Below are 112,998 nucleotides of genomic sequence, written 5' to 3' on the forward strand. Positions count from 1 at the left end.
ACTGATATCGATCACGGCTCACGACCCGGCGTTGACGTTGGCAAAAACGACGGCGGCGATCGCCAGGACCAGCGAACCGGCGAGCAGTGCGCTGAGGTAGGTCTGCACATTGCCCGTCTGGGCGCGGCGGACGGCGGTGCCGAGCCAGCGTGCGCCGGTGCCGGAGCCGCGTACGTAGGTGTCGACGACCTCTCGGTCCAGGAAGCGGACGAGGCTCGCCGCGGCTTGGACGGGGTGGACGAACAGGGCCGTGTACAGGGCGTCGAGGTGGAAGCCCGCGGCGGCGTGGCGGTGGAGCGGGCCGAGCAGCAGGCGGCCGGGGTCGGCCGGGTCGGGGGCGTCCCCGTAGCTGCCGTAGGCGGCGGTGTGCGCCGACATGGCCTGGGCCTCGACGAGGGCGGGTTCGGCCTCGGGGTGGGCCACGACCGTGCCCGCGGGCGTACGGGCGGCGAGGGCCGAGGTGTGGCGCCAGGCACCGTAGGTGACGAGGCCGCCGACGAGGCCGGCGCCCGTGGAGAGGACGGCCGTGGTCAGGGACGGCGTGAGGCTGTGGCCGTCGAACCAGTCGGTGATCGCGCCGACGGTCAGTCCGAAGGCGATGGTGGGGACGGCGAGGACCCAGAGGACGGCGGTCATCGCGACGGGCTGCCTGCCGTGGTCGGGTGCCTCGGCGCCGCGGCCCCGGAAGGCGAGGAGCCACAGCCGGATGGCGTACGCGGCGGTGAGGACGGCGGCCAGCAGCCCGGCGACGAGGACGGTCCAGCCGGCGGCGGCCGGGGCGACGTGCCGGTCCCCGAATGCGGTGTGTTCGGCGGCGACGAGGACGGCTTCCTTGGAGAAGAAGCCGGCGAACGGCGGGATGGCGGCGAGCGCGAGGAGGGCGACGGTCATCGTCCAGTAGGCGTCCGGGATGCGCTTCGCCAGGCCGCCCATGCGGGACATGGCGGCCAGCGAGTTGGTTCCGGCGGCGTGGATGACGACGCCCGCGGCGAGGAAGAGGACGGCCTTGAACGCGCCGTGCGAGAGGAGGTGGAAGACGGCGGCCCCGCGGTCGCCGACGGCGAGGGCGCCGGACATGTAGCCGAGCTGGCCGATCGTCGAGTACGCGAGGACGCGCTTGATGTCGTCCTGGGCGAGGGCGGCGATCCCCGACCCGATCATCGTGACCGCCGCCATCACGGCGAGGACGACGAGGGCCGCGCCCGACTGGGCGAAGACGGGAAGGAGCCGGGCCACGAAGTAGATGCCGGCGGCGACCATCGTCGCGGCGTGGATCAGCGCGGAGACGGGGGTGGGGCCGGCCATCGCGTCGGGCAGCCAGGTGTGCAGGGGGAACTGCGCGGACTTGCCCGCGACACCCGCGAGGAGCAGCAGGGCGATGAGGGTGGGGTGGTCCAGGCCGCCGTTCGCGACGGCGCCCAGGATGCGGGTGATGCGGAACGAGCCGGTGTCGGCGGCGAGTGCGAACAGCCCGATCAGGAAGGGGACGTCGCCGAGCTTGGTGACCAGGAATGCCTTGAGGGAGGCGGCGCGGGCCTCGGACGTCTCCCAGTAGTGGCCCACGAGGAAGTACGAGCAGATGCCCATGATCTCCCAGCCGACCAGGAGCACCATCAGGTCGCCGGAGTAGACGACGAGCAGCATCGCGGAGGTGAAGAGGGAGATGAGGGCCGCGTACGAGGGGTAGCGGGGGTCGTCGCGCAGATAGGCGGTCGAGTAGATCTGCACGCAGGTCGCGACGAGCCCGACCAGGACGGCGACGAGGACCGCGAAGCCGTCGAGGTGCAGGGCGAGGTCGATCGGGACGGAGCCGGTGGGGGTGAGCCGGGTCGCCGCGTCGATGGCCCGTCCGCCGCCCTGGCGCGAGGCGACGGCGACGGCGAGCACGAAGGCGGCGAGGGTCGGCAGTACGGCGAGGGGCCGTACGTAACCGGGGGCGGTGCGTCCGAGAAGGAGGCCGGCCGCGGCGCCCAGGAACGGAAGGAGGGGGACGAGGACGGCGAGGGTCGTGGTGGTCACGTGGTGGCCTCTGCCTTCTTTGCCTTCCCTGCCGGAGCAGTGGCCTGGTCTTCGGTGCCTTCGGTCTCGTCGTCCTCATCGGCCTCGTCGCCGGGGAGGGTTTCGGCGGCGTCGGTCTCGGCGGTGTCGCGGAGGCGGTCGATGTCCGAGCTGCCGCGGTTGCGGTAGACGGCGAGGACGATGGCCAGGCCGATGCCGATCTCGGCCGCCGCGACGGCGATGGTGAAGAGGGTGAGGGCCTGGCCGGAGTGCAGGGTGTCGCGGAGCCAGACGTCGAAGGCGACCAGGTTGAGGTTGACGGCGTTGAGCATCAGCTCGACGGACATCAGGACCAGGATCGCGTTGCGGCGGGCGAGCACTCCGTACAGCCCGGTGCAGAAGAGGAGGACGGCGAGCACGGCGGGATAGGCGAGGTGCATCAGCTCTGCTCCTTACCGCGCTTGCGGGACAGGACGATCGCACCGACGAGGGCGGCGAGCAGCAGGACGGAGAGCGCCTCGAACGGCAGCACCCAGTGCCGGAAGAGGAAGGCGCCGGTCACTTCGGTGGAGCCCTGGGCCGGTCCGCCCAGGTCGATCCAGGTGGTGCGGAAGGCGTCGACGACGACCCAGACGAGCGTGCCGGCGGAGGCCACCGCCACGCCGAGGGCTGCCCAGCGGTTGCCCGAATCGGCGTCCGGGGAGCGGCCGATGGGGGCCTTGGTGAGCATCAGCCCGAAGAGAAGGAGGACGACCACGGAACCGACGTAGATCAGTACCTGTACCCAGGCGATGAACTCCGCGGTGAGCAGGAGGTACTCGACGGCGAGCCCGCCGAGCGCCGCGACCAGCCAGAGGGCGGCATGCACCAGCTGCTTGGTCGTGACGGTGACGAGGGCCGCGCCGAAGGTGGCGATGCCGACGAGGACGAAGGCGATCTCGATGCCGGTCGGGGAGAGGAAGCCGGAGTGGGCGGAGTGGGCTGCGGCGGCTGCGAGTGTCACTCCTCCCCCTCTTCCTTCCGGTCCTGCTGGATCTGCTGGGCCGCTCGGGCCTGCTGGGCTTCCTGCGCCTCCTTGGCGCGCTGGGCTTCGAGCTTCTCCGCCGTCTTGCGGGCGGCGGCGATCTCCTTCGGCTCCTCGGCGCCCGGGTCGAGCGCGGGTGGTTCCGGCACCGTCCACATCCATGCGCGGAGCTTGTCGCGCTCGTGGGTGAGTTCGAGGATGTCCGTCTCCGCGTACTCGAACTCCGGTGACCAGAACAGTGCGTCGAAGGGGCACACCTCGATGCAGATACCGCAGTACATGCAGAGCGAGAAGTCGATCGCGAAGCGGTCGAGGACGTTGCGGCTGCGCTCCCGGCCGCCCGGAACCGCGGCGGGCACCGTCTCCTTGTGGGAGTCGATGTAGATGCACCAGTCCGGGCACTCACGGGCGCAGAGCATGCAGACCGTGCAGTTCTCCTCGAACAGGGCGATGACTCCGCGGGACCGGGGCGGGAGCTCCGGCTGGACGTCCGGGTACTGGGCGGTGACCGACTTCCTCGTCATCGTCCGCAGCGTGACGGCCAGGCCCTTGGCCAGACCGGAGCCGGGGATGCGGGGCGAGGAGGGCGGGAGCGACGCGGTCATCAGTTGATCGCCACCTTCACGATGCCGGTGAGCGCGATCTGCGCGAGGGCGAGCGGGATGAGCGTGGTCCAGGCGAGCTTCTGGAGCTGGTCCTCGCGCAGCCGCGGGTAGCTCACGCGCAGCCAGATGATGACGAAGGCGAGGGCCGCGGTCTTGAGGAGCGTCCAGACCCAGCCGAGTCCGTCGGCGCCGAACGGGCCGTGCCAGCCGCCGAGGAAGAGGACGGTGGTCAGTCCGCACAGCACGACGATGCCGGCGTACTCGGCGAGCAGGAACAGCGCGAAGCGGAGGCCGGTGTACTCGGTGTACGCACCGAAGATGATCTCCGAGTCGGCGATCGGCATGTCGAACGGCGGGCGTTGCAGCTCGGCGAGTCCGGCCACGAAGAAGACCAGGGCGCCGACGATCTGCCAGGGCAGCCACCACCACTCGAAGGCGTTGAGGATGCCCGGGAGGGAGACGGTGCCGGCCGCCATCGCGACGGAGGCGGCGGCGAGCAGCATCGGCAGTTCGTACGCGAGCAGCTGGGCGGCGGTACGCAGGCCCCCGAGCAGGGAGAACTTGTTGGCCGAGGCCCAGCCCGCCATGAGCGAGCCGAGCACTCCGACGCCCATCACGGCGAGCACGAAGAAGATGCCCGCGTCGACGACCTGGCCGACCGCGCCCTCGCTCGGACCGATCGGGATGGCGACGAGCACGAGGAGGTACGGGAGCAGCGCGACGGCCGGTGCGAGCTGGAAGATACGGCGGTCGGCCCCGGCCGGGACGATGTCTTCCTTCTGCGCGAACTTCACACCGTCGGCGACGAGCTGGGCCCAGCCGTGGAAGCCGCCCGCGTACATGGGTCCGAGGCGGCCCTGCATGTGGGCCATCACCTTGTGCTCGGTCTGTCCCACGACGAGGGGGAGGACCATGAACACGGCGAAGACGATGACGAGCCGGAGGGCGACGTCGAGTACGTCGTTCACGCGGTATCGCCTCCGGCGGGGCGGTCGGGGGTTTCGGTTTCGGTTTCGGACTGCTCGGGAGCGGCGGGCGAGGGCGGGGTGCCGGGCTGCTCCGGGGCGCCTGGGGTGCCTGAGGTGTCCGGAGCATCCGGGGCGCCTGGGGCGTCCGTCGTGCCGCGTGGCTGAGAGGCATCTGGGGTGCCAGAGGTACCGGGGGTGCCAGAGGTACCAGGCGCACCGGAGGTACCCGGCGCACCCGGTACCGCGGGCGGTTCGGGGGTGGTGTCGAAAGCCGGGCGGGCGTGGTGCCAGGGAGCATCGGTGCTTCCGGTGCTCGGCTCCGCCGCCCCCGCCCCGGTGCTCGGCTCCGTACCCGTACCCGTGGTCGGCTTCGGCGCTTCGCGCTGCTGGCTCGCCGAGCCCTGGGAGGCGCTGCGGGTGCGGCGCGGGGGTGCGGGAGGCGTGGTCTCGGCTCCGGCTGCCGGTGCGGCTGCCTCCGCCCGCTGGCCGGCCGAGCCCTCGCTCGCGCTCCGGGTACGGCGTACCGGGCGGTCGCCCGCCGCGCGTGCGGCGCGCGCCGGGCGGGACGGGGCGGGCGGGAGCTGGCCCTTCAAGGGGCCCCATTCGTTCGGGTCGGGGACGCCGGGCGGCAGCATCGTGCGCCGCTTCGGGCCGCCGTGCTCCGACTCGCCCGGCTCCTTCGCGCCCGGCCAGGCCTTCGCGACGCGTGCCGCCAGGACGAAGTCCTTGCGCAGCGGGTGGCCCTCGAAGCCCTCGGGCAGCAGCAGCGGCACCAGATGCGGGTGGCCCTCGAAGCCGATGCCGAACATCTCGTGCGTCTCGCGTTCGTGCCAGGCGGCGCCCGCGTAGATGTCGATGGCGGTGGGGAGGACGGCCGCCTCGTGCGGCACGGTCGTACGGATCAGCAGGCGGCGGATCCTGCCCTCGGCCAGGGCCGCGACGTGCGCGCAGACCCGGAAGCCGGTACCCGGTTCGTCGACCGCGCTCAGCCAGTCGAAATAGGTGCAGCCCAGCCGGTCGCGGGCCGTTTCGAGGGCGGCGGTCCAGGAGGCGGCCGGTACGTCGACGGTCAGCAGGTCGTACGCGTACGCGGCGGTCGCCTCCGCGCCGAAGAACTCGGCGGCGGCGTCCGGCAGGCGGTCGTAGTCGTAGGCGTCGTCGGCGGCGCCGACAGGGGTGCCGGTCATGCGCGGTCCTCCCCCGGTGCCGGCGGGGCGGCGACCAGGCCGCTGCGCAGTGCGGTGGTGGAGGGACGGCTGTCGCCGCCCGTCGCGTACCGGTCGCCCAGCGACTCGCGGGCGATCTTCTCCTGGAGCTTGAGGATGCCCTGGAGGAGCGCCTCCGGCCGGGGCGGGCAGCCGGGTACGTAGACATCGACCGGAATGATCTGGTCGACGCCCTTCGTCACGGAGTACGAGTCCCAGTAGGGGCCGCCGCAGTTGGAGCAGGCGCCGAAGGAGATGACGTACTTGGGCTCGGGCATCTGCTCGTACAGCCGCTTCACGGCCGGAGCCATCTTGTCCGTCACCGTGCCGGAGACGATCATGAGGTCGGCCTGGCGCGGGCCGGGGGCGAAGGGGATCACGCCGAGCCGGATGAAGTCGTGCCGGGCCATGGAGGCGGCGATGAATTCGATGGCGCAGCAGGCGAGCCCGAAGTTGAAGACCCAGAGGCTGTAGCGGCGGCCCCAGTTCAGGACCACCTTCATCGGCTCGGGAGCCAGGCGCGACAGGACGCCGAGCCGCTTGGGCTCCGGCAGGAACGTCGGAGCGGGCTGCGGTTCGGATCCCGCCCCGGGCTCCTGCTCCGGTCCCGGCTGCGTCGTGGGCCGGTGCTCGGGGGGCAGAGCGCTCGTCACGTCCATTCGAGGACGCCCTTCTTCCATGCGTAGAGCAGTCCTACGGCCAGGAAACCGAGGAAGATGAACATCTCCACCAGAGTCGTCGCCCCGTATCCGGGTGCGGCGAATACGGTCGCCCACGGGAACAGGAAGATCGAGTCGACGGCGAAGATCACGTACAGGAAGGCATAGACGTAATAACGGACCTGGGTATGTGCCCATCCTTCACCCACCGGGTCCACGCCGCACTCGTACGTCAGGAGCTTTTCCGGCGTGGGAACCACGGGGCGCAGCAGCCGGCCCGCCCCGAAGGCGACGGCGACGAACAGCACGCCGATCACGGCGAGCAGTCCGACCACGGAATAGCTGTGGAAATAGTCCGACGCGAGAACGGTCGATTCCGGCAGGTCCGCCACGTCCGCCCCTCGCTCTCTCAAACCCGTTCGACGATCTGTACGCACGGGAGTCTAGGCCCTGTTAAAGAGAGGGTAAGCAGCCGCGTCGGGCAACGGGTGGGGTTATCCCTACTTCACGCCACCCACGAGCCCCATGGCGTGCGCGGGCCCTCGCCCGGCAGGCTGGGCGTATGACCATGAGCCCCCTGCCCGACAACGACCGCCCACCGCCCGCCCGCTTCGCCCTCGATCGGCGGACGTGGAAGGAAATCGCCTATCTCCTGGCCAACCTCCCCATGGCTGTGGCCGGGTTTCTTTACACAGTGTTCATGATCGGCGTCGGCGTGGGGCTCTCGGTCACCGTGGTCGGCCTGCCCTTCCTCGCTGCCGGGCTGCACGGGGCGCGGCTGATCGGCAGGGCGGAGCGGGGCCGGGCGCGGGCGATGCTCGGGGTGCGGGTCGACGAACCCAGCCCGATGGAGCTGTCCCGCCCGGCCCAGGGCTTCTTCCCCTGGCTGTGGTCGAGCCTCAAGGACCCGGTGGGCTGGCGGGCGGTGCTGTACTCCTTCATCCGGCTGCCCTGGGGCGTGCTCACCTTCACCGTGACGCTGGTGAGCCTCTTCGTGCTGTGGCCGGTGCTCCCCTACATCGCACGGTTCCTCACCCATGCCGACCGGGCGATGGCGCGCGGGCTGCTCTCCCCCTCCGACGAGCTGGAGCGCAGGATCGCCGAGCTGGAGTCGGGCCGGGGGGTGGTCGTCGACACGGCCGCCGCCGACCTGCGCCGCATCGAGCGCGACCTGCACGACGGCGCACAGGCCCGGCTCGTCGCCCTCGCCATGGGCCTGGGCCTGGCGAAGGAGAAACTGACGGACGACCCCGAAGCCGCGGCCCGCATGGTCGACGAGGCCCACGGCGAGATCAAGGTCGCCCTCCAGGAACTCCGCGACCTCGCCCGCGGCATCCACCCCGCCGTCCTCACCGACCGCGGACTCGACGCCGCACTCTCCGCCATCGCCTCCCGCTGCACCGTCCCCGTGACGGTGGGGGTGGATCTTCCGGCGCGTCCGGCGGAGGCGATCGAGGGGATCGCGTACTTCACGGTCTCGGAGCTGCTGCAGAACGTGAGCAAGCACAGCGGGGCACGCTCGGCGTCCGTGGAGGTGTGGCGGTCGGCGGACCGGCTGCTGCTCCAGGTCACCGACGACGGGCGGGGCGGGGCCCGGATGGACGGTGGTACGGGCATGGCCGGGCTGGCCGAACGGCTGGGCGCCGTCGACGGGCTGTTCGTCCTGGACTCCCCGGTCGGCGGCCCCACGACCGTCACCGCGGAACTGCCCTGGCGGGACCGGGACGCCGACCGGGCCGCCGGGCATCCCTAGGCCCCCTCGGGGGGTGGGGAAAACCCCCGGCCGAAGAGGGATACCGCCCTCATGGTGGGCGGGCCCGCGACCCGGCACCCTTGACGTACCAGCCGAAACCCCGGAACCCGGAACCGTGGAACCCGCCCCGGAACCCGGAACCGTGAAACCGCCGGAGAAACCGGCCCCCCGAGACGAAACGGACAGCATCCATGGCCACGGCATACGGACCGGACACTCGGGACCACCAGCGGTCCGGAGCCGGTTTCGGGGGCCGTCCCCCGGTGAAGCACTTCCTCCCCGCCGCGCTGCGCGCGCCGTTGGAGGGCAGGACCTGGCGCGAGTTCGGCTATCTGCTGCTGGGCCTGCCGATCAGCACGATCCTGTTCAGCCTCTCGATCGCCCTGACGTCGCTGGGCATCGGCATGCTGATCACCTTCCTCGGCGTCCCGATCCTGGCCGGCACGCTGGCGATGTGCCGCGGTTTCGGCGCGCTGGAGCGGGCTCGGGCGCGCGGACTGCTGGGGCTGGAGGTGGCCGAGCCGGCGCCCGTGCGCGGCCGGACCGGCGGTCTGATGTCCTGGGTGGGCGCGGTCCTGAAGAGCGGGGTGTCCTGGCGGCATCTGCTCTACGCGCTGCTGCACTTCCCGTGGGCGGTCTTCGCCTTCGTCGTCTCGCTGACGTTCTGGTCGTACGGGTGGGCCGCCCTCACCTACCCGCTGTGGCACTGGATCTTCCCGACGGCCGTGGGGGTCCAGGGCATTCAGCTGTACGGCGACGACCACCGCCAGATCTACCTCGACTCCACCTTCGAGCTGGCCGCGACCGCCGTGTGCGGTCTGGTGGTCGTCCTCATCACCCCGTGGATCATCCGCGGTCTGACGAGCGTGGACCGGGTGATGGTGGCCGGGCTGCTCGGGCCGTCCCGGCTGGCGACGCGCGTCTCGGAGCTGGAGTCGGACCGCGGGGTGGTCGTCGACACGGCCGCCGCCGACCTGCGCCGCATCGAGCGCGACCTGCACGACGGCGCACAGGCCCGGCTCGTCGCCCTCGCCATGGATCTGGGCCTGGCGAAGGAGAAACTGACGGACGACCCCGAAGCCGCGGCCCGCATGGTCGACGAGGCCCACGGCGAGGTCAAGGTCGCCCTCCAGGAACTCCGCGACCTCGCCCGCGGCATCCACCCCGCCGTCCTCACCGACCGCGGACTCGACGCCGCACTCTCCGCCATCGCCTCCCGCTGCACCGTCCCCGTGACGGTCGAGGTGGACCTGGCGTCCCGGCCCGCCCAGGCGATCGAGGGGATCGCGTACTTCACGGTCTCCGAGCTGCTGCAGAACGTGAGCAAGCACGCGCACGCGACCCATGCGTCGGTCGACGTGTGGCGGGCCGCGAACCGGCTGATGCTCCAGGTCACCGACAACGGGCGCGGCGGCGCCGATGTGTCGTCGGGCAGCGGGCTGGCCGGGCTGACCGAGCGGCTGGACGCGGTGGACGGCGTCCTCGTCGTGGATTCCCCGCAGGGCGGTCCGACGCGGATCACGGCCGAGCTGCCGTGGCGCGGCTGAAGCCCACCCGCACCGGGCCGCGACCGAACCCCCAGGTCCGCGGCCCGCTCCACGCCCTCTCGTCCCCGGCCGCCGTACAGGCTCGATTTCGAGCCAGTACGGCGGCCGGGGACACAGCACTGCCGATACTGGGATGCTGGATACCGTACGAGGACCAGCGAGCAGTGGGGGATACGGCGTCATGGTGGAGGACAGAGTGCGGGTAGTCATAGCCGAGGATTCGGTACTGCTCCGGGAAGGGCTCACCCGGCTGCTGACCGATCTCGGGCATGACGTGGTCGCCGGGGTCGGAGACGCCGAGGCACTGATCAAGACGGTGCACGATCTCGCGGGAGAGGACGCGCTGCCCGATGTGGTGGTCGCCGACGTGCGGATGCCGCCCACCCACACCGACGAGGGCGTGCGGGCGGCCGTGCGGCTGCGCAAGGACTACCCCGGGATCGGAGTCCTGGTCCTTTCGCAGTACGTCGAGGAGCAGTACGCCACCGAGCTGCTGGCCGGATCCAGCCGGGGTGTCGGGTATCTGCTCAAGGACCGGGTCGCCGAGGTCCGGGAGTTCGTGGACGCGGTGGTCCGGGTGGCGCAGGGCGGCACGGCGCTGGACCCGGAAGTGGTGGCCCAGCTGCTGGGCCGCAGCCGTAAACAGGACGTCCTGGCCGGGCTGACGCCGCGCGAGCGCGAGGTGCTCGGCCTGATGGCGGAGGGGCGGACCAACTCCGCGGTGGCCAAGCAGCTGGTGGTGAGCGACGGCGCCGTGGAGAAGCACGTCAGCAATATCTTCCTGAAACTCGGCCTGTCCCCCAGTGACGGGGATCACCGCCGGGTACTGGCAGTACTGACCTACCTGAACTCCTGACCGGCTGACACCCTGTCAGATATCTGGTGGGGGCCGGGGAAGGATCACCACGGGCCCCTGATCGGCCGCCTCGGCGGCCGGTCAGGGGTCCTAGAACCAAAGAATGAGCGCACGGCGTCTTCGTCGAACGGCTGGGGGGCTTGCCAAACATGACAAACCGGTATCAAATCGCGTCTCAAAACGACGTCCACCATATGATCGGTCCAGGGAAGGCGACCCTTACCGTCGTAGGGTGGGCCTTGGGACCGTCGGCGGGCCGGCCGGTCCCGAGCCGCCGCCCCGAGGGAGGTCCAGTTCAGTGACCAGCCAGGTCAGTAGCCCAACCGAACAGGCCGATGAGGCCGACGAGGCGCTCGTCGGACAGCGTGCCCCCGGTTCCGATCATGCGGGCGCCGGCGAGAAGGAGATCCGCCGCCTCGACCGGGTGATCATCCGCTTCGCGGGTGACTCCGGAGACGGTATGCAGCTCACCGGTGACCGGTTCACCTCGGAGACCGCGTCCTTCGGGAACGATCTCTCCACGCTGCCGAACTTCCCCGCCGAGATCCGCGCCCCCGCAGGCACCCTGCCGGGGGTTTCGTCGTTCCAGCTGCATTTCGCCGATCACGACATCCTGACTCCGGGCGATGCGCCGAACGTCCTGGTCGCGATGAACCCGGCCGCGCTCAAGGCCAACATCGGCGATGTGCCGCGCGGTGCCGAAATCATCGTGAACACCGACGAGTTCACCAAGCGCCCGATGGCGAAGGTCGGCTACGGGACCAGTCCGCTGGAGGACGGCTCACTGGAGGCGTACAACGTCCATCCGGTGCCTCTGACCACGCTCACGATCGAGGCGCTGAAGGAGTTCGGGCTCTCCCGCAAGGAGGCCGAGCGCTCGAAGAACATGTTCGCGCTCGGGCTGCTGTCCTGGATGTACCACCGGCCGACCGAGGGAACCGAGGCGTTCCTTCGCGCCAAGTTCGCGAAGAAGCCGCAGATCGCCGAGGCGAACGTGGCCGCCTTCCGGGCCGGATGGAATTTCGGGGAGACGACGGAGGACTTCGCCGTCAGCTATGAGGTGGCACCCGCCTCGCAGGCCTTCCCGACGGGTACGTACCGCAACATCTCCGGGAACCTGGCGCTGTCCTACGGGCTGATCGCGGCGAGCCGGCAGGCGGATCTGCCGCTCTACCTGGGCTCGTACCCGATCACCCCGGCCTCCGACATCCTGCACGAGCTCAGCAGGCACAAGAACTTCGGCGTACGCACCTTCCAGGCCGAGGACGAGATCGCGGGCATCGGCGCCGCGCTGGGCGCCGCGTTCGGCGGGTCGCTCGCGGTGACGACGACGTCCGGGCCCGGGGTGGCCCTGAAGTCGGAGACCATCGGGCTGGCCGTCTCCCTGGAACTGCCGCTGATCGTCGTCGACATCCAGCGCGGCGGCCCGTCCACCGGCCTGCCCACCAAGACCGAGCAGGCCGACCTGCTCCAGGCGATGTACGGGCGCAACGGCGAGGCCCCGGTCCCGATCGTGGCCCCGAGGACCCCGGCGGACTGCTTCGACGCCGCACTCGACGCCGCCCGGATCGCGCTGACCTACCGCACCCCGGTCTTCCTCCTCTCCGACGGCTACCTCGCCAACGGCTCCGAGCCGTGGAAGATCCCCGAGGTCGACGGACTCCCCGACCTGCGCGTCCGGTTCACCACCGGCCCGAACCACGAACTGGCCGACGGCACCGAGGTGTTCTGGCCGTACAAGCGCGACCCGGAGACCCTGGCCCGCCCCTGGGCGATCCCCGGCACCCCCGGCCTCGAACACCGCATCGGCGGCATCGAGAAGCAGGACGGCAGCGGCAACATCTCCTACGACCCCGCCAACCACGACCTCATGGTCCGCACCCGGCAGGCCAAGATCGACGGCATCGAGGTCCCCGACATCGAGGCCGACGACCCCGACCAGGCGCGCACCCTCGTCCTGGGCTGGGGCTCCACCTACGGCCCCATCACCGCCGCCGTCCGCCGGCTGCGCGCCGCCGGACACCCCATCGCCCAGGCCCATCTGCGCAACCTCAACCCCTTCCCGAGGAACCTCGGCGAGGTGCTGAAGCGTTACGAGAAGGTGATCGTGCCCGAGATGAACCTCGGCCAGCTGGCCACCCTCGTCCGGGCCAAGTACCTGATCGACGCGCGCAGTTACAACCAGGTCAACGGTATGCCGTTCAAGGCCGAACAGCTGGCGACGGCTCTGAAGGAGGCCATCGATGCCTGACACCAACGAACTCCTCCATCTGGTGCCCAAGGCCGAGGCCAAGCAGTCCATGAAGGACTTCAAGTCCGACCAGGAAGTCCGCTGGTGCCCCGGCTGCGGCGACTACGCGGTCCTCGCCGCCGTCCAGGGCTTCATGCCCGAACTCGGACTGGCGAAGGAGAACATCGTCTTCGTCTCCGGCATCGGCTGCTCCTCCCGCTTCCCGTACTACATGAACACCTACGGGATGCACTCCATCCACGGCCGCGCCCCCGCCATCGCGACCGGGCTCGCCTCCTCCCGCCGCGACCTGTCCGTCTGGGTCGTCACGGGCGACGGCGACGCCCTGTCCATCGGCGGCAACCACCTCATCCACGCCCTGCGCCGCAACGTGAACCTCAAGATCCTCCTCTTCAACAACCGGATCTACGGGCTCACCAAGGGGCAGTACTCCCCCACCTCCGAAGTCGGCAAGATCACCAAGTCGACGCCGATGGGCTCGCTCGACGCCCCCTTCAACCCGGTGTCCCTGGCCATCGGCGCGGAGGCGTCCTTCGTCGCCCGCACCGTCGACTCCGACCGCAAGCACCTCACGAGCGTGCTGCGCGCGGCGGCCGACCACCCGGGCACGGCACTGGTGGAGATCTACCAGAACTGCAACATCTTCAACGACGGCGCCTTCGAGGTCCTCAAGGACAAGGACCAGGCGCAGAACGCGGTGATCCGGCTGGAGCACGGGCAGCCGATCCTCTTCGGCGCGGACAACGACAAGGGTGTCGTCCGCGACCCGGCCACCGGCGACCTCAAGGTCGTCGCGGTCACCGAGGAGAACCAGTCGCAGATCCTCGTCCACGACGCGCACGCCGCCAGCCCCACCACGGCCTTCGCACTGTCCCGCCTCGCCGACCCCGACACCCTGCACCAGACCCCCATCGGGGTGCTGCGCAGCGTCGACCGGCCCGTCTACGACACGCAGATGGCCGAGCAGCTCGACTCCGCCGTCGAGAGGGACGGCAAGGGCGACCTGGCCGCGCTCCTCGCGGGCAACGACAACTGGACCGTCGTCGGCTGAACCGCCTCCAGCCGCTGCCCGATGCTTCTCTCCGTCGCCGGACGGGCTGAATTTCGGCCCGTCCGGCGATTGCGTCCGGGGGTCCGGCCGGCCACCGCGCACCATGTGGCCATGACCCTGGACCGCCCGGCGTACCGCATCAAGAGGCGTCTGCTCGGCAAGGCGCTCACCACCGAGCGCATCAGCGAGGAGAAGCTGAACAACCGGACGGCGCTCGGGGTACTCGCCTCCGACTGCGTCAGTTCGACCGCGTACGGCTCCGAGGAGATGCTCCGGGTCCTCGTACCCGTCGTCGGTGCCGCCGCCTTCACGCTGCTCATGCCCGTGACCGGCGCGATCCTGCTCGTGCTGCTGCTCCTGACGCTCTGCTACAGCGATGTCGTGATGATCTACACCCGGGCCGGCGGGTCGTATGTCGTCGCCCGGGAGAACTTCGGGCCGAACGTCGCGCAGATCGCCGCCGTGGCGCTGCTCGTCGACTACATCGTCACCGTCGCCGTGCAGGTCTCGGCCGGTACCAACGCCCTGATCTCGCTCGCCCATCTGGTCGGCGGCAACTTCACCGGCCTGGACCACCTCCAGCTCCCGGTCTCCGTCGCCGTCATCGTGCTGCTCGCGTACGGGAATCTGCGCGGGGTCCGCGAGGCGGGCCGGGCCTTCGCGCTGCCCGCCTATCTCTTCATGGCCGCGATCGGCCTCGTCCTCCTCGTCGCCGCGCTGCGCGGGCTCACGGGCGAACTGCCGCACGCCGATCTGCACGCCGACGGGGTCGTGCCGCTCGGCACCCCGGGCAGCGGCTGGCTCTACGGTGCCTCGCTCTTCATCGTGCTGCGCTCGTTCGCCAACGGCGGCTCGTCCCTCACCGGGCTCGAAGCGATCTCCAACGGCATCTCCGCGTTCCGTGAACCCCAGGGCCGCAACGCCCGCCGCACCCTCATCACCATGAGCGCGGTACTCGGCACTCTCGTGCTGGGCGTCTCCACGCTGGCGCACTTCACCCATGCGGTCCCGTACATCGACGGCACCCCGACCGTGATCGCGCAGGAGGCCCATCTCGCGTTCGGCAGCGGGCCGATCGGCACGGCCGGGCTGGTCTTCGTGCAGCTGGCGACCGCGCTGATCCTCTACACCGGCGCCAACACCCCGTTCACCGGCTTCCCGTACCTCGCCAGTTTCGTCGCCGAGGACCGGTTCCTGCCCCGGGTGCTGACCCGGCGCGGGCACCGGCTGGCGTTCTCCAACGGCATCATCTCGCTGACCGTCGTCTCACTGGCACTGCTGCTGGCGACCGGCGCCAGTGTGGACAGGCTGGTGGCGCTGTACGCGATCGGCGTGTTCACCGCGTTCACCATGGCCGGGGCCGGCCTCACCGCGTACCACCTGCGGCGCCGGGAGCCGCACCGCAGGCTGAAGATCGCGGTCAACGGGCTCACCGCGGTCATCTCGGCCGCCGTGGTGCTGATCTTCGCCGTCACCAAGTTCACCGAGGGTGCCTGGCTGGTCGTGGTGGTCTTCCCGCTCGGGGTCTGGGCGCTGATGCGGATCAACCGCGAGTACCGGCACGAGGCGGCCGCGCTGCAGAGCATCCAGGCCCCGGGAGCCGACCGGCCGCGGTTCCGCCGCCATCTGGTCTTCGTCCTGGTCGAGACGCTCGACCTGGCGGCGCTGAAGGCTCTGCGATACGCCCATGAGCTGCGCCCGGACGAGATCCGGGCGGTGCACTTCGCGATCGACGAGGCGTACGGCAGACGGCTGGCCGCCCGGTGGGAGGCGACGGCGGCCACCTCCGTCTCCCTGGAGCTGGTGGAGTGCCCGGACCGGCGGCTGCGGCACGCGATGAAGGAGCTCGCGTCCCGCACGACGGAGGACGGGAACACCTGGCTGACGGTGCTGGTGCCCCGGCGCATGTACAGCAATGTGCTCGGGAAGCTGCTGCACCGGGGCACGGGCGAGCAGATGGCGAAGACGCTGGCGCAACTGCCGCACGTGGCGGTGACGATCCTGCCGTTCGACGTGTCGCTGGCGCTGCGGAGGCTGAACGAGGGGCAAGCGCCTCAGCCCGACTGACCGCCCCTGCCCGCCTGCTGCTCTTGACTGCCTGCCGGGCTCCGCCTGCCTGCCCGCCTGCCCGTCCACTGCTCCGCCTGTCTGCTGCTCGGCCCGCCTGCCGCTCTCCGCCCGCCTGCTCCTTCCGGGCGGTCCACGCCTCGCGCGCCTTCTACGCGTCGTACGCCTTCTGCGCGTCGTACGTCTCGCGCGCCGCGTGCACGGCGTCCAGGCGCCGCTCCGTCCAGCGGGCCAGTGCCCATACCTGCTCGGCGGCCTCCCTGCCCAGCGCGGTGAGCGAGTAGTCGACCCGGGGCGGGATCACCGGCTTCGCGTCCCGGTGCACGAAGCCGTCGCGCTCCAGCGTCTGGAGGGTCTGGGCCAGCATCTTCTCGCTGACCCCGCCGACCTCGCGGCGCAGTTCGCTGAAGCGGTACGAACGCTCCAGCAGTGCGGCGAGGACCAGGACGCCCCAGCGGCTGGTGACGTGTTCGAGGACCAGCCGTGAGGGGCACATCTGCCGGTTCACGTCGGGCTTCCTGCTCGGGCTCGGGTCACTCACGTTCATGCCAGTACCTTACTTCAAAGTGGGTACTTTCGATTGGTTAGTGCATGCCCTACAGTGAGTGGGCGAGCCCGAACAAGGACCAGCGCCACCAAAAGAGGAGAAACCCCCCATGAGCATCGTCGTCACCGGAGCCACCGGACAGCTCGGCCGTCTCGTCATCGACCAGCTGCTCACCACCGTGCCCGCGGACGAGATCGCCGCCGTCGTCCGCGACGAGACGAAGGCCGCCCCGCTCGCCGCCCGCGGCATCGAGCTCCGCGTCGCCGACTACGACCGCCCGGAGTCCCTGAAGGACGTCTTCCGGGCCGGTGACCGCGTCCTGCTCATCTCCGGCAGCGAGGTCGGCAGGCGCGTACCGCAGCACACCGCCGTCATCGACGCGGCCAAGGCGGCGGGCGTCGCGCAGCTCGCGTACACCGGCGTGCTCGGCGGCCCCGACGCGGACTTCACGCTGGCCGACGAGCACAAGGTCACCGAGCGGCTCATCCTCGACTCCGGGCTGCCGCACACCTTCCTGCGCAACGGCTGGTACACCGAGAACTACACCGACAACCTCGCCCCCGTCCTGGAGCACGGCGCCGTCGTCGCCAACGCGGGCGACGGACGGGTCGCCTCCGCCACCCGCGCCGACTACGCTGCCGCGGCTGCCGCCGTGCTGACCGGCGAGGGCCACATCGGCGCGGCCTACGAGCTGAGCGGCGACGTCGCCTGGTCGTTCGCGGAGTACGCCGCCGAGGTCGCGAAGGCCACCGGCAAGGAGATCGTCCACAAGAACGTCCCGGCCTCCGTGCACCAGGAGATCCTGGTCGGCGCCGGTCTGCCCGAGGGCTTCGCGGCGATCCTCGTCGACGTGGACGCCGCGATCGAGCGCGGACTGCTCGCCGGTACCAGCGGCGACCTGGCCCGGCTGATCGGCCGGCCGACCACGCCGCTCGCCGAGACCGTGGCCGCCGCGGTGGCCGGGGCGTAACTCCGCCCCTTCCCTCTCCCCCGCACCCCAGGGGCCCCATGTCATGACCGTATGACGATACGGCTATGACACGGGGCCCTCCCGGCGCTACCGTCGTGCAGTCGACGGGGCGATGGACGCGGAGCGCCGACACAGAGACGCCGGGAGGGTCCGTGAAGGGGACGAATGAACAGCGGGCCGGACTGCTGTCCGGTATCGGCGCCTACGGTCTGTGGGGCGTCGTCCCCCTCTTCTGGCCGCTGCTGAAACCCGGCGGCGCGATCGAGATCCTCGCCCACCGCATGGTCTGGTCCCTCGGGGTCGTCGGCATCGCGCTGCTGGTGCTGCGCCGCTGGTCCTGGATCGGCGAGCTCGTCCGGCAGCCGAAGAAGCTCGGCCTGATATCGGTCGCGGCGGCCGTGATCACGGTCAACTGGGGTCTGTACATCTGGTCCGTGAACAACGGCCACGTCGTCGAGGCGTCGCTCGGCTACTTCATCAATCCGCTGGTCACCATCGCCATGGGCGTCCTGCTCCTCGGGGAACGGCTGCGCCCCGCGCAGTGGGTGGCGGTCGGCACCGGTGTCGCGGCGGTGCTGGTCCTGGCGATCGGTTACGGACAGCCGCCGTGGATCTCGTTGACGTTGGCGTTCTCCTTCGCGACGTACGGTCTGGTGAAGAAGAAGGTCAACATGGGCGGCCTGGAGTCGCTCACCGCCGAGACCGCCGTGCTGTTCGTGCCCGCGCTCGGCTATCTGCTGTGGCTGGGCGCGCGGGGCGAGTCGACGTTCGCCTCCGAGGGCCCCGGTCACGCGGTGCTGCTGGCCTCGACGGGCATCGTCACGGCCACACCGCTCGTCCTGTTCGGGGCGGCGGCGATCCGCGTGCCGCTCTCCACGCTGGGCCTGCTGCAGTATCTGGCGCCGGTCTTCCAGTTCGTCCTCGGCATCCTGTACTTCCACGAGGCGATGCCGCCGGAGCGGTGGGCCGGGTTCGCCCTGGTGTGGCTGGCGCTCACCCTGCTGACGTGGGACGCGTTCCGGACGGCACGGCGGACGAGGGCTCGGGCGCAGGCCGCCGCGGCGCAGCTGGCGGCCCGGCCGGCGCGGCGGACACCACCGGCCGGGGATTCCGCATCGACCTCCTCCGGCGCAGCCCCGAGGCCGTGACCAGCGCCCCGGCCGCCACCATCACCGCCGGCACGACGAGCGCCGCCCGGTAGGCCGCCAGGGCGGCTTCGGGCGAACCGTCCGCACCCCTCGACGCGATCCCGTACACCGCCGTCACCGCCGAGATCCCGACCGCCGAGCCGAACTGCGTCGAGGTGTGCGGCAGCCCGCCCGCCAGACCCTGTTCCCGGTCCGGTACGCCGTCGGTCGCCGCGATCGTCAGCGTTCCGTGGGCGAGGGCGAAGGCGGCCCCGGCGAGGATCAGGGTCGGCGCGGATCATCGGGGCCCGGCGCAACAGGGCGAGCCCGACCAGCGGTGACGGGGCGCGCCGCTCGATCAGGACGAAGGCCGCGACATCGCGGCGGCGCGCGCCGTCCACGACGCCCGTGAGGCCGCGAGCGCAGATATTTAGTGACTGGGTTGCTTTTTTTACTTGGTTGCGTTTTCCTGGTGGCCCACGGAACGCAACCGAGGAGTCCGCATGCCCGCATCCCCGCCCACCGCCCAGGTACTGATCGTCGGCTCGGGCCCGACCGGCCTGACCCTGGCCTGCGATCTGGCCCGGCGCTCCATCGACGTACGGATCATCGACAAGTCGCCGGAATTTCCGCGCAGTTCGCGGGCCAAGGGCCCCAACCCCCGTTCCCTGGAAGTCCTGGAGGACCTCGGGGTCGCGGACAGGGTCCTGGCGGCGGGCTCGGCTCCGCTGCCCATGCGCAAGTACCGCGACGGGCTGCCGATCGCCGACACCGACCCGTTCGGGGCGTCACGCCCGGCACCGGACGCCCCGTACGACCGGCCGTGGCTGATCGCCCAGTGGCGGCTGGAGGAGATCCTGCGGGACCGCCTGGCGGAGTACGGCGTGCGGGTGGAACTGGGTGCGGAGGCGGCCGGGTTGGCGCAGGGCCCCGACTCGGTGACGGTCCCGCTCGCCGACGGCCGGAGCATCTCGGCGCGGTACGTGGTGGGGTGCGACGGCGGCCACAGCCCGGTACGCAAGCTGCTCGGCGTCCCGTTCGAGGGGAAGACCACCGAGGAGCAGATGATGGTCTGCGGTGACGTGGAGGCGGACGGCCTCGACCGCGGCTGCTGGCACCAATGGTTCGACGAGGACGGCGCGGTGCTGCTGTGCCCGATCCCGGGGACGCGGTCGGGCTGGTGGTTCCAGGCCGGGCCGGAGCGGGACCGGGCGGGAGCGCCCGTACCGCCCTCACTGGAGAGCTTCCGCCGGCTCTTCGCCCGGCACACCGGGCTGCCGGGCACCCACCTGTCGCGGGCCTCGCTGCTGTCCACGTACCGGGTCAACGAGCGCCTGGCCGACCGCTACCGGGTGGGTCGTGTCCTGCTGGCCGGCGACGCGGCCCACGTGCACTCCATCGCGGGCGGACTGGGCATGAACACCGGGATCCAGGACGCGTACAACCTGGGCTGGAAGCTCGCCCGGGTCGTCACCGGCCAGGCGGATCCGGTCCTGCTGGACACGTACGAGGAGGAGCGGCTGCCCGTGGCCTCCTGGACGCTGGACTTCGCCTCCGAGCGCCTGCGGGCCACCCTTGAGGCGATCAGACTGCCGGGCGGCGGCCTGGACACGGCGGTCACCCCGGAGACCACCGGCCTGAGCCGCGGCTACCACTGGAGCTCGCTCTCCCCCGCGGGCTCCACCACCCGCCTGCGGGCGGGTGACCGCGCCCCGGACGCCCCCTGCCGCGACGCGGCAACGGGTGCACCGGTCCGCCTCTTCGAGGCGTTCGCCGGACCGCACTTCACCCTGCTGGGCTTCGGGCCGGGCGCGGCGGACGCGCTACGGGCGGCGGAGGCGGCGTACGGCGACACGGTGCGGGCGTACGGAGTGGGCACGGGCGGCCCCGTCGGCCTGACCGACGAGGCGGGCCACGCCCGCACGGCGTACGGCATCGAGCCGGGCACCGAGACCCTCGTCCTGGTCCGCCCGGACAACCACGTGGGACTGATCGCACCGGCCGCGGACAGCCGGGCGGTCGGGGCCTATCTGGACCGTCTGAGCGGTACGGCATTCAGGCGGCTCTGAGCGCGTCGCGCCGGACAATCCCGGAACTATCACACGCTTATATTTTCCTGACATTTATGAGCCGATCCACGTACACGTCCGGGAACTCCCGCGTGCTCCTGCGCACCGCCGTCGCGGCCCTGTCCACGCTGTCCTTCCTCGCCCTCGGAGCCTCGCCCACCGCCCACGCGGCCACCGGCACGGACCGGGCCCGCCCGTCCGGCGCCGATGTCCCGCACCGCGTCCAGGCCGTCGTCGCGTACCTGCAAGGTCCACTCCCACGGCCCTTGGCCCAGGGCCTTGTGACCACGGCCTCGTGACCACGGCCTTGTGACCACGGCCTTGTGACCACGCCCTCGTACGCGGCGTGATCCCCCCCCGCCGACAGGGCCGGTGCCTGGATGCGAGGACATCGCCGCCGCCCGTGGACGGCTGGTTTGCGCGGTGGGGTCCGCCGGTCGGGTGGGTGCCCGGTCGGCTGCCGGCCGGCGCGTGGCCGGGTCGGCATCGCCGCGGCCGCCGTCTCCGGCGGCGCCGCGACGTACTCTCGTGTGCGCGCAGGACGGTGCGGAGGGCTGGGCGGGCCACGCCGGGGGCCCGGGGGTCCCGAGGGAGTGGGAGGGTGTACGTCCGGGGCGGGGATACCGTGGCACCGGCCATGGATGTCTCCGTTCACGGAGGGAAGCCGGAAGATGCGCTTCGGGTTGCCCGGTGGCGAGGCCGCCCCGCAGATGCGCCTCCCCCACCGGCACCCTTGGCCCGACCGGATGCGGCGAGCCGAGCAGTGCGGCGGCCATACCGCCCCACCGCCCCGGCCGCCCTTCTCCACGCCCTGAAGAAGGAGACCGCCCATGGCTGACATCCCCACCGACCTCACCTGGATCCGCGCCGCTCCCGAGGGCGAGGAGGGACCCGGCCCCTGGATCGAGATCGCCTTCGGCCCGGACGGACTCGTCCACCTCCGCGAGACCGGCGACCCCGCCACCGTCGTCACGACCACCCGGACGAAATGGGACGCCTTCACCAAAGGCGTCCAGGCCGGCGAGTTCGACCACTTCGTCGAGGGCACCGACTGGGAAGGCCCGCCCGCTCGCCCCTGACGCCGTCACCCCGCCCCCGGCCCCCATCCCCGTACGAAAACGTGACATCACAGGGGCCAACCGTCACGTTCACATGCAGGGGGGTGCCTCTCCTCAGCCGGTCGCGGAGTGCCGGGCACGGTGAGCCCGTACGAAAACGTGACACCACACGGGCCAACCGTCACGCTCACACACAGGGGGGCACCTCTCCTCAGCCGGTCGCGGAGTGCCGGGCACGGTGAGCCCGTACGAAAACGTGACACCACACGGGCCAACCGTCACGCTCACACACAGGGGGGCACCTCTCCTCAGCCGGTCGCGGAGTGCCGGGCACGGTGAGCCCGTACCTTGTGGAGGTTTCCGCAGCGCTCCATCGCACACCAACGCCGCCTGTTCGGCCGCGAGGTGTCGCCGAAGAGCAACGCGCACCTCTCGGAGCCGCATTCGCGGACGCGGTCGGCATACGGACCGGTGAACAGATCCACCGCGTCGCGGGCGACGGTCGACAGCAGGGCGCTCCCGGCGGCGTCCGGTGGGCAGCAACTCCAGGCACAGAGCGCCGGGATCGAAGCGGAAGGGACGGCCCTCCGGCGTATGGAGGATCAGGCCCGGCCCTCCGAAGAGGGGCCTGGGCCCGGACCCGGGCCGCCCCGGTTCAGTCCTCCACCACGTCCTGCGGATACCAGCGCAGCTCCACGGTGTTGCCGTCCGGGTCACGGACGTACACCGACTGCGCCTCGCCCCGGGCGCCGGAGCGGCCGGCCGGCCCTTCCAGCACGGTGAAGGTGCCCGAGTCGATGACCTGTTGCCAGTCCAGCGGTTCGACGACCAGGCAGATGTGGTCGACGTTCGATTCGGAGCGCGGCCCGCCCAGCAGATCGATGATCATGTTCGGGCTGACCCGCACCGACGGGAACGGGAACTCACCGGCCCGCCACTCTTCCACCCTGATCGGCTCCAGGCCGAGTGGGCCGCAGTAGAACTCCAGGGCACGCTCGACATCCTGCACGTTGAGCACCAGGTGGTCGAAGTCCTTGACTCTCACTCGCACGGCACAACCTTTCAGCCATTCATATTCGTTTCGGTTCAGTTCGGTTCAAGGAGTCGCGGGGGGCCGGGGGCCAGGGGACCTCGGCCAGCAAGGGCAGGATCTGCTCCTCCTCGTAATCCAGATGCGCGTTCAGTTCCACGGACATCCTGTCCAGCTCCGCGTGGAAACGCTCAGGATCCGCGATACCGATGTCCGCCAGGAGTGCCGCCAACTCGCCCTGGATCCGCGCGACCGTGCGGTGTTCGTCGGCGAGGCGGGCGAAGGTGCCGGCCAGGTGCGGATGATGGTGGGCGATTCCGGGGAACAGGTGCGCGTCCTCACTGGTGTGGTGGAATTCCAGCGCCTGGCAGAACGCCAGGCAGCGCTGCCTGATCTGGAGCCCCAGGCCCGGGGCCGGCGGTTCACCGGGACCCTGGTGGGCCGCCCGTACGGCGAAGTGGGCGTCGGCCTCCTTCTTCACCTGGCGCAACTGGCCCCGCAGCCAGGTGTGGACCTCCATGACCTTGCCGGCGAGGCTGCCGACCTCACCGGGGGCCTCCCAGCCGTCGGGCTCGGCGCGCTCCAGGACCACGACCGGCAGGGGCCGGGCGGTCCGGGCCTGGTAATCGCCGTACCCGGGCGCCGCCTTCACCACATGCGCGAACAGCTCCTCGCGCCGCGCTCCTTCGGCGGGGACCGCGAGGGCCTGGAAGGTACGGGTGCCGAGCTCCACCCGTACCACGGGGTGGGCGAGCAGGTTGTGGTACCAGTCCGGGTGGGCCGGGGCACCGAGGTTGGAGCCGACGATCAGCAGCGAGTCGCCGTGGCGGACCCGGCCGAGAGGGGTGGTGGTCTCCCTCCCCGACCTCGCGCCAGTGGTCGTCAGCAGGAGGAGGCCGACGCCTTCGAAGGGGCCACCGACCTTTCCTCCGTTGGCGCGGAACTCCTCGATGACCGATTGATGGAAAGACGTGGGCATACGGGTCTGTGTCTCCGTGGGTCGCAGGGCGGCCGGAGCCGCGGTGATCTGCGGGAATGGGTGATCGATGTGCGCGTGCGCGCGCCGGTTTCGCACAGCGCGGGGCGGACGGCACGGGCGGCGGTGCGCGGCGCCGGAGGATGTGACCGGCGAACGGCGACGCGCGGCGGCCGTACTGTCGCTACGTCAGATGCAGGGTGCGGAGCTGGAACTCATCACGGACCCCTTGAATGAAGGGTGTTCACCCGATCACCGGCCGGCCCACTGCTCTTTGGCCGGCGTCACGCGACACCGTTTTCATTACACGCAGTCGACCGTCACCTGTCAACGCGGACGGGTGCGCACCCGGGCCGGCCTTAGGCTTGATCCATGCCCATCCCACCCGCATATGCCCTCGTCGCCACGGACCTGGACGGCACCCTGTTGCGCCGCGACGACACCGTGAGCCCCCGCACCCGTGCGGCGCTCGCGCTGGCCGCGCGGGCCGGGGCCCGGCATCTCGTGGTCACCGGGCGGCCCGTGCCCGGCATACGGGGACTGCTCGCCGAGCTGGACTACCGGGGGCCGGCGGTCTGCGGGCAGGGGACGCAGCTGTACGACGCCGGGTCCGGCCGCATAGTGCGTGCGGTCACCCTGGACCGGGAGGCCGCGGACACCGCGCTCGGCAAGATCGAGGCCCAGGTGGGGCCGGTCCACGCGGCCGTCGACCAGGACGGTACCGAGGGCCGGACGCTGATCGAGCCGGGATATCTGATGCCCCACCCCACGCTCCCCGCCCAACGGACCCGCCATCGCCACGAGTTGTGGTCCGCTCCTGTCGTCAAGGTACTCATCCGGCACCCGGAGCTCACCGACGACGCGCTGGCCGAGGCCGCCCGTACGGCGGTCGGTGATCTCGCCTCCGTCACGCTCTCCGGCCCCGGCACCGTCGAATTGCAGCCGTACGGCGTCGACAAGGGAAGCGGACTCGCACTGGCCGCCGAGTTCCTGGGCGTGGACGCGGGCACGGCGATCGCCTTCGGGGACATGCCCAACGACCTGCCGATGTTCCGCGCGGCCGGGTACGGCGTCGCGATGGCCAACGCCCATCCGGACCTTCGGGCCGCAGCGGACGAGGTGACGTCGTCGAACGAGGGAGACGGGGTCGCCGAGGTGCTTGAGCGGGTGTTCGGCCGGGCGGGCGCCGGACCGGGCGAAGGTCCGGCCGGGCACGGGACGGCCCAGCGGGCGTGAGCGTCCGGGTCACCGAGATCGCTCCGTGGACGGCTCCCGGCCGCGCCCCCTCCCCCCTCGGGCCGCCTCCCGCCTCAGCCGTTCCCGCCCTCCGGAGAGTGCGGCTCCGGCGCCCCGAGCGCTCGCAGCACATGTGCGACCAGGGCCGCGACGGTCTCCTCGTCCTGCACCGGTTTGCGCAGCACATGGCGGTAGTACACCGGGCCGTACAGCATCTCCACCGCCAGCGGAAGGTCGGCGTCCGGCGGAATCTGGCCTTGCTCCTGAGCCCGTCGCAGGCGGGCCACCGCCTCCTCGAAGCGGGGGTCGATCAGCTTCGTCCGAACCGTTTCCGCCAGTGCGTCGTCGTGGTGGACCTCGGAGAGGATCCCGGCGTACGCGGGGCCGAAGGGCGGCGTGGAGAGCAGCTTCACCGCGCCCGTCACATTGGCCCGCAGGTCGGCGGCGATGTCGCCGGTGTCGACGAACGGCGTCGTGCCGACCAGTGCGTCGGTGAACGCCTCCAGCATCACCGCGCTCTTCGACGGCCACCAGCGGTAGATCGTCTTCTTGCTGACGCCCGCCCTGGCCGCGATGGCCTCGATGGTGACGCGGCCGTACCCCTTCTCCGTGCACAGTTCGAGGGCGGCTTCCAGGGTCGCGCGTCGTGATCTCTCGCTGCGGCGCAGTGAACTCGGCGATGTGATCATTCGGTGAGCATAGGTGTGCTTGAGCCAATCCTTGTTGACAGTCCGTCGCCAGAAGTCGAACAATGCTGAGGCGGAAACGGAACGTGCCGTGTCGTATCGTTCCTGCTGTTCGCACCGTTCGTGCCGTTCGTGCCGCGACGAGCCGATCGGGGGACGGCTCGCCCGGCCGACGGCACGAGGGCGATGCGCCGTACATCAGGCGGTGATGTCCTTCGCCGTGAAACGCGCCCACGCCGCCGAGCCGAACACCGCCGCGTACACGCCCTGAAGTCCCAGGTTCTTGACCACCTCGTCCCAGTAGAGGGGGTCGCGCAGCAGGTCCGCGTACGACATCCAGTAGTGCGGGAAGAGATACGGGTGGATACCGCTCAGCTGCGGAATCGTGTCCACGATCTGCACGGTGATCAGCAGTCCGACGGTGGCGGCCATGGCCGCGATCCCGCTGCTGGTGAGAGTCGAGACGAACAGGCCGACCGCCGCGAATCCGACCAGTGACGCCGCGACCACCACCGCGATCAGTCCGGCCCGCAGCAGCGCCTCGCCGAGGCCGATCCGGGTGCCCGAGATCGTGGTGACCTCGCCGACCGGAAACAGCAGCGCCCCCACGGCCAGCGCCGAGACCGCCACGACCAGGGTCGCGACCAGGCAGAACGCGAGGACGGAGGCGTACTTCGTCAGCAGCAGCCGGGTCCGGCCCGCCGGGGCGACCAGCAGATAGCGCAGGGTTCCGGCGTTGGCCTCGCCCGCGATCGAGTCACCCGCCACGACCCCGACGGCCATCGGGAGGAAGACCGGGAGCGTCACCGCGAGGGCGGCGAAGACCAGGAAGAGGCCGTTGCCGGTGACCTGGGAGAGGAACGCGGGGCCCCCTCCGCCACCGGCCGGTCCGGGCGACGAGCCGTGGTCCGTCTCGATCCTCACCGCGATCCCGATCAGTACGGGAACGGCGGCCAGCACCCCGAGCAGCGCGAGAGTCCGCCAGCGGCGGAGTGTGGTGGCCAGCTCGGAGCGGAGGATGCCGAACGTCCACAGCGGACTGCGCGCCCGGCCCGGCCCGGCCGCCTCGTCCGCCCCGTCCGCCCGTGCGGCCTCAGCCTGCGACATCGAAACCCTCTCCCGTGAGTGCGACGAAGGCGTCCTCCAACGAGGCCCGTTCGACGCCGAAGAACCGCACGCGTACTCCGGCGTGCACGAGCGCCGCACTGAGATCTGCGAGCTCGACGTCGCCCGCCGGGGCCTCGGCGCTCACCCGGTCGCCGTCGACCGTGATGCCGCTGACGCCCCGTTCCCCGAGGACGCGGGCGGCGTCACCCGGGTCGGGGGTGGTGACGGCCAGCCGCCCGCGGGCGCCCGCGGCCAGCTCCGCGACCGGGCCCTGGGTGATCAGCCGCCCCCTGGCCATCACCGCGGCGTGGGTGCAGACCTGCTCGATCTCGTCGAGGAGGTGCGAGGAGAGGAAGACGGTGGTGCCCTCCGCCGCCAGGTCCCGGACCAGGGTGCGGATCTCGCGCATGCCCTGCGGGTCCAGGCCGTTGGTCGGCTCGTCCAGGACGAGCAGCCGGCGCGGCTGGAGCAGGGCGGCGGCGAGACCGAGGCGCTGCTTCATACCGAGCGAGTACGCCTTGGCCTTCTTGCCGGCCGCCGCGGCCAGCCCGACCCGGTCCAGGGCCTGTCCGACGCGGGCCCGGCGGGTGCGCGGGTCGGCGGTCGGGTCGGCGGAGTCGTAGCGCAGCAGATTGTCCCGGCCGTTCAGGAAGCCGTACAGCGCGGGCCCCTCGATCAGCGCCCCGACCTGCGGGAGCACAGAGCGGGCCGCACCCGGCATGGAGTGGCCGAGGACCCGCGCGGTGCCGGAGGTCGGATCGATCAGGCCCATCAGCATCCGGATGGTCGTGGTCTTCCCGGAGCCGTTGGGGCCGAGGAATCCGAAGACGCTGCCACCGGGAACGCTGAGGTCGAGACCGTCGACGGCGAGCTGGCCGCCGCGGTACCGCTTGGTGAGGCCCCGCGTCTCGATCACGGCCCCGGCCCCGGTCACCGCCGTCGGTCCGCTCACGGTCCCGGGCTCTGTCATACGTACTCCCCCTCGGTCGGGCAGGGACTGCGGACCGCCCCGCCGTACGGACGGTACGGCGGGGCGGTCCGTCGGGCGGTCTGCCGGAACCGCGGCGCGCCCCGGCGTCAGGAGGCGCCGTTGGCCGCCTTGACCAGTGAGTCCGGCGTGACGGCGCCGACGTACACCCTGCCGTCGTCCGTCATCAGCGCGTTGACCAGGCGGGTCTTGAAGACCGTGCCCGAGCCGAACGAGCCGGACACCTTGCCGCCCAGCGAGTCCAGGAACTGCCGCGCCTCGGCCGGTGCGTCACCCGACGCCTTCGAGGGGAGTCCGGTGAAGCCCGGAGTCCTGATCTCGGCGATCGCGTTCCAGCCCTCGCCGATGACCTTCGCGTCCCCGGCGCCCGCGTCCCCGGCGCCCAGTCCCCCGGCGCCCAGTCCTTCGGCGCCCGGGAACATGCCCAGCCCCTCCGGCCCGTCGGCCTTCCGCTGCGCCTTCGCCTCGTCGGCCTCGGTCACCTCGGCGCCCTTGGGCGGGGTGAACGTGAACGAGGAGGCGGCCGGCTTCGCGAAGTCGACCTTGGTGAATCCGGCGTCGACGACGGCCTTGCCACCGCTGCTCGGGAGCAGCGTGAACTTCAGCGGCACACCGTTCTCCGCGTCGACCGCGACCGTGACCGACTTGATCGTGGAGCCGCCCTGCCTGGGCTTGACGACCAGCTTGTACGCGTCGCGTCCGGCGACCCGCGCCGTGCCGTCGACCGTCACCGACGTGGTGGGGCCCGCGGCCTTCAGCGCCTGCTCGGCGAACGCCTTCGGCGTGGCCGGCACGCCTTCGGGGGCCGCGTGCCCGGACTTCTTCCCGGAGCCCTGCCCGGCCCGGTCCCCGGCGGCGTGGTAGGCCTGGTTCGTCCTGCTGTCGTACGCCCAGACCTGGTCCCCGTTGTGGATCAGGCTGTACTCCGCCGCGTTCTCCAGGATCGACACCCGCTGCTTGTCGGGGCCGTCGGCGGCCACCCGCAGGGTGTGCGTGCCGGACGCCAGCTCCGTCATCTTCGTCTGCGGGTCGACGGTCGAGCCGCCCTTGCCGCTGTCACCGGCGCCCTGGGCGAACGAGCCGGCCAGACCGCCGAGCGAGGGCAGGCCGAGGTCCGTGCTGATCTTCACCGTGCCGGAGAGCCGCTGGGTGTCCGAAGCGGCGATCTTCTCGATGAGCTGCTGCGCGGTGATCTTCGGCAGATCGGGGTCGCCGGTGCTCGCGAGCGCCGGGACGAGCCCGATGGTCGCGGCCGCCACCCCCGCCACCGCGACCGGGACGATGTAGCGCGCCGCCTTGCGGCGGCCGACGGCGGTGCCCCTGGTGCCGCCGTTGCTCTCCACGCTGTCGTTCGGTGCCATATGTGCCCTACCTCCGTGGTCGGCGGCTTCCGTCCGGATGCACTCGTCCACTCCGTGCCGCCGTTCTCACCGTTTTGTTCAGGAGTGGTTGTTCTCCATCTGACCAAAACGGCGGCCCGGAATCGTCACTCCCGGGGAGCAACTCCGCCTACCTCTTCGGTATGACGCCACGCGGGCGGATCCCACCCCGTCCCGTAGGGGGTGCCCCCCGAACGGGCTCAGCCCGCCCGGTGCACCACCGCGTCGCACATCTCCTCCAGTGCGGCCTTCGCGTAGCACTCGGGCAGCGGCGCCAGCGTCGCGCGGGCCTCTTCCGCATACCGGACGGTGTCCCGCCGTGCCTGGTCCAGCGCCGGGTGGGCACGGAGCCTGCGCAGCACCTCGGCGTGCCGGGCGTCGTCGCTCAGGTCGCCGTCGAGCAGCTCGACGAGTTCCAGGTCTTCCGGCTTGCCGTCGGCCGCCGCCTGGGCCCGCAGATGGAGCACGGGGAGCGTCGGGATGCCTTCGCGCAGGTCGGTGCCGGGGGTCTTGCCGGACTCGTGGGAGTCGGAGGCGATGTCGAGTACGTCGTCGGCGAGCTGGAAGGCGACGCCGAGCCGCTCCCCGTACTGGGTGAGGATGTCGACGGCCGACTCGTCCGCACCGGCCATCATCGCGCCGAACCGGCAGGCCACGGCGATCAGCGAGCCGGTCTTGCCGCGCATCACGTCGAGGTAGTGCTCGACCGGGTCGCGCCCGTCGCCCGGACCCGCGGTCTCCAGGATCTGGCCGGTGACCAGGCGCTCGAACGCCTCCGCCTGGATGCGTACGGCCTCCGGACCGAGATCGGCCAGTATGTGCGAGGCGCGGGCGAAGAGGAAGTCGCCGGTCAGGACGGCCACCGAGTTGCCCCAGCGGGTGTTGGCGCTGTCGACGCCGCGGCGTACGTCCGCCTCGTCCATCACGTCGTCGTGGTAGAGCGTCGCGAGATGCGTCAGCTCGACGACGACGGCCGCGGGCACGACACCGGGCGTGTCGGGGTCGCCGAACTGGGCGGCCAGCATGGCCAGCAGCGGCCGGAAGCGCTTGCCCCCGGCACGCACGAGGTGCTGCGCGGCCTCCGTGATGAAGGGCACGCCGCTCTTGGTGGCATCGAGCAGCCCCGACTCGACAGCAGCCAAACCGGCCTGGACATCGGCCTCAAGAGCGTGGTCCCGCACGCTCAGTCCGAACGGCCCGACGACGGTCACGAGGGGATCTCCTGTCTGCTGACGATCACACGGAATGTCGATGTGTCGCTGTCATCACTCAAGTCAGCGTATCCGGTCCCCTTTGGATCACCGTGGGCGCCTTCCCGCCACCGCCGGTATGTTCGGGATCAGCTCATACGATCAGGAGTTCTCCCTTTGTCCCACACGGCCACCGACACCGAACCGACCCAGCCGCCGCCCGGCGACGACCATGCCTTTTTCGGCCAGCCACGGGGCCTGATGACCTTGTCCGGTCTGGAGGTCTGGGAACGGTTCTCGTTCCTCGGCATGCAGGCGATCCTGGTCCTCTACTTCGCCGACACCGTCGCCCGCGGCGGCATGGGCATGGAGGCGGGCACCGCGGCGTCCGTCTCGGCCGCCTACGGCACCCTCGTCTACCTGGTCTCCGTGGCCGGCGGCTGGCTGGCCGACCGGATCCTCGGCTCGTACCGCGCCGTCCTGTACGGCGGAATCCTCATCGCGTGCGGGCATTACGCCATGGCGGTGCCCACCGACGCCATGACGTGGGCCGGCCTCGGTCTGATCAGCGCCGGAACCGGTCTCCTCAAGCCCAATGTGGCGACCATGGTCGGCAAGCTCTACCGTACCGACGACGAGCGCCGCGACGCCGGCTTCGCGCTCTACTACATGGGCATCAACATCGGGGCGTTCCTCGGCCCGCTGGTCACCGGCTGGCTCGGGGACCACGCGAGCTGGCACTGGGGTTTCTCGGCCGCCGCCTTCGGCATGACGCTCGGCCTGATCCAGTACGTACTGGGCCGGCGTCACCTGGCCGGCCGAAAGCACAGCGCCGAATTCGCGCTGGCGCCCGAGCCGATGCGCCGCGCCGTCCGGCTGATCGCGGCCGGCGCCGTCGTGGTCGCCGCCGCCGCCACCGCGCTGGCCCTGGCCGGCTGGCTGACCATGGACCGCTTCGTCGACCTGCTCACCCTCATCTCGGTGATCGCACCGGTCGTGTACTTCGCGGTGATGTTCCGCAGCCCGCGCGTCACCGGCGAGGAGCGCGGCAGGCTGCGCCCGTACGTGGTGCTGTTCCTGGCCTCCGTCGTCTTCAACTTCATCCTCTTCCAGGCGTACTCGACGATGATCCTGCTCGCGTCGACCAACGCCCGTACCGAGATCCTCGGCTTCCACTTCCCGGCGAGCTGGTACGCCTCCGCGCTCGGCGCCTTCGAGGTCGCCCTCGCCCCGGTGGTCGCCGCCGTCTGGGCCCGGATGGGCCCGCGTCAGCCGCACGCCTCCAACAAGATCGCGATCGGGGTGATCCTCGGTGGACTGTCCTTCCTGCTGATGGTGCTGCCGACCTCCGGGCACTCCGGCGACACCTACAAGATGGCCGCCTGGTGGATCGTCGGCTCGTATCTGCTGCTCGGCCTCGGCGACATCCTGCTGGAGACCTCCGGCATGTCCGCGACCACGAAGCTCGCGCCCAAGGCGTTCGCCAGCCAGACGATGGCGCTCTGGTTCCTCTCGCTGGCCCTCGCCAACGGCATCCAGGCCCAAGTCGTGAAGCTGTACGGCGAGGTGTCCAACCCCGCCTACTTCGGTGTCAATGGCGCGATCGCGGTGGTGGCCGGTGTGGCCGTCATCGCCGCCGCACCCTGGCTCAAGCGCACCATGCACCCCGTCCACTGAGGTACCGCCATGCACATCCGCACCACGTATCCGTATGACACCACCCATGAGGACGTCCGCATCCCGCTGCCGGACGGCACCCGGCTGTACGCCCGGATCTGGCGCCCCCTCACCGACGAACCCGTCCCCGCGCTCCTCGAATACCTGCCGTACCGGCTGAGCGACTGGACGGCGCCGCGCGACTGGCAGCGCCACCCCTGGTACGCGGGCCACGGCTACGCCTCCGTCCGGGTGGACGTGCGCGGGCACGGCAACAGCGAGGGCCTGCCGGGCGACGAGTACGACGCGACGGAGCTGGCCGACGGGGTCGCCGTCGTCCACTGGCTGGCCGAGCAGGAGTGGTGCTCCGGGCGGGTCGGCATGTTCGGCATCTCCTGGGGCGGCTTCAACTCGCTCCAGATCGCGGCACTGGCCCCCGAGCCGCTGAAGGCGGTCGTCACCGTCTGCTCGACCGACGACCGCTACGACAACGACGTCCACTACATGGGCGGCTCGGTCCTCGCCGTCGACATGCACGCCTGGGCGGCCACCATGCTGGCCTTCGTCTGCCGGCCGCCGGACCCGGCACAGGTCGGCGAGGGATGGAAGGACATGTGGCTGAAACGGCTCGACGCGGTCGACCCGTTCATCCACACCTGGCTGGCGCACCAGACCCGCGACGACTACTGGAAGCACGGCAGCGTCTGCGAGGACTACTCCGCGATCCGGGCGAACGTCCTCGCGGTGGGCGGCTGGCACGACCCGTACCGCGACACCGTCCTGCGGCTCGTCGAGCACCTCGGCCCGGACCGGGTCCGCGGGCTGATCGGCCCCTGGTCGCACCAGTACCCCGACCGCGGCCTGCCACCGGGCCCGGCGATCGGCTTCCTCCAGGAGACGCTGCGCTGGTGGGACCAGCACCTGAAGGACAAGGACACCGGCGTGATGGCCGAGCCGCTGCTGCGGTCCTGGATCAGCGAGTCGCACCGCCCCGCCACGGTCTACGAGACGCTGCCCGGCCGCTGGGTCGGCGACACCGCCTGGCCGTCCCCGAACGTCTCGACCGTCGCGTACGCCCTCCAGGGCGGCCCGCAGATCGTCGACTCGCCGCAGCAGACGGGGCTGGACGCCGGGCGCTTCTTCCCGTTCGGCAACGACGCCGACCTGCCGCCCGACCAGCGCGACGAGGACGCCAAGTCGGTCTGCTTCGAATTCCCGGTCGAGGACGCCCCGATCGAGATCCTGGGCCGCCCCCGGGTCACGCTGCGCCTCCGGATGGACGTGAAGCGCGGCCAGGCGATCGCCCGGCTCTGCGACGTGGCGCCGGACGGCTCCTCCACCCTGGTCACCCGCGGCGTGCTCAACCTCTCCGCCCGGCACGGCCGCGACCGCGCGGACGACTGGCCGGTGGGCCGGTACGAGGACGTGGCCTTCGACCTGAACGGCATCGGGCACACCTTCCCGCCCGGCCACCGGATCAGGCTCGCGGTCTCGTCCTCGTACTGGCCGTGGATCTGGCCGCAGGCCGGGTCGGTGGGCTTCACCCTCGACGCCGACGGCAGCTTCGTCGAACTGCCGGTGCGCCGGCACACCGAGGACCCCGCGATCCGGTTCGAGGAACCGGAGCAGTCGGAGCCGCTCGGCGTCGTCCACCCCGTGTCCCTCGACGAACAGCGCCCCGAGCGGCTGGTGGTCCGCGATGTCGCCAAGGGCGAATGGCGGCTGGAGGTCGACCCCCGCTACGGCGGCACCCGCGTCTACCCGGACGGCCTCGAATTCACCGAGGACGCCCTGGAGACGTACACGATCCAGGAGGACGACCCGCTCTCCGCACGCACGCGCTCCAACTGGGCGATCCGGCTGCACCGGCCGGAGATGGCGTGGGACGTCCGGATCGAGACCCGCTCCGAGATCAGTGCGGACGACACCGACTTCATCACCTCCAACGAGGTGGTGTGCAAGGACGGCGGCGAGGTCGTCTTCCACCGCACCTGGGAGAAGCGGATCCCCCGCACGGCGGGCTGAGCGGGCCCGGCAGTGGGTAGCGCGACGCCGCGCAGCCTGCTGCCGGGCCCCCTGAACCGCCGCCGTGCCCCCGCACACCGGGGGCACGGCGGAACTTTCCGGGCATCAGGAGCAGTTGGGACACTCCCGCGGGGCAGGGACACCGACGTAACGTGTCCCCCAAGCGACCTGGAAAGCGAGGCAGCAACACATGCCCGAGCAGAGCAGCCCGCTCGATCTGGCCGAGGGCGACCCCTTCGGTCCGCACAACCTTCCCTACGGCGTGTTCTCCACCCCCGACCGCCCCGAGGACCGCCGGGTCGGCGTCCGCATCGGCAGCCACGTACTGGACGCCGGAGCCGCGGCGCACGCACTCGGCTCGCCCTACGCGCAGCTCCTCGCCCAGCCGGACCTGACCGCGCTGCTGGCCGCGGGCCGCACCGCCTGGCGGGACGTCCGACGGGCCCTGACCGCCTGGGTGACGGTCCCGGGACACCGCGCGGACATCGAACCGCTGCTGCATCCGGTCGAGTCCGTGACACTCCATCTGCCGTACAGGGTCGCGGACTACGTCGACTTCTACGCGAGCGAGCACCACGCCACCAACGTCGGACAGATCTTCCGGCCGAACGGTGATGCGCTGACGCCCAACTGGAAGCACCTCCCGATCGGCTACCACGGCAGGTCCGGCACCGTCGTCGTCTCCGGCACCGACGTGGTCCGTCCGTCCGGCCAGCGCAAGGCGCCCACCGACGCGGCCCCCGTCTTCGGCCCGTCCGTCAAGCTCGACATCGAGGCCGAGGTCGGCTTCGTCGTCGGAGTCGGCTCCGAGCAGGGCCGCCCGGTCCCGCTCGGCGACTTCCGCGACCACGTCTTCGGCCTCTCGCTGCTCAACGACTGGTCGGCACGGGACATCCAGGCCTGGGAGTACGTCCCCCTCGGGCCGTTCCTCGGCAAGTCCTTCGCCACGTCCGTATCGGCGTGGGTGACACCGCTGGAGGCCCTGGAGGCGGCCCGGATCGCGCCCCCGGCCCGCGACTTCCCGCTGCTCCCCTACCTGGAGGACGCGGGTGAGGACGAGGCCGGCGGGCTCGACCTGCGGATCTCCGTCGCGATCAACGGACAGCCGGTCGCCGAGCCGCCGTTCGCCACCATGTACTGGACGGCGGCCCAGATGCTGGCCCAGATGACGGTGAACGGCGCCTCCCTGCGCACCGGCGACCTCTACGGCTCCGGCACCGTCAGCGGCGCCGAGCCCGGACAGCGCGGCTCGCTCCTGGAGCTGACCTGGAACGGCCGCGACCCGCTGGACCTCCCGGACGGCAAGCGGACCTTCCTGGAGGACGGCGACACCGTGACGATGACGGCCTGGGCACCGGGGCCGGACGGCACCCGGGTCGGCCTCGGCGAGGTCACGGGACGGATCGTGCCCGCGTCGTGAACCCCGCTCCCCCGGAGCCCACGCTCCCCGAGGAACTGCTCCTGCTCGCACTGGACCCGCAGCGCGGCAAGCCGTACTGCCGAAACCGCTTCCTGGAGTACGGGGTGGCGGGCGCGGTCCTCGCGGAGCTGGAGCTCCACGGCCGGATCGCCGAACAGCACGGCCGGATACGGGTGATCAGCCCGCTCGCTCCCCAGGACCCGCTCCTCGCGCAGGTCCTGGGGAGCCTGCCGGCCCCGGACAGGGGCGGGCTCGCGGGCGGCATCGGCGCGAAGCAGTGGATCCGGCGGACCGGCCGGCACGTCGAGGAGCTGTGCCTGGAGCATCTGGTGGGCCGCTCGGTCCTGCGCAGGGAGACCCACCGGTTCCTCGGCCTGCTGCCCTACCACCGCCACCCGGCGGCGGACCCGGCCCTGCCGGCCGCGGCCCGGGAGCGCTTCGCGGCCGCCGAGGCGGCCGGCTTCCCGGACCGGCGCGGCCGCGTCCTGGCCGCGCTGGTCTCGGCGACCGGTCTGTCGGGCACGGTGGCCCAGGGCGGCTGGAGAAGCCGTTCGGCCATGCGCGACCTGGTGCGCGACGAGTGGACCGCGTACGCGGTGCACCGGAACGTACGCCAGGACAAGGCGAACCGGAGCGGCGGGAGCTTCGGCAGCACTGGCAGCGGGAGCGACGGGGACTGACGGGGAACGGGAACGGGGACGGGGCCGGCCGGGTCCGGGAACTGACGGGGGCCGGGGACGGGGCCGACCGGGGCCGGCCGTGCAAAAGACCGAACCGGTCAGCCGCGCGCGGGTCGCTCACACGTTCGAGAGAGCCGTATCCCGTTCCCGGCCGATACGCTGGAATCTCCCGCGAGACTCTGCGTCATGGGAGCACTGATGAGCATCGGACCCGAGGCCCCCGAGCCGCGGTGGGCGGTTCCGTCCGTGGGCGGCTGGACCGCCGATGACCTGGACACACTCCCGAATCTGCCTCCGCACACGGAGCTGATCGACGGGAGCCTTCTTTTCGTGAGTCCGCAGACCCTGTTCCGTTCAGCGGCCCCGGAGTAGCTCCGGCGCCGCCACCGGTCCCCGCGCTCACTCGTACTCGGGCGGCTCCTCGTCCCAGCCGAACTCCGGATCTGCGTCGGGGACCGCCACGCGTGCGGCCGGGACCGGGGCGGGCTCCTGCGCGGCCGGGACCGGGGCGGCGGGGACCGTCGCAGGACCGGGCTCCGGGCCCGCCGCGACATCCCCGAACGGCGCAAGCACCTCCAGCACCCCCTCCCCGTACGTCGCCAGTTTCTTCTCGCCCAGGCCGCTGATGCCGCCCAGCGCGGCCACCGAGTCCGGCCGCGCCGTGGCGATCTCACGCAGCGTCGCGTCGTGGAAGATGACGTACGCCGGGACGCCCTGCTCCTTCGCCTGTGCGCCGCGCCAGGCCCGTAGGGCTTCGAAGACCGGGACGGCCTCGGGGGCCAGCTCGGCGGCGGCCGTCGTGGACTTCGCCCTGCGTTCGCCCTTCGTGGAGCGCGACGCGGGCTTCGGCGCCTCCTTGCGCAGCAGCACCTCGCGCTCCCGGCCGAGCACCGAGCCGCTCTCCTCCGTCAGCACCAGCGTGCCGTACTCACCCTCGACCGCGATCAGCCCCTGCGCGAGCAACTGCCGTACGACTCCGCGCCATTCGGCCTCGGCCAGCTCCTCGCCGATACCGAAGACCGAGAGCTGGTCGTGGTCGAACTGGATGACCTTCGCCGTCTTGCGGCCCAGCAGGATGTCGATGATCTGGCCCGCACCGAACTTCTGCCCGCGCTCGCGCTTCAGCCGTACGACGGTCGACAGCAGCTTCTGCGCGACCACCGTGCCGTCCCAGGTCAGGGGAGGGGTCAGGCAGGTGTCGCAGTTGCCGCAGGCCGCCGCACCGGGCTCCTGGCCGAAGTACGTCAGGAGCTGGGCGCGGCGGCACTGGACCGTCTCGCACAGGGCCAGCATCGAGTCGAGGTGCGAGGCCGCGCGGCGCCGGAACGCCTCGTCGCCCTCGCCGCCCTGGATGAGCTTGCGCTGCTGGACGACGTCCTGGAGTCCGTACGCCATCCAGGCCGTGGACGGCTGTCCGTCACGCCCGGCGCGGCCGGTCTCCTGGTAGTAGCCCTCGACCGATTTCGGCAGGTCCAGGTGGGCGACGAAGCGGACGTCCGGCTTGTCGATGCCCATGCCGAAGGCGATCGTCGCGACGACGACCAGGCCCTCCTCGCGCAGGAAGCGGGACTGGTGGACGGCGCGCGTACCCGCGTCCAGGCCGGCGTGGTACGGCACGGCCTCGATGCCGTTGCGGCAGAGGTACTCGGCGGTCTTCTCGGTCGAGTTGCGCGACAGGCAGTAGACGATGCCCGCGTCGCCGGTGTGCTCCTCCTTGAGGAAGGAGAGCAGCTGCTTCTTCGGATCGGCCTTCGGCACGATCCGGTACTGGATGTTGGGCCGGTCGAAGCTGGCGACGAAGTGCTTCGCGTCGGGCATGCCCAGGCGCTGGGTGATCTCCTGGTGCGTCGCGTCGGTCGCGGTCGCGGTCAGGGCGATGCGCGGTACGCCGGGCCAGCGCTCGCCGAGGACGGAGAGGGCCAGGTAGTCCGGGCGGAAGTCGTGGCCCCACTGGGCCACACAGTGCGCCTCGTCGATCGCGAAGACGGAGATCTCGCCGCGGGAGAGCAGGCCGAGGGTGGTGTCCAAGCGGAGCCGCTCGGGGGCCAGGTAGAGCACGTCGAGCTCACCGGCGACGAACTGGGCCTCCATCGAGCGGCGCTCGTCGAAATCCTGCGTGGAGTTGATGAAGCCGGCCCGCACACCGAGCGCCCGCAACGCGTCCACCTGGTCCTGCATCAGGGCGATCAGGGGCGAGATGACGATGCCTGTACCGGCTCTGACCAGGGCCGGGATCTGGTAGCAGAGGGATTTTCCGCCGCCGGTCGGCATGAGCACGACGGCGTCCCCGCCCGCGACCACATGGTCGACGACCGCTTCCTGCTCGCCGCGGAACGCCTCGTACCCGAAAACCCGGTGCAGCGTCTGCCGCGCGTCGCTCTCGGTCGCGTCCATGGTCCCGCCCGTCACGCTCATCGCTCTGTCTCCCGAGATCCCGGGTCCGTCCCGGGACTGTCCCGTTCCGTCCTGCCGCCGTCCCCTGCCACGATAGGCGCCGCGTACGACAACGCCGGACGGGTTTGACTTCTCGGGCCCGTCCGGCGCCGTTCCGGCTGTGTGCGTGTGTGCTACCTCACGAAGACTCCGGCCTGGCTCGCCAGGTCCAGGAAGTACTGCGGGGCCAGGCCCAGCACCAGCGTGACCGCGACACCCACCGCGATCGTCGTCATCGTCAGCGGGGACGGGACGGCGACCGTCGGGCCGTCGGCCTTCGGCTCGCTGAAGAACATCAGCACGATGACCCGGATGTAGAAGAACGCGGCGATCGCCGACGAGATCACACCGACCACGACCAGGCCGACCGCGCCGCCGTCCGCCGCGGCCTTGAACACGGCGAACTTCCCGGAGAACCCGGAGGTGAGCGGGATACCGGCGAAGGCCAGCAGGAACACCGCGAAGACCGCGGCGACCAGCGGCGAGCGCCGGCCGAGCCCCGCCCACTTCGACAGATGCGTCGCCTCGCCGCCCGCGTCGCGCACCAGGGTGACGACGGCGAACGCGCCGACCGTCACGAAGGAGTAGGCGCCGAGGTAGAAGAGGACCGACGAGATGCCTTCCGGGGTGGTCGCGATGACACCGGCGAGGATGAAGCCGGCGTGGGCGATCGAGGAGTAGGCGAGCAGCCGCTTGATGTCGGTCTGGGTGATGGCGACGACCGCACCGCCCAGCATCGTGATGATCGCGACCGCCCACATGACGGGGCGCCAGTCCCAGGCGAGGCCCGGCAGGACCACGTACAGCAGGCGCAGCAGCGCACCGAACGCGGCGACCTTGGTGGCCGCGGCCATGAAGCCGGTGACCGGGGTCGGGGCACCCTGGTAGACGTCCGGGGTCCACATGTGGAACGGGACGGCACCGACCTTGAAGAGCAGACCGGTCAGGATCATCGCGCCGCCGATCAGCAGCAGCGCGTCGTTGCCCATGGTGTCGGCCAGCGCCGGGTCGATCTTCGTGACCGAGCCGTCGACCACGTTCGCGATGGTGGCGTACGAGACGGAGCCCGCGTACCCGTACAGCAGGGCGATCCCGAAGAGCAGGAACGCCGACGAGAAGGCGCCGAGCAGGAAGTACTTCACCGCCGCCTCCTGCGACATCAGCCGCTTGCGGCGGGCGACGGCGCACAGGAGGTAGAGCGGGAGGGAGAAGACCTCCAGGGCCACGAAGAGCGTCAGCAGATCGTTGGCCGCCGGGAAGACCAGCATGCCGGCCACCGAGAAGAGGACCAGCGGGAAGACCTCGGTGGTGGTGAACCCGGCCTTGACCGCGGCCTTCTCGCTGTCGCTGCCGGGGACCGAGGCGGCCTGTGCGGCGAAGGAGTCGACGTGGTTGCCGTGCGCGGCGGGGTCGAGCCGGCGCTCGGCGAAGGTGAAGACGGCGACCAGCGAGGTCAGCAGGATGGTGCCCTGCAGGAACAGCGTCGGACCGTCGATCGCGAGGGCGCCCATCGCGGCGATGTGCGCCTTCGTCGTGCCGTATCCCCCGGCCGCCAGGCCGACCACCGCGGCGAACGCGGCGGCGAGGGCGACGACCGTCAGGAAGACCTGCGTGTAGTAGCGGGCCCGGCGCGGCACGAAGGCCTCGACGAGTACACCCACGACGGCGACACCGATCACGATGAGGACCGGGGTCAGCTGCGTGTACTCGATGACCGGTGCCTTGAACTTCTCGGCCGGGGCCGCCGATGCCACCCCGCCCGCCGTCGTCCACAGGCTGTGGACAGCTGTTGCGCTCACTTGGCGGCCTCCACCTCAGGCTGGGGGTCCTTCTTCTGGACGTCCGACATGGTGTGCTGCACCGCCGGATTGACGATCTCCGTCAGCGGCTTCGGATAGACACCCAGGAAGAGCAGCAGCGCGATCAGTGGCAGGACCACCACCAGCTCCCGGACCTTGAGGTCCGCCATGCCCTGGACCTCGGCCTTCACCGGGCCCGTCATCGTCCGCTGGTAGAGGACGAGGACGTACAGGGCGGCGAGCACGATGCCGGTCGTGGCGACGATGCCCGCCGCCGGATACGCGCTGAACGTGCCGACCAGGACCAGGAATTCGCTGACGAACGGCGCGAGTCCGGGCAGCGACAGGGTGGCCAGACCGCCGATCAGGAAGGTGCCGGCCAGGACGGGCGCCACCTTCTGCACCCCGCCGTAGTCGGAGATGAGCCGCGAACCGCGCCGGGTGATCAGGAAGCCCGCCACCAGCATCAGCGCGGCGGTCGAGATCCCGTGGTTGACCATGTAGAGCGTGGCGCCCGACTGGCCCTGGCTCGTCATCGCGAAGATGCCGAGGATGATGAAGCCGAAGTGCGAGATCGACGCGTAGGCGATCAGCCGCTTGATGTCGCGCTGGCCGACGGCGAGCAGCGCCCCGTACACGATGCTGATCAGCGCCAGGACGACGATCACCGGCGTCGCCCACTTGCTGGCCTCCGGGAAGAGCTGGAGGCAGAAGCGGAGCATCGCGAACGTGCCGACCTTGTCGACGACCGCGGTGATCAGGACGGCGACCGGGGAGGTCGCCTCGCCCATCGCGTTGGGCAGCCAGGTGTGCAGCGGCCACAGCGGGGCCTTCACCGCGAAGGCGAAGAAGAACCCGAGGAAGAGCCAGCGCTCCGTGCCGGTCGCCATGGAGAGCGAGCCGCCGGCCCGGGCCTCGGCGATCTCGGAGAGCGAGAACGTCCCCGCGACCACGTACAGCCCGATGACCGCGGCCAGCATGATGAGGCCGCCGACCAGGTTGTAGAGGAGGAACTTCACGGCGGCGTACGAGCGTTGCGCCGCCGCGTTCTCGTCGCTGCCGGTGTGCGCCCGGTCCCCGAAGCCGCCGATGAGGAAGTACATCGGGATGAGCATGGCTTCGAAGAGGATGTAGAAGAGGAAGACGTCGGTGGCCTCGAAGGAGAGGATCACCATCGCCTCGACCATCAGGATCAGGGCGAAGAAGCCCTGCGTCGGGCGCCAGCGCGATGACTTGGTTTCCAGGGGGTCGGCGTCGTGCCAGCCGGCCAGGATGACGAAGGGGATCAGCAGGGCGGTGAGCGCCATGAGCGCCACCCCGATGCCGTCCACGCCCAGTTCGTACCGGACGCCGAAGTCCTTGATCCAGGCGTGCGATTCGGTGAGCTGGTAGCGGGCGCCGCCGGGCTCGAAGCGGGCGAGCGCGATGCCCGCCAGGACGAGCGTGGCCAGCGAGAAGAGCAGCGCCAGCCATTTGGCCGCGGTGCGCCGCGCGGCGGGGACGGCGGCGGTGGCGATCGCACCGATCGCCGGGAGCGCCGCCGTCGCTGTCAGGAGGGGAAAGGACATCGTGATCAGACCGCCCTCATCAGCAGGGTCGCGGCGATGAGAACCGCCGTACCGCCGAACATCGAGACCGCGTAGGAGCGGGCGTAGCCGTTCTGCAGCTTGCGCAGCCGGCCGGAGAGCCCGCCCATCGAGGCGGCCGTGCCGTTGACGACGCCGTCGACCAGGGTGTGGTCGACGTACACCAGGGAGCGGGTGAGGTGCTCGCCGCCGCGGACCAGGACCACGTGGTTGAAGTCGTCCTGGAGGAGATCGCGGCGGGCGGCCCGGGTGAGCAGCGAGCCGCGCGGGGCGACGACCGGTACCGGCTTGCGTCCGTACATCGCCCAGGCGATCGCGACCCCGGCGACGAGCACCACCATGGTGGCGGCCGTGACGGTCGTGGCGCTGACCGGGGCGTGTCCGTGGCTGTGTCCGGTGACCGGCTCCAGCCAGTTCAGGAAGCGGTCGCCGATGGAGAAGAGGCCTCCGGCGAAGACCGAGCCGAACGCCAGGATGATCATGGGGATGGTCATCGACTTCGGGGACTCGTGCGGATGCGGCTCATGGCCCTCCGCGTCCGGCTGCCAGCGCTTCTCGCCGAAGAACGTCAGCAGCATCACGCGCGTCATGTAGAACGCGGTGATCGCGGCGCCCAGCAGGGCCACCGAGCCGAGGATCCAGCCCTCGGTGCCGCCCTTGGCGAAGGCCGCCTCGATGATCTTGTCCTTGGAGAAGAAGCCGGACAGGCCGGGGAAGCCGATGATCGCCAGATAGCCGAGGCCGAACGTGATGAAGGTGACCGGCATGTACTTCCGCAGGCCGCCGAACTTCCGCATGTCGACCTCGTCGTTCATGCCGTGCATGACCGAACCGGCGCCGAGGAAGAGCCCGGCCTTGAAGAAGCCGTGCGTCACCAGGTGCATGATCGCGAAGACGTAACCGATCGGGCCGAGCCCGGCGGCCAGGATCATGTAGCCGATCTGCGACATCGTCGACCCGGCGAGGGCCTTCTTGATGTCGTCCTTCGCGCAACCGACGATCGCACCGAAGAGCAGCGTGACCGCGCCGACGACCACGACGGCCAGCTGTGCGTCCGGCGCGGCGTTGAAGATCGCGCCGGACCGGACGATGAGGTAGACCCCCGCCGTCACCATGGTCGCCGCGTGGATGAGGGCCGAGACCGGGGTCGGGCCCTCCATCGCGTCACCGAGCCAGGACTGCAGCGGCACCTGGGCCGACTTGCCGCAGGCCGCGAGCAGCAGCATCAGGCCGATCGCCGTCAGCTTGCCCTCGCTCGCCTCCCCGGTCGCCCCCAGGACGGGACCGAAGGCAAACGTGCCGAACGTGGTGAACATCAGCATGATCGCGATCGACAGGCCCATGTCGCCGACCCGGTTGACCAGGAATGCCTTCTTGGCGGCCGTGGCCGCGCTGGGCTTGTGCTGCCAGAAGCCGATCAGCAGGTACGACGCCAGACCGACGCCCTCCCACCCGACGTACAGCAGCAGGTAGTTGTCCGCGATGACCAGGATCAGCATCGCCGCGAGGAACAGGTTCAGATAGCCGAAGAAGCGGCGCCGGCGCTCGTCGTGCTCCATGTAGCCGATCGAGTAGATGTGGATCAGGGTGCCCACACCGGTGATCAGCAGCACGAACGTCATCGACAACTGGTCGAGCTGGAAGGCCACATCGGCCTGGAAGCCCTCGACCGGAATCCAGCTGAACAGCTTCTGGTGCAGCGCCCGGTCCTCCGCGCCCTTCCCGAGCATGTCGAGGAAGAGCACGACACCGATGACGAACGACCCGGCGGCGAGCAGGGTGCCGAGCCAGTGTCCGGACCGGTCCAGCCGTCGGCCGCCGCAGAGCAGGACCGCCGCTCCGAGCAGAGGCGCCGCGACGAGCAGCGCAATCAGGTTCTCCACGATTCAACGTCCCCTTACAGCTTCATCAGGCTGGCGTCGTCGACCGAGGCCGAGTGGCGGGAACGGAACACCGACACGATGATCGCGAGTCCGACCACGACCTCGGCGGCGGCGACGACCATCGTGAAGAAGGCGATGATCTGCCCGTCGAGATTGCCGTGCATCCGGGAGAAGGTCACGAACGCGAGGTTGCAGGCGTTGAGCATCAGCTCCACGCACATGAACACCACGATCGCGTTCCGCCGGATCAGCACCCCGGCCGCACCGATGGTGAACAACAGGGCGGCGAGATAGAGGTAGTTGACCGGGTTCACTTGGCGACCCCCTCATCTTCGTTGTCACGGCCGAGGCGCTCCTCGGAGCGCTGCTCCAGCGCCTTGAGCTGGTCCAGCGATTCCTTCGACACGTCGCGGATCTGACCGCGGCCGCGCAGCGTCCGCATGACGGTGAGCTCGGACGGCGTGCCGTCCGGAAGCAGGCCCGGGATGTCCACGGCGTTGTGCCGGGCGTAGACGCCGGGGGCGGGCAGCGGCGGCAGCTGCTTGCCGCGTACGCGCTCCTCGGACATCTCCCGCTGGGTCTTCGCCCGCTCGGTGCGCTCCTTGTGGGTGAGCACCATCGCGCCGACCGTCGCCGTGATCAGCAGGGCGCCGGTGATCTCGAAGGCGAAGACGTACTTGGTGAAGATGAGGCTGGCCAGCCCCTCGATGTTCCCGCCGTGCTCGGCGTTGGCGGTGCCGAGCCCGTTGAAGCTGTTCAGCGAGGCGTTGCCGATGCCGGCGATCAGCAGGACGCCGAAGCCGATCCCGCAGCCCGCGGCCAGCCAGCGCTGGCCCTTGAGGGTCTCCTTCAGCGAGTCGGCCGCCGTGACACCGACGAGCATGACCACGAAGAGGAACAGCATCATGATCGCGCCGGTGTAGACGACGATCTGGACGACGCCCAGGAAGTAGGCGCCGTTGGCGAGGTAGAACACCGCCAGGACGATCATGGTCCCGGCGAGGCTCAGCGCACTGTGCACGGCCTTCTTCATCAGTACGGTGGACAGCGCGCCGAGCACGGCGACGGTGCCCAGCAGCCAGAACTGGACGGCCTCGCCGGTCGAGGTCTGGGAGGCCGCCGCGGCCAGGCCGGTCATGCGTCCACCTCCCGCGCCGAGCCGTTGTTCTCGCTGCCGCCGTCGCTCCGGCTGTCGTCGTCCGACGGCTTCTCGCCCTTGGAGACCGCGACCTGACGCTCCGTACCGGGGGCGGCCTCGGTGACCAGACCCCGGTAGTAGTCCTGTTCGTCCATCCCGGGGTAGATCGCGTGCGGGGAGTCGACCATGCCCTCCTCCAGGCCCGCGAGCAGCTCGTCCTTGGTGTAGATGAGGCTCTCGCGGGTGGTGTTGGCGAGCTCGAACTCATTGGTCATCGTCAGTGCCCGGGTCGGGCACGCCTCGATGCACAGACCGCAGAGAATGCAGCGCGCGTAGTTGATCTGGTAGACGCGGCCGTAGCGCTCACCCGGGGAGTAGCGCTCCTCGTCGGTGTTGTCCGCGCCCTCCACGTAGATCGCGTCCGCCGGACAGGCCCAGGCGCACAGCTCGCAGCCGACGCACTTCTCCAGGCCGTCCGGGTGGCGGTTGAGCTGATGCCGGCCGTGGAAGCGCGGCGCCGTCACCTTCCGTGTTTCCGGATACTGCTCGGTCAGCCGCTTCTTGAACATGGCCTTGAAGGTCACGCCGAAGCCGGCGACAGGGTTCTGGAACTTCTCGCCCGAGGGCTCTGATGACTCAGACACCGTCAGCCTCCTTCCCGTCACTCGAATTTCCGTCACTCTGAGTATCCGACCCGCCACTGACAACGAGCTCCCGCTCGCCCCGCGGCCTGCGGCGCGGCACCGGCGGCAGGGTCTGTCCGGGCAGCGGCGGCACCGGGAATCCGCCTGCCATCGGGTCGAACTCCGGCTCCGGTCCCGCTTCCGCCTCCGCGGCCCGGCCCTTCTTGTCGCGGAAGACGTCGGCGACGAAGGAGATCAGCAGGACCGCGATCACGGCCCCGGCCACGTACAGCACGATCTTCGTGAAGTCGTACCCCTCGTTGCGCAGCGCCCGCACCGTCGCGACCAGCATCAGCCAGAGCAGGGAGACCGGGATCAGGACCTTCCAGCCGAGCTTCATCAGCTGGTCGTAGCGGACCCGGGGCAGCGTGCCGCGCAGCCAGATGAAGAAGAACAGCAGCAGCTGGACCTTGATGACGAACCAGAGCATCGGCCACCAGCCGTGGTTCGCGCCCTCCCAGAAGGTGCTGATCGGCCACGGGGCCCGCCAGCCGCCCAGGAACAGGGTCGTGGAGACCGCGGAGACGGTGACCATGTTGACGTACTCGGCGAGCATGAACATCGCGAACTTGATCGACGAGTACTCGGTGTTGAAGCCGCCGACCAGGTCGCCCTCGGACTCCGGCATGTCGAACGGGGCCCGGTTGGTCTCGCCGACCATGGTGACGATGTAGATGATGAAGGAGACCGGCAGCAGGAGGATGAACCAGCGGTCCTGCTGCGCCTCCACGATCTTCGAGGTCGACATCGACCCGGAGTAGAGGAAGACCGAGGCGAACGCGGCGCCCATCGCGATCTCGTACGAGATCATCTGGGCGCAGGAGCGCAGGCCGCCGAGGAGCGGGTACGTCGATCCGGACGACCAGCCCGCCAGCACGATGCCGTAGATCCCGACCGAGGCGACCGCGAGGACGTAGAGCATCGCGATCGGAAGATCGGTGAGCTGCATCGCCGTACGGTGCCCGAAGACCGAGACCTCGTCGGACGGGCCGAACGGGATCACCGCGATCGCCATGAACGCCGGAATGGCGGCGACGATCGGTGCGAGCACGTACACGACCTTGTCGGCGCGCTTGACGACGACGTCTTCCTTCAGCATCAGCTTGATGCCGTCGGCGAGGGACTGGAGCATGCCCCAGGGGCCGTGCCGGTTGGGCCCGATGCGCAGCTGCATCCAGGCGACGACCTTGCGCTCCCACACGATGGAGAAGAGCACGGTCACCATCAGGAACGCGAAGCAGAACACCGCCTTGATGACGACGAGCCACCACGGGTCGGTGCCGAACATCGACAGATCCTCGGCGGCGAGTACGGCACTGTGCGGTGCCGCGGCCAGTTGAGCGAAGGCAGTCACGCCCCCACCTCCGGTGTGATGTCGGGAGTGCCCGGTCCGGCGGGGCCGATCCGGACCAGACCGCCGGGCCGGGCGCCGGTGTCGGCCGGGACGCCCCGCCCGACGGAGTTCAGCGGCACCCAGACCACCCGGTCCGGCATGTCGGTGACCTTCAACGGGAGTTCGACGCTGCCCGCCGGGCCGGTGACGGCCAGCAGGTCGCCGTCCTTCACACCCGTCTCGGCCGCGGTGGCGGCGGAGAGGCGGGCGACCGAGGCGTGCCGGGTACCGGCGAGCGCGTCGTCGCCCTCCTGGAGCCGGCCCAGGTCGAGCAGCATCCGGTGGCCGGCGAGGACCGCCTCGCCGTCGCCGGGCCGGGGCAGCGGCCGCGCCGGCTCGTCCGGGTCGCCGGCGTGCGCCCCGGCCCAGCCGCCGAGCCGGTCCAGCTCACGGCGTACGGACTTCAGGTCCGGCAGCGCGAATCGGCCGGGTTCGTCAGCGCCTGCGGCGCCGGCCAGCGCGTCGGCCAGCATGTGCAGCACCCGCGCATCGGCCGGCGCGAGCGTGCGCGTCATCTGCTCGGGCTTCAGCGCCGCCTCGAACATCCGCGCCCTGCCCTCCCAGTTGAGGAAGGTCCCGGCCTTCTCGGCCACCGCCGCGACCGGGAAGACCACATCGGCCCGCTCGGTCACCTCGCTGGGCCGAAGCTCCAGCGACACCAGGAACCCGACCCGGTCCAGGGCCTCCAGGGCCCGTGCCGGGTCCGGCAGGTCCACCGGCTCGACCCCGGCGACGAGCAGCGCGCCCAGTTCACCGGTGGCGGCGGCCTCCAGGATCTGGCCGGTGTCGCGGCCGAAGCGGGACGGGAGTTCGGCGACGCCCCAGACGGCCGCCACCTCGTCCCTGGCCCGCGGGTCGGTCGCCGGACGGCCGCCGGGCAGCAGCGACGGGAGCGCACCCGCCTCCACCGCACCGCGCTCGCCGGCCCGTCGCGGAATCCACACCAGGGTGGCCCCGGTCGCGGTCGCGGCCCGCACCGCGGCGGTCAGCCCGCCCGGCACGCCCGCCAGCCGCTCGCCGATCACGATCACGGCGCCCTCGCCGCGCAGCGCCTCGGCCGCCGCGGCTCCGTCGCCGTCGAGCCCGGCGCCGCCCGCGATCGCGTCCAGCCACTCGGTCTCGGTGCCGGGGGCGGCGGGGAGCAGCGTGCCGCCCGCCTTCGCCAGCCCGCGCGTGGCGTGCGAGGCGACGGCGAACGTGCGCTGTCCGTGGTTGCGGTTCGCCTTGCGCAGCCGCAGGAAGACGCCGGGCGCCTCCTCCTCCGACTCGAACCCGGCCAGCAGCACCGCCGGGGCCTTCTCCAGCGAGGTGTACGTGACCCCCGCGCCGTCCAGGTCCCGGCCGCGCCCGGCGACGCGGGCGGCCAGGAAGTCGGCCTCCTCGCCGCTGTGCGTCCGGGCCCGGAAGTCGACGTCGTTGGTGCCCAGCACGACCCGGGCGAACTTGCTGTACGCGTACGCGTCCTCGACGGTCAGCCGCCCGCCCGTGAGGACGCCCGCCCTGCCGTGTGCGGCCAGCAGACCGGCGGCCGCGGCGGCCAGCGCCTCGGGCCAGCTCGCCGGTTCCAGGACCCCGTCCGCGTTGCGCACCAGCGGAGTGGTGAGCCGGTCCCGCTGCTGCGCGTAGCGGAAGGCGAAGCGGCCCTTGTCGCAGACCCACTCCTCGTTGACCTCGGGGTCGTTGGCGGCGAGCCGCCGCATGACCTTGCCGCGCCGGTGGTCGGTACGGGTCGCGCAGCCGCCCGCGCAGTGCTCGCACACCGACGGCGACGACACCAGGTCGAAGGGCCGGGAGCGGAACCGGTACGCCGCCGAGGTCAGCGCCCCGACCGGGCAGATCTGGATGGTGTTCCCGGAGAAGTACGACTCGAACGGGTCGCCCTCGCCCGTACCGACCTGCTGGAGCGCGCCGCGCTCAAGAAGCTCGATCATCGGGTCGCCGGCCACCTGGTTGGAGAACCGGGTACAGCGCGCGCAGAGCACACACCGCTCACGGTCCAGCAGCACCTGGGTGGAGATCGGCACGGGCTTCTCGAACGTGCGCTTCTTGCCGTCGAAGCGGGAGTCGGCGCCGCCGTGCGACATCGCCTGGTTCTGCAGCGGGCACTCGCCGCCCTTGTCGCAGACCGGGCAGTCCAGCGGGTGGTTGATGAGCAGCAGCTCCATCACACCCTTCTGCGCCTTCTCGGCGACCGGCGAGGTGAGCTGCGATCGCACCACCATGCCGTCGGTGCAGGTGATGGTGCAGGACGCCATCGGCTTGCGCTGGCCCTCGACCTCGACGATGCACTGCCGGCAGGCGCCGGCCGGGTCGAGGAGCGGGTGGTCGCAGAAGCGCGGGATCTCGATGCCGAGGAGTTCGGCGGCCCGGATGACCAGGGTGCCCTTGGGCACGCTGATCTCGATGCCGTCGATGGTCAGCGTGACCAGGTCCTCGGGCGGGATGGCCGCCTCGCCGCCCCCGGAGGGCGCACTCGTGGTGACTGTCATGCGTTCACCCCCTGGTGAGCGTTCTTGTCGTCGGCCCAGACGGTCGACCTGGCGGGATCGAAGGGGCAGCCCCGGCCCGTGATGTGCTGCTCGTACTCCTCGCGGAAGTACTTCAGCGAGGAGAAGATCGGCGAGGCGGCGCCGTCGCCGAGGGCGCAGAAGGACTTGCCGTTGATGTTGTCGGCGATGTCGTTCAGCTTGTCGAGGTCGGCCATCTGCCCCTTTCCGGCCTCGATGTCGCGGAGCAACTGCACCAGCCAGTAGGTGCCTTCGCGGCACGGTGTGCACTTGCCGCAGGACTCGTGGGCGTAGAACTCGGTCCAGCGGGTGACGGCCCGCACGACGCAGGTCGTCTCGTCGAAGCACTGGAGCGCCTTGGTGCCGAGCATGGAACCGGCGGCGCCGACACCCTCGTAGTCGAGCGGCACGTCGAGGTGCTCGTCGGTGAACATCGGGGTCGAGGAGCCGCCCGGGGTCCAGAACTTCAGCCGGTGGCCGGGGCGCATGCCGCCGCTCATGTCGAGCAGCTGGCGCAGCGTGATGCCGAGCGGGGCCTCGTACTGGCCGGGGCTCGCGACATGCCCGCTGAGCGAATACAGCGTGAAGCCGGGGGACTTCTCGCTGCCCATCGACTTGAACCACTCCTTGCCCCGGTTCAGGATCGCGGGAACCGAGGCGATGGACTCGACGTTGTTCACCACAGTGGGGCAGGCGTACAGACCGGCGACCGCGGGGAAGGGGGGTCGCAGCCGGGGCTGGCCGCGTCGCCCTTCGAGCGAGTCGAGCAGTGCGGTCTCCTCACCGCAGATGTACGCGCCCGCGCCCGCGTGCACGGTGAGTTCCAGGTCGAGCCCCGAGCCCAGGATGTTCTTCCCGAGGAAGCCCGCCTCGTACGCCTCGCGCACGGCCTCGTGCAACCGCCGCAGTACGGGGACGACTTCGCCCCGCAGATAGATGAACGCGTGCGTGGACCGGATCGCGTAGCAGGCGATCACGATGCCCTCGATGAGGGAGTGCGGGTTGGCGAAGAGGAGCGGGATGTCCTTGCAGGTCCCGGGCTCCGACTCGTCGGCGTTGACCACCAGGTAGTGCGGTTTGCCGTCGCCCTGGGGAATGAACTGCCACTTCATCCCGGTGGGGAAGCCCGCGCCGCCGCGGCCGCGCAGACCGGAGTCCTTGACGTAGGCGATGAGGTCGTCCGGGGACATGGCGAGGGCCTTGCGCAGCCCCTCGTATCCCTCGTGGCGCCGGTACGTCTCCAGGGTCCAGGATTCCGGCTCGTCCCAGAAGGCGGAGAGGACGGGGGCGAGCAGCTTCTCGGGGCTGCTCCCGTTCCCGTTGCCGTTGATCTCGGCAGCCAAGGTCATCACTCCCCCTCCTCTGCGGCGGGACCGGCCGGGTGGTCCGGGTCGGAGGCCGATGTCTGCTGCGGTGCGTCGTGCGGACCGAGGTCCTCGGACGGCGACGGTTCGTGGGGCTGGTCGCCGCGCGGGCTCTCGCCGCGGGGGGCGACGACGCGCGGGTGCGGCTCCTCTCCCCTGGCGATCCGGAGGCCGATCAGCGAGGCGGCGCCCGCGCCGCCGGACGCCTCGACGGCGCCGGGGCGCTCGTCGGGGAAGCCGGCCAGGATCCGGGACGTCTCCTTGTACGAGCACAGGGGCGCGCCGCGAGTGGGTTCGACGGTGCGCCCGGCGATCAGGTCGTCGACCAGGCGCGTCGCGCTCTCGGGGGTCTGGTTGTCGAAGAACTCCCAGTTGACCATCACCACGGGAGCGAAGTCGCAGGCCGCGTTGCACTCGATGTGTTCGAGGGTGACCTTGCCGTCCTCGGTTGTCATATCGGGCCCGTCGTTGCCGACGCCGAGGTGCTCCTTGAGCCGGTCGAGGATCGCGTCGCCGCCCATCACCGCGCACAGGGTGTTGGTGCAGACGCCGACCTGGTACTCACCGCTCGGCTTGCGCCGGTACATCGTGTAGAAGGTGGCGACCGCGGTGACCTCGGCGGTGGTGAGGCCGAGCAGCTCGGCGCAGAACGCCATGCCGGTGCGGGAGACGTAGCCCTCCTCGGACTGCACCAGGTGCAGCAGCGGCAGGAGGGCGGAGCGGCTTCCGGGGTAGCGGGCGATCACCTCCTTCGCGTCCGCTTCGAGCCTGGCGCGCACCTCGGCCGGGTAGGCGGGGGCGGGGAGCTGCGGCATCCCCAGACTGACTTCCTGACGTGCTTCGGTCACCGGTCGACGCCTCCCATCACGGGGTCGATGGACGCGACGGCGACGATGACGTCGGCGACCTGGCCGCCCTCGCACATCGCCGCCATGGCCTGCAGATTGGTGAAGGACGGGTCGCGGAAGTGGACCCGGTAGGGGCGGGTGCCGCCGTCCGACACGACGTGGACGCCGAGCTCTCCCTTGGGCGACTCGACCGCGGTGTACACCTGTCCGGCCGGGACCCGGAAGCCCTCGGTCACCAGCTTGAAGTGGTGGATCAGGGCCTCCATGGAGGTGCCCATGATCTTCTTGATGTGGTCGAGCGAGTTGCCGAGCCCGTCCGGGCCGAGCGCGAGCTGCGCCGGCCAGGCGATCTTCTTGTCGGCGACCATCACCGGTCCGGGGGCGAGCCGGTCGATGCACTGCTCGATGATCCGCAGCGACTGGCGCATCTCCTCCAGCCGGATGAGGAAGCGGCCGTAGGCGTCGCAGCTGTCGGCGGTGGGGACGTCGAACTCGTAGTTCTCGTATCCGCAGTAGGGGTCCGTCTTGCGCAGGTCGTGCGGGAGTCCGGCGGAGCGCAGGATCGGGCCGGTGGCGCCGAGCGCCATGCAGCCGGTCAGGTCGAGGTAGCCGACGTCCTGCATGCGGGCCTTGAAGATCGGGTTGCCGGTGGCGAGCTTGTCGTACTCCGGCAGGTTCTTCTTCATGGTCTTGAGGAACTCGCGGAGCTGGTCGATCGCGCCGGGCGGCAGGTCCTGGGCGAGTCCGCCGGGCCGGATGAACGCGTGGTTCATCCGCAGGCCGGTGATCAGCTCGAAGAGGTCGAGAACGAGTTCACGATCGCGGAAGCCGTAGATCATGATCGTCGTGGCGCCGAGCTCCATGCCGCCGGTGGCGATGCACACCAGGTGCGAGGAGATCCGGTTGAGCTCCATCAGGAGCACGCGCAGGACGGTCGCCCGGTCCGGGATCTGGTCCTCGATGCCGAGCAGCTTCTCGACGCCCAGGCAGTACGCCGCCTCGTTGAAGAACGGCGTCAGGTAGTCCATGCGCGTCACGAAGGTGGTGCCCTGGGTCCAGTTCCGGAATTCGAGGTTCTTCTCGATGCCGGTGTGGAGGTAGCCGATGCCGCAGCGGGCCTCGGTGACGGTCTCGCCGTCGATCTCCAGGATCAGCCGGAGCACCCCGTGCGTGGACGGGTGCTGGGGGCCCATGTTGACGATGATGCGTTCGTCGTCGGCCTTGACCGCCGACTCGACGACCTCGTCCCAGTCGCCGCCGGTGACTGTATATACAGTCCCCTCGGTCGTCGCCCGAGGTGTTGCGTGGGGAGTAGTCATCAGGAGTACGACCTCCGCTGGTCCGGAGCCGGGATCTGGGCGCCCTTGTACTCGACGGCGATGCCGCCGAGCGGATAGTCCTTGCGCTGCGGGAAGCCCTGCCAGTCGTCCGGCATCATGATCCGGGTGAGGGCGGGGTGCCCGTCGAAGACGAGCCCGAAGAAGTCGTAGGCCTCGCGCTCGTGCCAGTCGTTGGTCGGGTAGATCTCGACGAGGGACGGGATGTGCGGATCGCTGTCCGGGGCCGAGACCTCCAGGCGGATCAGCCGGCCGTGCGTGAGCGAGCGCAGATGGTAGACGGCGTGCAGCTCACGGCCCTTGTCGCCGAGGAAGTGGACGCCGCTCACCCCCGTACAGAGCTCGAAGCGCAGCGCCGGGTCGTCGCGCAGGGTCCGGGCGACCCGGACGAGGTGCTCGCGAGCGATGTGGAAGGTGAGTTCGCCGCGGTCGACGACGGTCTTCTCGATGGCGTTCCCGGGAAGCAGGTCCTGTTCCTCCAGGGCCCCCTCCAGCTCGTCGGCCACCTCGTCGAACCAGCCGCCGTACGGGCGGGAGGTGGCGCCGGGCAGGGTCACCGTGCGGACGAGGCCGCCGTAACCGGAGGTGTCGCCGCCGTTGTTGGCGCCGAACATGCCCTTGCGTACGCCGATGACCTCGCCGGTCTCGTCGCGCGGCGCGGGCACGGCGTTGTTGTCCGTCTCGTCGTGCTTCGGGTTCTCGCTCACCGCAGCAGCCCCTTCATCTCGATCAGGGGCAGTGCCTTGAGAGCCGCGTCCTCCGCCTCGCGGGCGGCCTCCTCCGCGTTGACCCCGAGCTTGGAGGTCTGGATCTTCTGGTGGAGCTTGAGGATCGCGTCCATCAGCATCTCGGGCCGCGGCGGGCAGCCCGGCAAATAAATATCAACCGGGACAATGTGATCAACACCCTGAACAATGGCATAATTGTTGAACATTCCGCCCGATGATGCGCAAACCCCCATGGAGATCACCCACTTGGGGTTGGGCATCTGGTCGTAGACCTGCCGCAGGACGGGCGCCATCTTCTGGCTGACCCGCCCTGCCACGATCATCAGGTCCGCCTGCCGTGGCGATCCGCGGAAGACCTCCATGCCGAAACGGGCCAGGTCGTAGCGCCCGGCCCCGGTCGTCATCATCTCGATGGCGCAGCAGGCGAGGCCGAAGGTGGCCGGGAAGACGGAGGACTTCCGTACCCAGCCGGCGGCCTGCTCGACAGTGGTCAGCACGAAGCCGCTCGGCAGCTTCTCTTCGAGTCCCATGGTGTGCCCCTCAGCCCCTCAGTCCCATTCCAGGCCGCCGCGACGCCATACGTACGCGTAGGCGACGAAGACGGTGAGCACGAAGAGCAGCATCTCCACGAGCCCGAAGATCCCCAGGGCGTCGAAGGTGACCGCCCAGGGATAGAGGAAGACGATCTCGATGTCGAAGACGATGAAGAGCATCGCCGTCAGGTAGTACTTGATGGGAAAGCGGCCGCCTCCGGCCGGAGTCGGGGTGGGTTCGATACCGCACTCGTACGCTTCGAGCTTTGCTCGGTTGTACCGCTTCGGGCCGATAAGCGTGGCCATGACCACGGAGAAGATCGCAAACCCTGCCCCGAGGGCGCCGAGCACGAGGATGGGCGCGTAGGCATTCACGCTCCTCGCTCCTTCCAGTCGTCCTTGACCGTTGGACCGCATCGGGCGATTCGGCTCGCCACCCCACCAAGATCGTGTACATGTGAGGCAGTTCACAAGCCCGACTGCCCCGCATCCTATGCCCGCCGTCCTGTGATCTGCGACACGGGGTACGACAACGAGTTTGTGATCTCCACCACCAGGCGAAGGGTCACGAAGCCGTCTGACCGGTGATCTTCGTACGCAAAGCGGCCGAGTGATCACGAGACGTGACATTCGATGCTGTCTTCGCTGGTCAAGGAGGTTTTCCTCTAACAATCAGATACCCGCAGAAGCAAATTGGCAATGGACGTCCGGAGCGTGATATGGGGATCCGTCCCACTCTGGGCTCACCCCGACGAGGGTTCCGGGGGAGCGAAGTGGACGTGTGCACGCATTCACGATCTTCGGGACGAATGGCCGGGGTGAACGGGCGGGACTGATGCGCGGCCACCCGGGAGCCGGGGGTGCTCGGCATCCGGGGGCGCTCGGGGTGCCGAGGGCACTCGGGACGCCGGGGACGTCCGGGCGGGCCGGGGCTGCTCGGGGACGGCCGGGGCGCCGGGGACGTCCAGGGGGCGAGGGTGCTCGGGGGTGCCCGGGGTGCCGGGGACGTTCGCGTGCCGGGGGCGCTCGGGGCGCCGGGGACGTCCGGGGGGGCGGGGCGCCCGACCCCAGGGGCGCTCGGGATCCAGGGGCACCCAGGGCGCCGGGCGCACTCGGAATCGAGGGGCCCCGGGATCGAGGGCCCGGAATCGGGGGCCCGGAATCAGGAGCCTCGGGACACCAGGCGCACCCACACCCCTCACCCCGCGGTCACGCCGCACTCGCGTCCCGATCTCACTGTGACCTGCGTCACTTCGCTGCGGCTCCAGCAAAAGCGGGCTTGGCCATCGACGTGAACGGATGGTAAGTGGCGGGCAATTCGGGCGTATTGCCGAAAGTCCGTGATCACAGCGTTGATCGACACTGCCCGGTTTGCCCGTTACGGCGTCAATAAGGGCCACCGGAAAGCGGATTCACAGATTCCGTACGTAACTGTGTCGCAACACACGTTTCTTGATGGGAGCCCCGGAGCCCTGATAGCGCTAGTACTCATGTCCCACACCGCTCACATACCCAGCCACCGGAAGCCCCGCCGAAACGCGCCGAAGACGGCGCTGCGGGCCGGAGTTGCCGGTGGCGTCCTCAGCACCATCGCGGTCGCAGGCGCTGCCGGTCCGGCCCAGGCCGAGCCGGTGACCCAGACCATCGAGATGCCCACCATCACCTCCGGGCTCTCCACCGCCGTCGCCGCGTCCGCCCAGGCCACGCAGCAGGTCGCCCAGGACCTGCAGACGCAGGCCCAGGAGGACGCCGCAGCCGCCACCGCGGCCAAGGCCGCCAAGAAGGCCAAGGCCGAGGCGGTCCGCAAGGCAGAGGCCAAGAAGAAGGCGGAGGCCGCCGCCAAGAAGAAGGCGGAGGCCGCCGAGCGCGCTTCCCGCACCGCCGCCCGTACGACGCTCAGCGCGACCTCCGGTTCGACCGCGGGCACCACCACCGCCGCCTCGTTCTCGTCCTCGTCCTCGTCCTCCTCGTCGAGCGCGACCGGCTCCGCCGCGTCCGTCATCGCCTTCGTGAAGGCCCAGGTCGGCGACGCGTACGTGCCCGGCGGCACCGGCCCCAACTCCTGGGACTGCTCCGGCCTCGTCCAGGCCGCGTTCCGTTCGATCAACGTCGACCTGCCGCGCGTCTCGCAGGCCCAGTCCACCGCGGGTACCCAGGTCTCCCTGAGCAACCTCCAGCCGGGCGACATCCTCTACTGGGGCGGCGCGGGCAGCGCGTACCACGTCGGGATCTACGTGGGCGGCGGCCAGTTCGTCGGTGCGCAGAACTCCAGCACCGGTGTGGTGCAGCGCCCGCTGTCCTACGACCCGCCGTCGGGCGCGGTCCGCGTTCTCTGAGTTCGACGAATCCACCGGGCCGACCGGACCGTACGGGTCCGGCGAGTTCTCGGATTCACAAGCGCCTTCTCGGCGCGCGGCGAAGGGCCGTCACTCCCCCGCTCGGGAGCGACGGCCCTTCGCCGTTCCCGGCGGAAACCCGACCTCACCACCGGGCGGGCGCCGTTGACGTCGCGAACCTGCCGGACACCGCGGGCCGCCGCTTGTGAACTGGGGCGAACAGCCCTTGCGTCACCGAGCACAGGACGGCACCCGCCATGACCACTTCGGCCACCACCCCCTCCGTACGAACCGCCACCCCGCCCCGCACCCCCGTGCACGGCCGGCTCGCCGTGCTCGCCGTGATGCTGGGCATCTTCTCCCTCGTCACCTCCGAGATCCTGCCGATCGGCCTGCTGACCTCGATCGGGTCCGACTTCGCCGTCTCGCACGGCACGGCGGGCCTGATGATGACCATGCCCGGACTCCTCGCGGCGGTCTGCGCGCCCCTGGTCACCGTCGCCACGGCGCGCGTCGACCGCCGGGTGATGCTCTGCGCGTTCATGCTCCTGCTGGCCCTGGCCGACTTCCTCACCGCCGCCGCCACGGACTACCGACTCGTCCTGGTCTCCCGGGTGCTGGTCGGGATCACCATCGGCGGCTTCTGGTCCATCGCCGCCGGGCTGGCCGGGCGGCTGGTCCGCCCCGCATCGGTCGCCGGAGCGACAGCGGTGATCTTCTCGGCGGTCCCGCTGGGCTCCGTGCTCGGCGTCCCCGCCGGCACGCTCATCGGCGACCTGGCCGGCTGGCGGACGGCATTCGCGGTGGTCGGGGTGGTGACCGTGGCCGTACTCGTCCTGATGCTCCTGGTGATTCCGGCCCTGCCCCCGGCAACGGTCACCCGCGCGAGCGTGCTGCGCACCGCGCTCGGCAGGAGCGGAACCCGGTTCGCACTGTTCCTCACCGTTCTCCTGGTTCTTTCTCATTTCGCCATGTATACGTATGTAACTCCCTTCCTGGAACAGGTCACTCACGTCGGCCCTGCGCTGGTCACGGTGTTCCTGCTGATCTACGGAGCCGCCGGGATCGTCGGCAACTTCGCCGGCGGCGCGCTCGTTCCGCGCCGTCCGCGCGTCGCGGTCGCCCTCGCCGCGGGACTGATCGCCACCGCGACGGCACTGCTCCCGGTCCTCGGCGACCGACGGGCCGGAGCCGTCGTCCTGCTGGTCGTCTGGGGCGTCGCCTACGGTGCGGTGCCGGTCTGCTCGCAGGCCTGGTTCGCGCGGGCCGCGCCGGACGCACCCGAAGCGGCGTCCGTCCTCTTCACCTCGTCCTTCCAGGCGACCCTCGCCCTCGGCGCCCTGGCGGGCGGAGCCGTCCTCGACCACGTGTCCGTGTCGGCGCTCATGCTCCTCGGCGCCGCGACCGCGGCGCTCGCGGTGATCACGGTGCTCATGGCCGGGACGCGGTCCGTACGCCTCGGCACCCGGGCCGCTCCGGCTCCCCGTCGTACCTGAATCCGCATGGGTTACGCTCGCCGGGGCGCAGTGAAGGGCCTCGACCGGGGCCCGGACTCCGGTGCCGCCGCACCGGACTCGCCAGCTGCCCCGTCGTCCCGCCCTGCGCAGCAGCCCGGAAGAACCGGAAAAGACTGTTCAGGGATCGGCCTGCTGGGCCGGGATGTGAGGCCGCCCGTGCGGGACTACTTGCTCATGCTGTTCATCACGGCAGCGGTGACCCATCTCCTGACCGGTCCGGTACGGAAGTTCGCCATCGCCGTCGGGGCGATGCCCGAGATCCGGGCACGTGACGTCCACCGCGAACCCACTCCACGCCTCGGTGGCATCGCCATGTTCGGCGGGCTGCTGGCCGGATACCTGGTGGCCTCGCACCTCCCGCATCTGGAGGAGATCTTCACCCAGAGCTCGACGCCCCGGGCGCTGCTGTCCGGTGCCACGCTGATCTGGCTGCTGGGGGTGCTCGACGACAAGTGGGAGCTCGATTCGCTGGTCAAGCTCGGCGGGCAGTTGCTGGCCGCCGGTGTGATGGCGTTCCAGGGGCTGACGATCCTCTGGCTCCCGGTGCCGGGCACCGACGGGATCTACCTCGCCGACTGGCAGGGCACCCTGCTGACCGTGGGACTGATCGTCTTCACCATCAACGCGGTCAACTTCGTCGACGGGCTCGACGGGCTGGCCGCCGGGACGGTGGGCATCGCGGCGACGGCGTTCTTCCTGTACGCCTACCGTCTCTGGTACGGCTACGGGATCGAGGCCGCCGCGGCCACCACGCTGACCTCCGCGATCCTGGTGGGCATGTGCCTCGGCTTCCTGGTCCACAACACGCACCCGGCCCGGATCTTCATGGGGGACTCCGGGTCCATGCTGCTCGGGCTGCTCATCGCCGGGTCCGCCATCTCCGTCACGGGCGAGGTCGATCCGAGCCTCCTCAAGCAGACCGTCGACGGTACGTCCGGGTCGGCCGCGATGGTGCCGGTCTACATTCCGCTGCTGCTTCCGCTGTCCGTCATCGCGCTGCCGGTCGCGGACCTCGTGCTCGCCGTCGTCAGGCGTACGTGGAACGGACGGTCCCCCTTCTCCGCCGACAAGGGGCACCTCCACCACCGGCTGCTCCAGCTCGGACACTCGCAACGCCGGGCCGTCCTTCTCATGTACTTCTGGTCGGCGCTGTTCTCGTTCGGGATCGTGGCCTACTCGGCGCGGGGCGCCAAGTCCTGGATGCTGTTCGCCGTCGCGTTCGTCTGCGGACTGGGCCTGCTTCTGCTGCTCCAGCCCCGCTACGACTTCGCCATCACCGACGTGCTGGCCCGGATGCGGCTGATGCGGCCCCGGACCGGGGGGCGTGTGGTCGCCACCGGCGGCCAGTGCGCCGAGGAGGACGCGGACGACCGGCGTCCGCGCGCGGACGCCGGTCAACGGGCGTAGGACACGCGGCGACCCGGTCGCGGCCGCGACGGGCCGGCAGGAACCGCCCGGGACGGCCCCCCAAGCCCCTGGCGGCTGCGGGCCTGCGACTCCGGGGGACTGCGGGCCTGTGGCTCCGGGGGCCACCCGGGCCTGGGGGAGACTCCCCAAGGGGACAGCGAGGATCGCTCAGGGACGCTTCAGGGTGATTCCCGATCAACGTCCCGGTACCGAAGGAGAGTTGAGGGCATCCGCCGAACTCTCCCCACTGGAGCCAGCCCATGCGAAGCCGTCTCGCCCCCGCCCTCGTCGCCCCCGCCCTCGTCCTGGGTGCGGCCCTGCCCGCAACGGCGGCGGAACCGCGCCCGGACACCGCTGGGGCGACCGCCCCCGCGAGCCCGTCCGCGCAGGACATCGTCGACGCGCTGCCGAAATCGGTCTACACGGGTGCACTGATCAGGCGGGACGGTGTCGGCGCGACCATGGGGCCGGTCGTCCCCGACGCCTACTTCAGGATCGGCAGCACCACCAAGATCTTCACCCAGACCGTCGTCCTCCAGCTGGTGGCCGAGCGACGGATCGGGCTGGACACCCCCGTCCGCGCCTACCTGCCGACGCTCGTCCCTGCCATGTACGAGCGGGTCACCGTGGGCCGGCTCCTCGACCACACCAGCGGCTTTCCGCGGCCCGCCAGGACTCCGGGCCCGGACGACGGTGCGGGCTGGTGGCTGCGGTCGGTGACCCCGACCGGATTGCTGAGCGCATCGTTCGCCGCCGCGGCGGACCGTTCGGAGACACCGCCCGAGCCGGGCTCCGTACAGCAGTACAACGGGCTCAACGCGTTCGCCCTCGGGCTGATCGTCGAGAAGGTCACCGGCCATTCCTTCACCCATGAACTCCGGCACCGCATCATCCGGCCGTTGGGACTGCGTCACACGAGCCTGCCCGCTGCCGACGACCCGACCATTCCCTCGCCGCACGCCCGGGTGTACGTCGACGGGGACGAGGTCACCGAGCAGAGCCCGTACCCGTGGGCCGAGGGCGGCATGATCTCCACCGCCGCCGACCTGGACCGCTTCCTGACCGCTCTGTTCCGGGGCAGGCTGCTGCCGCCCGCCCAGCAGAAGCTGGTGTTCGCGGTCCCCCACGCGTCCAGTGCCACCACCAACACCAGCTGCGCCGACGGGAAAGCCTGCTTCAGCATCGGCGGACTGATGCGGTACAAGCTGCCGAACGGACAGTCCGTCTGGGGAAAGACGGGGTCGCGGCCCGGCTGGGACAACGGGTTCTTCGCCACCCGGGATCTCGGACACCGGGTGGTCTATTCGCTGAACCCCACCGGAGCCGACTCCGGAATCACGTACATACAGCGGATCCTCATCGCCTCACTCATGGACTGAGCCGGGCGACGGCCGGTCCCGGGGGCGGTTCATGCCCTCGGGGCCACCTTGGGCAGCCTGTTGATGATCCGTTCCATCGCATCACCTGCGGCAGCACACAGCACACAGCACGCGGAATCACCCGGCAAAGGCCGCCGCCCTGCCCAAGAGTCATGTACGGGAAGAGGGAGAGCTCTTCACGGACCAGAAATCCGACCTGACGTCAGGAAAAGGGATATCCTTTCCGGCATAGTTCGGGCCGACTGTCTCCGCCTTCGGCGGAGACACCTTGGAAGCATTCACGCAAGGCGTCGCAACTTCGAAAAAGGCTTGCCCGTTACTGCCGACAAGAACGCGCACATTGAATCCGTCGGGCGTCCTGTAGTATATGGCCGGACTCTTCGAGTTGTTCACTGCGAGCTGCTTATATCCCTGACTCTCCCAGTAGCGCTCGATCAACCCCAGGAAGCTCCCCCGGCGTTCCTCCGAGATGATCGTCATGACCGCTCGGCGCCTTTGTACGTCACATCCGCCTTCGGTCGACTGCCCATGCGTCCAGTGCACCGGCGGCTTGATGGCGGCGAAAGTCCCATCGAGGATTTCGTCCGCCCGCACCGCTGCTTCCTGCATGTTCATCTTTTCCTCCGGCGCAGTCGATTCGCCTGATGCACCGCATCCGGTCAGGAGCAGTGCTCCAGCCACCAGCATCACGGCTCCCAAAATCCTCATCGAGGCGCCTCCAAGGTGATCCTGTCGGAATTACCAACCACAACATTGGCAATATTGTCGGCCGATGCCTGATCTTTCATCGGGTTGAAATAATTCGAATGCGCCGACATCTCTCCGCGGTCTTCCACGATGGTTGCCCCGTCGTCCACCATGAACCGCGTGGCTCCGAAATCCTTACTTGCCGGGTCGGTACCGAACCAATGCTCACTGGGGTCGGTCTGTGCGTCTTGCGCCATGTAGCCGCCGATACCTCCGACGATGGCCCCGGCACCGCCACCGATAACCGCTCCCGGCGGGCCTGCCATGCCGGCTCCCAGAACAAATCCGGCCGACCCTCCACCGACCGCGCCGGAGGCCATGCCAGATACTTCGTCGTGGTTCGGGAGTTTGGTGACGATGTCGTTTTCGGCTGCGCCCACGTACACGTGCCCCTTACCCACGTTGAGGTCCTGGGCGTTGCCCGCGCCGGTGCCGGGACTTCCGACCAGGATGATGTCATCGGCGCCGGGGATGCCGCCTTTCTCCTGAGCTGCGAGTCCGACCGTGAGGGAGCCGTAGGAATGTCCGATGGCGGTGACATGCGGGTCGCCTCCCTCGTGCGTTGCGGAGATTCCCTCCATGAACGCGTTGTAGTCAGGGGCTCCCGCCTGGGCGTCGTTCGTGAACATCACGCTTTTACCGCTGGCCAGATCACTCGGTGTCATCTGCGGCGCGTCGTATCCGAGCCACACGATCGACGAGGTTCTACTGGACGGGTCGGCTTCTTGCGCACCAATGGCTGTCTGCAGCGCTCGGTTGACCGTTCCACCAGCGAAATCTGCGTCCAACTTGGTGTCGAGCCCAGGGACATATGCTGAGACGTTGTCGGCGGTGTCGGGGTTGCCATAGGCGATGATCGCTCGGCCGTTTCCCTCGTCGCCGATGCCCAGCAGGTACATCGGCGGCTCGCTGCCTTTCTCCAGTTTCTCCTGGATCTTCTTCAGACCGCCCAGCATGTCTCGGGAAGCGTCATCGTGCTTCCCGTCGAGTTGCCCGATGAGCATCTGAAGATTTTCGCGGTTTGCCTCATCGCGTACCAGCGCCGGAATCCCGTCCAAGTTCCCGATCAGCTCCGGAAACGCGGAGATGTACTCTTCCCGCTGCTCCTTGCCGAGGTGGTCCCACCACTCCTTGCGTTCCGCGGGCGACTTGTCGAGCGGAAGGTGCTTCGCCAAGTAGTTGTGGGCGGCTTGGCTCACCGCATCGACGTCCAAGGCCATGTCCGCCCACGTCTTGGTGTCGACCGTGAGGCCCGGGGCTGCCTTGAGCTTGCTGAGTGCCGAGCTGTACCGCTCATCGATCTCGCGTGCTTCCCGCAAGGCGTGGGCGAGGCGGTCGGCGACGTCCTGGGCCTTGGCACGGTGCGGATTGGGACTCTTCAGTACAGGACCACCCGGGCCCAGAGCCGGGTCCAGCATGCCGTTGGCATCGCGGTACAACCCCGGGTTTCCGGCACCGATGAGGCCGTTGTTGCCCACCACGGAGCCGCCGGGCATCGTCTCGCCGGTCATCTCGTTCTTGCCATCGGCCGGGTAGTCGATGCTGCCGTTGTCGTTGACGGTGTATCCGAGAGAGGCGGCGTCGCCGAGGGCTTCGCGCAGCCGACGCTGCGGGGTGCCGAGTTCACTGGCGAGCCCGTCGAGGGCGCCTCGGACGAGGCCGGTCTCGGTGCGGACGTAGTGGTAGTTCTCGCTCAGTCGCTTCAATCGCTTGACGGCTGCTCGGGCGGACTCGCTGTCCTGGGTCTTGGTGAGCTTGCCGCTCATGTCGCCGTCGACGCGTTCGCGAGCAGCATCGGCGAACACGGAAGCGGCGCGCCAGCCGTCGGCGGCATCGGTCAGTTCCGACAGTTCGAGGTCGCGGAGCCGCTGCCATGTCAGCCCGGATGCTGTGCCCACGGTCTACTCGCCCCTCCTCGTGCCCGGCACCGTGACCGCCTTCACTCCGTCCCCCACCCCGGCATCCACTTCGGCGAGGTCCACGGCCACCTGCCGCAGCTTCGGCTCCAGAGAGCTGCACTCCTCACGGACACGACCGAGGCGTTCGTCCCACGAGGTGAGCACAGACTTGAGTGCTCCGAGGCTGGACAGCCCGGCCAGACCGCCGACAGTGCCGTCGTGAGCTCTGCGCAGGTCGGTCTTTGCGGTGATCGTGCCGGTCTGGAGATCATCCGCCGTGCCGGCCGCCTGCGTCCACGGGCCGCCCTTGTGCTTGAGCGTGCCGGTACCGCCCCCACCGCCGGACGGCTCGGCGTCACCGCCTTCTCCCCGAAGACTGTTGATCTGCATATGGGTGGTGTGCCGCTCGACGGCCTGCGCCTTGAGCTGTTCCCACTCGTCCCACGCCATGCGCGTGTCCTCCCCCGTGACCCGGGCGCCGCCCGGGTAAGCGCCCCAGTTGCGTCTGCTGTGCTCGCTGAGATTGCCGACACAGACGTTACGCACGGGTGCGCTGCGTCATGTCCGCACGATCACTCAAACCGGCCCTGAGTATCCGTACCTACACGCACCGTCATCGTGCCCGGCTCGCCGGCCGCTCGGGCACGTGGCACGGAGCCGTCACCGTGTGCAATGCGCGTCGGTGCCGTGCGGGCCGGCAGGCACTTGCGGTACTTGCGGCACTTGCGGCACTTGCGGCACTTGCGGGATGAACGCGGCTTTGATGTACGGAAGTTGACCGGATGCCAGTGGTGCGGTGTGCGGATGGGCGCTGCGCCGGCACCGAATCACCACGGCGGCCGTCGGCGCCCACGGAGCAACAGCTGCTCCTCCATGGGCATACGTACAGCAAAAGGACCGGCCACGGCCGCGCTCACCGACTGAGCACGACCGTGGCCGGTCCGGGGGCGGCTCAGGCCTTCGGGGCCACCTTCGACAGACCGTTGATGATCCGGTCCATCGCGTCGCCGCCCGTGGGGTCGGTCAGGTTGGCGAGCATCTTCAGCGTGAACTTCATCAGCAGCGGGTGCGTCAGTCCGCGCTGGGTGGCGACCTTCATGACCTTCGGGTTGCCGATCAGCTTCACGAAGGCGCGGCCCATCGTGTAGTAGCCGCCGTAGGTCTCCTTGAGCACCTTCGGGTAGTTGGTGAGGGCCAGTTCGCGCTGGGCCGGGGTCGCGCGGGCGTGGGCCTGGACGATGACGTCCGCGGCGATCTGGCCCGACTCCATGGCGTACGCGATGCCTTCGCCGTTGAACGGGTTGACCATGCCGCCCGCGTCACCGACGAGCAGCAGGCCCTTGGTGTAGTGCGGCTGGCGGTTGAAGGCCATCGGGAGGGCGGCGCCGCGGATCGGCGTCGTCATGTTCTCCGGGGTGTAGCCCCAGTCCTCCGGCATGGAGGCGCACCACGCCTTGAGTACCTCGCGCCAGTCCAGTTCCCGGAAGGCGGAGGAGGAGTTGAGGATGCCGAGGCCGACGTTGGACGTGCCGTCGCCCATGCCGAAGATCCAGCCGTAGCCGGGCAGGAGCCGGTCCTGCGGGCCGCGTCGGTCCCACAGCTCCAGCCACGACTCCAGGTAGTCGTCGTCGTGGCGGGGCGAGGTGAAGTACGTACGCACGGCGACGCCCATCGGGCGGTCCTCGCGGCGGTGCAGGCCCATGGCCAGTGACAACCGGGTGGAGTTGCCGTCGGCTGCGACGACGAGCGGGGCGTGGAAGGTGACCGGGGTCTTCTCCTCGCCGAGCTTCGCGTTGACGCCGGTGATGCGGCCGGTGCGGTCGTCGACGATCGGGGCGCCGACATTGCAGCGCTCGTACAGCCGCGCGCCCGCCTTCTGCGCCTGGCGGGCCAGTTGTTCGTCGAAGTCGTCGCGCTTGCGGACCAGTCCGTAGTCCGGGTACGAGGCGAGATCCGGCCAGTCCAGCTGGAGGCGCACGCCGCCGCCGATGATGCGCAGCCCCTTGTTGCGCAGCCAGCCGGCCTCTTCGGAGATGTCGATGCCCATGGAGACGAGCTGCTTGGTGGCGCGCGGGGTGAGGCCGTCGCCGCAGACCTTCTCCCGGGGGAAGGCCGTCTTCTCCAGGAGCAGGACGTCCAGCCCGGCCTTGGCGAGGTAGTACGCGGTCGTGGATCCGGCCGGGCCTGCCCCGACGACGATCACATCCGCGCTGTGTCCGGAGAGGGGCTCGGTCACGGTCGGATCTCCCGAAGACTCGAAATCGCGTGCCGCGCGGCACCTGTCCCGTGCAGTCTATGGGGGCCCGCCGGGCAACCTCCCGAAGGGCTCCCCGATGTCGGCCGGGCCCTGCTCCGGCCCTCCGCGCGGCTGCGCACGGAGGGAGCGGAACTACCCTGGCCCATCGCCCGGTTCCCGCCCACGGAGGTCACCGGAGTGCTGCTTCAGGGACGTACACCCCGGTGCAGCGCCACCACACCGCCGGTGAGGTTGCGCCAGGCGACCTTCGACCAGCCGGCCCGCTGGAGCTTCGCCGCGAGCCCGGCCTGGTCGGGCCAGGCGCGGATCGATTCGGCGAGGTAGACGTACGCGTCCGGATTGGACGACACCGCGCGCGCGACCGGCGGCAGGGCCCGCATCAGGTACTCGGTGTACACCGTGCGGAAGGGCGTCCACGTCGGGTGCGAGAACTCGCAGATCACCACCCGGCCGCCCGGCTTGGTCACCCGGTACAGCTCGCGCAGCGCCGCGTCCGTGTCCTGGACGTTGCGCAGCCCGAAGGAGATCGTCACCGCGTCGAAGGTCTCGTCGCGGAACGGCAGCCGGGTGGCGTCGCCCGCGGTGAAGGGCAGCCAGGAATTGCGCTTCTTGCCCTCCTGCAGCATGCCGAGGGAGAAGTCGCACGGCACGACGTACGCGCCCGTCGCGGCGAAGGGCAGCGACGACGTCGCCGTGCCCGCGGCCAGGTCGAGAACCTTCTCCGCAGGACGGGCGTGCACCGCCTTCGCGACCTCCTTGCGCCACAGCCGGGCCTGGCCGAGCGACAGCACGTCGTTGGTGAGGTCGTAGTTCGCCGCCACGCCGTCGAACATCGTGGCGACTTCGTGCGGCTGCTTGTCCAGGGAAGCTCGGGTCACCCGCCCATTCAAGCAGCCCGGTCTGCGATGCTTCGCGCCGGTCGTGACTCACGCGCGGGCGGACTGAACCGATTCGGTCCACCGGCCCTCAGTACAGGGGGAGCACAGAGCCACCGGGAGCCAGGGGGGACCCCAGATGTCCGCACAAGGTGCGCGCCGGCGGTTCCGGCCGGAGCAGGGCCGGAGCCGGCTGATCGTCGCCGTTCTCGTCCCGGTGGCGCTGATCTGCGCCGCCGCGGTGGTGGGGCCCCGGTGGGGCGGCGGCGGTGACGAGAAGGCGGCCGAGCCGTCCGCGTCCGGGAGTCCGGCGGGCATCGGCAGGTTCACCGTCGCCCGCGCGGGCGTCTCGGGCACCGCGGGGGCCGGCAAGGACGCCCCGGGTGCCGGCAAGGGCAGGGGCAATGCCTACCGGGTCGAGGTGGAGGACGGTTCGGGCGTCGACCCCGACCGGGCCGCCGCCGAGATCGCCCGCATCCTCGCCGCGCCGCGGGGCTGGTCGCACCACGGCGAGCACACCTTCCGCCAGGTCGCCGAAGGCCCCGCGGGACTGGTCATACGGATCGCCACCCCCCGGACCACCGACGCCATCTGCGGGCAGAGCGGCCTCGACACCCACGGCGAGGTCAACTGCCGGGTCGGCACCGACGTCATGGTCAACCTCAAGCGCTGGCAACAGGGATCGCCCGAGTTCCACGGCCCGCTCGCCGACTACCGGGCCCTCATCATCAACCACGAGGTCGGACACTGGCTGGGGCACGGCCACGAGACCTGTCCGGGCAAGGGCCGCCCCGCCCCCGCGATGATGCAGCAGATCTACGGTCTGAAGGGGTGCGTCTCCAACGCCTGGCCGTACGACGCCGAGGGCCACTACCTGGGCGGCCCGTCGGTACCGTGACGGCCCCCGGTCTCAGCTGAGGCGGAAGACCAGCCGTCCGCCGAGCACCGTCGCCGTGCAGCTACCGGCGCCTGCGGTGCGCAGCGCCGCCCCGTCACGTACGGCGAACACCGCCAGATCCGCCGGTGCGCCGACGGCCGGCGCCGCCGCGAACACGTCGGCCGGCTCCGGCACGGACGCCAACGGGTCGAGCGAGACGGGTTCCGGCGCCGGGCCCGGCGCGTGGACGCGCAGTCCCGAGCGGGCGACCGCCGTGCGTACGGCGGGGCGGGTGAAGGGGCCCCGGACGGCGGTCGTGCCGTGCCGCAGCATGCGTTGCAGCCCGCGCCGGGCACTCGCGCCCCAGCGGGCGTCGTCCATTGCGAGCGCGGCGAGGGCGTCGCCGGTGAGCGGTTCGCTGCCGAGCGCGTCCGCCTCGCGTGGATCCGGGTGGTAGGCGGCCTCCAGCAGCGCCGGTGCCGCGGCGTTCAGCAGTCCCGGGGTGATCAGGCCGGACCACCGCCGGATCCGGGCCCGCGGACGGTCGGCGGTCAGCTCCGCGTACGCACCGACGGCGACGACCACCCCGCCGTCCACGGCCACGGAGTCCACCCCGTCCGGGGCACCGTGCACCGCGTCGGCGGCGTGAATCGTCAGCATGGGCAGGCTAGTTGGCGTTGAGGAGCTTCAGCTCCGGGTGGGCCGTGCCGCCCTCGATCGCCGTGGACGAGATGTGCGAGACCACTCGCTCGTCGACCGGGTCGTTCGCCGGGTCGTCGTGCACGACGAGGTGCTCGTACGTCGTGGCGCGCTGCGCCGGGACCCGGCCCGCCTTGCGGATGAGGTCGATGATTTCGAGGCGGTTGGAGCGGTGCTTGGCGCCGGCCGAGGAGACGACGTTCTCCTCCAGCATGATCGAGCCGAGGTCGTCGGCGCCGTAGTGCAGCGACAGCTGGCCGACCTCCTTGCCGGTGGTCAGCCAGGAGCCCTGGATGTGCGCGACGTTGTCCAGGAAGATCCGGGCGATGGCGATCATCCGCAGGTACTCGAAGAGCGTCGCCTGCGTCCGGCCCTTCAGGTGGTTGTTCTCCGGCTGGTACGTGTACGGGATGAACGCGCGGAAGCCGCCCGTCCGGTCCTGTACGTCGCGGATCATCCGCAGGTGCTCGATACGCTCGGCGTTGGTCTCGCCGGTGCCCATCAGCATGGTGGAGGTGGACTCGACACCGAGGCGGTGCGCTGCCTCCATGATCTCCAGCCAGCGTTCCCCGGACTCCTTGAGCGGAGCGATCGCCTTGCGCGGCCGGGCCGGCAGCAGCTCGGCGCCCGCTCCCGCGAAGGAGTCGAGACCGGCGGCGTGGATGCGCTGGATGGCCTCCTCCGCGGAGACCCCGGAGATCCGGGCCATGTGCTCGACCTCGGAGGCGCCCAGCGAGTGGATGACCAGCTGCGGGTACGCCTTCTTGATGGCGGAGAAGTGCTCCTCGTAGTACTCGACGCCGTAGTCCGGGTGGTGTCCGCCCTGGAACATGATCTGCGTACCGCCGAGTTCGACCGTCTCCGCGCAGCGGCGCAGGATGTCGTCGATATCGCGGGACCAGCCTTTGGCGGTGTCCTTGGGCGCGGCGTAGAAGGCGCAGAACCGGCAGGCCGTGACACACACGTTCGTGTAGTTGATGTTGCGCTCGATGATGTACGTCGCGATGTGCTCCGTACCGGCGTATCGGCGTCGGCGTACGGCGTCGGCGGCCGCGCCCAGCGCGTGCAGCGGCGCCGACCGGTAGAGGTCGAGCGCCTCCTCCGGGGTGATCCGACCGCCCTCGGCGGCTCGGTCGAGGATGGGCTGAAGGTCGGCCTTCTCGGTCACCGGGCTGTCACCTTTCGGCGGTTTTTCAACGGATCTACGGACCGGTTCACCCTACGCCAGCGCCTGTCGGAGTCAGCTGCCGGACCGGCTGAGCGTGCCGTACGGGAGTCCCGCGGCCCTCTCCTCGGACCGGAAACCGAGGGTCCCGTCGGCGGCGCGTGTGAAGTGGACATCGGTGGTGGTGGACGTACAGAGGGTCGGGTCGCTGGGGCGCGTGGGGTCGGCACGTTCGCGGAGCGCCAGTTCCTGCTCCGTACCGGAGGAGAGGCGGGCGACGCTGTTGCAGCGGACCGTCAGCCCGAGGGCGGAGACCTCCGTGGTCATACGGACCACGTCCGCGCCCTTCTTCCCGGCGGTGAACACGGCGGTGAGCGTGCCGTGCGACTGCCCGGTGGTCTTCTCGGTGAGCGGGCCCTTCCAGGTACCGATGAACTCCTTCGGGACCTCGGTGACCTGGTCCGTGCCACCGGCGCCACCCGTGCCCGAGTCCGAGTCCGAGGGGCGCGGGGATCCCGTGGGGGGCGTGGCGCCCGGTGTGCGGACACCGTCGCCGTGCCCGGCGGTGTTCCGGTCGCGGCCGCCCGGCATCAGGTCGAAGAGGTACGCGCTGCCCACGGTCACGGCGGCGAGCGCGCCCGCCACGGCGAGGGCGACGGTGCAGCTCAGCCGCCGGCCGCGGTGCGCATCGGGGCGGGGCGGGCCGGAGTCCGCGCCGACGGTGGCGGAGAAACGGTGCTCCGATGCCCGTTGCCCGGACGCCCCGGCCGGCCCGAATGATCCCGTCGCCCCGGCCGCGTCGGCCGCCCCGGCGGTCGCGGGCCAGGAGGGCGGCGCGTTCGGCCGGGGTGGCCGGGTCGGTTCGTGCCACGGGGACGGCTCGAACGGTGGGCCGAATCCACCGCCCGCACCGCCCCCGCCGTGCGGGCCGTTCCCGCCCTCCGCACGGTGGGGACCGTGGGTGCCCCACGCCGCACCGCTGAACGGCACCGGCCCCGACTGCACCGGCGCGTCCTGCGGCTCCAGGTCCAGCAGCGCGACCGCCGCCCGGCTGACCTCGCGCACCAGGGGGCCGGGCAGCCAGCCCGCCGCCACCAGCGCGGCCGCTCCGCCCGGCGCCAGCTGCCGGGCCAGCTCCGTCGGCGTCGGCCGGTCCTCCGGATCCTTCTCCAGGCACCCGGCGACGATGTCCCGCAGCTCCCCGTCCAGCTCTCCCAGCTCGGGCTCCTCGTGCACCACCTTGTAGAGCAGTACGGCCGAGGAGTCGCCGAGGAAGGGGGCGGCACCGGTCGCCGCGTACGCGAGCACCGCGCCGAGCGAGAAGACGTCGGCCGCGCCCGAGATCTCCACACCCCGGATCTGCTCCGGTGCCATGTACCCGGGCGAGCCGACCGAGACCCCGGTGGAGGTGAGCGAGGCGGTGGCACCGATGGCGTGGGCGATGCCGAAGTCGATGAGCCGGGGGCCGTCGAGGGCGAGCAGCACGTTGGACGGCTTCACGTCACGGTGGATGACGCCCTGTGCGTGCACCGCCGCGAGGGCCTCCCCCAGTCCGGCGCCCAGCGTCCGTACCGCGTGCTCGGGCAGCGGCCCGTGCTCGGCGACCGCGGCGGAGAGCGGTGGCCCGGCCACGTAGCCGGTGGCGACCCACGGAATGGGCGCATCCGGGTCGGCGTCCAGGACCGGCGCCGTCCACTGCGCCCCGATCCGCCGGGCCGCGTCCACTTCGCGCCGGAAGCGAGCCCGGAACTGCTCGTCGAGGGCGAAGTGGGGGTGCACGACCTTGACCGCGACGGTGCGTCCGCCCGCGCTGCGCCCCAGATACACCCGGCCCATGCCGCCCGCACCGAGCCTGCCGAGCAATCGGTAGGCACCGATGGTCAGCGGTTCTCCGGCTTCCAGCGGCTGCATATGTGGACTCCCCCTGTGGACCGGCCGGACCTCCGACCGAAGCCTAGGGGGCGAAGGTCATCGGGTCACAGAGGAAACCATCCGCCGATTTCACCCCCAAGGGAACGAACAACGGCTTTCGACACAACAAAAGGCGTGAATGCGTCGTTCACCCGAGCGATTCCGGTACACGACCGGGACTCACCTCGGACACCATCCGGGAATCGACTATTCGACGCGTATTAACCCGAATCGATTCGATAGCCGGGCCGGGAGAAGGCCGGAGAAGGAGAAGGACCGGGAGAAGGGGCGGGAAGCGATATCCGCCCCGGAAGTACGGGATTCACCTATACCCCGGCCCATTCCCTCGTCCGGTGCGCCGGCGAGCGCCCTGCCCCGCCTCGCCCCGTCGCGCGTCAGCCGCCGAGCAGTTCGACCTTCACGTCCGCCGGAAAGCCGGTCGTCGGACCGACCCGGCGCGCGAACTCCCGTACGCCCGCCAGCTGGTCCGGGCCGAAGCGGAAGTCCAGGGTCGTGAAGTACCGCTCCAGCACCTCCGCGTCGAAGGCCTCCCAGCGCGCCGCCTGCTCCGCGACCTTGGTGACCTCCTCCAGGGAGACGTCCCGCGAGGCCAGGAACGCCTCGTGCACCTTGCCCACATGGTGGGGCTCGGCCGCCAGGTAGTCCCTGCGGGCCGCCCAGACCGCGAAGACGAACGGCAGCCCCGTCCAGTCCTTCCACATCTGGCCCAGGTCGTGGACCTGGAGGCCGAGCCGGGGCGCGTCGTGCAGGTTGGCGCGCAGCGCGGCGTCGCCGATCAGCACGGCGGCGTCCGCCTCCTGCATCATCACGCCGAGGTCCGGCGGGCAGGTGTAGTAGTCCGGGCTGACCCCGTACCGCTCGGCGAGCAGCAGCTGGGCCAGGCGCACGGAGGTGCGCGAGGTGGAGCCGAGCGCGACCCGGGCCCGGTCCAGCTGGTCCAGCGGCACCTGCGACACGATCACGCACGACATGACGGACCCGTCGCAGCCCACCGCGATGTCCGGGAAGGCGACCAGGTCGTCGGCGTTGCGGAGGAACTCGACCAGCGTGATGGGGCCGATGTCCAGATCCCCCCTGACCAGCTGCTCACTGAGCCTCTCCGGGGTGTCCTTCGAGAGCTCCAGGTCGAGCAGGGTTCCGGTTCTCGCCAGCCCCCAGTACAGGGGAAGGCAGTTCAGGAACTGGATGTGGCCGACGCGCGGCCTGCTGCGACGGTCGTCGCCTGCGACGGTTGAGACGGTTGAATTGTCCACATCGGGAGGCTAGACCCGTGGTGCCGTCCGGGCGGCACCGGGTACGCGCGGTGTCGCCCCCGCGCCTCCCCCGTGGCCGCCCCCGGGGAGCCCGCCGAAGCCTTGCCGTACCCCGTGAAGACGCCTCCGCGACGCCTTCACGACACCCTCCGGGACAGCCACTTCGTCAGGTCGTCGCCACGTCAATCAAACATCCGGGTGAAGTGATCTTTCCCTCTACCCTTCCCTACACGCTGCGTGCTAGGCTCGACGCAAGTTGCAGTTTGGTTTCCCTTGCAGTACAGAGCCTGCGGAGCATGTAACCCGCAGGCTTTTGTAGTTTTCAGACTTCTTTGCAGGTTCTGGAGCAGGGCAACCCTTTGGCCCAAGGAGGGCTTATGGCTACCGGAACCGTCAAGTGGTTCAACGCTGAAAAGGGCTTCGGCTTCATCGCCCAGGACGGCGGCGGCCCGGATGTCTTCGTTCACTACTCCGCGATCAACGCGTCCGGGTTCCGCTCCCTCGAGGAGAACCAGGTCGTGAACTTCGACGTCACTCAGGGACCCAAGGGTCCGCAGGCTGAGAACGTCACCCCGGCCTAGTTGCCCGGGTCGGCCGATCGCGGCCGGCTAGCAGTACCCAAGGAGCCCCGCTCCTCCGCTTCGGCGGGGAACGGGGCTCCTGCCTTTTCCGGAAAGCGGGCGCCGGGGCGCTTCGGCGCCACGACACCGCGGCGCTTGACCTTGACACCGTGTGAAGCAGTGCAGTGGAGCCATCATGTTCACCATCGGAGACTTCGCCCGGTACGGACGGGTGTCGGCCCGGATGCTGCGCCACTACGACGCCATCGGGCTCCTGCACCCCGACCGCACCGACCCTGCCACCGGCTACCGCTTCTACGGCGCCGCCCAGCTCGCCCGTCTCAACCGGATCATCGCTCTCAAGGACCTCGGCTTCACGCTCCAGCAGGTGCGGGCCATCCTCGACGAGCAGGTGGGGACGGAGGAGCTGCGCGGGATGCTGCGGCTGCGGCGGGCGGAGCTGGAGGAGGCCATGGCGGCGGCAGCCGCGCGGCTCGCGCAGGTCGAGGCGAGGCTCCGGTCGATCGAGAGCGAGGGACACATGTCTGCGGACGATGTGGTGGTCAAGAACGTCGCAGCGGTACGGGTCGCCGAGTTGACCGGCACCGCGGCGGGCTTCGAACCGGAGGACATCACTCCGGTGATCGGCCCGCTGTACGACCGGCTCTTCCCGCTGCTGGGCACGGTGGGCGTCAGCCCGAGCGGCCCCGGGATCGCGCACTACGAGGATGCCCCGGAGGGCGGCGGTGCGGTCGTCGTCCACGCCGGAGTGACGGTCTCCGCCCCGCTGGGCCCGCTCGGGGACACCGGGATCACGGTGGTCGAGCTGCCCCCGTTCGAGGCGGCGACCGCGGTGCACCGGGGCTCGATGGACGGCGTGCTGCCGACGGCCCAGGCCCTGGCCCGCTGGATCGACGCCAACGGCTACCGGTCCGCGGGGTACGCCCGTGAGGTCAGCCTGGAGTGCCCCGAGGACCAGGAGAAGTGGGTGACGGAACTCCAGGAGCCGGTCACCAGGGTCTGACCCTCCCAAGGTCCCGCAGGTCGGAAAAGAACGTGACACCTCGGCCTCCGGGTGTCACGTTCTTCCGCACCGCACCGCACCGTCACCTCTGACCGGCCGAGGCCGAGAACCCACACACCGAAAGGAACGTGACACCTCGGCCTCCGGGTGTCACGTTCTTCCGCACCGCACCGCACCGCACCGTCACCTCCGACCGGCCGAGGCCGAGAACCCACACACCGAAAGGAACGTGACACCCCACCCCCCGGATGTCACGTCCTTCGCACCCCACCGTCACCTCCGGCCAACCGAGGCCGAGAACCCACACACCGAAAGGAACGTGACACCCCACCCCCCGGATGTCACGTCCTTCGCACCCCCTATCGCCCTCCCCCGGGCCCCGCCCAGAGCCCGTCGTCCGTCAGCCCGAGCAGTTCGATCGCGTTGCGGCGCACGATCCGGTCCACGACATCAGCGGCCAGATGCCCCATCTGCGCCTCGCCGACCTCGCGCGACTTGGGCCAGGTGGAGTCGGAGTGCGGGTAGTCCGTCTCGTACAGGACGTTCCCGACGCCGATCGCGTCCAGGTTCCTCAGCCCGAAGGCATCGTCGAAGAAGCAGCCGTAGACGTGTTCGGCGAACAGCTCGGACGGCGGACGGTGGACCTTGTCGGCGACACCGCCCCAGGCCCGGTTCTCCTCCCAGACGACGTCGGCGCGTTCCAGGATGTACGGAATCCAGCCGATCTGACCCTCCGCGTACATGATCCGGAGGTTCGGGAAGCGTTCGAACTTGCCGCTCATCAGCCAGTCGACCATGGAGAAGCAGCAGTTGGCGAAGGTGATGGTGGACCCGACGGCGGGCGGGGCGTCGGCCGACGTGGACGGCATCTTCGAGGACGAGCCGATGTGCATCGCGATCACCGTGCCCGTCTCGTCACAGGCCCGCAGGAACGGATCCCACTCGTCCGTGTGAATGGACGGCAGCCCGAGATGCGGAGGTATTTCGGAGAACGCCACCGCGCGCACACCGCGCGCCGCGTTCCGGCGGACCTCGTCCGCGGCCAGCCGGGCGTCCCAGAGCGGGATCAGGGTGAGCGGGATGAGCCGGCCCCGCGCCTCGGGGCCGCACCACTCCTCCACCATCCAGTCGTTGTACGCCCGCACCCCGAGCAGCCCCAGCTCGCGATCCTTCGCTTCGGTGAAGGTCTGACCGCAGAAGCGCGGGAAGGTGGGGAAGCAGAGGGCGGACTGGACGTGGTTGACGTCCATGTCGGCGAGCCGGTCGGGGACCGAGAACGAGCCCGGACGCATCTGCTCGTACGTGATGACCTCAAGTCTGATCTCGTCCCGGTCGTAGCCGACCGAGGTGTCGAGCCGGGTGAGCGGGCGGTGCAGATCCTCGTACACCCACCAGTCGCCGACCGGCCCGTCGTCGCCCTTCGCACCCATTACGGGCGCGAACTTGCCGCCCATGAAGGTCATTTCCTTGAGCGGTGCGCGAACGATCCGCGGGCCGCGGTCGAGGTACTTGGACGGGAGCCGGTCCCGCCAGACATGAGCGGGCTCCACCGTGTGGTCGTCCACCGAGATGATCTTCGGGAAGGTCTCCATGCCTTCCACGGTAGCGTCGATCTGACGAACCGTCAGCTATCCGTACCCGTTCCCGCCCCGCAATCGTTGTCGAGGGCTTGTGCAGAGAGTCACCCACTGCTGACGTGTACGCCCCTGACAAGGCAGACTGTTGAGCGCGATACCAGCGGTACCGAGCAATCCGGATCCACCCACCCCGACCGGCACAGGGGCGGGCAATCCGAAACAGACAGCACCAGCACGATCGGCAGGACCGGCGGGGCGAGCAGGGCAGGGGGCAGCAATGGACCGTGACAACGGGCCGCGCATGCATGTTCCGGAGCAGCGCGCTCCGCAACAGCGATCGGCCGGCGGCGCCGATCTGCGCTTTTCCGTGCTCGGCCCGGTACGGGCCTGGCGGGGCGGCGAGGCGCTGCCGTCCGGCTCGCCGCAGCAGCGCGCCCTGCTGACCGCGCTGCTCCTGCGCGGCGGCCGCACGGCCACCGCCTCCGAACTCATCGACGCCATCTGGGGCGACGACCCGCCCTCGCAGGCGCTCGCCGCCGTACGCACGTACGCCTCCCGGCTCCGGAAGGTCCTCGACCCGCAGACGCTGGTCAGCGACGCCGGTGGGTACGCGATCCGGACCAGGCGCGACGCCCTCGACCTGACCACGGCCCAGGAGCTGGCGGCGGAGGCGGAGAAGGCCCGGGCCGGCGGTGACCGCGGCCAGGCCCGCACCCTCTTCAACAAGGCACTCGGCCTGTGGGACGGCGAGGTCCTGGCCTCCGTGCCCGGCCCGTACGCCGAGAATCAGCGCACTCGGCTGGAGGAATGGCGGCTCCAGCTCACCGAGACCCGTCTGGACCTGGACCTGGAGGTCGGCTGCCACGCGGAGGCGGTCTCCGAACTGACCGCGCTCACCGCCGCGCACCCGTTGCGTGAACGGCTGCGCGAACTCCTCATGGTCGCCCTGTACCGCAGCGGCCGCCAGGCGGAGGCGCTCGCGGTGTACGCGGACACCCGTCGGCTGCTCGCCGACGAACTGGGCGTCGACCCGCGCCCCGAGCTCTCCCAGCTCCAGCAGCGCATCCTGCAGGCCGACGAGGAGCTGGCCCGCCCGGCCGACGAACCGGCCCCGGCCCCCGCACCGATGCGCCCCGCCCAGCTCCCGGCCACCGTCCCGGACTTCACCGGCCGCGCCTCCTTCGTACGCGAGCTGGGCGACCGGCTGGCGACCGCCGAAGGTTCGGTCATGGCCGTCTCGGCACTGGCCGGCATCGGCGGTGTCGGCAAGACGACCCTCGCCGTGCACGTCGCCCACCAGGCGCGCCAGCACTTCCCGGACGGCCAGCTGTACGTGGACCTCCAGGGTGCCGGCGCACGCGCCGCCGACCCGGAGACGGTCCTCGGCGCCTTCCTGCGCGCCCTGGGCACGGCGGACACGGCGATCCCGGACTCCCTGGACGAACGTGCCGCGCTCTACCGGTCCGCGCTCGACGGCCGCCGCATACTGGTCCTCCTCGACAACGCCCACGACGCGGCCCAGATCCGCCCCCTCCTCCCCGGCACCGCGGGCTGCGCGGCCCTGGTCACCAGCCGCGTCCGCATGGTCGACCTGGCCGGCGCCCACCTGGTCGACCTGGACGTGATGTCGCCGGAGGAGGCGCTTCAGCTCTTCACCCGCATCGTGGGCGAGGAGCGCATCAACTCAGAGCGCGAGGCCGCCCTGGACGTGGTCGCCGCCTGCGGCTTCCTCCCCCTGGCCATCCGCATCGCAGCCTCGCGCCTGGCCGCCCGCCGTACCTGGACGGTCTCCGTCCTGGCCGCCAAACTCGCCGACGAACGCCGCCGCCTGGACGAACTCCAGGCCGGCGACCTCGCGGTGAAGGCCACCTTCGAACTCGGCTACGGCCAGCTGGAGCCCGCCCAGGCCCGCGCCTTCCGCCTCCTCGGCCTGGCCGACGGCCCCGACATCTCCCTGGCCGCGGCGGCGGCCCTGCTCAACCTGGAGGCCCACACGGCGGAGGACCTGCTGGAGGCCCTGGTCGACACCAGCCTCCTGGAGTCGGCCGCCGCGGGCCGCTACCGCTACCACGACCTGGTGCGCCTCTACGCGCGTTCCTGCGCCGAACGGGACGAACAGTCACCGGAGGAGCGCGAGTCCGCGCTGTCGCGGCTGCTGGACTTCTATCTGGCGACGGCGGCGGGGGTGTACGCGCTGGAGCGGCCGGGGGATCGCGCTGTCGCCCACCTGGTGGCCACCGAGTACCCGGGGCTCGAATTCACCGACGGGCACGAAGCGGTGGACTGGCTGTACGTCGAGGCCGATTCGCTGCTCGCCTGCGCCCATCAGAGCGCTTCGCGCGGGATGCTGCGGCGGGCCGTCGATCTGCTGTGCGCAGCCAAGGACCTGGCGGAGTCGGGGGCGAACTCACGTCAGTACGAGGCCACGGGCGCAGCCCTGCGCGACGCGGCGAAGGCCGCCGACGACCCTCGCTCCGAGGCGCGGGCCCGCGCTTCGCTGTCGACCGTCTACCTCGTCTCCGGCCGTTTCGCGCTGGCCGACGAGGAAGCTCTGCACGCGATGGCCCTGGCCAAGAGCACCAAGGACCCGATCCCCGCGTGCTGGGCACCCAACGACCGCGGAATCATCGCGTTCTACCAGGGCCGGCACGCGGAGGGCGAGAAGTTCCTCCAAGAGGCCATAGACAACTACCGCGCGGACGGGAACCTGGTCGGCGAGGCGTCGGCGCTGTGCAACCTCTCGCGCATCCACGTGAACATGAACCGCACGGCGAGCGCGGTGGAACTTGCCCAGCGGGGCACAGCCATCTTCGACGAAATGGGGCTGAGCCTGCGCACGGCCAACGGCCGTTTCGCGCTGGGCATCGCACTCACTCAGGCCGGAAGGCCGGGTGAGGCTCTGAAGGAGCTCGACGAAGCACTGCATGTGTTCCAGGGGAACCGGCAACGGCTCTGGGAAGGTTCGACCCATTACCGCATGGCGGAAGCGCATCTGGCCGACAGGCGCCCCGCGCAGGCGGCCCAGCACGCGGAACAGGCACTGGCTCTGCGTGTCATCGGAGGCGAATGGATGCGGGGCAACGTCCTGATTACTTTGGGACACGCCCTCGAACGCCTCGGCCAGATCGACCGGGCACATGCATGCTGGACCGAGGCGCTGGCCATCCACGAGCAGTTCGGGGCCGCTGAGGCGGACGAGGTACGGGCCCTCCTCGCCCCGGTCAGCACCACTGCCTGAGCCACCGCCACCGGCGGCGAACCGTCGGCGTTCATCGAACGTTTATCGCCACTCGTCAGTCTTTAGCCCATCGATCCGTCGCGTCGGGGGGCAGGCGGGTTGCACGGGGGACCACACCGCTAGGGTGAACGGCCCTGATACGCCCGTCCGGCGGCCCACGGGGGAGTCGCCGGACGGGCATTGCCGACAAGCAAGCAAGATCTCTGGGAGTTGACAGGCATGAGCGACGCACTGAAGCCCAAGACTGGTGCCGCAACCACGCAGGAGAACCACGCCGGCAGCCCGAGCAGTGGTGACGGCACCGTCAAGCCGCTGGAGAACCACGCGGGCAGCGTGAGCGAAGACGTCACGACTCTGGAGAACCACGCCGGCAGCACGCCGAAGGACCTTCTCAGGACGCAGGAGAACCACGCGGGCTCCGAGAAGGCATAAAAGCCTCACTGGGCGGGGGAGCGGCCGCGGCGGCGCGGAGGGGGAGCCGTCGCGGCCGTCGCACGTCCGCGGAGAGGGCCCGAGCCGATGGCTCGGGCCCTCTCCCGTACCCGTACCGCACGGTTTCCGGCCCAGGGGCTCACCACCGACCCCACTCGCGGCCTCGCGCGCACGGAGCCCCCGGGCCCGCCGCACCTCGCCGCGGCACAGGAACCGGGATCGGAACCGGCACAGGACCCGGACCGGGACCGGGACCGGGACCGGACCGGGACCGGGACCGGCTCTCGTCGCCTTCGTCGTGTACGACGAACAGCCCGCCGGATCCGCACCGGTCGCCGGGGCCGCTCGTCGAGCGCCCCAGGACGGTCCGGCCCGTCAGGCCCCCCTCCCCCGCAGCTCCCCCTTCAGCACCTTGCCGCCGGCATTGCGCGGCAGTCCGTTCACGAACTCCACCGCCCGCGGGACCTTGTAGTTCGCCATCTCCCGCCTCGACCAGGCGATCAGGTCGTCGGCCGTCACCGTCGCGCCGGGCCTGCGGACCACGTACGCCTTGCCGACCTCGCCCAGGCGGGGGTCCGGGACACCGATCACCGCCACGTCGGCCACGTCCGGGTGCAGGCCGAGGAGTTGTTCGATCTCGGCGGGGTACGCGTTGAAGCCGCCGACGATGAACATGTCCTTGATCCGGTCGGTGATGCGGAGATTGCCGTCCTCGTCGAGGACGCCCACGTCGCCCGTGTGGAGCCAGCCGTCGGCGGTGATCGCGGCGGCCGTGGTCTCCGGGTCCTCGAAGTAGCCCCGCATCACGTTGAAGCCGCGGACCAGCACCTCGCCGGGGGTGCCGGGTGCGGCCAGGACGCGGAGTTCCGTGCCGGGGATCGCCCGGCCGGACGTCGCGGCGATCGTCCGCGCGGGGTCGCCGCGTCGGCACATCGTGACGATGCCGCTCGCCTCGGAGAGGCCGTACGCGGTGAGGACCGTCGCTATGCCGAGCTCCGTGCGCAGGCGTTCCACCAGTTGCAGCGGGACCACCGCCGCGCCCGTCACGACCAGGCGGAGGGCGGAGAGGTCGTGGGCGTCGCGGGCCGGGTGGTCCAGGAGGGACTGGTGGAGGGTGGGCGGTCCCGGCAGGACCGAGATGTGTTCGGCGGCGATGTTGGCCAGGACCGTGTCCACGTTGAACACCGGCTGCGGAACCATCGTCGCGCCCCGCATCAGGCACGCGATGATGCCCGCCTTGTAGCCGAAGGTGTGGAAGAAGGGATTCACGATCAGATAGCGGTCGCCCTCGCGCAGATCCGCCAGCTCGCTCCAGATCGCGTAGCAGCGCAGGGTCTGGGCGTGGGTGATGACGGCTCCCTTGGGCCGGCCCGTGGTGCCCGAGGTGTAGATGATGTCGGACGGGGCGGCGGGTTCGACGGCGGCGGCCCGGGTCCGTACCGCCGCGCCGGACACCCCCTCCCCCGCCGCCAGGAAGTCCTTCCAGGTCATGTAGTCGTCGGGGGCGCTGTCCGCCAGCACCACCACCCGTTCCAGGTGCGGGAGGGGCATGTCTGCGCGGCGCAGGGACGCCACGTACGAGGTGCCGAGGAAGGTGCCCGTGACGAAGAGGAGTTTCGCCCGGCTGCGTTGCAGGACGTACGCCGCCTCCGTGCCCTTGAAGCGGGTGTTGAGGGGCACGAGGACCGCTCCGGCCGTGACGGCGCCGAGCGCGGAGACGATCCAGTCCAGGGTGTTCGGGGCCCAGACCGCGACCCGGTCCCCCTGCTGGACGCCCGAGGCCATGCAGGCGGCGGCGGCCCGTTCGACACGGTCGCCGAGTTCGGCGTACGAGATCCGGGTCCGGCCCTCGACGACCGCCTCCCGGTCCCCGTACCGCCGCGCCGCCGCCCGTACCAGCTCGGGGATGCTGCCCCACTCCTCGTCGCCGCGCATCGGCCGCCCTCTCTGACGCAGTAGCTGACTATCCGTCAGATTAGCTGTAGCCTCAGCCGCTGTCAGCAGTCATGGCGGTCTCGGAGGTGGCGGTGGCGGCGCTCAAGGACGCGACGGCGATAGCCGGCATAGGGCAGACGCCCTTCGCGAAGCAACTCCCGGAATCCGAGAAGACCTTGGCCTGCCGGGCCATCGTCGCGGCGCTCGACGACGCGGGCATCGCCGCCTCGGAGGTGGACGCCTTCGCCTCGTACACGATGGAGGAGACCGACGAGGTCGAGATCGCCAAGGCCATCGGGGCGGGCGATGTCACCTTCTTCAGCAAGGTGGGGTACGGGGGCGGCGGTTCGTGCGCGACGCTCGCGCATCTCGCCGCGGCCGTGGCGACCGGGCAGGCGGGCGTCGGTGTCGCCTGGCGGTCGCGGAAGCGGGGTTCGGGGCCCCGGCCCTGGAAGAACACCGCCGTGCAACTGCCCACCCCCGCCCAGTGGACCCGGCCATACGGACTGCTGCGGCCGGCCGACGAGATCGGGATGCTGGCGCGCCGGTACATGCACGAGTACGGGGCGACCCGCGACCATCTCTTCAACGTCGCCCTCGCCTGCCGCAACCGCGCCAACCAGAACCCGGACGCCGTGATGTACGAGCGGCCGCTGACCCGCGACATGTATATGACCTCGCGCTGGATCAGCGAGCCGCTCTGCCTCTTCGACAACTGCCTGGAGACGGACGGCGCGCTGGCCTGCGTCGTCGTCTCGGCGGAGCGGGCCCGCGACTGCCGGCGGAAGCCGGTCTACATCCACTCCGTCGCCCAGGGGCTGCCCGCCCAGCACCACGGCATGGTCAACTACTGGAACGACGATCCGCTCACCGGACCCGCCTGGACGGCCGCCCGGCAGCTGTGGAAGCAGGCCGACTTCGGCCCCGACGACGTGGACGTCGCGCAGATCTACGACGCGTTCACCCCGCTCATCCCGCTCTCCCTGGAGGGCTACGGCTTCTGCGGGCGCGGCGAGGGTGCCGCGTTCACCGAGGGCGGGGCGCTGGAGAGCGGCGGGCGGCTGCCCATCAACACCGGGGGCGGCGGACTCAGCGAGGCGTATGTGCATGGCTTCAACCTCATCAACGAGGGCGTGAAGCAGTTGCGCGGCACCTCCACCGCCCAGGTCCCGGACGCCGCGACGTGCCTGGTCACCGCCGGCGAGGGCGTGCCCACCTCCGCCGTACTGCTGAGGAGTTGAGGAGCGACATGGACGCACTGCTGATGCCCGTCGTGGACGAGGACGGCGCCCCCTTCTGGGAGTACGCGGCCCGCGGCGAACTCCGTGTCCAGGCGTGCGCCGCCCCGAAGTGCGGGCGGCTCCGCTTCCCGCCCCGGCCGTGCTGCCCGCACTGCCAGTCCTTCGCGAGCGAGTGGCGGCCGATGAGCGGGCGCGGCCGCATCTGGTCGTACGTGCTGCCGCATCCGCCGCTGCTGCCCGCGTACGCGGCGCAGGCCCCGTACAACGCCGTCGTGGTCGAGTTGGCCGACGCCCCGGAGATCCGGCTGGTGGGGAATGTGGTGAGCGGTCCGGACGCGCCGCTGGACTCGGTCGATCCGGGGCGGCTGCGGATCGGGGCGCCGGTGCGGGCGGTGTTCTGCCCGGCCGGTTCCGGCGCGACACTGGTGCGCTGGCTGCTGGAGAGGTGATCGGCGATGACGCTGCGGACGGAGACGGACAAGGAGACCGGGGTCGCGCTCGTCACCCTCGACCGGCCCGAGAGGCTCAATGCGATCGACCTGGCGACGGCCGCCGAACTGTCCGCCGCCTGGCGGGCGTTCCGCTTCGACGACGGGGTACGGGCCGTCGTCGTCACCGGTGCGGGCGGCCGGGCCTTCTGTACGGGGATCGACCGGGACGTGGAGGTGCCGCAGCCCTCGTCCCCGTACACGATCGACGATCCGCTGATCGCGATCGGGCCGAAGGCGAACAGCCTGTGGAAGCCGGTGATCGCGGCCGTGGAGGGGATGGCCTGCGGCGGGGCGTTCTATCTGCTGGGCGAGGCGGAGTTCGTGATCGCGTCCGAGGAGGCCACGTTCTTCGACCCGCACACGACGTACGGCATGGTCAGCGCGTACGAGGCGATCTCCATGGCGCAGCGGATGCCGTTCGGCGAGGTGGCCCGGATGTCCCTGATGGGTACGGCCGAGCGGATCACGGCCCGGCGGGCGTACGAGACCGGGCTGGTCAGTGAGGTGACGGCGCCCGGCGAAGCGGTGGAGGCGGCGTTGCGGGCCGCGGGGGTGATCGCCTCGTACCCGACGGAGGGCGTGCAGGGGACGGTGCGGGCGGTGTGGTCCGCGAAGGAGGCGGCCAGGGCACAGGCCATGGCCCATGCCCCGCACCTGATCGCACTCGGGAACCTGCCGCCGGAGCGGCAGGCCGAGCTGTTCCGGGGGCGGGGCGGCAACGAGTTCCGGACGCGCTGACGTCAGTGGCTGAGAGGCCAGTGGTCAAGGCGGGTGGCTGAGGCCGGTACCCGAGGCCGGTAACCGAGGTCAGTAGCTCAGCTCGGCCTCGACCCGGCACTTCTTCACCCGGGAGACCTTGCGCGGGCTGCCCATCCGCACGGAGACGGTCTTGGTCTCGCCGCCCGAGGCGTCCACGTTCGCCTCACCGGTGTCGACGGTGTTGCCCCGCGCGTCGAGGAAGGTCACATCGACCTCGTAGGTGTGCGATCCGGCGGCGTTCGCCGTGAGCCTGACGGTGGAGATGGTGACGGCCTTGCGCTTGCCCTTGCGGGGCTGGGCGCAGCGGAAGACGTACGCCTGGGGCGCGTCCGAGGCGTCGGCGCTCGGGGCCGGCGTCTCGTAGCCGGCGCTGCCGGAGGAGCCGCTCGACGAGCCGTAGTCGTTGTCGTCGTAGTCGTTGTGGTGATAGCTGCCGTTGCTCTTCTTGGAGTTGGAGCAGCCGCCACCGCTGCTGCTGCTGCTCGATCCCCTGCTCTTGCTCTTGCCGCTCCGGCCGCCGTGGCTGGAGGTCGAGAAGCCGGTGAGTGCGAGTACCACCACGACCAGTACCGCGGAAAGCTTTATGTGCTGCCGCATCATCGATGCAGCCCCCCTTGTGTTCTTGTCCGTTGTTCTTGCCCGTTGTTCTTGTCCGTTGTTCTTGCCCGTTGTTCTTGTCCGTCTTTGCTGTTGTCTTGCTGTGGTCGAACGACCGCGCGACACCGTAGCGCAAGGATGCGGGGGGCACAGGCCCGGCGTAGCGTCGAGGGCGGGAGCGGTACAGATCCGTGACGCGGGTCCGCGCACCCGCAGGAGGCCGATGATGATCCGCAATGTCCTCGGCTCGTTCCTCGCTCTCGCGGGAGCGGCGGCGGCCGTGCTGAGCCCCTTCCGTCACTGGTACGACGGCCGTCTCGGGCGCCATTACCGGATCGACGAACTGTTCACCGGTATCACCGGCGGCCGGCCCGGACCACTGAGTTCGGTGCTGCTCGCCTTCCTCTTCGCCGCCCTGCTGGCGGTGATCGGCGTGGTGCTGCGGTCGCGGCTGCTGGTGGCGGCCGCGGGTGTCGTGACGCTCGGGTTCACCGTGCTGTGGATGGTGCGCCAGGGGGAGGCGGCGGGCAGCCTGACGGTCGCGGGCAACGGTTCCGGTCTGCAGTGGGGCGTGGCGTACGCGGCGGGTGGCGCGGTGCTGATGCTGCTGGGTGCGGTGCTGATGTCGGGGCGGCACGGTGATGGGCGCCGCCCTGCCCGCGGGCAGGCCGACGAGCCGTACACCGCGCCCGGTTCGCAGAACCCGGACACGTGGCCGCCGACGCAGGAGCCGGGGCCTTCCGTGCAGACGAGTCCGCTGCCGGAGCCCGAGCCGGACCCGTACACGGGGCCGTCCCCGGTGCGGCGGCCGGAGAGCCGGCCGGAGGACCAGGACACGGCCCCGTATCCCGTCGTACCGGACGAGGGCCCCGCCACGGACCGGCCCCCGCGCCACTGAGGCCTGCGCCGAAGGTCCCGTCCGCCGCTGAGCCCGCGCGCCGGAGGTTCCGTCCGCCGCTGAGGCCCTGCGCGCCGGAGGTTCCGTCCTCGGACGCCGGACGGGCTTGATGCTCGATGCTCGATGGGGGCGAGGCCCTATGCCCGGGGGCGGTTGCCCGTGCCCGTTCCCTTCAGCGCGTCCAGCGCGTACACGCAGCGGTCCTTGCTGCACGCGTACACGACACCGCCCCGGGCCACCGGCGAGCCCGTGATCTCGCCGCCGGTCGCCAGCTTCCAGCGGAGTTGGCCACCCACCGCGTCCAGGGTGTAGAGGACGTGGTCGGCGGAGCCGAAATGGACCCGGCCGTCGGCGACCACCGGGGCCCCCACCACCTCGCCGCCCGCCGCGAACCGCCACTTCGGGGTGCCGGTGACCGCGTCGAGCGTGTACAGCGCGCTGCCGCTGCCGACATGGACGTTCCCGCCCGCCACCAGGACCGGTTCGATCGACTGCCGGGCCTCCGTGGCGATGCGCCAGCGGTCCTTGCCGGTCGCGGCGTCGATCGCGTACACCGTGCCGAGGTAGTCGGCCAGGTACACGCCGCCGCCGGTGACGGCGGGCCCCGGCACGAACGTGGGCGGGGAGAGGAAGACCGCGGGCGACTCGAAGTGCCAGCGGACATGGCCGGACACGGCGTCGACGGCCAGGACCCGGGCTCCCGCGCCGACGTACACGAAGCCGTCCGCCGCCGAGGTCACCCGGACCGGCACACCGCCGCAGGAGGCCGCGTCGCCGATGGGGTACGACCAGCGCTCGACGCCGGTGCGGGCGTCGACGGCACGCAGCCGGGCGTCCTGCCAGAGGTAGACCGTGCCGTCGTGGATGACGGGCCCGGCCTCCGGCGTCTCGAAGTCGGTCTGTACGCCGCCGCTCTCCCACAGCTTCTCGCCCGTGGACGCCTCCCACGCCTGAACGCCGCCGCCCCGGGTTCCGGTGACGACGGTGCCGCGGTCGGCCTTGAGGGAGTACACCCAGGCGTCGGTCTGCAGCCGCCACCGCTCGGCGCCGGTCGCCGCGTCCAGGGCGTACAGCGACGGCCCGTCGGAGGCGTGGATGCGACCGTCCTCGACGGCCATCACCCAGGCCACGTCCCGGGTCTTGAACTGGCGCCGTCCGTTGCCGATGTCCAGGGCATGGACCTCGAACGACGTGACGTAGAGGAGGTCTCCGGCGACGACGGGCGTCCCCCAGACGTCGTTGGACATCCGGAACCGCCAGGGCCGCCAGCGGTCGGGGGCCGGGGGTGCGGCCTCGGGGGCGTGCGCGGGGCCGGGCAGCGGGGCGGGCGGCGCGGCGGGGGCCGTGCCGTTCACCCCGGCGGGCGGGCGGACCCAGCCGGTCGCGGGGCCGGCGTCCGCGGTGGCCGTGCCGGTGGCCCGTGCGTCGTGGGCGCGCGGGCCGGGACCGATCGGCACCTTCGCCCCGGGCAGCCGCACCGGGCCGCCCCCGTCGGGCAGGTGTGCCGGCGCGGCGGCCGGGGGGCGCGGGTCGGTGCCGCTGCGCCAGGCGGTGTCCCGGCCGGTTCCGGGCGGTTGCTGGGGCGGCGGCGGCAACGGGGCCGGTGCGGGCGCGGGAGCCGCGGCCTTGCGGCCTCCGCCGCGGCGCTGCTCGATCATCGCGGTCGCCGAGGTCGGCAGCCAGGCCGAGGCCGTACCGCTGTCGTCGCCGCCGGAGGCGAAGAGGTGCGGGGCGAGCTGGGCCTGGAGATCGGCGGGGGTGGGCCGCAGCCCGGCGTCCATCTGCATGCAGGACTCGATCAGCGGCCGCAGCTCGTCGGGCAGGCCCTCCAGGTCGGGCCCCTCGCGCAGCAGCATGAAGACCGTCTCGACGGGGTTGACGCCGTGGAAGGGCGCGTGCCCGGTGGCGGCGAAGACCAGCGTCGAGCCGAGCGAGAAGACATCGCTGGCGCCGGTGACGCTGCGCGAGTCCCGCGCCTGTTCGGGCGACATGTAGGCGGGCGTGCCGACGGCGACGTTCGTCATGGTCAGCCGGGTGTTGGAGACCCCGGACGCGATCCCGAAGTCGATCACCCGCGGGCCGTCCTCGACGACGAGCACGTTCGACGGCTTCATGTCGCGGTGGACGAGTCCCGCGCCGTGGATCGACTGGAGCGCCTCGGCGATACCGGCGGCCAGCCAGCGCACCGCCTGGGCCGGCATGGGGCCGCACTCGTTCACTATCTCTTCGAGCGAAGGGGCGGGCACATAGGCGGTGGCCAGCCACGGCACGGCGGCCCGGGGGTCGGCGTCCACCACCGCGGCCGTATAGAAGCCGCTGACGGCCCGGGCGGCCTCCACCTCGCGCGTGAAGCGGACCCGGAACAGCTGGTCCTCGGCGAGCTCCGTACGGACCGTCTTGATCGCCACCCGTCGGCCCGAAGCCGAGCGGGCGAGATAGACCAGCCCCATGCCACCGGCCCCGAGCCGTCCCAGCACCTCGAACGGGCCGATCCGTCTCGGGTCGTGCTGCGTCAGCTGCTCCACCACTTGCCCTGCCACCTCCCCGTACGGGCCTCAGGAACAGAAGCCCGCGAAAACCCGCCCTGTACGGCGTCTCACCACTGGGCACCACCCGGCGGTGCGCACCCCGATTGTTCCTGGCTGAGGCTCTGGTTGCGAACCCGGGGGCGGACCGGGGTGTCATAGCTCACTCTGTCGTCTTCCCGGACACAGGGGGCTGAAGTACGGCGAACACGGCACCCTGATCGTCCTGGAGGACCGCCATCCGCCCGTACGGGATGTCGAACGGCGGCGCGGAGATGCGGCCGCCGAGGCGTACGGCGTGTCCGGCGGTGGTGTTGCAGTCCTCGACGGCGAAGTAGCTCAGGAAGTAGCTGGGCATCTCGGCCGGGAAGGCGTCGGTGATGACGCTGCGCCCGCCGATCGCGGTGTCCGGTCCCGGTTCGGTGCCGGCCGGGGACCACATCCGGAAGTCGACCCCGGATTCGTCCGCACCTTCCGCGCCGGACTCGGCGGCACCGGCTGCGGTCGCACCAGCTTCAGCCGCACCGGCTTCGGAAGCGCCGGCTTCGGAAGCGCCCGAGGCGCCCGAGGCACCGAGATCGGTGCCCTGGAAGCCGAAGACCTCCTCGTAGAAGGCGTCGACGCGGTCCTTCTCCCGGGTGTGGACCTCGGTCCAGCAGAAGGAACCCGGTTCGTTCTGCTTCTGGAAGCCCTCGCGGTCACCGGCCTGCCAGAGCCCGAAGACCGCACCGCCGGGGTCGGCCGCCTGGGCGAGCACTCCGGCCCGGCCGGCCCGGACGGGGTCGGTGATCACCTGACCGCCCGCCTCCCTGATACGGGCGACGGACGCGGCGATGTCGTCGGTGGCGAAGTAGACGCCCCAGGCGGTGGGCATACGGCCGTCCTGCTTGGCGGCGAGTGCGGCGACGAGCTTCCCGTCGCTGAGGGCGTCCGCGTACGGACCGTCGCCGGCCCGGAAGGTCCAGCCGAACAGCTCACCGTAGAAACGCTTGCCCGCTTCGAGGTCGGGAAGCTGCACATCCACCCAGCACGGCGCGGATTGCGCGAATGCGGCCATGGGCCCGGGTCCTTCCGTCGCGGTCGTACGCGGTGGTTCACCGTTCGTGGCTGGTGACGCTCGTCACAGCAAACGTAACCGGCGGTGGCATGGGCCGCGCCCCGACCCCTCCACATCGAACTAATTTTCGATAGAGGAGTTCCTTGCCCGCGGCGTCACGGAAAGTTATCCACCGAAGTTATCCACAGGCTGTTGATAAGACTTATTGCCCTGTGGGCCGCATGCGTCGATATCCGGCCACTCCCCCTGCCCCGTCTGCGGCGCTCCCCATTTGCAGTCGGCCGAATCGCGCTCCGATCCCCCCTCGGTAAGCTGACGGCATGACAGGACAAGTGCGCACCGTCGACGGCCGCGTGGCCGGTCGACGCGGACAGGCGACGCGGCAGAAGCTGCTCGACTGCCTCAGCGAGATGCTCAGTTCCTCGCCGTACCGGGACGTCAAAGTCATCGACGTCGCCCGGAAGGCGGGGACTTCACCCGCGACCTTCTACCAATACTTCCCCGACGTCGAGGGCGCCGTCCTCGAAATCGCCGAAGAAATGGCCAAGGAGGGGGCCGGGTTGACCGAACTGGTCGCAGGCCGCTCCTGGGTCGGCAAGGCCGGCTGGCAGACCGCCGAAGAACTCGTCGAGGGATTCCTCGACTTCTGGCGACATCATGACGCGATCCTGCGCGTGGTCGACCTCGGGGCGGCCGAGGGCGACAAGCGGTTCTACAAGATCCGCATGAAGATCCTGAACTCGGTCACCAACTCCCTTACGGATTCGGTGAAGGAGCTCCAGGCCAAGGGCAAGGTCGACAAGGACGTGAGCGCCGCCGCGATGGCGGGCTCGCTGGTCGCGATGCTGGCCGCGGTCGCCTCGCACCAGAAGGGCTTTACGACCTGGGGCGTCAAGCAGGCCGAACTGAGGCCGAATCTCGCACTGTTGGTGCATCTGGGCATCACCGGCAAGAAGCCGACGAAGTAAGGCCGCACCGGGCCCCTTCCCCGCACTGGGCACCGCGCGGCCATTCCGGGCGCCCCAGGTCCTGTCTCACCGACGGCGGACCACGCATGTGGTCCGCCGTCGGTGCACCCGGACCATTCCGGGATCGCCCCGACGGCGGCTCCCACCGACGGTTTTCACACACCGTGCACCGTCTTTGCGCGCACCGCCCGCCCGCACCACCCGCGCACCGCGCACCGTCCTTGCGCGCACCGCCCGCCCGCACCACCCGTGCACCGTCCTTGCGCGCACCGCCCGCCCGCACCACCGCCTCCACGGGCCGTTCCCGCCCGGCGTCCGGGCCGTCAGCTCGCGGCACCGTCCCGCCGCTCCAGCCTGAAGAGCCGGATCTCACGCTCGACCCGCGCCTGGTACGTCGCGTAGGGCGGCCAGAACGTCAACGCCGTCCGCCACACCGCATCCCGTTCCGCGCCCGTCAGCAGCGTGGCGCGCACCGGAATGTCCCGGCCCTGCCAGTTGACGACGGCCTTGTCGGGACCGGCCAGCAGATTCGCGGTCCAGGCCGGGTGCCCCGTCCGGCCGAAGTTGCTGCCCACCAGAATCCAGCTCCGCACCGCCCCGCTGCCCTCCCCGCTCCCCTTTCCGCTCTCCGCCCCGCTCTCCGGCATGCAGGCCAGCGGAGTGGTCCTGGGCTGCCCGCTCCTCGCGCCCGGCACCGTCAGGATCAGCCCGGGGAGCATCCGGGCGCTGAGCAGCACCTTGCCGCGGGTGAGGCGGTGCACCGTACGGTCCATGGCGGGCACGACATGCGGGGCGATCCTCGCGAACGTGCGGGTCGAGGAGACCTTCTGGATCAGCCGGACGCCGGGCGCCATCAGACCGCCACCTGCCCGGCCGGTCCGGAGGCGGCCGGTCCCGGGGCGGCCGGGCAGGTGGCAGCCGGTCCGGGGGCGGCGAAGAGCCCGGCCCGTTGCGCCGCATGGTCGCGGAGCCGGTGGACGGGGCCGAAGAGCAGTTCGTCGGCGGCGGCCCGCTTGAAGTACAGATGCGCCTCGTGTTCCCAGGTGAAGCCGATGCCGCCGTGCAGCTGGACGGCCTCGGCGGCGGTGATACGCAGCGCCTCCAGGGCCTGGGCGAGGGCGAGGCCCGCGGCGGTGGCCGGGTCCCAGGCCGCGTAGTACGTCGCGGAGCGGGCCGCCTGCACCCGTACGTACAGATCCGCGAGGCGGTGCTTCACGGCCTGGAAGGAACCGATCGCCCGGCCGAACTGTTCGCGCGCCTTGACGTATTCGACGGTCCGCTCCAGTGCGCTCGCCGCCGCCCCCACCGCCTCCGCCGCGAGCAGGACGGCGGCCCCGCGCCCGGCCGGGACGAGGGCGCCGGTCACGTCCGCGGTGTCGTCCGCGCCGAGGAGCTCGGCCTCGGTGTCACGGAGTTCCACGCGGGCCAGCGGGCGGGTCTCGTCCAGCGAGGTCCGGCGGGTGCGGACGACTCCGGCCGCCGTGTCCGGGCGGACCAGGAAGAGGAGCGTACGGCTGCGCGGGAAGCCGCCGGTGTGGGCCGCGACCAGGAGAAGCCCTGCACTGTGCCCGTCGAGGACCTGGGCGGCCTCCCCGTACAGCCGCCAGCCCTCCCCGCCGCCGACCGGCCTCGCCTGCACACCGCCCGCCCGTCCACCACCCGCCCAGGCGCCGCCGGTGGGGTCACCGGTGAGGCCGAGCGCGGTGGTGAGCGAGCCGCCGGGGACGGCCAGCGTCGCGGTCAGCCCGCCGGTGGCGACACGCGGCAGCAGGGCGGTGCGCTGGGCCTCGGTGCCGAGTGCGGCGATCAGGGGCGCGGCGAGCGCGGCGGTGGCGATCAGGGGCGACGGCAGCAGGGCGCGGCCGGTCTCCTCACACGCGACGGCGAGCTCGGCGAGGCCGCAGCCGACGCCTCCGTACTCCTCCGGGAGCGCGAGGCCGGGCAGCCCGAGGTCCTGGGCGAGCTGCCGCCACAGGGCCGCGTCGTACCCGTCGGCGGTCCGTACGGCGCTCCGGACGTCGCCGGGGCCGCTGCGTTTGGCGAGCAGTTCGCGCACGGTGCGGCGGATCTCGTCCTGTTCCGCGGTGAAGGCGGCATCCATCGTCGGGCTCCTTCTCCTCAGGGACCTTCGGCCTCTGATCTGACGGTCCGTCATGTTAGGGGTGAATCTTCGAGATGCCCAGAGCCGCGCACCCGGGCAGCCGCCGGCCACTACCCGACGGTCCACCCGGCCACCACCCGACCGCCACCCGGCGGTCCGCCCGGCGGCGCACTCGACGGCCCACCCGACGACCGGCCCGGCGGGGTACTCGACAGCCCACTCGGCGGTCCGCTCCGCGCACATCTGATGTACCGTCAGATTCATGCCTTCTTCCCACCGCAAGGTCGCTGTCGTCGGCATATCCCTCGCCGACTGCGGACGCGTCGACGAGGCCACGCCGTACGCCCTGCACGCGCAGGCCGCCCGCCGGGCACTGGCCGATTCGGGCCTGGACCGGTCCGTCGTCGACGGCTTCGCCTCCGCCGGGCTCGGCACGCTCGCCCCGGTCGAGGTCGCCGAATATCTGGGGCTGAAACCCACCTGGGTCGATTCCACCGCGGTCGGCGGCTCGACCTGGGAGGTGATGGCGGCCCATGCGGCGGACGCCATCGCGGCGGGTCACGCCAATGCCGTACTGCTGGTGTACGGGTCGACGGCACGGGCGGACATCAAGGCGGGCCGCCGGACGTCCAACCTCTCCTTCGGGGCGCGCGGGCCGCTCCAGTTCGAGGTGCCGTACGGGCACTCGCTGATCGCCAAGTACGCGATGGCCGCCCGCCGCCATATGCACGAGTACGGGACGACCCTGGAGCAGCTCGCCGAGGTGGCGGTCCAGGCGCGGGCGAACGCGGCGGCCAACCCGGACGCGATGTTCCGTGACCCGATCACCGTGGACGACGTGCTGTCGGGGCCGATGATCGCGGACCCGTTCACCAAGCTGCACTGCTGCATCCGCAGCGACGGCGGCTGCGCGGTGCTGCTGGCCGCCGAGGAGTACGTACCGGACACGGCGAAGGAACCGGTGTGGATCCTCGGTGCCGGTGAGCACGTCTCGCACTCCACGATGTCCGAGTGGGACGACTTCACGGTCTCCCCCGCGGCGGTCTCCGGCCGGCTGGCGTTCGAACGGGCCGGGGTGCGGCCGGCGGACATCGACCTCGCCGAGATCTACGACGCGTTCACCTACATGACGCTGGTGACCCTGGAGGACCTGGGCTTCTGCGCGAAGGGCGAGGGCGGCGCGTTCGTGGAGAAGGGCCGGACCGGCCTGACGGGCGAGCTGCCGGTCAACACGGACGGCGGGGGCCTGTCCGCCTGCCACCCCGGGATGCGCGGGCTGTTCCTGCTGGTGGAGGCGGTGCGACAGCTGCGCGGTGAGGCGGGCGGGCGCCAGGTGCGCAAGGCCGGCGGCCGGCTGCCGGAGCTGGCGGTGGCATCGGGGACGGGCGGCTGGTTCTGCTCCTCGGGGACGGTGGTGCTGGGGCGGGGATGACGGGCCGGACGGGGAAAGGCCCGAACGGGGGGATGAGGACCCGGACGGGACGGGGCGAGGACCCGGACGGGACGGGGCGAGGGCCCAGGCTCGGGCGGGGCGGGGGTGGCGAGGGCCGGGCGGGGGCCCATGCGCTGCAATGGGTCCATGAGTGATGCGCAGAGGACCGGAAAGCAGCAGAGAACCGGAGAGCAGCAGAGGACGGGAGCACAGCAGAGGGCCGGAGTACAGGAAACCGGAGTACAGAGAACCGACGCAGCGGCCCCCGGCGCACCGGGGACCGGTACGCGGCAGAGCTTCCTGGACCTGCTCCACGCCCAGCGCGTCTGGGACGTGGACCTTCCCTCGTTCGACCCGGCCACCGCCCCCTCCACCCCGCTTCCCCTCTTCCACGCCTGGTTCGCCGAGGCCGTGGCCGCCGGGCAGGCCGAGCCGCACACGATGTCGCTGGCCAGCGTCGACGCCGAGGGCCGGCCCGATGTGCGGACGCTGATGCTGCACGACGCGGACGAGCGCGGCTGGCACTTCGCCACGCACCGCACCAGCGCGAAGGGCCGCCAGCTCGCCGCCCACCCGCACGCCGCCCTGGGCTTCTACTGGCCGGTGCAGGGCCGCCAGGTACGGGTACGGGGGCCGGTCGCCGAGACGAGCCGGGCGGAGAGCCTGGCCGATCTGCACGCCCGCTCGACCGGAGCACTGGCATCGGCGCTGACCGGTTCGCAGAGCGAGGTCCTCGGCTCCCGGGAGGAACTGGCCCGGACCGCCGACGCCGCCTGGGAACGGGCGCGGGCCGAACCGGACGCGGAGGTCGCGAGCTGGACGCGGTACGTGGTCGAGCCGCGGGAGGTCGAGTTCTTCCAGGGCGACGCGCGACGCAGGCACGTACGGCTGCGCTACCGCCGGGACGGCGCGGACTGGACACGGGAGCTGCTCTGGCCGTAGGGCGCGGGAGCCGCCCCTCCCCGCAGAACACGGGAATCGCCCCGGCAGCAGCAGGAGGGGCGGCGAGCACAGGCCTCGGCATCAACCGATCTGTCGGGTCTTATTCGGTTTCAACAGTGAAGGGGCACTATGGGAGACAGGTGGAGAGACAGGCGAAGAGACAGGTCCTGACGAGGGCTGGAGGCACCGATGAGCCGAACCCCTTCCCGTTACGCCGCGGACCGCGGTCTGACCACGCGCATGGTGACCACCATGTTCCTGATCGGTCTGCTGTACGTGGTCCTGATCGGCGTGCTGCTCGCGGTACTGCGCGGCGCCTGGCCGATCATTCTGATCCTCGTCGGCGGCATGTTCATCGCGCAGTTCTGGTTCAGCGACCGCATCGCGGCCTTCAGCATGGGCGCCCGGGAGGTGACCCCCGAGGAGGCGCCGGAACTGCACGGCACCGTCGACCGGATCTGCGCACTGGCCAACATGCCCAAGCCGCGGGTGGCGATCGCCCAGAGCGATGTGCCGAACGCCTTCGCCACGGGCCGGGGCGAGAAGAGCGCCCTCGTCTGCGCCACCACCGGTCTCCTCCGCAGGCTGGAGCCGGAGGAGCTGGAGGGCGTGCTCGCGCACGAGATGTCGCACGTCGCGCACCGCGATGTGGCCGTCATGACGATCGCGTCGTTCCTCGGCGTGCTCGCCGGCATCATCACCCGCGTCGCCCTGTGGGGCGGCCTCTCCCGCAACAGCAGGAGCAATGACCCCATAGGCATCGCGATCATGCTGATCCCGCTGGCCAGCGCGGTCGTGTACTGCCTCAGCTTCCTGCTCACCCGGCTGCTCTCGCGCTACCGCGAGCTCTCCGCCGACCGCGCCGCCGCCCTGCTCACCGGCCGCCCCTCGGCGCTCGCCTCCGCCCTCACGAAGGTGACCGGCCAGATGGCCCGCATCCCGACCGAGGACCTGCGCAAGGCGGAGCCGTACAACGCCTTCTACTTCGCCCCCGCGTTCTCCTCCAAGGAGAGCCTCAGCCGACTGCTCTCCTCCCACCCGACCCTCGAACAGCGCCTCGACCAGCTGGCCCGCATCTCCGCCGACCTCGCCCGTCCGTAAGGGCCGACCTCGCCCGTCCGTAAGGAACGTCCATGGGTCTCCTCGACACCATCCTGGGCCGCAGCAAACCGGTCCGCCCCGACCTCGACCAGCTCTTCGCCGTGCCCTCCGCCGCCCTGACCCTCGAAGCGGGCGCCGGCTTCGCCCCCACCGGCCTCGGCTCGGTCTGCTTCGCGGGCGTCGAGGGCGGCACCTTCGCCCGCATCCAGCAGGACGTACGCGAACTGCTGGACGCCGACACCGGCCGGGGCGGCATCCCGGTGGAGTTCAGCCAGGACACGTACGGCTACACCTGGCTGCTCGCCCGCCGGCCGACCGAGGACACGGCCTCCCTGGTCAACGACCTGCACGCGGTCAACACCCTGCTCCAGGACGGTGGCTTCGGGCCGCAGCTGCTCTGCTCCCTGCTCGGGTTCCGGGACGCGCGGGACCGTCCACTGGCCCTGGTCTACCTCTACAAGCGCGGCACTTTCTATCCGTTCGCGCCGGTGCCGGGCAGTCTCGAGAAGCGGGACAACCAGCTGGAGTTGCAGGTCAGGGCGGTGCTCGGGGACGACCTCCGGATGGAGAAGGATCTGGCCCGGTGGTTCCCGGTGTGGGGGGCGCCGGGGCTGTAGCGGATCAGCCGGGGCCGGAGGACCAGGGCCGGAAGACCGGGACCGCCTCCCGGCCCATCTCCTGATCCGTCCCCCGGCCCACCTCCTGGCCCGCCTCCTGCCGGAAGGCGACCCGGAGCCGCATACCGATCGCCAGGGCCGACTCCGCGCACTCCACGATCTCCGTCATCATCCGCGGCCCCTCGGCCAGGTCGACGACGGCGGCGGTGTACGGAACGCGGGCGCCGAACGGCGGCAGGTCGTTGCGGTGGACGACGGACCAGGTGTACAGCGTGGCGTCCCCGCTCGCCCGCTCCCAGGCGACGTCCTCGCTCCAGCAGTGCGGGCAGAACTCGCGGGGGTAGTGGTGGGCGCGCCCGCAGGCGCCGCAGCGGCGCAGCAGCAACTGCCCCCGGGCTGCGGCGTCCCAGTAGGGGCGGGTGAAGGCGTCGGGCTCGGGGAGGTCGAAGCGTACGGCTGCCGTGGTCACAGGAAGAGTCCGATCGCGTCGTCGAGGGACCAGGTCTGCCAGGACATCGCGAACAGCGCGACGAGCGAGATGAGCGCCATCATCGCGTTCTGCCCCTGCTCGGCCCAGTCGTGGATCATCAGCACGAGATAGAGGAGGTTGAGCAGGAGTCCGGCGACGAGCGCGACGGGGGTGAGGAATCCGGTGATCAGGCCGAGCCCCAGGGCGAGTTCGGCGTACACGACGAGGTGGGCCATGGCCTTGGGGCGTGGGGCGACGATCCGCCGGAAGCCCGTGCGCACAGCTGCCCACCGGTGCTTGCCCGCGACGTCGGCGGCCCAGGCGATGCCCGTACCGCGCTCGAACCAAGCCTTCTTGTCCTTGTGCCGCCAGCTCTCCAGCCACCACAGGCCGAGGCCTATCCGGAGGACGGCGAGCCACTCGGCGCCGCCGAGCCAGATCGTCTGCATGGGTCTCCCGCTCACTGGAACCAACATCTGACGGTACGTCAGTTCACCTGATGGGAAAGGCTGCCGCAAGAGTCGTGCACGAGAGAGGCGCCCGGGAAGCGCGCACCCGTGATCAATTCGCAATCGATTCCCATCTTGACCGAGACCCATCAAGTAACTGCGCGATTACGCTCCGGACCATGCCTGACAGCGCACTGACCGCCGGCAGCACCGCCCCGGCCCCCACCGACCTCACCGAGGGCCGGCCCGTGTACGTGATCGGCGGCGGCCCCGGCGGTCTCGCCGCCGCCGCGGCCCTGCGCGAACAAGGGGTACGGGCGGTCGTACTGGAGAAGTCCGGGAACGTGGGGGCCTCCTGGCGCCGCCACTACGACCGGCTGCACCTCCACACGACCCGGCGCCGGTCCGCGCTGCCGGGGCTCGCGATGCCGCGCCGGTTCGGACGCTGGGTGGCCAGGGACGATGTGGTGCGCTATCTGGAGAAGTACGCCGAGCACCACGAGTTGGAAGTGGTGACGGGTGTCGAGGTGTCCCGGATCGACCGGGCCCCCGACGGCACGGGCTGGCAGCTGACCGCGACCGGCGGCCGGATGCTGACCGGCCGGGCCGTCGTCGTCGCCACCGGCCACAACCACACCCCGCACACCCCCGACTGGTCCGGGCGCGACACCTTCACCGGCGACCTCGTGCACGCCTCCGGCTACCGCAACCCCGCCCCGTACGCGGGCAAGGACATCCTCGTCGTCGGCATCGGCAACACGGGCGCGGAGATCGCCGTCGATCTGGTGGAGGGCGGGGCGTCCCGGGTACGGGTCGCCGTGCGCACCGTGCCGCACATCGTGCGCCGCTCGACGGCAGGCTGGCCCGCACAGGCGACCGGCATCCTGGTACGCAGGCTGCCGGTTTGGCTGGTCGACCGGGCCGGGGGCCTGATGGCCCGGATCGCCGTGCCCGACCTCGCCGCGCAGGGGCTCCCGCGTCCGGACACCGGCCTCTACTCACGGGTCAGGGAGGGTGCCATTCCGGTGCAGGACGTGGGGCTGATCGACGCGGTGAAGAGCGGCCGGGTGGTGCCGGTGGCCGCTGTCGAGTCGTTCGACGAGAACGCGGTGGTGCTGGCCGACGGGGAACGGATCACCCCGGACGCGGTGATCGCGGCAACCGGCTACCGGCGGGCCCTGGAGGGCCTGGTCGGCCACCTCGGCGTACTGGACGCCCGGGGCAGGCCGGTGGTGCACGGCGGCCGCACCCCCAAACAGGCACCCGGCCTGTACTTCACCGGGTTCACCAACCCGATCAGCGGCATGTTCCGCGAAATGGCCCTGGACGCACGGAAGATCGCCAAGAGACTGGCGCGCACGGGCTGACCGGCCGAGGTCCGTACGGGGACCGGGCGGGGACCGGGCGAGGACCGGGCGGGGACCGCGGGCGAGGACCGTACGGGGTTCGGGCGAGGACCGGGCGGGGTTCGGGCGAGGACCGGGCAGGGACCGGGCAGGGACCGGGCGAGGACCGTACGGGGTCCGGGCGCACGGCGACCGCCCCGCACCGGCGATCGTGTGTACGTTGAACGCGGCACGGTCGGGGCGGACGGCTCGTGGGGGCGAGGACTCGTGAGGGCGAGGACAGGAAGAGGCCGTGTTGTGACGGCACAACTGGTCACGGCACAACCGGCTCCCTGGCACAGGCTGGCGGTGCTCGTGGCCCTGATGCTGGCCGCCTTCACCTTCAACACCGCGGAGAACCTGCCGATCGGCCTCCTGGAACTCATCTCCGAGGACCTGCGGGTGTCCCTGTCGGCGGTCGGCTACCTGGTCACCGGTTACGGCGTGACGGTCGCCGTGGCGTCCGTGCCGCTGGCCCACGTCACGCGGGCCATGCCCCGACGTCACGTGCTCACGGGACTGCTGGCCGCGCTCATCGCGTCCAGTCTGGTCGCGGCGCTGGCCACCTCCTACTGGCTGCTGCTCGCGGCGCGGCTGCTGACCGCACTCTCCCAGGCACTGTTCTGGGCCGTGATGGGGCCGGTCGCGGTGGGCCTGTTCGCACCCGAGGTCCGCGGGCGTGTGGTCGGGGCGCTGTCCGTCGCCGGTTCGCTCGCCCTCGTGCTGGGTGTTCCCGCCGGGACCTGGCTGGGCCAGCAGAGCCACTGGCCAGTGCCGATCGCGGTGCCGGCCGGTCTGGGGCTCGTCTCCCTCGTGACGATCGCCGTCCTGCTGCCGACCTCGCGTCCGGAAGAAGGGCGCGCCGCGTACGGAACCGATCCCGACAGCCGCCGGTTCAGGACCGTGCTGGCGGTCGGGACCCTGTCCGCCACCGGGGCGTTCGCGGGCTACACGTACATCGTGAAATTCCTGGGCGACGTGAGCGGGTTCCCCCGGAGCACGGTCAGCGCCCTGTTCGTGGCTTTCGGTGTCGCGTGTCTGGTCGGGGTGAGCATCACCGGCGTGCTGCTGGACCGCTTCCCGCACCTCATGCTGGCCGTTGCCGTAGCCACGCAGGCGGTGGGCATGCTCGGCCTGTACGCGGTCGGTGCCGATCCGGTGGCGGCGGTGGTGTTCCTGGCGCTGATGGGCGGTGCACTCGGCCCGGTGTTCATGGCCACCCAGAACGAGATGCTGCGTTGTGCACCGGGTCGCACGGACATCGCACTCGCCGCCAACTCCGGTGCCTACAACGCGGGTATCGCGGCGGGCGCCGCGCTCGGGGGCCTGGTCCTGCCGCTCGCCGACGTACGGGGCACCTTCCTCGCGGGCGGGCTGCTGACCGTCGGGGCCTGCGCGGTGCTGCTCGGGGAGCGACTGCTGCCCGGGGGTGCCGTCAACACGTCATGCCCACGTGCGGAGTGATGCGAGAGCAACGCCGGCTTCGGTTGAAGCAGTTGAAGCAGTTGAAGCAGTTGAAGCAGTTGAAGCAGTTGAAGCAGCGTTCCACGGCACCGCGGCGTCCGCAGAACTGCTGGGGGCCACACACACGCGGGGCGCGGCCGGGAAGGACCGGCCGCGCCCCGCACTGTTCCGTGAAGCGTCCGTCACGCCTCGGGCGTGGCGTTCACCACGACCTTCGCCGTGTTGTTCTCGGGCTTCGGGTCGAACGGGAAGGACGTGCCCCCGGGGCCGCCGGAGGTGAGTACGACCCGGCCGGTGGCGTCGGCGACGACCCGGTCGACGCGCAGCTGGAACGGGAACGACCGCGCCGTGTCCGGCAGCGTCCAGTACGGCAGGGAGCAGACGTACCGGGGCGCGCCCGTCGGTCGCGGGTAGTAGCCGCCGCTCAGGGTGCGCGGCTCGCAGGCCTCGGGCGCGGAGGTGACGGTGACGCCCTCGGGGACGGTGAAGTCGACGTTCGCGACGGGGTCACCGGAGCCGAGGTTGCCGAGCCAGGCCGGTCCGTTGTTGCGGAAGCCGAGTTCGGCGGTGACGGTCTCACCGGCCCCGCCGGTGACACGGGCGCCCTCCACCACGAAGTCGGCGGTGTTCACCGCGGTCAGGGCGGCGATGGCGTAGTTGTCCTCGTGCGCCAGGTCGGTGGCGCCGTTGCCGGGCTCGACGCTGATGTCGAGGCGCTCGGCGAGCGCGTGCGAGGCGAGGGCCACCCGCATCGGCTCGGGCAGCGTGTAGGTGTCCCCCGGCTCCAGCACCTGGTCGAAGGTGCAGGTGGCGTGGGTCATGGGGGCGTAGTCGCCACCGGTCGTCCGGTAGGTGCACTCGGGGTACCGGGTGACGAAGTCGAGTCCGTAGGAAGCGGAGAGGGTGGCGGTGAAGCCCTCGGACCGCTCACCGCCGTTGTTCGTCAGCACGAAGGGAACGGTCTGCTCGCTGCCCGGCTGCGCGCCCGTCACGGGGGCGATCCCCCCGAGGGACAGGTCCGGCCCCGAGGCCACGGTGACCATGGTGTCGAACGAGTCGAGCGGGGCCTCCAGGGTGCCCGAAGGGCCGCCGGTGGCCACGGCGGCGTAGGTGATGCGCCCATGGGCCCCGGCCGCGGCACCGTCGGCTGCGCGGAGCGTGAGCCGGACCTGCGGGCTGTAGTCGCCGCCGATGACCGGCACTGCGGGAACGCTGCACACGGCGGTCGTTCCACTCGGTGCGCAGTTGTCGGGCCAGGTCACCTCGGCCACTCCGGTGACACCGGAGATGTCGACCGAGAGCCGGCCGTCCGTGACGGTGAAGTTGTCGTTGTCGTGGTAGAGCCCGACGTCCAGCGGACGGCTCTGCGACTCACCGTCGCCGCTGCCGCCGACCTGCAGGTTCTGCTCGGCGGGCGCCTGGATCCAGAGCTGGTCGGACTGCTCGTCGGCGGACGCGGGAGCCGCGAGTCCGGCGGCCAGGAGTCCGACGGCCACGACGGCACAGGCTCTCAGGCGCGCGGTGCGCCGGGTGGAAGCAGGTCTCATGAATTCCCCCAGTGATGGGCCGATGAAGGCGAACGGCGGCCGGTAACTCCGGCCCGTTCGTTGGACGTTCAAGATCGCCCCGAGGTTGTACGGCGCTCGCGACAGCGAATCCGCCGCCGCCTGCGTGCCGTTGACGCATGGCCGTGTTCGACGAGTTGTCGCGCGGCGTGCAGGGCAAGGCACCCCTTCGGCCGGCCGGTGCTGTATCCGCATCCGCCGTGGTCACCGAGGTTCACGGACGACGCGTACCCGACCCTGCGCATGCCACTGCGCGGTGCGGGCTGGATCGTCCCGGAAGGCGCCGGCGGGGACGGGAGCAGCAACGGGACGGGAGCGCCAGCAGGGACGGAAGCGCCGGCGGGGACGGGAGCGGCAACGGGGACGGAAGCGGCAACGGTGATCGCGCCGCGCGCCGGGTGCGGTCGGTGAGGCCGCGACCGTACGGGAGCCGGCCCCGTTCGCCTACACCGACGCCCCGGCCCCGGCCACGGGTACGGCCCGTACGAGCGTTCTGCGCTCCCTGTGCCTCACGAGAAGCCTGTACCGGCGCCCCGCCCATCAGCCATGTCCCGGAGTCCGGGATGGATGTCCGGCCTCCCGGCCCAGCCTTTGCCTGCACAGCCATTCCTGACGGAGCGTCAGTTCAGTAACCTGACAGAGCGTCAGCTTCATGCTGGCCGGTCACGATCACCCGACGGACTTCGAGCAGGAGTGGGCGGAACGATGCTTGGATCGACTCACGGCACCCTCACCACCGACTTCCGCGCCAGGGTGGTGGCCTGCGGCGAAGAGCCGTATGCCATCGTCCACAGCATGGCGGCCGCCGCCACGGAGGGCGATCTCGATGTCAGCGGCCGCCCGCTGCACGCACCCGTGCCGGACCTGGACCGGTTCTTCCGGCCCGAGTCCGTGGCCGTCATCGGCGCGTCCGATGCCGAGGGGCGGCCCAATACCGGGATCACCCGGCAGCTGATCGGCTGGGCCGAGCGGGTCGGGGCGCGGCTGCATCCCGTGCATCCCAGCCGGGAGTCCGTGTTCGGGCGGGCCTGTTCTCCTTCCGTCGCGGACCTGCCGGAGCAGGTCGATCTGGCGGTGCTGCTGGTCGGCGATCCGCTCCCGGTGATCGAGGAGCTCGGGCAGGCCAAGGTGAAGTTCGCCGTCGCCTTCGCCTCCGGGTTCGCCGAGACCGGCGAGGCGGGCGCTGCCGCCCAGGCGCGGCTGGCCGCGGCGGTGGAACGGTCGGGGCTGCGGCTGCTCGGGCCGAACACCAACCTCAACGCCTTCGAGAGGTTCCGGGACGATCTGGACGGGCCGGCGATCGCGCTGATCACCCAGTCCGGTCATCAGGGCCGCCCCGTCTACGCCCTTCAGGAGCTGGGCGTGCGGCTCTCGCACTGGGCACCCACGGGCAACGAGGCGGATCTGGAGACCGCCGACTTCATCTCGTACTTCTCGCAGCGCCCCGAGGTCGGGGCCATTGCCTGCTACGTGGAGGGGCTCAAGGACGGGCGCTCCTTTCTGCTCGCCGCGGACCGGGCGGCGCGGGCCGGGGTTCCGGTGGTGGCGGTCAAAGTGGGACGTACGGAGGCGGGGGCCAGGACGGCCGCGTCACACACCGGCAAGCTGACCGGCGCCGACCAGGTGGTGGACGCGGCGATGCGGCAGTTCGGGGTGATCCGGGTGGACGGGCTCGACGAACTCCAGGACACCGCGGCTTTGCTGGCGCGGGCGCGCAGGCCCCTCGCCGAGGGGGTCGTCGTGTATTCGATCTCGGGCGGCACGGGCGCGCACTTCTCGGACCTGGCGACCGGTGCCGGACTGCCGCTTCCCACCCTGTCCGAGGAGAAGCAGCGCGAGCTGCACGAGTGGATTCCCGGCTATCTGAACGTGGCGAACCCGGTCGACAACGGCGGCCATCCGGTCGGCGACTGGCGCGGCCGGAAGATCATCGACGCGATCCTCGCCGACCCCTCCGTCGGCGTGCTGATCTGTCCGATCACCGGCCCCTTCCCCCCGATGAGCGACAGGCTCGCGCAGGACCTGGCGGACGCGGCGGAGGCCACGGACAAGCTGGTGTGCGTGGTGTGGGGCTCGCCCGTCGGTACGGAGGACGCGTACCGTACGACGCTGCTCGGCTCGTCCCGCGTCGCCACCTTCCGCACCTTCGGCAACTGCATCACCGCCGTGAAGGCCTATCTGGACCACCACCGGTTCACCGCCTCCTACCGCTCCCCCTTCGACGAGGCACCGCGCACGCCGTCGCCCTCGTTCCGCAAGGCGCAGGCACTGATGCGCCCGGGCCAGCAGCTGAGCGAGCACGCGGCGAAGCAGTTGCTGCGGGCGTACGGAATCCGCGTTCCGCGCGAGCAACTGGTGACCAGCGCGGCGGCGGCCGTCCGGGCCGCGGGGCTGGTCGGCTACCCGGTCGTCATGAAGGCGTCGGGCGCCCGGCTCGCCCACAAGACCGAACTCGGCCTGGTCAAGGTCGGGCTCACTTCCGCCAGCCAGGTGCGGGACACGTACCGCGAACTGACCGACATCGCGCGGTACGAGGGCGTCGAACTGGACGGGATCCTGGTCTGCCAGATGGTCGAGCGGGGCGTCGAGATGATGGTCGGCGTCACGCAGGACGCCTTGTTCGGACCGACGGTGACGGTCGGGCTCGGTGGGGTGCTGGTCGAGGTGCTGCACGACGCGGCGGTGCGGGTGCCGCCGTTCGGCGAGGACCAGGCGCGGTCGATGCTCGGCGAACTGCGCGGCAGAGCCCTGCTGGAGGGCGTACGCGGCGGCCCGCCGGTGGATGTGGACGCGCTCGTGGAGGTCGTGCTGCGGGTGCAGCGGATGGCGCTGGAACTGGGTGACGACCTCGCCGAGCTGGACATCAATCCACTGATGGTGCTGGGGCGGGGGCAGGGCGCGGTGGCGCTGGACGCGCTCGCCGTCTGCCGCTGACCGGCCCCGCCGCCCGACCCGCCACCCACTCAGGAGCTGCCTCATGCCGTCCTCCCCCGAAGACACCGCCGGGCCCACCGACCCGCTCGACTCATTGGTACTCCACGCCACTGACAACGGCGTCTCCTGGATCACGCTCAACCGCCCCGAAGCGATGAACGCCGTCACCTGGGACCAGCGGGAGCGCGTCATCGCCCTGCTCGCCGGGGCCTCCGCCGACCCGGCGGTCCGGGCCGTCGTCCTCACCGCCACCGGCCGCGGCTTCTGCGCGGGCGCCGACCTGCGCGGGGCCCCCGCGACCGGCGACCGGGTGCCGGGCGACGTCGCCCGGACGATCCGGCTCGGCGCGCAGCGGCTGATCGCCGCGGTCCTGGACTGCGAAAAACCGGTGATCGCGGCCGTCAACGGCACGGCGGCCGGCATCGGCGCCCACCTCGCGTTCGCCTGCGATCTCGTGCTGGCCGCGGACTCGGCGAAGTTCATCGAGGTGTTCGTACGCCGCGGTCTCGTACCCGACGGCGGCGGCGCGTACCTGCTGCCACGCCTGATCGGCCCGCAGCGCACCAAGGAGCTGATGTTCTTCGGCGACTCGCTCCCGGCGGCGGAGGCGGAGCGGCTGGGGCTGGTCAACCGGGTCGTCCCGGCCGAGCAACTGGCGGAAACGGCCGGGGCGTGGGCACGGCGGCTGGCCGACGGCCCGACCCGGGCGATCGCCCTCACCAAGCAGCTGGTGAACGCGTCCCAGGAGTCCGACCGGGCGACGGCCTTCGCGGCGGAAGCAATGGCTCAGGAGATCAATATGACGACGCAGGACGCGGGCGAGGGTGTGGCAAGCTTCGTCGAGCGGCGGACGCCGAAGTACCGGGGGCTGTGAGGTCTCCGGTGACGAGGGCGTCGACCGCCGTCACGGAGTGAACCGCCCGAGCCAACGGGCCACGGGGTTCCCCCACCGTTGTGCGGCCGGGGTCCGCCGATGGGGTGAAGTCCCCCGGCGGCCCGGCCGCAGCCCACCTACTTCTCGGTGAACACGTCCTCGACGGACCTGGCAGCGGGAGCCCTCAGAAGCCAACGGGTCAACGTATCGAGATCGGAACAGCCCGTGATGCGTTCGCGGACCTCATCCGACACCTCAATACCGGCCTGGCCAAGAAGAAGCAGGATGCTCCTCGCGAGGCCCTCAGCGCGGCCCTCGGTACGGCCCTCCGCGCGGCCCTCGTCCCGGATTTCTTCCGAAAGAGCTGACTTGTAGAAAGAAAGGTCCACGGCCACCAGGTTCCTCCACTGTTGTGCGGCCGGAGTCCACCAATGAGGTGAAGTCCCCCGGCGGCCCGGCCGCAGCCCACCTACTTCTCGGTGAACACGTCCTCGACGGACCTGGCAGCGGGAGCCCTCAGAAGCCAACGGGTCAACGTATCGAGATCGGAACAGCCCGTGATGCGTTCGCGGACCTCATCCGACACCTCAATACCGGCCTGGCCAAGAAGAAGCAGGATGCTCCTCGCGAGGCCCTCCGCGCGGCCCTCGTCCCGGATTTCTTCCGAAAGAGCTGACTTGTAGAAAGAAAGGTCCACGGCCACCAGGTTCCTCCACTGTTGTGCGGCCGGACGATTGCCCAGGCCCTGTGCGGTGAGTTCGACGATGGGGTCGGCGATGGTTTCCGGTACGTCCCGCAGAGCGGTCGACAGCGTTTTCAGTATGGCACCGATGTCCGGATCGCCTGCGTGTGTGATCGCCGCCAGCGTGGCCAGTGCCAGGTCCTTGCGGGCCTCGGCCACGTCGGTGATCACCGGCATGTTGTGCGGGCCCGCGACAAGGGCTTGCAGAGTGAGCACGGGCGATTGCGGGTGGCCGACCGCGAACGGGCGTGCTGCCCACTCGGCGGTGGCCCGGTCCTGGCAGACGACCAGCAGCATGGGCGGCAGTTTGTACTTCGCCTGGAGATACGACAGGTAGTACATCCAGCTCGCCGGCTTCTCCGGGTCCTTCTTGCCCTGGGCCTCGATCGCCAGGAGGTAGGACTGGTCGTCCGCCATGTCGATGCGCAGCAGGGTGTCGACACGGCGTTCGAGCGGCCGGTTCTCGGTGAGGTCCGTGGGCATGACAGTGGCCGAGGCAGGTGGGCCGATCGCGACTCCCAGTACCTCGGAGACGCGGGTGAAGAGTCCCGGGTACTCCTGAAAGATGCGGTGCATCGCCTCGTGGGACGAGCTGACCATATGGATTTCCTTGGGTTGTCGAATGGTCGGGGCGGGGGGTATCGGCCGGGCCGCGGAACGGCGGCGGTACTGGTGGGAGCCGGGTGGTCAGCCGATGGGCCGGGAGGCCGACGGGGCGGCGCAGCCCTTCGGGCGGAGGGTCGATGATCGGTGCGTGTTGTACGGCAGCGGGTCCGGGCCCGGCCCCGCATTCCAGCCATGCGGCGCCCCGGTACCAGGGCGTCACGTCGGGCGCGGAGATGTTGTCAGGCCCTCGGTCGAAATTGCCGTCCCGGCCGAGGACCTTTGCATGTCCGGGGTTTGTTCGTCGCGGTGAGCATATGCCGGACAACCAACCTGATTTCCAGCTAAGTTGGCCCACCTCACCCATGTGGGTGACGACAGATGGGGTGGGCCAGGAAGGGGGCATCGCCCAAGATGTTCACGGCATTTGATGCCCCACGGCGCCGCGTCGCGGACCACCGGATCACGGATGTCCGCGACCCGGTGGCGGCGGTCACGGTACGAGGTCGAGCTCGGCCCAGACGGTCTTGCGGGGGACGGGACCGGGGTTGACGCCCCAACGGTCGGCGAGCGCCTCGACGATCAGCAGGCCGCGTCCGGACTCGCAGTCGTCATCCGGGACGGCCGTGCCGCCCGGACCGGGCGGCAGGCGCTCGCCACGTGCGTCGCTCACCTCGATCCGCAGGAGCGCGCCGTCGTCGTGGATCGCGAGGCCGAGCCGGAAGTCCCTGCCCGGTACGCGGCCGTGCACCATGGCGTTGACCGCCAGTTCGGCGACGATCTGCGCGGCGGACTCCGAGGGGATCCCCCACTCGCCGAGATGCGCAGTGGTGAGCAGCCGGGCCAGCCTGGCTCCCCGGCGGGTGGGCGAGAGCAACACGGTGAACGCGCGGCTGGCAGCGGGGGGTTGGGGGAGGGTGATTTCTTGTTTCACGTCACTCAGCGTGGCCGGGCACGCCTACGCTGACCAGTGATCAGCCGGATGCGTACGGTGACTGTCCGGTGGTTGTCCGGAGCTGTCCGGGCTGTCCGGAGCAGGCGTGCGGGTATGTGGTGCCGCAAGGGTGACGGCACGTCGGAGGTGGCGCGGAATGCGGGTGGATACGAGCAGTACGGAACGGCCCGGGGGCGAGGCGGACGAGCCCGGTTGGGACGTCGACCCGGACGACGAGTCGGGTGCGGCGGTCGTCGCCACGGTGGGGCGGCAGTTGAAACTGCGGCGGGAGGCGGCCGGCATGCGGGCGGTCGAGTTCGGCGTCGCGATCGGGTACGGGGAGGACCAGGTCTACAAGGTCGAGGCCGGGAAACGGATCCCGCGCCAGGAGTATCTGGACAGAGCGGACGAGGTGCTGGGGGCCGGCGGGCTCATCGCCGCGATGAAGAAGGACGTGGCCGAGGTCCGGTACCCGAAGAAGATTCGGGATCTGGCGCGGATGGAGGCGCGGGCGGTCGAGCTGCTGTCGTACGGCGACCACAACCTGCACGGCCTCCTTCAAACGGAGGAACACGCTCGGGCGCTGCTCAGGACACGCCGACCCGCTTACTCACAGGATGAGCTGGAACGCATGGTGGCCGCACGTATGGCCCGCCGTTCCATCTTCGACCGGTCACCGGCACCGGATCTCAGTTTCGTCCTGGAGGAAGTGACGTTGCGCCGACCGATCGGAGGGACAATGGTGCGACGCCGGCAGCTTGAACACCTGCTGAAGGCGGGGCAGATGCGGAACGTCGAGATTCAGGTAATGCCGACCAGCCGCTGGGACCACCCCGGAACAGGCGGAAAGATCCAGGTGCTGAAGTTCGACGACGGCTCTGGGGTGGGGCGTACCGATGGCGTGCACGGCGGGCGCCCCGTCTCTGATCCTCGGCAGCTCCGGGTCCTTGAGCTGCGGCATGGCATCATCCGGGCCGGGGCTCTCACTCCGCGGGAGTCGCTGGCCTTCATCGAGCAAGCGCTGGGAGAGACATGATTCGCAAGACCTCCGTCGAGGACGCTCCCGAACTGAAGTGGTTCAAGAGCAGTTACAGCGACAGCAGCGACGGCAACGACTGCGTCGAGGTCGCCACCACCCCCAACACGGTCAACGTCCGCGACTCGAAGAACGCACAGGGTCCCCGCTTCGCCATAGCCCCGGACGCATGGGCGGACTTCGTCACGTACGCCGCCGGGAGCTGATCACCGGCAGCCGCCCGGATCCCGGCTCGGGCGGACTCGGGGGCCGGGTCACCGCCTGAGCCTGTGCCAGCCCGGTGAGCCGAGATCGCCGTACTCCCGGTTGAGTCCGAGCCGGTCCGACGTGCCGCTGATCCGCCAGACGTCGGAGTCGCCACCCTTTCTCTCCGGAACTCTCGCCGCCCCCTTCCTATCTGACGTAGCGTCAGTTTCAATGGAAGGCGTGATGGGACACGCAGGCATGGCCGCCACCGCCGTCCGGTACCTCAGGTCCGTCGGCGCCGCCACCACCGGAGGGCCGGCGCCGGTCGATCCGCTGCCGCGCCCGGAACTGCGGGCCGTCGCGGACGATGAGCGGCTGCCCGTCGATCCGGCCGAATTCCGGCGCGTACTGGGGCACTTCGCGAGCGGTGTCACCATCGTCACCGCACACGACCCGGACGACGCGCAGGGGCCGGCGGGCTTCGCCTGCCAGTCGTTCGCGTCGCTCTCCCTCGACCCGCCGCTGGTCACCTTCATGGTCGCCCGTACGTCGACGACCTGGCCGCGCATCGCCCGCGCCGGGGCCTTCTGCGTCAACATCCTCGGCGCGGACCAGGGCGCGCTGTGCCGGAGCTTCGCGGTGAGCGGGGCCGACAAGTTCGCGGGGGTGGGCTACGCGGCGGCTCCCGCGACCGGGTCGCCGCTGCTGGACTCCGTACCGGCCTGGGTCGACTGCCGCATCCAGGCCGTCCACACCGGCGGCGACCATCTGATCGTGGTCGGCCGGGTGGAGGCGCTGGGGGCAGCGGACGGGGACGGTCCGCTGGTGTTCCACCGGGGCGTGTTCGGGCGGTTCGGGCCTCTGGGCGAGTGAGCGGGCACGAATCAGCGGCCCGGCCGGGCGCGGCGGGCGACGGGCGGTAAGCGGCGGGCGGCGAGGGGCGAGGGGCGAGCAGCGGGCGGCAAGCAGAAGGCAACGACCGGCGGGCGACCGGCAACAAGCAGCAGGCGACCGGCGACGAACGGCAAGCAGCAAACAGCGAGCGGCAAACAGCAAGCCGCAGGCAGCAAGCACCACGCCACAAGCCGCGGTTCAGCCGGCGGCCTCGTGGAGCAGGTCCCGCAGTTCGAGTGCCGCCGGAAGCGGGGCGGCGGGTAGTGCCGCGTATACGGTCCGGCGTGGGGCGAGATCGTCGAGCCGGCAGAGGGAGAGTCCGGCCGGCACCGCCCAGGCCGCCAGCGAGGGGACCAGTGCGACGCCCAGCCCCGCCGCCACATAGCCGAACTTCCCGGTCCACTCCGCGATTCTGACGATCTTCCTCGGCCGGAAGCCGGCCCTGGCGCAGACCTCGGTGAGCATCATCGGCCGGTCGGCGGGCGCGTCCTGGAGCCAGGCCTCGTCGCGCAGTTCACGAAGGTCGATCGTCCCGGATCCGGCCAGGCGGTGCTCGCGCGGGAGAACGACGAACAACTCGTCCTCCAGCAGCGCCTCCGTGGTCACACCGTCGGCCGACGGGAGACCCGAGGGGTAGTCGCTGACCACGGCGAGATCGAGCGCCCCCTCGGCGAGGCGCCGCATCAGCGCATCGCTGCGCCCCTCGCTCGCGACGACCTCGACATCCGGCCTGGACCGCAGGAACGCGCGCAGAGCGGCGGGCACCAGGGAGATGTTGGCGGTGGAGAACGCCGCCACGCGCAGCGTTCCGCCGTGTCCCGCGCGGATCGCGGTCAGCTCGTGCTCCGCCCGCGCCAGACGGTCGAGCACCTCCACGGCATGGCGGTGCAGCGCGTGCCCGGCGGGGTTCAGCCGCACGCCCCTGGCGAGCCGGTCGAACAGCGGGCCGCCCGCCCGCTTCTCCAACGAGGCGATACGCCGGGACACCGCGGACTGCGTGTAGTCGAGACGGGCCGCGGCCTGCGTGAACGATCCGGTGTCGGCCACGGTCACCAGCAGACGCAGTGCGTCGGTCTCGAACACATTCCCCCCATGCATGGCTCACATGCAATCTAGTCGCTGGTGGCATGCCTTGTCCCGCCCTAACGTCAATCACCCGGCCCCCGTCGGCGGGACGGGACCGGACGCGGCCGGACGCGGCCGCACGACACCGCACGACGTCGCACGACATCGCACGACACCGCACGACGCCGGAGGAACGCTTCCGGCTCGCGCCCTAGTCGGGCTCAACTACCAGGAGGAATCATGGAGTTACTGTCCACCGTCGAACCCGGACGGGGCCGATGACCACCGGGGCCGCGCCCGCGTTGCCCGCGTTGCTGGCCGATCTGGAGGAGCTCGTGGTCTGTGAGTCCTTCTCGGCCGACCATGCCGCGCTGGCCCGCAGCGCCGAGGTCGTCGGCGCCCTGGGTGCGAGGCTGCTGGGCCGGGAGCCCGAGACCGTCGTGATCGAGGGTGTGCCTCATCTGCGCTGGGTCTTCGGCACACCGCGGGTGCTGCTGGTGGGGCACCACGACACGGTGTGGCCCATGGGGTCGCTGGAGACGCACCCCTGGTCGGTGGCCGACGGGGTCGCCCGGGGGCCCGGGGTCCTCGACATGAAGGCGGGTCTGGTGCAGATGTTCCACGCGCTGGCCTCCCTGCCGTCCCCGGACGGCGTGTGTGTGCTGGTCAACGGGGACGAGGAGGTCGGCTCCCCGACCTCGCGGGAGCTGATCGAGGATTCCGCGCGCGGTTGCGCCGCGGCCTTTGTGCTGGAGGCGTCCGCGAACGCGCAGGGCGCCCTGAAAACCGCCCGCAAGGGCACGTCGCGCTATGAGGTCGTGGTGCACGGCAGGGCCGCTCACGCCGGTCTGGAACCGGAGAAGGGGGTCAACGCCGCGATCGAGGCCGCCCACCAGGTCCTGGCCATCGCCGGCCTCGCGGCAGCGATGGGCACCACGGGTTGCGAGCTGGGAGCGCCGACGGTCACGCCCACCCTGGTGTCGGCCGGCACCACTCTCAACACCGTGCCCGCGCGGGCGAAGGTGTCGGTGGACGTCCGGGTGCCGACCCCGGCGGCGCAGGACCGGATAGATGTCCTCATGCGGGGGCTGACCGCCCGGACGCACGGAGCGCAGCTGACGGTGGAGGGCGGGAAGAGGCGTCCCCCCATGGAAGCGGCGTCCTCGGCCGCCTTGTTCGCCCTCGCCTCCGCGATCGCCGCGGAGCTGGGTCAGGAACCACTGCGGGGGGTCGCCGTGGGCGGCGCCTCGGACGGCAACTACACGGCGGGCACGGGCTGCCCGACGCTGGACGGCCTGGGCGGCGTCGGCAGCGGCGCCCACGCGGACACCGAGCACGTCGTGATCGACCGGATGATCCCCCGTACCCATCTGCTCGCCCGACTGATCGAACGGACCCGGCGATGACCGCAACCGCACCGGCACGGACCTCCCTGCCGGCCGAGGCCACCGAGCTGGCCGCACGACATCGACTCGGCGCGCTCCAGGGCTCGTTCGCCCCCAAGCGCATGAGCAAGGTCCTCTTCGCGCTCTACATCTTCACGGTCCTCCATCTCCTGGCCCTGTTCGTCATACCCGGTCTGGCGTTCCTCTGGTGGCTGCGCCGGACTCCGGACTTCAGCAGGAAGCAGGCGGCCAAGCGTCTCCACCTGTTCGAGAACGGAATGATCGTGCACCCGCAGTCCGGCGACGGAATGATCGCCATCCGCTGGGACTCCGTGCGGCTCTACCAGAACATCACCCAGAAGATCATCAACGGGATCCCCAGCACCACCACCCACGTGTACTCCGCGGTCGGCCCGGGGCGCGTCAGCGCGACGATCACGGAGTTCTACGAACACCCCGGAACGTGGGGACCCCATATGCAGGGGGCCATCCTGCGCGCCCAGGGCCAGGCGGCCCTGAAAGCCGTCCTGGAGGGCGAGAAGGTCAACTTCGGCGACTTCTCGCTCTCCGGCACCGGCATGGCCACCACCAGGAGCGGTCACCTTCCCTGGTCCGACGTCCGGGGGATACGGATCGAGGCGGGCCGGGTGCACATCATGCGGAACGGAGACTCCGGCCGCTGGTGCAGCGTCGCCGTCAGCGACATCGCGAACCTCCACGTCTTTCTGGCGGTCGCCGAGCGCCTCTCCCCCTGACCGGACGGCGCCGTCAGCCGAGTCCCGCGGCGGCGGCGCCCGAGGGCTCCCGGACCCGCCG

General features: G+C 70.8%; 98 protein-coding genes and 3 pseudogenes (1 of these 101 only partly in view). 45 read left to right on the top strand and 56 right to left on the bottom strand.

Translation table 11 applies throughout. The annotated features are described in order from the left end of the window. Positions 1–18: 18 nt before the first annotated feature. The 8 genes from ACIOMQ_RS03205 to ACIOMQ_RS03240 are packed head-to-tail and all read right to left on the bottom strand — an operon-like array spanning position 19 to position 6,851. Entirely contained in the window at positions 19–2,019 is a 2,001-nt protein-coding gene (locus ACIOMQ_RS03205) for an NADH-quinone oxidoreductase subunit L (RefSeq protein ID WP_401263189.1), read from the bottom strand. Further along, positions 2,016–2,438, bottom strand: coding sequence for an NADH-quinone oxidoreductase subunit NuoK (nuoK, locus tag ACIOMQ_RS03210; RefSeq protein WP_362195824.1), 423 nt, complete (start codon positions 2,436–2,438; stop codon positions 2,016–2,018). Before nuoK (ACIOMQ_RS03210) ends, ACIOMQ_RS03205 begins: the two co-directional genes overlap by 4 nt. After that, the gene (locus tag ACIOMQ_RS03215; RefSeq protein ID WP_401263187.1) at positions 2,438–3,001 is read right to left on the bottom strand and encodes an NADH-quinone oxidoreductase subunit J; all 564 of its coding nucleotides are present in this window, start codon (positions 2,999–3,001) and stop codon (positions 2,438–2,440) included. Before ACIOMQ_RS03215 ends, nuoK (ACIOMQ_RS03210) begins: the two co-directional genes overlap by 1 nt. Continuing rightward, complete coding sequence (locus tag ACIOMQ_RS03220; RefSeq protein WP_402187707.1) at positions 2,998–3,627, bottom strand: NuoI/complex I 23 kDa subunit family protein; 630 nt, start codon at positions 3,625–3,627, stop codon at positions 2,998–3,000. Before ACIOMQ_RS03220 ends, ACIOMQ_RS03215 begins: the two co-directional genes overlap by 4 nt. Then, positions 3,627–4,595: a complex I subunit 1 family protein gene (locus ACIOMQ_RS03225; RefSeq protein WP_362195815.1), complete on the bottom strand. Its 969-nt coding sequence runs from the start codon at positions 4,593–4,595 to the stop codon at positions 3,627–3,629. Before ACIOMQ_RS03225 ends, ACIOMQ_RS03220 begins: the two co-directional genes overlap by 1 nt. Continuing rightward, complete coding sequence (locus ACIOMQ_RS03230) at positions 4,592–5,782, bottom strand: NADH-quinone oxidoreductase subunit C (RefSeq protein WP_402187709.1); 1,191 nt, start codon at positions 5,780–5,782, stop codon at positions 4,592–4,594. The genes ACIOMQ_RS03225 and ACIOMQ_RS03230 overlap by 4 nt, the downstream gene beginning before the upstream one ends. Continuing rightward, a complete protein-coding gene (gene nuoB, locus ACIOMQ_RS03235; protein ID WP_362195809.1) occupies positions 5,779–6,459 on the bottom strand; it encodes an NADH-quinone oxidoreductase subunit NuoB in 681 nt (226 codons plus the stop codon). The genes ACIOMQ_RS03230 and nuoB overlap by 4 nt, the downstream gene beginning before the upstream one ends. Beyond that, positions 6,450–6,851: an NADH-quinone oxidoreductase subunit A gene (locus ACIOMQ_RS03240; protein ID WP_037689408.1), complete on the bottom strand. Its 402-nt coding sequence runs from the start codon at positions 6,849–6,851 to the stop codon at positions 6,450–6,452. Before ACIOMQ_RS03240 ends, nuoB begins: the two co-directional genes overlap by 10 nt. A 170-nt stretch (positions 6,852–7,021) precedes the next feature. On the opposite strand from ACIOMQ_RS03240, the gene ACIOMQ_RS03245 reads away from it, so the two are divergent. The 6 genes from ACIOMQ_RS03245 to ACIOMQ_RS03270 all read left to right on the top strand — a co-directional run bounded on the left by ACIOMQ_RS03245 (position 7,022) and on the right by ACIOMQ_RS03270 (position 15,984). After that, positions 7,022–8,212: a sensor histidine kinase gene (locus ACIOMQ_RS03245; protein WP_402187711.1), complete on the top strand. Its 1,191-nt coding sequence runs from the start codon at positions 7,022–7,024 to the stop codon at positions 8,210–8,212. Between the two features lie 191 nt (positions 8,213–8,403). Beyond that, positions 8,404–9,759, top strand: a complete 1,356-nt coding sequence (locus tag ACIOMQ_RS03250; RefSeq protein ID WP_401937126.1) for a sensor histidine kinase — start codon at positions 8,404–8,406, stop codon at positions 9,757–9,759. A gap of 181 nt (positions 9,760–9,940) precedes the next feature. Next, positions 9,941–10,615, top strand: coding sequence for a response regulator transcription factor (locus ACIOMQ_RS03255; protein ID WP_362195800.1), 675 nt, complete (start codon positions 9,941–9,943; stop codon positions 10,613–10,615). A 298-nt stretch (positions 10,616–10,913) separates the two neighbouring features. Further along, positions 10,914–12,866 carry a 2-oxoacid:acceptor oxidoreductase subunit alpha gene (locus tag ACIOMQ_RS03260; protein WP_362195797.1) on the top strand — a complete coding sequence of 651 codons (1,953 nt, stop codon included), beginning with the start codon at positions 10,914–10,916 and terminating at the stop codon, positions 12,864–12,866. Beyond that, the gene (locus ACIOMQ_RS03265; protein ID WP_362195794.1) at positions 12,859–13,917 is read left to right on the top strand and encodes a 2-oxoacid:ferredoxin oxidoreductase subunit beta; all 1,059 of its coding nucleotides are present in this window, start codon (positions 12,859–12,861) and stop codon (positions 13,915–13,917) included. The genes ACIOMQ_RS03260 and ACIOMQ_RS03265 overlap by 8 nt, the downstream gene beginning before the upstream one ends. Before the next feature lie 111 nt (positions 13,918–14,028). Beyond that, a complete protein-coding gene (locus tag ACIOMQ_RS03270; RefSeq protein ID WP_401263180.1) occupies positions 14,029–15,984 on the top strand; it encodes an APC family permease in 1,956 nt (651 codons plus the stop codon). 151 nt (positions 15,985–16,135) lie between these two features. Here ACIOMQ_RS03270 and ACIOMQ_RS03275 read toward each other — a convergent pair whose 3' ends face one another. Then, positions 16,136–16,531 carry a winged helix-turn-helix transcriptional regulator gene (locus ACIOMQ_RS03275; RefSeq protein WP_401753620.1) on the bottom strand — a complete coding sequence of 132 codons (396 nt, stop codon included), beginning with the start codon at positions 16,529–16,531 and terminating at the stop codon, positions 16,136–16,138. 109 nt (positions 16,532–16,640) lie between these two features. On the opposite strand from ACIOMQ_RS03275, the gene ACIOMQ_RS03280 reads away from it, so the two are divergent. The 5 genes from ACIOMQ_RS03280 to ACIOMQ_RS03300 all read left to right on the top strand — a co-directional run bounded on the left by ACIOMQ_RS03280 (position 16,641) and on the right by ACIOMQ_RS03300 (position 21,776). Beyond that, entirely contained in the window at positions 16,641–17,501 is an 861-nt protein-coding gene (locus ACIOMQ_RS03280; RefSeq protein ID WP_401753622.1) for an SDR family oxidoreductase, read from the top strand. A 152-nt stretch (positions 17,502–17,653) separates the two neighbouring features. Next, positions 17,654–18,649, top strand: a complete 996-nt coding sequence (gene rarD, locus ACIOMQ_RS03285; protein ID WP_362195782.1) for an EamA family transporter RarD — start codon at positions 17,654–17,656, stop codon at positions 18,647–18,649. Between the two features lie 482 nt (positions 18,650–19,131). Next, on the top strand, positions 19,132–20,697 hold the full coding sequence (locus ACIOMQ_RS03290) for an FAD-dependent monooxygenase (protein ID WP_402187715.1): 1,566 nt from the start codon (positions 19,132–19,134) through the stop codon (positions 20,695–20,697). A gap of 56 nt (positions 20,698–20,753) precedes the next feature. After that, entirely contained in the window at positions 20,754–20,996 is a 243-nt protein-coding gene (locus tag ACIOMQ_RS03295) for a hypothetical protein (RefSeq protein ID WP_402187717.1), read from the top strand. Between the two features lie 531 nt (positions 20,997–21,527). After that, on the top strand, positions 21,528–21,776 hold the full coding sequence (locus tag ACIOMQ_RS03300; protein WP_362195773.1) for a DUF397 domain-containing protein: 249 nt from the start codon (positions 21,528–21,530) through the stop codon (positions 21,774–21,776). A gap of 287 nt (positions 21,777–22,063) precedes the next feature. Here ACIOMQ_RS03300 and ACIOMQ_RS03305 read toward each other — a convergent pair. From ACIOMQ_RS03305 to ACIOMQ_RS03315, 3 genes and pseudogenes are all read right to left on the bottom strand, one after another. Then, positions 22,064–22,288 (bottom strand): annotated as a pseudogene (locus ACIOMQ_RS03305) (CGNR zinc finger domain-containing protein); the annotation flags it as partial. Positions 22,289–22,410: 122 nt separating this feature from the next. Further along, complete coding sequence (locus ACIOMQ_RS03310) at positions 22,411–22,800, bottom strand: VOC family protein (protein WP_362196060.1); 390 nt, start codon at positions 22,798–22,800, stop codon at positions 22,411–22,413. Between the two features lie 25 nt (positions 22,801–22,825). Continuing rightward, complete coding sequence (locus ACIOMQ_RS03315) at positions 22,826–23,764, bottom strand: nitroreductase/quinone reductase family protein (RefSeq protein WP_402187719.1); 939 nt, start codon at positions 23,762–23,764, stop codon at positions 22,826–22,828. A gap of 369 nt (positions 23,765–24,133) precedes the next feature. Between ACIOMQ_RS03315 and ACIOMQ_RS03320 the strand changes: the two genes are divergently transcribed. Beyond that, the gene (locus ACIOMQ_RS03320; RefSeq protein ID WP_401263168.1) at positions 24,134–24,997 is read left to right on the top strand and encodes an HAD family hydrolase; all 864 of its coding nucleotides are present in this window, start codon (positions 24,134–24,136) and stop codon (positions 24,995–24,997) included. A 74-nt stretch (positions 24,998–25,071) separates the two neighbouring features. Here ACIOMQ_RS03320 and ACIOMQ_RS03325 read toward each other — a convergent pair whose 3' ends face one another. The 5 genes from ACIOMQ_RS03325 to ACIOMQ_RS03345 form a co-directional block, all read right to left on the bottom strand. Next, complete coding sequence (locus ACIOMQ_RS03325) at positions 25,072–25,686, bottom strand: TetR/AcrR family transcriptional regulator (RefSeq protein ID WP_362195764.1); 615 nt, start codon at positions 25,684–25,686, stop codon at positions 25,072–25,074. A 195-nt stretch (positions 25,687–25,881) separates the two neighbouring features. Next, positions 25,882–26,790 carry an ABC transporter permease gene (locus ACIOMQ_RS03330; protein WP_362195761.1) on the bottom strand — a complete coding sequence of 303 codons (909 nt, stop codon included), beginning with the start codon at positions 26,788–26,790 and terminating at the stop codon, positions 25,882–25,884. Further along, positions 26,777–27,760, bottom strand: coding sequence for an ABC transporter ATP-binding protein (locus tag ACIOMQ_RS03335; protein ID WP_362195758.1), 984 nt, complete (start codon positions 27,758–27,760; stop codon positions 26,777–26,779). The genes ACIOMQ_RS03330 and ACIOMQ_RS03335 overlap by 14 nt, the downstream gene beginning before the upstream one ends. 107 nt (positions 27,761–27,867) lie before the next feature. Beyond that, the gene (locus ACIOMQ_RS03340) at positions 27,868–29,139 is read right to left on the bottom strand and encodes an outer membrane lipoprotein carrier protein LolA (RefSeq protein ID WP_401753631.1); all 1,272 of its coding nucleotides are present in this window, start codon (positions 29,137–29,139) and stop codon (positions 27,868–27,870) included. A gap of 218 nt (positions 29,140–29,357) precedes the next feature. Then, positions 29,358–30,368, bottom strand: coding sequence for a polyprenyl synthetase family protein (locus ACIOMQ_RS03345; RefSeq protein ID WP_362195752.1), 1,011 nt, complete (start codon positions 30,366–30,368; stop codon positions 29,358–29,360). A gap of 156 nt (positions 30,369–30,524) precedes the next feature. Between ACIOMQ_RS03345 and ACIOMQ_RS03350 the strand changes: the two genes are divergently transcribed. The 5 genes and pseudogenes from ACIOMQ_RS03350 to ACIOMQ_RS03370 form a co-directional block, all read left to right on the top strand. Continuing rightward, complete coding sequence (locus ACIOMQ_RS03350; protein WP_362195749.1) at positions 30,525–32,024, top strand: peptide MFS transporter; 1,500 nt, start codon at positions 30,525–30,527, stop codon at positions 32,022–32,024. Positions 32,025–32,033: 9 nt separating this feature from the next. Continuing rightward, the gene (locus ACIOMQ_RS03355; RefSeq protein ID WP_362195745.1) at positions 32,034–34,028 is read left to right on the top strand and encodes a CocE/NonD family hydrolase; all 1,995 of its coding nucleotides are present in this window, start codon (positions 32,034–32,036) and stop codon (positions 34,026–34,028) included. A 190-nt stretch (positions 34,029–34,218) separates the two neighbouring features. Then, positions 34,219–35,448: a fumarylacetoacetase gene (gene fahA / locus ACIOMQ_RS03360; protein ID WP_362195742.1), complete on the top strand. Its 1,230-nt coding sequence runs from the start codon at positions 34,219–34,221 to the stop codon at positions 35,446–35,448. Continuing rightward, positions 35,445–36,128 (top strand): GPP34 family phosphoprotein, encoded by a 684-nt coding sequence (locus tag ACIOMQ_RS03365; RefSeq protein ID WP_401753633.1) that lies wholly within the window; start codon positions 35,445–35,447, stop codon positions 36,126–36,128. The genes fahA and ACIOMQ_RS03365 overlap by 4 nt, the downstream gene beginning before the upstream one ends. Before the next feature lie 198 nt (positions 36,129–36,326). Further along, positions 36,327–36,491 (top strand): annotated as a pseudogene (locus ACIOMQ_RS03370) (Uma2 family endonuclease); the annotation flags it as partial. Positions 36,492–36,527: 36 nt separating this feature from the next. Here ACIOMQ_RS03370 and recQ read toward each other — a convergent pair. The 15 genes from recQ to ACIOMQ_RS03445 all read right to left on the bottom strand — a co-directional run bounded on the left by recQ (position 36,528) and on the right by ACIOMQ_RS03445 (position 54,735). Beyond that, entirely contained in the window at positions 36,528–38,543 is a 2,016-nt protein-coding gene (gene recQ, locus ACIOMQ_RS03375; protein ID WP_402187722.1) for a DNA helicase RecQ, read from the bottom strand. A gap of 152 nt (positions 38,544–38,695) precedes the next feature. Continuing rightward, on the bottom strand, positions 38,696–40,360 hold the full coding sequence (gene nuoN, locus ACIOMQ_RS03380; protein ID WP_362195733.1) for an NADH-quinone oxidoreductase subunit NuoN: 1,665 nt from the start codon (positions 40,358–40,360) through the stop codon (positions 38,696–38,698). Continuing rightward, on the bottom strand, positions 40,357–41,928 hold the full coding sequence (locus ACIOMQ_RS03385; RefSeq protein WP_362195730.1) for an NADH-quinone oxidoreductase subunit M: 1,572 nt from the start codon (positions 41,926–41,928) through the stop codon (positions 40,357–40,359). The genes nuoN and ACIOMQ_RS03385 overlap by 4 nt, the downstream gene beginning before the upstream one ends. Before the next feature lie 5 nt (positions 41,929–41,933). Then, a complete protein-coding gene (nuoL, locus tag ACIOMQ_RS03390; RefSeq protein WP_362195727.1) occupies positions 41,934–43,829 on the bottom strand; it encodes an NADH-quinone oxidoreductase subunit L in 1,896 nt (631 codons plus the stop codon). A gap of 14 nt (positions 43,830–43,843) precedes the next feature. Continuing rightward, entirely contained in the window at positions 43,844–44,143 is a 300-nt protein-coding gene (gene nuoK / locus ACIOMQ_RS03395) for an NADH-quinone oxidoreductase subunit NuoK (protein WP_093543641.1), read from the bottom strand. Continuing rightward, positions 44,140–44,967: an NADH-quinone oxidoreductase subunit J gene (locus ACIOMQ_RS03400; protein ID WP_401753637.1), complete on the bottom strand. Its 828-nt coding sequence runs from the start codon at positions 44,965–44,967 to the stop codon at positions 44,140–44,142. Before ACIOMQ_RS03400 ends, nuoK (ACIOMQ_RS03395) begins: the two co-directional genes overlap by 4 nt. Continuing rightward, positions 44,964–45,611, bottom strand: a complete 648-nt coding sequence (nuoI, locus tag ACIOMQ_RS03405; protein WP_362195721.1) for an NADH-quinone oxidoreductase subunit NuoI — start codon at positions 45,609–45,611, stop codon at positions 44,964–44,966. The genes ACIOMQ_RS03400 and nuoI overlap by 4 nt, the downstream gene beginning before the upstream one ends. Further along, positions 45,604–47,004: an NADH-quinone oxidoreductase subunit NuoH gene (nuoH, locus tag ACIOMQ_RS03410; RefSeq protein ID WP_362195718.1), complete on the bottom strand. Its 1,401-nt coding sequence runs from the start codon at positions 47,002–47,004 to the stop codon at positions 45,604–45,606. Before nuoH ends, nuoI begins: the two co-directional genes overlap by 8 nt. Then, complete coding sequence (locus ACIOMQ_RS03415; protein ID WP_362195715.1) at positions 47,001–49,532, bottom strand: NADH-quinone oxidoreductase subunit G; 2,532 nt, start codon at positions 49,530–49,532, stop codon at positions 47,001–47,003. Before ACIOMQ_RS03415 ends, nuoH begins: the two co-directional genes overlap by 4 nt. Further along, positions 49,529–50,902, bottom strand: a complete 1,374-nt coding sequence (gene nuoF, locus ACIOMQ_RS03420; RefSeq protein WP_362195713.1) for an NADH-quinone oxidoreductase subunit NuoF — start codon at positions 50,900–50,902, stop codon at positions 49,529–49,531. Before nuoF ends, ACIOMQ_RS03415 begins: the two co-directional genes overlap by 4 nt. Next, the gene (nuoE, locus tag ACIOMQ_RS03425) at positions 50,899–51,729 is read right to left on the bottom strand and encodes an NADH-quinone oxidoreductase subunit NuoE (RefSeq protein WP_362196057.1); all 831 of its coding nucleotides are present in this window, start codon (positions 51,727–51,729) and stop codon (positions 50,899–50,901) included. Before nuoE ends, nuoF begins: the two co-directional genes overlap by 4 nt. 29 nt (positions 51,730–51,758) lie before the next feature. Beyond that, entirely contained in the window at positions 51,759–53,081 is a 1,323-nt protein-coding gene (locus ACIOMQ_RS03430) for an NADH-quinone oxidoreductase subunit D (RefSeq protein ID WP_362195711.1), read from the bottom strand. Next, positions 53,081–53,806 (bottom strand): NADH-quinone oxidoreductase subunit C, encoded by a 726-nt coding sequence (locus ACIOMQ_RS03435; protein WP_362195708.1) that lies wholly within the window; start codon positions 53,804–53,806, stop codon positions 53,081–53,083. The genes ACIOMQ_RS03430 and ACIOMQ_RS03435 overlap by 1 nt, the downstream gene beginning before the upstream one ends. After that, on the bottom strand, positions 53,803–54,357 hold the full coding sequence (locus ACIOMQ_RS03440) for an NADH-quinone oxidoreductase subunit B family protein (RefSeq protein WP_189546875.1): 555 nt from the start codon (positions 54,355–54,357) through the stop codon (positions 53,803–53,805). The genes ACIOMQ_RS03435 and ACIOMQ_RS03440 overlap by 4 nt, the downstream gene beginning before the upstream one ends. An 18-nt stretch (positions 54,358–54,375) precedes the next feature. Next, positions 54,376–54,735: an NADH-quinone oxidoreductase subunit A gene (locus tag ACIOMQ_RS03445; RefSeq protein ID WP_003992243.1), complete on the bottom strand. Its 360-nt coding sequence runs from the start codon at positions 54,733–54,735 to the stop codon at positions 54,376–54,378. Between the two features lie 1,115 nt (positions 54,736–55,850). Here ACIOMQ_RS03445 and ACIOMQ_RS03450 point away from each other — a divergent pair. From ACIOMQ_RS03450 to ACIOMQ_RS03465, 4 genes are all read left to right on the top strand, one after another. Beyond that, the gene (locus ACIOMQ_RS03450; protein WP_362195704.1) at positions 55,851–56,696 is read left to right on the top strand and encodes a C40 family peptidase; all 846 of its coding nucleotides are present in this window, start codon (positions 55,851–55,853) and stop codon (positions 56,694–56,696) included. Between the two features lie 257 nt (positions 56,697–56,953). Continuing rightward, on the top strand, positions 56,954–58,192 hold the full coding sequence (locus ACIOMQ_RS03455) for an MFS transporter (RefSeq protein ID WP_402187724.1): 1,239 nt from the start codon (positions 56,954–56,956) through the stop codon (positions 58,190–58,192). 165 nt (positions 58,193–58,357) lie between these two features. Next, on the top strand, positions 58,358–59,620 hold the full coding sequence (locus tag ACIOMQ_RS03460; RefSeq protein ID WP_362195698.1) for an MraY family glycosyltransferase: 1,263 nt from the start codon (positions 58,358–58,360) through the stop codon (positions 59,618–59,620). A gap of 260 nt (positions 59,621–59,880) precedes the next feature. Then, positions 59,881–60,999, top strand: a complete 1,119-nt coding sequence (locus tag ACIOMQ_RS03465; protein WP_402187726.1) for a serine hydrolase domain-containing protein — start codon at positions 59,881–59,883, stop codon at positions 60,997–60,999. 150 nt (positions 61,000–61,149) lie between these two features. On the opposite strand, the gene ACIOMQ_RS03470 is transcribed toward ACIOMQ_RS03465, so the two are convergent. From ACIOMQ_RS03470 to ACIOMQ_RS03490, 5 genes are all read right to left on the bottom strand, one after another. After that, complete coding sequence (locus tag ACIOMQ_RS03470; protein WP_402187931.1) at positions 61,150–61,686, bottom strand: hypothetical protein; 537 nt, start codon at positions 61,684–61,686, stop codon at positions 61,150–61,152. Positions 61,687–61,703: 17 nt separating this feature from the next. After that, positions 61,704–63,644: an alpha/beta hydrolase gene (locus ACIOMQ_RS03475; protein WP_402187728.1), complete on the bottom strand. Its 1,941-nt coding sequence runs from the start codon at positions 63,642–63,644 to the stop codon at positions 61,704–61,706. Between the two features lie 3 nt (positions 63,645–63,647). Further along, positions 63,648–64,094: an amino acid ABC transporter permease gene (locus ACIOMQ_RS03480; RefSeq protein WP_362195686.1), complete on the bottom strand. Its 447-nt coding sequence runs from the start codon at positions 64,092–64,094 to the stop codon at positions 63,648–63,650. Between the two features lie 502 nt (positions 64,095–64,596). Then, entirely contained in the window at positions 64,597–65,880 is a 1,284-nt protein-coding gene (locus tag ACIOMQ_RS03485) for a geranylgeranyl reductase family protein (RefSeq protein WP_362195683.1), read from the bottom strand. A 206-nt stretch (positions 65,881–66,086) separates the two neighbouring features. Further along, positions 66,087–66,779, bottom strand: coding sequence for a demethylmenaquinone methyltransferase (locus ACIOMQ_RS03490; protein ID WP_362195680.1), 693 nt, complete (start codon positions 66,777–66,779; stop codon positions 66,087–66,089). A gap of 136 nt (positions 66,780–66,915) precedes the next feature. On the opposite strand from ACIOMQ_RS03490, the gene ACIOMQ_RS03495 reads away from it, so the two are divergent. After that, positions 66,916–67,674, top strand: coding sequence for a DUF3152 domain-containing protein (locus ACIOMQ_RS03495; protein ID WP_402187730.1), 759 nt, complete (start codon positions 66,916–66,918; stop codon positions 67,672–67,674). A gap of 12 nt (positions 67,675–67,686) precedes the next feature. Here ACIOMQ_RS03495 and ACIOMQ_RS03500 read toward each other — a convergent pair whose 3' ends face one another. The 4 genes from ACIOMQ_RS03500 to ACIOMQ_RS03515 form a co-directional block, all read right to left on the bottom strand. Beyond that, positions 67,687–68,313 carry a hypothetical protein gene (locus tag ACIOMQ_RS03500; RefSeq protein ID WP_362195674.1) on the bottom strand — a complete coding sequence of 209 codons (627 nt, stop codon included), beginning with the start codon at positions 68,311–68,313 and terminating at the stop codon, positions 67,687–67,689. A gap of 7 nt (positions 68,314–68,320) precedes the next feature. Continuing rightward, on the bottom strand, positions 68,321–69,520 hold the full coding sequence (gene mqnC / locus ACIOMQ_RS03505; protein WP_362195671.1) for a cyclic dehypoxanthinyl futalosine synthase: 1,200 nt from the start codon (positions 69,518–69,520) through the stop codon (positions 68,321–68,323). A 72-nt stretch (positions 69,521–69,592) separates the two neighbouring features. Beyond that, the gene (locus ACIOMQ_RS03510; protein ID WP_401753645.1) at positions 69,593–71,428 is read right to left on the bottom strand and encodes a serine/threonine-protein kinase; all 1,836 of its coding nucleotides are present in this window, start codon (positions 71,426–71,428) and stop codon (positions 69,593–69,595) included. Positions 71,429–71,823: 395 nt separating this feature from the next. Beyond that, the gene (locus tag ACIOMQ_RS03515; RefSeq protein ID WP_362195665.1) at positions 71,824–72,702 is read right to left on the bottom strand and encodes a menaquinone biosynthesis protein; all 879 of its coding nucleotides are present in this window, start codon (positions 72,700–72,702) and stop codon (positions 71,824–71,826) included. Between the two features lie 377 nt (positions 72,703–73,079). Here ACIOMQ_RS03515 and ACIOMQ_RS03520 point away from each other — a divergent pair, with 377 nt between their 5' ends. After that, on the top strand, positions 73,080–73,283 hold the full coding sequence (locus ACIOMQ_RS03520) for a cold-shock protein (RefSeq protein WP_003967102.1): 204 nt from the start codon (positions 73,080–73,082) through the stop codon (positions 73,281–73,283). A 175-nt stretch (positions 73,284–73,458) separates the two neighbouring features. After that, positions 73,459–74,286: a MerR family transcriptional regulator gene (locus tag ACIOMQ_RS03525; RefSeq protein WP_362195662.1), complete on the top strand. Its 828-nt coding sequence runs from the start codon at positions 73,459–73,461 to the stop codon at positions 74,284–74,286. A gap of 359 nt (positions 74,287–74,645) precedes the next feature. Here ACIOMQ_RS03525 and ACIOMQ_RS03530 read toward each other — a convergent pair whose 3' ends face one another. Beyond that, positions 74,646–75,878 carry an amidohydrolase family protein gene (locus ACIOMQ_RS03530; protein WP_362195659.1) on the bottom strand — a complete coding sequence of 411 codons (1,233 nt, stop codon included), beginning with the start codon at positions 75,876–75,878 and terminating at the stop codon, positions 74,646–74,648. Positions 75,879–76,140: 262 nt separating this feature from the next. On the opposite strand from ACIOMQ_RS03530, the gene ACIOMQ_RS03535 reads away from it, so the two are divergent. Together ACIOMQ_RS03535 and ACIOMQ_RS03540 are read left to right on the top strand one after the other, a co-directional pair. After that, the gene (locus tag ACIOMQ_RS03535; RefSeq protein ID WP_362195656.1) at positions 76,141–79,101 is read left to right on the top strand and encodes a BTAD domain-containing putative transcriptional regulator; all 2,961 of its coding nucleotides are present in this window, start codon (positions 76,141–76,143) and stop codon (positions 79,099–79,101) included. Between the two features lie 219 nt (positions 79,102–79,320). Further along, positions 79,321–79,533: a hypothetical protein gene (locus ACIOMQ_RS03540; RefSeq protein ID WP_362195653.1), complete on the top strand. Its 213-nt coding sequence runs from the start codon at positions 79,321–79,323 to the stop codon at positions 79,531–79,533. Positions 79,534–79,908: 375 nt separating this feature from the next. On the opposite strand, the gene ACIOMQ_RS03545 is transcribed toward ACIOMQ_RS03540, so the two are convergent. Next, positions 79,909–81,468, bottom strand: a complete 1,560-nt coding sequence (locus ACIOMQ_RS03545) for a FadD3 family acyl-CoA ligase (RefSeq protein ID WP_401263129.1) — start codon at positions 81,466–81,468, stop codon at positions 79,909–79,911. A 92-nt stretch (positions 81,469–81,560) separates the two neighbouring features. Here ACIOMQ_RS03545 and ACIOMQ_RS03550 point away from each other — a divergent pair, with 92 nt between their 5' ends. The 3 genes from ACIOMQ_RS03550 to ACIOMQ_RS03560 are packed head-to-tail and all read left to right on the top strand — an operon-like array spanning position 81,561 to position 83,938. After that, positions 81,561–82,709, top strand: a complete 1,149-nt coding sequence (locus ACIOMQ_RS03550) for a lipid-transfer protein (RefSeq protein WP_401263476.1) — start codon at positions 81,561–81,563, stop codon at positions 82,707–82,709. An 8-nt stretch (positions 82,710–82,717) separates the two neighbouring features. Next, the gene (locus ACIOMQ_RS03555; protein WP_389791557.1) at positions 82,718–83,158 is read left to right on the top strand and encodes a Zn-ribbon domain-containing OB-fold protein; all 441 of its coding nucleotides are present in this window, start codon (positions 82,718–82,720) and stop codon (positions 83,156–83,158) included. 6 nt (positions 83,159–83,164) lie between these two features. After that, a complete protein-coding gene (locus ACIOMQ_RS03560) occupies positions 83,165–83,938 on the top strand; it encodes an enoyl-CoA hydratase/isomerase family protein (protein WP_362195645.1) in 774 nt (257 codons plus the stop codon). Between the two features lie 69 nt (positions 83,939–84,007). On the opposite strand, the gene ACIOMQ_RS03565 is transcribed toward ACIOMQ_RS03560, so the two are convergent. Continuing rightward, complete coding sequence (locus ACIOMQ_RS03565; RefSeq protein WP_401263126.1) at positions 84,008–84,559, bottom strand: hypothetical protein; 552 nt, start codon at positions 84,557–84,559, stop codon at positions 84,008–84,010. 223 nt (positions 84,560–84,782) lie between these two features. Between ACIOMQ_RS03565 and ACIOMQ_RS03570 the strand changes: the two genes are divergently transcribed. Beyond that, positions 84,783–85,454 (top strand): hypothetical protein, encoded by a 672-nt coding sequence (locus tag ACIOMQ_RS03570; RefSeq protein WP_402187933.1) that lies wholly within the window; start codon positions 84,783–84,785, stop codon positions 85,452–85,454. Positions 85,455–85,591: 137 nt separating this feature from the next. On the opposite strand, the gene ACIOMQ_RS03575 is transcribed toward ACIOMQ_RS03570, so the two are convergent. Beyond that, on the bottom strand, positions 85,592–87,982 hold the full coding sequence (locus ACIOMQ_RS03575; protein WP_362195639.1) for a serine/threonine-protein kinase: 2,391 nt from the start codon (positions 87,980–87,982) through the stop codon (positions 85,592–85,594). Positions 87,983–88,142: 160 nt separating this feature from the next. Next, positions 88,143–89,036 (bottom strand): VOC family protein, encoded by an 894-nt coding sequence (locus ACIOMQ_RS03580; RefSeq protein WP_402187734.1) that lies wholly within the window; start codon positions 89,034–89,036, stop codon positions 88,143–88,145. Between the two features lie 320 nt (positions 89,037–89,356). Here ACIOMQ_RS03580 and ACIOMQ_RS03585 point away from each other — a divergent pair, with 320 nt between their 5' ends. Continuing rightward, entirely contained in the window at positions 89,357–90,004 is a 648-nt protein-coding gene (locus ACIOMQ_RS03585) for a TetR family transcriptional regulator (protein ID WP_362195632.1), read from the top strand. Between the two features lie 323 nt (positions 90,005–90,327). On the opposite strand, the gene ACIOMQ_RS03590 is transcribed toward ACIOMQ_RS03585, so the two are convergent. Together ACIOMQ_RS03590 and ACIOMQ_RS03595 are read right to left on the bottom strand one after the other, a co-directional pair. Continuing rightward, entirely contained in the window at positions 90,328–90,858 is a 531-nt protein-coding gene (locus ACIOMQ_RS03590; RefSeq protein ID WP_401263124.1) for a nitroreductase family deazaflavin-dependent oxidoreductase, read from the bottom strand. Further along, positions 90,858–92,105 (bottom strand): acyl-CoA dehydrogenase family protein, encoded by a 1,248-nt coding sequence (locus ACIOMQ_RS03595; protein ID WP_362195626.1) that lies wholly within the window; start codon positions 92,103–92,105, stop codon positions 90,858–90,860. The genes ACIOMQ_RS03590 and ACIOMQ_RS03595 overlap by 1 nt, the downstream gene beginning before the upstream one ends. Before the next feature lie 262 nt (positions 92,106–92,367). Here ACIOMQ_RS03595 and ACIOMQ_RS03600 point away from each other — a divergent pair, with 262 nt between their 5' ends. The 4 genes from ACIOMQ_RS03600 (at position 92,368) to ACIOMQ_RS03615 (ending at position 96,197) form a co-directional block, all read left to right on the top strand. Next, positions 92,368–93,537: a thiolase C-terminal domain-containing protein gene (locus tag ACIOMQ_RS03600; RefSeq protein WP_401937068.1), complete on the top strand. Its 1,170-nt coding sequence runs from the start codon at positions 92,368–92,370 to the stop codon at positions 93,535–93,537. 147 nt (positions 93,538–93,684) lie between these two features. Then, on the top strand, positions 93,685–94,479 hold the full coding sequence (locus ACIOMQ_RS03605; protein ID WP_401753661.1) for a pyridoxal 5'-phosphate synthase: 795 nt from the start codon (positions 93,685–93,687) through the stop codon (positions 94,477–94,479). 189 nt (positions 94,480–94,668) lie between these two features. Then, positions 94,669–95,580, top strand: coding sequence for a zinc metalloprotease HtpX (gene htpX / locus ACIOMQ_RS03610; RefSeq protein ID WP_362195617.1), 912 nt, complete (start codon positions 94,669–94,671; stop codon positions 95,578–95,580). 32 nt (positions 95,581–95,612) lie between these two features. Further along, positions 95,613–96,197 carry a hypothetical protein gene (locus tag ACIOMQ_RS03615; RefSeq protein WP_362195614.1) on the top strand — a complete coding sequence of 195 codons (585 nt, stop codon included), beginning with the start codon at positions 95,613–95,615 and terminating at the stop codon, positions 96,195–96,197. A 4-nt stretch (positions 96,198–96,201) separates the two neighbouring features. Here the strand turns inward: ACIOMQ_RS03615 and ACIOMQ_RS03620 are convergent, their stop codons facing one another. Then, positions 96,202–96,666, bottom strand: a complete 465-nt coding sequence (locus ACIOMQ_RS03620; RefSeq protein ID WP_401937064.1) for a Zn-ribbon domain-containing OB-fold protein — start codon at positions 96,664–96,666, stop codon at positions 96,202–96,204. Continuing rightward, complete coding sequence (locus tag ACIOMQ_RS03625) at positions 96,663–97,115, bottom strand: DoxX family protein (protein ID WP_362195608.1); 453 nt, start codon at positions 97,113–97,115, stop codon at positions 96,663–96,665. The genes ACIOMQ_RS03620 and ACIOMQ_RS03625 overlap by 4 nt, the downstream gene beginning before the upstream one ends. A gap of 179 nt (positions 97,116–97,294) precedes the next feature. Here ACIOMQ_RS03625 and ACIOMQ_RS03630 point away from each other — a divergent pair, with 179 nt between their 5' ends. After that, positions 97,295–98,482 (top strand): flavin-containing monooxygenase, encoded by a 1,188-nt coding sequence (locus tag ACIOMQ_RS03630; protein WP_401263119.1) that lies wholly within the window; start codon positions 97,295–97,297, stop codon positions 98,480–98,482. A gap of 342 nt (positions 98,483–98,824) precedes the next feature. Next, entirely contained in the window at positions 98,825–99,964 is a 1,140-nt protein-coding gene (locus ACIOMQ_RS03635) for an MFS transporter (protein WP_402187935.1), read from the top strand. A gap of 182 nt (positions 99,965–100,146) precedes the next feature. Here ACIOMQ_RS03635 and ACIOMQ_RS03640 read toward each other — a convergent pair whose 3' ends face one another. Continuing rightward, complete coding sequence (locus ACIOMQ_RS03640; RefSeq protein WP_402187737.1) at positions 100,147–101,511, bottom strand: hypothetical protein; 1,365 nt, start codon at positions 101,509–101,511, stop codon at positions 100,147–100,149. A gap of 137 nt (positions 101,512–101,648) precedes the next feature. Between ACIOMQ_RS03640 and ACIOMQ_RS03645 the strand changes: the two are divergent. The 3 genes and pseudogenes from ACIOMQ_RS03645 to ACIOMQ_RS03655 form a co-directional block, all read left to right on the top strand. Beyond that, positions 101,649–102,034: pseudogene (locus ACIOMQ_RS03645) on the top strand (hypothetical protein); the annotation flags it as partial. Positions 102,035–102,234: 200 nt separating this feature from the next. Then, entirely contained in the window at positions 102,235–104,463 is a 2,229-nt protein-coding gene (locus tag ACIOMQ_RS03650; RefSeq protein WP_362195599.1) for an acetate--CoA ligase family protein, read from the top strand. 43 nt (positions 104,464–104,506) lie between these two features. Beyond that, a complete protein-coding gene (locus ACIOMQ_RS03655; RefSeq protein WP_401263115.1) occupies positions 104,507–105,337 on the top strand; it encodes an enoyl-CoA hydratase/isomerase family protein in 831 nt (276 codons plus the stop codon). A 137-nt stretch (positions 105,338–105,474) separates the two neighbouring features. Here the strand turns inward: ACIOMQ_RS03655 and ACIOMQ_RS03660 are convergent, their stop codons facing one another. From ACIOMQ_RS03660 to ACIOMQ_RS03670, 3 genes are all read right to left on the bottom strand, one after another. Beyond that, a complete protein-coding gene (locus ACIOMQ_RS03660) occupies positions 105,475–105,726 on the bottom strand; it encodes a hypothetical protein (protein ID WP_402187739.1) in 252 nt (83 codons plus the stop codon). Between the two features lie 80 nt (positions 105,727–105,806). Next, on the bottom strand, positions 105,807–106,679 hold the full coding sequence (locus ACIOMQ_RS03665; protein WP_401263112.1) for a hypothetical protein: 873 nt from the start codon (positions 106,677–106,679) through the stop codon (positions 105,807–105,809). A gap of 496 nt (positions 106,680–107,175) precedes the next feature. Beyond that, a complete protein-coding gene (locus ACIOMQ_RS03670; protein ID WP_362195587.1) occupies positions 107,176–107,616 on the bottom strand; it encodes an ATP-binding protein in 441 nt (146 codons plus the stop codon). A gap of 157 nt (positions 107,617–107,773) precedes the next feature. Between ACIOMQ_RS03670 and ACIOMQ_RS03675 the strand changes: the two genes are divergently transcribed. The 3 genes from ACIOMQ_RS03675 (at position 107,774) to ACIOMQ_RS03685 (ending at position 109,711) form a co-directional block, all read left to right on the top strand. Then, complete coding sequence (locus ACIOMQ_RS03675) at positions 107,774–108,652, top strand: helix-turn-helix transcriptional regulator (RefSeq protein ID WP_402187742.1); 879 nt, start codon at positions 107,774–107,776, stop codon at positions 108,650–108,652. Continuing rightward, the gene (locus tag ACIOMQ_RS03680) at positions 108,649–108,858 is read left to right on the top strand and encodes a DUF397 domain-containing protein (RefSeq protein WP_401263109.1); all 210 of its coding nucleotides are present in this window, start codon (positions 108,649–108,651) and stop codon (positions 108,856–108,858) included. The genes ACIOMQ_RS03675 and ACIOMQ_RS03680 overlap by 4 nt, the downstream gene beginning before the upstream one ends. Positions 108,859–109,096: 238 nt before the next feature. After that, positions 109,097–109,711, top strand: a complete 615-nt coding sequence (locus ACIOMQ_RS03685; protein ID WP_362196048.1) for a flavin reductase family protein — start codon at positions 109,097–109,099, stop codon at positions 109,709–109,711. Positions 109,712–109,930: 219 nt separating this feature from the next. Here the strand turns inward: ACIOMQ_RS03685 and ACIOMQ_RS03690 are convergent, their stop codons facing one another. Continuing rightward, on the bottom strand, positions 109,931–110,815 hold the full coding sequence (locus ACIOMQ_RS03690) for a LysR family transcriptional regulator (protein WP_362195575.1): 885 nt from the start codon (positions 110,813–110,815) through the stop codon (positions 109,931–109,933). Between the two features lie 260 nt (positions 110,816–111,075). Between ACIOMQ_RS03690 and ACIOMQ_RS03695 the strand changes: the two genes are divergently transcribed. Both ACIOMQ_RS03695 and ACIOMQ_RS03700 read left to right on the top strand, forming a co-directional pair. Then, entirely contained in the window at positions 111,076–112,203 is a 1,128-nt protein-coding gene (locus tag ACIOMQ_RS03695) for a M20/M25/M40 family metallo-hydrolase (protein WP_362195572.1), read from the top strand. Continuing rightward, entirely contained in the window at positions 112,200–112,937 is a 738-nt protein-coding gene (locus tag ACIOMQ_RS03700; RefSeq protein ID WP_402187744.1) for a DUF6585 family protein, read from the top strand. The genes ACIOMQ_RS03695 and ACIOMQ_RS03700 overlap by 4 nt, the downstream gene beginning before the upstream one ends. A 13-nt stretch (positions 112,938–112,950) precedes the next feature. On the opposite strand, the gene ACIOMQ_RS03705 is transcribed toward ACIOMQ_RS03700, so the two are convergent. Next, positions 112,951–112,998, bottom strand: the 3' end of a protein-coding gene (locus ACIOMQ_RS03705) for an MFS transporter (RefSeq protein ID WP_362195566.1). The gene runs 1,290 nt beyond the window's last position; only the last 48 of its 1,338 coding nucleotides appear in the window; the start codon falls outside the window, past its right edge; its stop codon occupies positions 112,951–112,953.

It is taken from the genome of Streptomyces sp. NPDC087845 (assembly GCF_044742755.1).
In the GTDB taxonomy this organism is placed as follows: Bacteria; Actinomycetota; Actinomycetes; order Streptomycetales; family Streptomycetaceae; genus Streptomyces.

What these genes read in the sequence shown, in the direction of transcription:
- nuoK (WP_362195824.1), bottom strand. Translation starts at nt 2,438, where the DNA reads ATGCACCTCGCCTATCCCGCCGTGCTCGCCGTCCTCCTCTTCTGCACC.
- ACIOMQ_RS03220 (WP_402187707.1), bottom strand. Translation starts at nt 3,627, where the DNA reads ATGACCGCGTCGCTCCCGCCCTCCTCGCCCCGCATCCCCGGCTCCGGT.
- ACIOMQ_RS03230 (WP_402187709.1), bottom strand. Translation starts at nt 5,782, where the DNA reads ATGACCGGCACCCCTGTCGGCGCCGCCGACGACGCCTACGACTACGAC.
- nuoB (WP_362195809.1), bottom strand. Translation starts at nt 6,459, where the DNA reads ATGGACGTGACGAGCGCTCTGCCCCCCGAGCACCGGCCCACGACGCAG.
- ACIOMQ_RS03245 (WP_402187711.1), top strand. Translation starts at nt 7,022, where the DNA reads ATGACCATGAGCCCCCTGCCCGACAACGACCGCCCACCGCCCGCCCGC.
- ACIOMQ_RS03250 (WP_401937126.1), top strand. Translation starts at nt 8,404, where the DNA reads ATGGCCACGGCATACGGACCGGACACTCGGGACCACCAGCGGTCCGGA.
- ACIOMQ_RS03255 (WP_362195800.1), top strand. Translation starts at nt 9,941, where the DNA reads ATGGTGGAGGACAGAGTGCGGGTAGTCATAGCCGAGGATTCGGTACTG.
- ACIOMQ_RS03265 (WP_362195794.1), top strand. Translation starts at nt 12,859, where the DNA reads ATGCCTGACACCAACGAACTCCTCCATCTGGTGCCCAAGGCCGAGGCC.
- ACIOMQ_RS03270 (WP_401263180.1), top strand. Translation starts at nt 14,029, where the DNA reads ATGACCCTGGACCGCCCGGCGTACCGCATCAAGAGGCGTCTGCTCGGC.
- ACIOMQ_RS03275 (WP_401753620.1), bottom strand. Translation starts at nt 16,531, where the DNA reads ATGAACGTGAGTGACCCGAGCCCGAGCAGGAAGCCCGACGTGAACCGG.
- ACIOMQ_RS03280 (WP_401753622.1), top strand. Translation starts at nt 16,641, where the DNA reads ATGAGCATCGTCGTCACCGGAGCCACCGGACAGCTCGGCCGTCTCGTC.
- ACIOMQ_RS03290 (WP_402187715.1), top strand. Translation starts at nt 19,132, where the DNA reads ATGCCCGCATCCCCGCCCACCGCCCAGGTACTGATCGTCGGCTCGGGC.
- ACIOMQ_RS03295 (WP_402187717.1), top strand. Translation starts at nt 20,754, where the DNA reads ATGAGCCGATCCACGTACACGTCCGGGAACTCCCGCGTGCTCCTGCGC.
- ACIOMQ_RS03300 (WP_362195773.1), top strand. Translation starts at nt 21,528, where the DNA reads ATGGCTGACATCCCCACCGACCTCACCTGGATCCGCGCCGCTCCCGAG.
- ACIOMQ_RS03315 (WP_402187719.1), bottom strand. Translation starts at nt 23,764, where the DNA reads ATGCCCACGTCTTTCCATCAATCGGTCATCGAGGAGTTCCGCGCCAAC.
- ACIOMQ_RS03320 (WP_401263168.1), top strand. Translation starts at nt 24,134, where the DNA reads ATGCCCATCCCACCCGCATATGCCCTCGTCGCCACGGACCTGGACGGC.
- ACIOMQ_RS03325 (WP_362195764.1), bottom strand. Translation starts at nt 25,686, where the DNA reads ATGATCACATCGCCGAGTTCACTGCGCCGCAGCGAGAGATCACGACGC.
- ACIOMQ_RS03330 (WP_362195761.1), bottom strand. Translation starts at nt 26,790, where the DNA reads ATGTCGCAGGCTGAGGCCGCACGGGCGGACGGGGCGGACGAGGCGGCC.
- ACIOMQ_RS03335 (WP_362195758.1), bottom strand. Translation starts at nt 27,760, where the DNA reads ATGACAGAGCCCGGGACCGTGAGCGGACCGACGGCGGTGACCGGGGCC.
- ACIOMQ_RS03340 (WP_401753631.1), bottom strand. Translation starts at nt 29,139, where the DNA reads ATGGCACCGAACGACAGCGTGGAGAGCAACGGCGGCACCAGGGGCACC.
- ACIOMQ_RS03355 (WP_362195745.1), top strand. Translation starts at nt 32,034, where the DNA reads ATGCACATCCGCACCACGTATCCGTATGACACCACCCATGAGGACGTC.
- fahA (WP_362195742.1), top strand. Translation starts at nt 34,219, where the DNA reads ATGCCCGAGCAGAGCAGCCCGCTCGATCTGGCCGAGGGCGACCCCTTC.
- recQ (WP_402187722.1), bottom strand. Translation starts at nt 38,543, where the DNA reads ATGAGCGTGACGGGCGGGACCATGGACGCGACCGAGAGCGACGCGCGG.
- ACIOMQ_RS03385 (WP_362195730.1), bottom strand. Translation starts at nt 41,928, where the DNA reads ATGTCCTTTCCCCTCCTGACAGCGACGGCGGCGCTCCCGGCGATCGGT.
- ACIOMQ_RS03400 (WP_401753637.1), bottom strand. Translation starts at nt 44,967, where the DNA reads ATGACCGGCCTGGCCGCGGCGGCCTCCCAGACCTCGACCGGCGAGGCC.
- ACIOMQ_RS03415 (WP_362195715.1), bottom strand. Translation starts at nt 49,532, where the DNA reads ATGACAGTCACCACGAGTGCGCCCTCCGGGGGCGGCGAGGCGGCCATC.
- nuoE (WP_362196057.1), bottom strand. Translation starts at nt 51,729, where the DNA reads ATGCCGCAGCTCCCCGCCCCCGCCTACCCGGCCGAGGTGCGCGCCAGG.
- ACIOMQ_RS03430 (WP_362195711.1), bottom strand. Translation starts at nt 53,081, where the DNA reads ATGACTACTCCCCACGCAACACCTCGGGCGACGACCGAGGGGACTGTA.
- ACIOMQ_RS03440 (WP_189546875.1), bottom strand. Translation starts at nt 54,357, where the DNA reads ATGGGACTCGAAGAGAAGCTGCCGAGCGGCTTCGTGCTGACCACTGTC.
- ACIOMQ_RS03450 (WP_362195704.1), top strand. Translation starts at nt 55,851, where the DNA reads ATGTCCCACACCGCTCACATACCCAGCCACCGGAAGCCCCGCCGAAAC.
- ACIOMQ_RS03455 (WP_402187724.1), top strand. Translation starts at nt 56,954, where the DNA reads ATGACCACTTCGGCCACCACCCCCTCCGTACGAACCGCCACCCCGCCC.
- ACIOMQ_RS03465 (WP_402187726.1), top strand. Translation starts at nt 59,881, where the DNA reads ATGCGAAGCCGTCTCGCCCCCGCCCTCGTCGCCCCCGCCCTCGTCCTG.
- ACIOMQ_RS03470 (WP_402187931.1), bottom strand. Translation starts at nt 61,686, where the DNA reads ATGCTGGTGGCTGGAGCACTGCTCCTGACCGGATGCGGTGCATCAGGC.
- ACIOMQ_RS03480 (WP_362195686.1), bottom strand. Translation starts at nt 64,094, where the DNA reads ATGGCGTGGGACGAGTGGGAACAGCTCAAGGCGCAGGCCGTCGAGCGG.
- ACIOMQ_RS03495 (WP_402187730.1), top strand. Translation starts at nt 66,916, where the DNA reads ATGTCCGCACAAGGTGCGCGCCGGCGGTTCCGGCCGGAGCAGGGCCGG.
- ACIOMQ_RS03500 (WP_362195674.1), bottom strand. Translation starts at nt 68,313, where the DNA reads ATGCTGACGATTCACGCCGCCGACGCGGTGCACGGTGCCCCGGACGGG.
- ACIOMQ_RS03510 (WP_401753645.1), bottom strand. Translation starts at nt 71,428, where the DNA reads ATGCAGCCGCTGGAAGCCGGAGAACCGCTGACCATCGGTGCCTACCGA.
- ACIOMQ_RS03520 (WP_003967102.1), top strand. Translation starts at nt 73,080, where the DNA reads ATGGCTACCGGAACCGTCAAGTGGTTCAACGCTGAAAAGGGCTTCGGC.
- ACIOMQ_RS03525 (WP_362195662.1), top strand. Translation starts at nt 73,459, where the DNA reads ATGTTCACCATCGGAGACTTCGCCCGGTACGGACGGGTGTCGGCCCGG.
- ACIOMQ_RS03530 (WP_362195659.1), bottom strand. Translation starts at nt 75,878, where the DNA reads ATGGAGACCTTCCCGAAGATCATCTCGGTGGACGACCACACGGTGGAG.
- ACIOMQ_RS03535 (WP_362195656.1), top strand. Translation starts at nt 76,141, where the DNA reads ATGGACCGTGACAACGGGCCGCGCATGCATGTTCCGGAGCAGCGCGCT.
- ACIOMQ_RS03540 (WP_362195653.1), top strand. Translation starts at nt 79,321, where the DNA reads ATGAGCGACGCACTGAAGCCCAAGACTGGTGCCGCAACCACGCAGGAG.
- ACIOMQ_RS03545 (WP_401263129.1), bottom strand. Translation starts at nt 81,468, where the DNA reads ATGCGCGGCGACGAGGAGTGGGGCAGCATCCCCGAGCTGGTACGGGCG.
- ACIOMQ_RS03555 (WP_389791557.1), top strand. Translation starts at nt 82,718, where the DNA reads ATGGACGCACTGCTGATGCCCGTCGTGGACGAGGACGGCGCCCCCTTC.
- ACIOMQ_RS03560 (WP_362195645.1), top strand. Translation starts at nt 83,165, where the DNA reads ATGACGCTGCGGACGGAGACGGACAAGGAGACCGGGGTCGCGCTCGTC.
- ACIOMQ_RS03565 (WP_401263126.1), bottom strand. Translation starts at nt 84,559, where the DNA reads ATGATGCGGCAGCACATAAAGCTTTCCGCGGTACTGGTCGTGGTGGTA.
- ACIOMQ_RS03570 (WP_402187933.1), top strand. Translation starts at nt 84,783, where the DNA reads ATGATCCGCAATGTCCTCGGCTCGTTCCTCGCTCTCGCGGGAGCGGCG.
- ACIOMQ_RS03580 (WP_402187734.1), bottom strand. Translation starts at nt 89,036, where the DNA reads ATGGCCGCATTCGCGCAATCCGCGCCGTGCTGGGTGGATGTGCAGCTT.
- ACIOMQ_RS03585 (WP_362195632.1), top strand. Translation starts at nt 89,357, where the DNA reads ATGACAGGACAAGTGCGCACCGTCGACGGCCGCGTGGCCGGTCGACGC.
- ACIOMQ_RS03590 (WP_401263124.1), bottom strand. Translation starts at nt 90,858, where the DNA reads ATGGCGCCCGGCGTCCGGCTGATCCAGAAGGTCTCCTCGACCCGCACG.
- ACIOMQ_RS03595 (WP_362195626.1), bottom strand. Translation starts at nt 92,105, where the DNA reads ATGGATGCCGCCTTCACCGCGGAACAGGACGAGATCCGCCGCACCGTG.
- ACIOMQ_RS03600 (WP_401937068.1), top strand. Translation starts at nt 92,368, where the DNA reads ATGCCTTCTTCCCACCGCAAGGTCGCTGTCGTCGGCATATCCCTCGCC.
- ACIOMQ_RS03605 (WP_401753661.1), top strand. Translation starts at nt 93,685, where the DNA reads ATGAGTGATGCGCAGAGGACCGGAAAGCAGCAGAGAACCGGAGAGCAG.
- htpX (WP_362195617.1), top strand. Translation starts at nt 94,669, where the DNA reads ATGAGCCGAACCCCTTCCCGTTACGCCGCGGACCGCGGTCTGACCACG.
- ACIOMQ_RS03615 (WP_362195614.1), top strand. Translation starts at nt 95,613, where the DNA reads ATGGGTCTCCTCGACACCATCCTGGGCCGCAGCAAACCGGTCCGCCCC.
- ACIOMQ_RS03625 (WP_362195608.1), bottom strand. Translation starts at nt 97,115, where the DNA reads ATGCAGACGATCTGGCTCGGCGGCGCCGAGTGGCTCGCCGTCCTCCGG.
- ACIOMQ_RS03630 (WP_401263119.1), top strand. Translation starts at nt 97,295, where the DNA reads ATGCCTGACAGCGCACTGACCGCCGGCAGCACCGCCCCGGCCCCCACC.
- ACIOMQ_RS03635 (WP_402187935.1), top strand. Translation starts at nt 98,825, where the DNA reads ATGCTGGCCGCCTTCACCTTCAACACCGCGGAGAACCTGCCGATCGGC.
- ACIOMQ_RS03640 (WP_402187737.1), bottom strand. Translation starts at nt 101,511, where the DNA reads ATGAGACCTGCTTCCACCCGGCGCACCGCGCGCCTGAGAGCCTGTGCC.
- ACIOMQ_RS03650 (WP_362195599.1), top strand. Translation starts at nt 102,235, where the DNA reads ATGCTTGGATCGACTCACGGCACCCTCACCACCGACTTCCGCGCCAGG.
- ACIOMQ_RS03655 (WP_401263115.1), top strand. Translation starts at nt 104,507, where the DNA reads ATGCCGTCCTCCCCCGAAGACACCGCCGGGCCCACCGACCCGCTCGAC.
- ACIOMQ_RS03665 (WP_401263112.1), bottom strand. Translation starts at nt 106,679, where the DNA reads ATGGTCAGCTCGTCCCACGAGGCGATGCACCGCATCTTTCAGGAGTAC.
- ACIOMQ_RS03675 (WP_402187742.1), top strand. Translation starts at nt 107,774, where the DNA reads ATGCGGGTGGATACGAGCAGTACGGAACGGCCCGGGGGCGAGGCGGAC.
- ACIOMQ_RS03680 (WP_401263109.1), top strand. Translation starts at nt 108,649, where the DNA reads ATGATTCGCAAGACCTCCGTCGAGGACGCTCCCGAACTGAAGTGGTTC.
- ACIOMQ_RS03685 (WP_362196048.1), top strand. Translation starts at nt 109,097, where the DNA reads ATGGCCGCCACCGCCGTCCGGTACCTCAGGTCCGTCGGCGCCGCCACC.
- ACIOMQ_RS03695 (WP_362195572.1), top strand. Translation starts at nt 111,076, where the DNA reads ATGACCACCGGGGCCGCGCCCGCGTTGCCCGCGTTGCTGGCCGATCTG.
- ACIOMQ_RS03700 (WP_402187744.1), top strand. Translation starts at nt 112,200, where the DNA reads ATGACCGCAACCGCACCGGCACGGACCTCCCTGCCGGCCGAGGCCACC.